Origin of the sequence: Streptomyces flaveolus (assembly GCF_044765825.1) — a bacterium.
GTDB lineage: Bacteria > Actinomycetota > Actinomycetes > Streptomycetales > Streptomycetaceae > Streptomyces > Streptomyces flaveolus.
The window spans coordinates 1-115,343 of record NZ_JBIWKU010000010.1; the positions used below are offsets into that span (position 1 = coordinate 1).

Consider the following 115,343-nt stretch of genomic DNA (forward strand, 5'->3'; position numbering starts at 1 on the left):
GGGGGGGGGGGGGGCGGGGGGGGGGGGGTGGGGGCGGGGGGGGGGGGGGGGGGGGGGGGGGGGGGGGGGGGGGGGGGGGGCCGCCGCCCCCCCCCCCCCCCCACGCCCCTTTCGGCTGGAGCACCGACCTCGTGCCGCGGCATGCGTCTCAGCTCCGACCCTCATGTCCTGATCGGTACGGTGACGCCTTGCCGCGGCCGGTGAGGCGGGGCCCTACACGTCCGAGGCCGCGAGTTCCGCGATCGCGGCTGTCGCCCGGGCACAGTTGTCGCGGTCCTCGAAGGCGAAGAACGCGCGTGCCCGGTAGTCGTACTCCGGCTCGCGCACACACCCGTTGCTGAGGTAGCGGATCACTTCGGTCACCACCTCCTCGACGTTGCCGCACACCGGTCCGAACCCGTCGTGCGCCGCCTCGAAGTACCCCTTCCTGGCGTGCTTGGCCCAGTACTCGTCGGGGTCGAACCGGGCGTAGACGAGCGGCGTGCCGAGATAGGCCATGTCGAAGTGGACGGAGGACCAGTCGGTGATGAACAGGTCGCACTGGCGCAGGGCCGTCTGAACGCTGACCTTCGTCTGGTCCAGGCGCTGCACCCGGGGGTGGTCCGGTACGACACCGTCGATCATGTTCCGCATCTCGTAGTGCGGAAGGAAATCGAGCACGTAGTCGTAGTACTCCAGCGCCTCCATCAGCTTCGGGTGGCGCAGCAACTGCACCATGAACTCCCGGTAGGTCGACTCCCGGAAGATCTCGTCGACCGCGTTCTTGTCGGCACCGTCCTGCTGGAGGTAGGAGGGAACCGTCAGGTACTTGCGCCAGGTGGGCATCAGCAGGACACGCCGTCGGCCGCGGTCCGGCTGCAGCGCGTCGAAGCGCGGGAAGCCCAGCGCCTTCGCCTGCTCTCCGTAGTGCATGTGCTCGGAGAAGTACTGGGCCTCCCGGTCGCTGGTCGCGAACACGAGGTCCACGCCGGTCCGGTTGCGGTGCAGGGCCTTACTGCCGTCCTCGTCGGTGACGCCGTGCTGGAGGAAGACCCTCCGAGCCCCGACGCGCCAGTTGAGGTGCTTGAGGTACTTGGTGCGGTCCCAGCCGTCGGGCAGCATGTACGAGTCGATGTCGTAGGCGTTGATGAGCAGCGACGCGTGCAGCATGAGCAGCTTGTGCTTCCAGGAACTGTGCGCGACCACGTTCCCCAGGCGCTTCAGCTTGGCCCGGTCGGCGCTGTTCTTCTCGATGACGTAGTAGGCCTTCCGGCGGCGCTCGTGCGTGCGCAGATACGTGAACAGGTGCAGGCTGTTGTCCTGTGCGGTGTCCTTGCGCTCGCCGATCAGCCATATCTCCTTGCGCCGGAAGAACGCGAGCGTGGCCCGCCGGATGGCGCGGGCACGCCAGAAGGGCGCCTTGCGCTTCTTCTGCTCCTCGTCCAGACCCTCGAGGAACTCCTCCCAGGCTCTGTCGCCGTCCCGGCCCTGCGCCTCCCGGACGACCAGGACGGAGTTGTCCTTGCCCTTCGACAGCGGGAGGACCCAGCGGTCCGCGATCTTCATGGGCCGGGCGCTGCGCAGCATCGCGGTGGTGGTCATGCACGGACGCGAGACATCGCGGCCCGAGGTGCAGAACACCAGCTTCAGCGGGAACTCACCGTCCTTGAGGGCGCCTGCCTCGACGACCGCCTCGAAGCCGCCCCAGGCGAGGTCGTCACGCGTTGCCAGCAGGTCACTGCGCCACACCTGCCGCGCGGTCACCATCTGACCGCTCTTCTCCACCCACAACTGCAGGGGATTGCGCATGGGGTGGCTCATCGGGAGTCCGTTGAGCACGAACCGGCCGGCCACCACGATGCCGCCGGAGTCGGGGTCCGCCTGGATCCGCTCCACGTGCACGCTGGTGGCGGAGACCTTCGTCAGCGGGAGCAGCGCGCTCGGCACCGCGACATCGAGGTAGAGGTCTCCACCGCGTCCGTACACACCGCTGATCGCCTGCTCCGGGCGCGCGAAGAGCTCGTACCAGTTCATGTACATCGCCAGGAACGGCACTCGATGACGGGTGTCGTGGGTGGAGGCCAGCACCGCGTCGGGCGTCACCAGCGTGTAGACGGCGCGGGCCCGCTGGAAGAGCCGGAACAGCTCGTCCTCGGGCAGGACCTGCGGCGCGCGCAGGGCGAACCCCTGGTAGCTGCGCACCAGGAACCGGTTGAGGACCTCCTGCCGGTGTCCCGAAAGGCGGGAACGGAGCGTCATGAGGTACTCCTCCAGAAGGAGGTGGTCCCAGTAATTCTCCGTGCGCTCCCACAACTTGTCCATCGTGGAGTCCTCGGCGGCACGCTTGCGGTACTTGTAGACCGTGCTCGGCACCATCGCGATGCGGTCCGCGAGCAGCATGGCGGGAACCGAGAAGAACGCGTCCTCGAAGTGCACCCCTTCGCGGAACCGGATGTTGTTCGCGCGAATGAACTCGACGTCGAAAAGCTTGTGGCAGGCGCTTCCGCCGTGAATCATCTCGGGGATGTTCTCGATTCCGGGATGCACCTGGACACTCTTCCCGAAGTAGCGGAGCCAGGGCCACTTGGTCTCCTCCGGGAAGGTCTCCATCCGCCCGATGGTGAGCGGAACACGCTCCTTCACCGCAGTTCGCCACATGGTTTCCAGGGCATCTTCGGGCAATACGTCGTCGGAGTCGCAGAACGTGATGTAGCGGGCGCTGACCATGTCCATTCCCGCGTTCCTGGCCCCGCCGGCCTTCCCCTCGGGATGCACGAACGCCCACACGTTCTGATGCTGTGCGGCGAACTGCGCGGCAATGGCGGCCGAGCTGTCACTGCTGCCGTTGTCGACCAAGATCACCTGACAGCGGTCGAACATCGTCTGGCCGGCCAGCGAGTCCAGGCACTCCTGGAGATATCTCTCCACGTTGAAGATGGGCACGACGACAGCGACGGCGTAGAGGGGATCGAACACGTTTGACTCCTGATTTCTGACGAATACCCCATTTCTGGAGCGGCCCCTGATCAGTGCTGGGCGGACTCGATGACGAGTTGGGCGTTCCCGCCTTCGGCGGTGATGCGCGCGAGACCGTGGAACCCGTTGGCGGGCTGCTGTGGGACCAGCGACGGGGAGACGGCGCAGGGCCGCGAGACGTCCCTGCCCCGGGTACAGAGCACCAGACGGACGGGGAAGGAGCCGGCCGGGAACTCCCGGGGGTCGACGGCGACGCTGAAGACGGCCCCCGCCTGGCCCGGCCCGTCGTGCGCCTGCCCGTGGTTCACCGCCGGAAGCGTCTTGCCGCTCCGCTCGAACCAGACCTGCAGTTCCAGCTTGGCCAGCACTTCGTCGGGGAGCCCGTTGACCGAGAAGCGGCCGTGGACCACCGCCGTCCCACCCTCGCCGGCGGAGACGCCCTCGATCCGGGCGGGAACGGATGTGACCTTGGTGAGGGGCAGCCCCCAGGACGTCCCCGGGTAGTCGATGTACAGGTCCCCTTCACGGCCGAAGACGGAACCGAGAACGGAAGCCGGACGGTAGAAGAGGTCGAAGTCCCCGAAGTGCAGCGCGAGATAGGGGAGCCGGTGCCTGGTGTCGTGCGTGCTGCGGGCGAACTGCTCCGAGGTGATGCCCCAGTAGAGCGTGCGGCAGCGCTCGAAGAGCTGCCGGCAGTCGGCTTCACCGAAGACCTGAGGCGCTCTCAGCAGGAAACCCTGCATGCTGCGAATGAGGAACCGCTCCAGCGCCTCCTGCTCGTACGGCGTCAGTCCCTGACGCATACCCGCGAGGTACTCCAGCATCACCAGCTGGTCGGCGTAGTTCTGCGGCAGATCCCAGATGGTGTCCATGACAGAGGTGCCGTCGCCGCGCCTGCGGTACTCGTAGACCGGAGCGTCGACCAGCGCGATGCGCTCCGACAGCAGCAGCGCGGGCAGCGAGACATAGGCGTCCTCGAAGGCGGTACCGGTCCCGAACCGGATCCCCTGGGAGCGCAGTAGGTCGAGATCGAAGATCTTGTTCCAGCAGGATGCGGAGTGGATCAGGTCAGGGACGTCGACGACGCTGCCCACCGTCTTGACGCTCTTGCCGAAGTACTTGTGCCACGGGGCCTTGACCGGCTTCGGGAGGTGCTTCTCACGGCCCACGACGACCGTGGCCCTGGTTTTGACGATGGTGTTCCGCAGCACTTCCAGGGACCGTTCGGGCACGATGTCGTCGGCGTCCCAGAACACGATGTACGGCGTCACCGCCATGTCCATGCCCATATTGCGTGCGTCGCCGGCCCGGCCCAGAGGCTGCGAGACCAGGTCGACGTTGGGGTGCCGGCCGGCGAATTCGCCGGCGATCGCCACCGACTGATCACTGCTGCCGTTGTCGACGAGGATCACATGGGCACGCGCGAAAGCCGTCTGTGCGGCCACCGACTGCAGAAATTCGGCGAAGAAATTCTGGACGTCGCGGAACGGAACGACGACTGTCACGTCACGGTTGGCTTGGGACATACTTCCTCCTGGCACACCACATCATTGATTCAACCCCGAACGAGACGATCGATCGCTTCCGACGACCTCACATTGTTCTGTTGGTCCCGGTACTCGAAGAACTCCTCCACCCGCCGCAGGTACTCGGGCTCCCTGACGCACCCTCCCCGCATGTAGCGGACTACTTCGCCCACCACCTCTTCGACGCTTTCACCGACCGGCCCGAATCCGTCCCGGCGGGCGTCGAAATAGCCCTTCTGGTAATGCCCGTCCCAGTACTCCTCGGCATCGAACTGCGCGTAGACCAGAGGAGTTCCGAGGTAGGCGACGTCGAAGGCGGTGGACGACCAGTCCGTGACGAAGAGATCGCAGTGCCGCATGGCGTCCTGCACGCTGACCTCGTTCTGGTCGACGATCCGGACGCGATCCCGGTCCGGCACCATCTCCCCGACCATCGCACGCATCTCGTAGTGGGGCAGGAACTCCAGGGCGTAGTCGTACCGGTCCAGGGCGGCCAGCAGATCCGGGTGGTTCAGGAAGCGGACCATGAAGTCCCGGTAGGTGGAGGCGAGGAACCGGTCGCGCATGGCCTGTCGCGCCTCGCGTCCTCCGCCGTCACGGCTGTACGAGGCGACGGTCAGATAGGCGCGCCACGTCGGCATGAACAGGATGGTGCGGCCGCCGCGAGCGGGGACCAGCGCGTCAAAACGGGGGAAGCCGGTGACCTCGACCTGTCCCTCGTAGCCGAGTTCCTCCGACAGGAAACGTCCCTCGTGCCGGCTCACCGCGAGGATGAGGTCGACGCCCGTGCGGTTGCGGTGCAGGCCCTTGCTGACGTCCTTGTCCGTCACACCGTGCTGGAGGAAGACCCGGCGGGCGCCCACACGCCAGTTCAGGTGTTTGAGGTAGCGGGTCCGGTCCCAGCCGTCGGGCAGCATGTAGGTGTCGATGTCATAGGCGTTGACCAGCGCGGACGCGTGCAGCATCAACAGCTTGTGCTTCCAGGAGCTGTGCGCGACAACGTGCCCGAGGCCCGCCAGGTGGGCTCGGTCCGGGCTGCCGGCCCGGATGACGTAGTACGCCCCGCGCCGCTGCCCGGCGGTGCGCACGTGCCGGAACAGGTGCCGGCTGTTGTCCTGCGCTGTGTCGCCCCGCTCACCGAACAGCCAGATGTCCCGGCCGAGGAGCAGCGGTTTCAGCGGTTTGGTGAGCAGCCGTACCAGACGCTGCTTCCAGAACGGCCGACGGCGCAGCACGTGCTTGGCGTCCTTGACGAGGAGGCTTCCCAGGATGCCGCGCCCGGTGAGCCGGCGGGCCGGGCCGGAGACCATCAGGATGGCCCGGTTCTTTCCCTTCCAGTGCGGCACCACCCGTGTCCGGCCGTGCTCGACGACGCGAGCCCCGCGCAGGTACCCCGCGGCGACGAGGCACGGGGTCACCGCCTGGCCGCCCTCGGTGTCCAGGACGAACTCGAGGTCGTGGACACCCTGCCGCAGGGCCTCGAGGGGCAGGTCGGCGGTGAAGCCGCCCCACTCCGTGTCGGGCCTCGTGTTCTTCAGATCCCGCCTGCGGACCTGCGTGGCGGGGACGCTGAGGCGGCTCCCCCTGACACGCAGGCCGAGGTGCCCGGCCAAGGGCCCGGCCATGGGCATGCCGCTGACCTCGAACCGTCCGGAGAGCCGCAGCGTCCCGGTACCCGGCACCCTGCGGACGTGCTCCAGATGCGCGGTGAACGGCGTGGCCTGCGCCAGCGGGGAAAACTCGTCCGGCAGTCCGCCGATGAGGTACGGGCGGCCGTCGCGGACGGAGAGCTTGTGCAGTCTGGCCGCCCGGTCCGCGAAGAGGCCGAAGTCCCCGGTGAGGAAAGCGAGATAGGCCACGCGATGGCGCGCGTCCGCGGTGGCCGTGAGGACCACGTCGGGCGGGACGTCCCAGTAGACCGCGCGGCACCGCGAGTAGATGTCCTCCAGCTCCGCCCCCTGGAAGAGGTCGGGTGCCCGGAGCGCGAACCCCTGGTAGCTCCGTACCAGGAAGAGGTCGAGCACGGCTTTCGACGACTGCGGGAGGCCCGCGCCCAGTCGGTGCAGGTACTCCACGAGCAGGAGGTGGTCCCAGTAGTTCTGCCGCCGCGTCCAGATCGCGTCCATCGTCGAGTTCCCGGCGGCGCGCTTGCGGTACCGGTAGACACAGGCGTCGACCAGGGCGAGCCGGGTGGCGAGAACGAGCGCGGAGACTCCGACGTAGGCATCCTCGAAGTGGACGCCTTCCGCGAAACGGATGCCGTGAGAGCGCAGGTAGGAGAGGTCGAAGAGCTTGTTGCAGGCGCTTGCGCTGTGCACCAGTTCGGGCGCCTCGGCAATGCTGCCGAAGGTCCGGTCACCCTTCCCGAAGTGGTCCTTCCAGGCCCAGTTGGTCGGCTTCGGAAATGTCTCCATCGCGCCCACCACGACCTGTGCACCGGTCGCCAGGGAGGCGTCCAGCATGCGTTCGAGCGCGGTGGGCGGGAGCACGTCGTCGGAATCGCAGAACGTGATACGCGGACTGGTGGCCCGGTCCATGCCGAGGTTGCGGGCCGCTCCCGCGCCGCCGCCCCGGCGCACCAGCACCGTGGTGTTGGCGTGCCGGCGGGCGAACTCGGCACAGAGTCGGTAGGAGCCGTCCGTACTGCCGTTGTCGACGAGCAGGACCTCGCAGCGTTCGAACACCGTCTGCGCCTCGATGGAGTCCAGACACTCCTGGAGGTACTGCTCCACGTTGTAGACCGGCACGACCAACGTGACGTCATAGGGATTCATGTGCGGCGGAACTCACTCGCAGGCGGCGTGACAGGGAAGGGAAGGTCATCGGCCGGCGGCATGGATGCTCCTCTCCGGCTCGGCATCCCGCTCGAGGGCATGCTCGTACTCGGCTGCCTCGTAAGGACTCGGCACCGGGAAATAGGCATCGAGGAATCGTTTCAGCATCTCGCGCTGAGCTTCCGGGTCAGCCGATTCCACCGTGTCGTTCAGGCAGAAGGTGTCCATGTTCCGGTTGGCGAGCAACGTGTTCAGGCGCCGCTCTGCCAGGTCGGCCGAGAGGTCGATGTACCGGTACTGGATGTCGCCCACCGTGGCCCGTGCGGAGTGGTACGCGAAATAGTGGTGCAGCGACGAGGCGATCGGTACGTCCGCGGGGGAACGGAAACGGGAATGCTGGGTTGCCGTGTGCTCCTCCGGGAACGTCTCCTCGATCTCCTGCAGCACGCTCCTGCGAAGCGCATGCGGTGTGTGCTTCATCTTCTGGGATATGGCGGTACCGAATTTCTGGGCAATGAGCCAGCGGCTGTTCTTGCCCGCGGCATTGACCGGGAGATCGGTCGGCGAGACGCCGCCTCCCGGTATCAGCGCAGGTGAGGTGAAGAACTTGGTGAGACCGTTCGGGTGGAAGAAGTGTGCAGGCGTCACCGGGCGCCCGAAGAAGACGTCGTCGTTCAAGTAGAGGAAGAACTCCGAGAGTCCCGGAATATGGTGCAGCTGGCTCTCGATGGCATGCGAGTTGAACGTCGGCAGGGCGGCGGGGTCGGAGAAGATCTCCCGGTGGTCCACCACCCGGAGGTTCGCGTGCTGCGCATGGAGCCAGGCGGGGACCTGTCCGGCCGTCACGAGATAGATGTTGCGCACCCAGGGTGCGTTCTGGTGGAGCGACCGCAGCGAGTAGCGCAGTTCGTCACGGCTGGTGTACCGCGAGTCGTTCGCCGCCTGCTCATGGAGCCCGTCCGCGGAGAACCCCTGCCGCGCACGGTCGCGCGACGCCCGCCAGACCGGATCCGAGTCGTCGACCCAGGTGTAGACGACGTCGATGGGGAATTGGTGATCCTCGGGGAGCGGCACGGCGAACTCGGCCAGCGTCCTGGCGTCCCCCGTGTGATACGCGGGAGGTATCGGGCTGAAGAGACTCTGCGGTGCCGACTTGCGCGGAGCGCTCGCCGGAACCGCGTCGATGACCCGGTTGGGACGCGGAGCCCGCAGCTCCCCGTCCCGCTCCGTCCACACCTCGAGATCACATCCGGAGGCCGCACCGAAAACCAGCTGCTGGGTCGGGTCGCACACGTACCAGGCAAGCCGCAGCACCTTGTGGTTGCGCAGCTGCCGCCACGACCGCTCCTCGCCGCCGGGCTCCATGCGGGCCTCGTTGCCGCCGGCCGGTCCCACGTAGCCAGGGGCCTGCTCGAAGGCCATCTGGAGCAGTTCCTCGACCAGTGGACGGGATGCGGCCGGGACGGCGACGGTCGGCAGTCCGCTGTTCGTGCCCCGCACACAGAAGTAGTCGATGCCCGCCGCCTCCAGAACGGAGACCACGATGTTCAGGTTGCGGGCGCGGGCCGCCCAGTCCGTCGCCCCCTCGACCAGCAGCACGCGCATGTGGCGGCGGCCGACGCGGACGACCCGCTGGCTGTAGGCGTTGCTGTGCCGGGGAGCCTTCCGCTTGCCCCCCATCGCCCAGACCACCGTGGCGGAGCGCACGGAGTCGGCGGCGGTGAGCGAGGACTTCACCGCTTTGCGGACCGGGGTCGGCACCCTCCGGACGATGCGTTGCCTCGCGCCGGTCGGGACCGCAGAGCGGTACGCCGAGATCAGCGCACCGGCTTCAGGGTTGTCCGAGCCACCCACGAGGCATCCACCATCCATACCCAGCAGCTCCGCCTTCCAAGGATGTCGCACACCTCACTGCGGGGGCCCTGGAAGAGGAAGAAGCTCGCGTCACCAGCGGTAGGGACTCATCGGCCCGAACTGCTGCGATCGCCACACATCGGCAACCCATCAAACTTTCACATAATGGTTTCCTAAAAGTCCAGGTCGGGACAGCACGTGGACAGGTTGTGACGCGTGACGATCATCACGGATGAGCGGTACAACCTTTCCCGCCCTGGACTTCCGAGGGGCTCTGGTGTACTGACGGCTCGTAAGTTGACAGGCCTCGTCGAGCTGTGCCGACGCAGACTCAGGTCCCCGGCAGGCGGTCCCAGTCGGACAGGGTGAGCCCGGGTTCAGGCCGCTGCCGATTCACCAGGACAGCGCCGTCCGCGGCGACCGCCGCCATGACGACCCGGCCCCGTCCGTCCAGCGCGAGCGCCGGAGTGCCGACGCAGGCGACACCTGTGTCGGTCCACCAGAGCCCGCCGGCTTCCTCACCGGTGCCGCAGACGCCGAGCACAGCTGTCCCCGTACGTCCCCGGTGGGCGAGGACCGTACAGTCGTAGCCGTCGACGCCGGCACGGACCGTGGCGTGGGAGCCCTCTCCGGGAGCCCCGCCCGCGGGGAAGGCCCACTCGCCGGGCCGCTGCGCATAGACACCCGTCCCGCTCTGCTCGGACCAGTACGCGGTGAACACCCCGGGAGCGGTCTCCAGGAGCGCGGCCGAGCCGGGCACCGGAGCGGGTACGAGATCCTGCGCCCGGCGCAGGTCCGCTCCCTGCTCCGTCTGCACCCAGCGCATGACCGACCGGTGCCCCGGCGCGAGGACTTCGACCAGGCCGGCAGAAGTCGCCGCAGCGGTCAGCCCGCCCGCGACCGCGCCCCCGCGCAGGTCCTTCCACGCCTCCCACGCCCCGCTCCTGGATTCGCGCCGGAGCATCACCCCGCCGGGGCCGCCGGAGACGAAGACGTGGACCGTGCCCTGTCCGTCGACGGCGGCGGTCGGCATGCCGAGTGCCGCGGCATCCCTCGGGTCGCGGTACGGGTTACCGAGGGAACGCCACTCCCCCAGCGTCCGGGCCGACTGGTACTGCACGGCGTAGAGCAGGTCGACCTTCGTCGCGCCCCCGTCCGCTCGCTTCTCCCGGCGCCCGATGAAGTGCGCGTAGCGATTGGCCCCCTGGGCGACGGTGAGACCGGTCAGCCCGGCAGCGGGGAAGAAGTCCGGCCCGCTCCAGCGCCCGCTGCCGACCGCGGTCTCCGTCCAACGGTGCACACCGCCTTCGACGAGCGCGTACACGGCGAGGCGGTCGTCGTTCCCGCGCAGCAGCCACGATCCCGTGGCCACCGCCGTCACGGACGCTCTCTGGGGCCGGACCTCGGCCTCGGCACCGCCCCGGGACCGCCGGTCCACCGCCTGCGCACCTCTGCCGCGCATGTGTGCCGTCCCTTCCCGCCCCAGGCCCGGTGCCCACAGATGACTCCAGAATTCGCCACATCATAAGCACGTCCGAACACGTGTCCCGCTGCTCCGTCGGCACCTCAGGGGCCTCAGGTCACAGCCTCCGGAACGGATCCAGCGGCGGACGGAGCCACTCGGGCCGGGGTGGTCCGCCGTCCTCGCCAGGGCGAACAACCGGACACACAGCCCGCACCGGTGCTCGAGTGCGCGTCTATAGTTCAGTGCCAACCAAGCGTCAGCCGAGCAGCACCGACCCGGCCCCTCACGGGAGCGGCCTGCTGCCCTTGCCCTTCGGGCACGAGTTGCGAGGACCCCGCCGTGAGCCACGACCTGAGCACCCCTGTGCCGCCTGCCCCTCATTCCCCGCCCGGCAAACGCGGCAATCGCAGAGCTCAGAAGAAGAAGCGCCGCACCGGCCGCATCGTGCTTCTCTCCCTGCTCGTTCTCGTCCTCGCGCTCGGCGGTACCGCCTACTGGCTCTACAGCGACCTGGACGGCAACATCAACGGCGTCGACATCAACGACGCGATCGGCAAGGACCGCCCGGAGAAGCTGCCCACCTCCGGGCAGAACATCCTGATCCTCGGCTCCGACTCGCGCGCCGGTGACAACGCCGAGTTGAACACCGGCAAGGTCGCCGGGGCCCGTTCGGACACGGCACTGGTGATGCACATACCCGAGGGCCGCACGAAGGCCGTCGCCGTCAGCATCCCGCGTGACACCCTGGTGACCCGCCCCGACTGCACCAAGTCGGACGGCTCCGAGGTGGCCTCGGCCGAGCGTGTGATGTTCAACTCCATCTACTCGCAGGTCGGTCCGGCCTGCGTGGTCAAGACGGTCGAGAAGATGTCCGGCGTACGCATGGACCACTACGTGGAGATCGACTTCGCCGGCTTCAAGGACCTGGTGGACGCGATCGGCGGCGTCACCGTCACCGTCGACCAGGACATCCACGACAGCTCCAGCGGCCTGGACCTGACCGCCGGTACCCACCGTCTGAACGGCACCGAGTCCCTGCAGTTCGTGCGCACCCGGCACGGCATCGGCGACGGCAGCGACCTCGGGCGCATCGGCCTCCAGCAGGAGTTCATGATCGCGCTGCTCGGCGAGATCAAGAAGCAGGACCTGCTGGGCAGCCCGACCAAGACGTACAAGATCGCCGACACGCTCACCGCGGCTCTCACCACCGACTCCGAACTCGCCTCGCTCACCGCACTGGCGGACTTCGGCCGCAGTCTGAACGGCGTCGACCCGTCGACCATGGACACGATCATGCTTCCGGTGGCGTACGACAAGATCGACCACAACCGGGTAGTGGCCGCCGAGCCGCAGGCGTCGACGCTGTGGAAGGCGATCCGCAGCGACGACGAGATCCCGGAGTCGGCCACGAAGTCACCCGCGACCGGCGGCGCTTCCTGAACCGGCCGGCCCCGCCGCCGTCCACTCGGGAAAGCGGCGGGGCCGGGGGCTCTGTTTCCGTCAGACGGCCTGCCAGGGCGCGAGGGCCAGACCGGGTTCGTCCGTGCGCCGGGTGAGCAGGAGCTGCCCGGTGGACGGGGACAGGATGGCCGCCACCAGCCGGCCGTCGCCGTCCAGGGCCAGGGCCACACCCGCGTCGGCCGGCAGCACCGGCCCGGACTCCGTCCAGGACGCCCCGGAGGACTCCTGCTCGCTGGGGTACGCCGCGAAGGCGACCCGGCCCGAGGGCGTGCACTGGGCCAGCACCGTGCAGTCGTGGCCGTCGAGTTCGCAGCGGACGGCCGCGACCGGGCCGGGGCCCGCCGCCGGGAGCACGGGCACGGGACCGGTGCCGGGGCGCCACGCGCAGAGGGTGCCGGACGCGTCGGTGAAGAACAGCGTGGTGTTCTCGTCGGAGGTGGCCAGGGCGCGCAGGGTGTCGGGGCGGGCGGTGGCCTCCACCGCGTCGACCAGCTGGAACTCGGTGCCGGGCGCCTCCTGGCGCCAGTGCAGGATCGTGCCGGCACCGGCCGCGTACGCCTCGATGCGCCCGGTCCTGCCCGCCACCGCGACGGGCGAGTCCTGCAGCTCGGCGCCCTTGAGGTCACGCCACGGGCCCCAGCCGCCCTTCTGCTTCTGGGCCCGCATGCCGAGCCCGCCGGCGGCGTTGCGCACGAAGACATGCGCGCGGCCCTGGGGGTCGACCGCGACGGCGGGCCTGCCGGTGCGGTCCCCCTTGCCGTTCGGGTGGCCCACGGGCTCCCAGTCCAGGGCCGCCAGCAGCGGCCGGAAGTGGGTGGAGTGCACCAGGCCCGACTCGCCGGGCACCGTGGGCCGCCAGGCGACCAGGTGCGCGTAGGAGTCGGCGCCCTGGCCGACCGCCAGGCCGGGGTGCAGTCGCTGGTCCCCGCCCATCCTGCGCGGGGCGTCCCAGGCGCCGCCGGGCACCTGCTCCGCACGGCACAGGACAGCGTCCTGGGTGACCAGGTAGACGCTGAGTCGGCCGTCCCGGCCGCGTATGAGCCACTCGCCGTTCACCTGATCATTTTATGCCGCCGCCCGCCGGCCCGCTCCGGCCGGGTGCCTTTGCGTGCGACCCTGGCCCCATGAGCGACAGCGGCCCCCTCCTCGTGATCGTCGACGGCGCGAACGTCGTGGGGTCCGTGCCCGACGGATGGTGGCGTGACCGGCGCGGGGCCGCGGAGCGGTTGCGCGACCGGCTGGCGGCGGACGGGGTGCCGGGCCGTCCCGGCCCGGTGGAGATCGTCCTCGTCGTCGAGGGCGCGGCCCGCGGCGTGGACTCCGTGCCCGGCGTACGGGTGGAGGCGGCGCCCGGCAGCGGGGACGACCACATGGTCGAGCTGGTCGCACGGGCCGGTGACCGCCCCGTCCTGCTGGTGACGGCGGACCGCGAGCTGCGCCGCCGGGTGACGGAGCTGGGCGCGGAGGTCGCGGGTCCCCGGACGGTCAGGCCGGTCTGACCAGCCGGCCTACGGGCTGCCCTCCACCGCCGTGCGCCGGTACGGCACCGCCCCGTCCACCCGGGGTCGGACTGGCCTGTGGCAGTGACTACGGAGTGTTGCGTCCGGACGGCTCGGCCGGGATGTCCTCGCCGCGGGCCATGCGGCTGTGGGTGCGGCCGTAGAGGAAGTAGACGACGAAGCCGATCACCATCCAGATGCCGAACCGGACCCAGGTCTCGGCCGGCAGGTTCAGCATCAGCCACAGCGAGGCGGCCACCGACACGATCGGCAGCAGCGGGACCAGCGGGGTGCGGAAGGCGCGCGGCAGGTCGGGGCGGGTGCGGCGCAGGATGATCACGCTGATGGCGACGACGACGAAGGCGAACAGGGTGCCGATGTTCACCAGTTCGGCGAGCTCGCTCAGGCTGGTGAAGCCCGCGACGATCGCGATGATCACGCCGAGCAGGATGGTCGGCCGGTACGGGGTGCGGTACTTCGGGTGGACCACGGAGAAGAAGCGCGGCAGCAGTCCGTCGCGGCTCATGGCGAAGAACACCCGGGTCTGGCCGAGCAGCAGGATCATGCACACCGTGGTCAGGCCGACGGCGGCGCCGAAACTGATCACGCCGGAGAAGAAGGGGTGCCCGGTGGATTTGAACGCGTCGGCGAGCGGGGCGTCGACGGACAGCTTGGTGTAGTGCTGCATGCCGGTGACGACGATCGAGACGGCGACGTACAGGACGGTGCAGATGAACAGGGAGCCGAGGATGCCGCGGGGCATGTCGCGCTGCGGGTTCCTGGTCTCCTCGGCGGCCGTGGCGACGATGTCGAAGCCGATGAAGGCGAAGAAGACGACGGACGCGGCGGTGAAGATGCCCATCACGCCGAAGTTGGACGGCGCCCACCCGAACATCAGCTGGATCAGCGGGGAGTGCAGGCCCCCGCCCGCCTCCACCGGCTGCTCGTCGGGGACGAACGGGTCGTAGTTGGAGCCCTTGATGAAGAAGGCGCCCGCGATGATCACGATGAGGACGACGGTCACCTTGATGGCGACCACGATCGAGGTGATGCGGGCCGAAAGCTTCATGCCGAGAACGAGGATGCCGGTGAGCACCAGCACCAGGGCGGCGGCGAGGATGTCGAAACCGAAGCCGTCGGCGCCCTCCCGGCCGGCGAGGGCCTCGGGGAACTGCCAGCCGGCGTTGTCCATGAACGAACGGATGTAGCCCGACCAGCCGACGGCGACCACCGCCGTTCCGAGCGCGAACTCCAGGACCAGGTCCCAGCCGATGATCCAGGCGGGCAGTTCGCCGAGCGAGGCGTAGGAGAAGGTGTAAGCGGAGCCGGCCACCGGGACCGTGGAGGCGAACTCGGCGTAGCACAGCGCGGCGAGGGCGCACACCACACCGGCGACGACGAAGGCCAGGGCGACGGCGGGCCCGGCGTTGTTCTTGGCGACCGTGCCGGTCAGCACGAAGATGCCGGTGCCGATGATGACACCGACGCCGAAGACCGTCAGGTCCAGCGCGGACAAGGACTTCTTGAGCGCGTGCTCCGGCTCCTCCGTGTCCCGGATGGACTGCTCGATCTGCTTGGTCCTGAAAAGACTGCTGCTCACGGGTACCTCCGACGCTTGTCGTCCTCGACATGATCGTGAGGGGGCCTAGTGCGTATGCCCGGGCGTGAGCGGATTCACGCGGATGGGCAGGTTTCGCCACTGCAACGGGTGGAGAACCTGCCCATCCGGCCGTACGTCAGTCGCGCGCCGCCTCCACCGAGTCCACCTCGGCGCCGGTGCGCTCGTACCGTCCGTCGAGCTTGGCGACCAGGCCGGTGACCTGGCGGGCGATGTCGGGCGCGGTGAGCCCGATCTCGGCCAGGACCTCGGCGCGGGAGGCGTGGTCGAGGAAGCGCGGCGGGATGCCGAAGTCGCGCAGCGGTACGTCCACGCCCGCGTCGCGCAGGGCCTGGGCGACGGCGGATCCGACGCCGCCCACGCGGGAGTTGTCCTCGACGGTGACGACCACCCGGTGGCGCTCGGCGAGCGGGGCCATGGCCTCGTCGACGGGCTTGACCCAGCGCGGGTCGACCACGGTGGTGGTGATGCCCTGCTTGGTCAGCAGGTCGGCGACCTCCAGGCACATCGGCGCGAGGGCGCCGACGGAGACCAGCAGGACGTCCGGGGTGTCGGTGCCGGGGGCGCGCAGGACGTCCATGCCGCCGACGCGGCCGACGGCGGGGACGGCGGGGCCGACGGCGCCCTTGGAGAAGCGGACCACGGTCGGCGCGTCGTCGACCTCGACGGCCTCGCGGAGCTGCGCGCGGACCTGGTCGGCGTCGCGCGGGGCGGCGAGCCGCAGGCCGGGGACGACCTGAAGGATCGACATGTCCCACATGCCGTTGTGGGAGGCGCCGTCGGTGCCGGTGACGCCGGCGCGGTCCAGCACGAAGGTGACGCCGCACTTGTGCAGGGCCACGTCCATCAGGACCTGGTCGAAGGCGCGGTTGAGGAAGGTGGCGTACACCGCGAAGACCGGGTGGACGCCGCCGTGGGCGAGGCCGGCCGCGGAGACGGCGCCGTGCTGCTCGGCGATGCCGACGTCGTAGACGCGGTCGGGGAAGGCCTTGGCGAACTTGTCGAGGCCGACCGGCTGGAGCATGGCGGCGGTGATGGCGACGACGTCCTCGCGCTCCGTGCCGATCTTGACCATCTCGTCGCCGAAGACGGACGTCCAGTCGGCGCCGGAGGTGGAGATGGGCAGGCCGGTGTCGGGGTGGATCTTGCCGACGGCGTGGAAGCGGTCGGCCTCGTCCTGGAGGGCGGGCTGGTAGCCGCGGCCCTTCTCGGTGAGGCAGTGCACGATGACGGGGCCGCCGAAGCGCTTGGCGCGGGTGAGGGCGGACTCCAGGGCCTCGATGTCGTGGCCGTCGATGGGGCCGACGTACTTCAGGCCGAGGTCCTCGAACATGCCCTGCGGGGCGATGAAGTCCTTCAGGCCCTTCTTCGCGCCGTGCAGGGTGTCGTAGAGGGGCCGGCCGACGACCGGGGTGCGCTCCAGGAGGTCCTTGGTGCGGGCCAGGAAGCGCTCGTAGCCGTCGGTGGTGCGCAGGGTGGCCAGGTGGTTGGCGAGGCCGCCGATGGTGGGGGCGTAGGAGCGCTCATTGTCGTTGACGACGATGACGAGGGGGCGGTCCTTGGCGGCGGCGATGTTGTTGAGCGCCTCCCAGGCCATGCCGCCGGTGAGCGCGCCGTCACCGATGACGGCGACGACGTGGTCGTCGCGGTCGAGGACCTGGTTGGCCTTGGCGATGCCGTCGGCCCAGCCGAGGACGGTGGAGGCGTGGCTGTTCTCGATGACGTCGTGCTCGGACTCGGCCTGCGAGGGGTAGCCCGACAGGCCGCCCTTCATCTTCAGCTTCGAGAAGTCCTGGCGGCCCGTGAGCAGTTTGTGCACGTAGGACTGGTGGCCCGTGTCCCACAGCACCTTGTCCTTCGGCGAGTCGAAGACGCGGTGCAGGGCGAGGGTGAGTTCCACCACGCCGAGGTTGGGGCCGAGGTGGCCGCCGGTCTTGGAGACGGCGTCGACGAGGAAGGTCCGGATCTCCTCTGCCAGCCGGCCCAGCTCTTCCAGGCTGAGCCGGTCCAGATCGCGCGGTCCCGTGATGCGGGTCAGCAGCGGCACCCGTGCCTCCTTGAAGTAGAGCTGTTGCCGGGCTCGACGAGTCTAATGTTCCGCCCCGGCGGAACGTGTCCGGGCGGTGCGTCGTACATCACGCGTTCGGCTGTACCCAACGGCGGCCCCTTCTACGTCCCCGGGAGCCTTCTTTCCGATCTTTCCGGTTTGTCGCATTGCCCCCGCGAGGGCTCCCGACGGCCGGGCTTGGCGACCTCTTTACCCGGGGTGGTCCAGTCCCCTGGACGGCACGTGGCGCGGGAGAGGGGTCGGGCGGTCCACGGGATTGGTCTAGTCCCCTTTTGGTCCAGACCATTGCGTCCCCCGATGTCCGGGCGATATCCCGATACCCGCAACACCCCAGCACAGCAAGGGAATCGGCGATCCACCCCCACTCACACCGGGACTGACATGAGACGCATGCGTTCCTTCCGCGCGGCCCTCACCGCGGCCGTCACCACCGCGGCCGCGGTGGGCCTCGCCCTGACGGGCACCGGGACGGCCCAGGCGGCGACCCCGCTGCCCGACCGGGTCTTCGCGCCGTACTTCGAGGCCTGGACCGGCGAGAGCCCGGCCGCCCTCGCCGCACAGTCCGGCGCCAAGCACCTGACCATGGCCTTCCTCCAGACCGCCGCCAAGGGCTCCTGCACCCCGTACTGGAACGGCGACACCTCGATGCCGGTCGCCCCGGCGACCTTCGGCGCCGACATCCGGACCGTCCAGGCGAACGGCGGGGACGTCATCCCCTCGTTCGGCGGCTACACCGCCGACACCACCGGCACCGAGATCGCCGACAGCTGCACCGACGTCCAGCAGATCGCCGCCGCGTACGAGAAGGTCATCACCACCTACGACGTCTCCCGCCTCGACATGGACATCGAGGTCGACGCGCTGGACAACGCGGCCGGCATCGACCGGCGCAACAAGGCCATCAAGCTGGTGCAGGACTGGGCCGCCGCCAACGGACGCCAGGTGGAGATCTCCTACACCCTGCCGACGACCACCCGCGGGCTCGCGGACAGCGGCCGCGCCGTCCTCGAGAACGCCGTGCGCAACGGCACCCGGGTCGACGTCGTGAACCTCATGACCTTCGACTACTACGACAACCAGCAGCACGACATGGCCCGGGACACCCAGACCGCGGCCCAGGGCCTGCACGACCAGCTGGCCCAGCTCTATCCGGGCAGGACCGACGCCCAGCTGTGGGGCATGGTCGGCGTCACGGAGATGATCGGCGTCGACGACTTCGGCCCGGCGGAGACCTTCACCCTGGACAACGCCCGCACGGTCTACGACTGGGCCGTCACCAAGGGCATCGACACGCTCTCCTTCTGGGCGCTCCAGCGGGACAACGGCGGCTGCCCGGGCGGCGCCGCCGCGGACAACTGCTCCGGCATCCGGCAGAACACCTGGGACTTCTCGCACGTCTTCGCGCCCTTCACCAGCGGCAGCAGCACCCCGGACAACGACTTCTCGGTCTCCGTCGCACCGGCCTCCGGCACGGTGACCGCGGGCGCCTCGGCCACCACCACGGTGAAGACCTCGGTCACGGCCGGACGGGCGGAGACGGTCAGGCTCGGCGTGAGCGGGCTCCCGGCCGGGGTCACCGCGTCGCTCAGCCCCGCCTCCGTCACCGCCGGCGGCTCGTCGACGCTGACCCTCGCCACGACGTCGGCGGCCGTCTCGGGGACGTACTCCGTCACCGTCACCGGCACCAGCCCGTCCGGCAGCCACAGCACCGCCTACGCCCTCACCGTCACCGGCGGCAACGGCAGCCAGTGCACGGCGGCCCCGTGGGCCTCGGGCACGGTGTACACGGGCGGCCAGCAGGTCTCGCACAAGGGACACACCTGGAAGGCCAAGTGGTGGACGACGGGCGAGGAGCCCGGCACCACCGGCCAGTGGGGCGTCTGGCAGGACCTCGGGGCCTGCTGACACCCCCCGCGCACACAGCGGTCCGCCCGCCCCTCCCATGGCTCAGATGGGTGGGGCGGGCGGACCGTCGTCCGCCGTCCGGACGCTAGGCGCGGCCGGCCGTCTTCTGGGTCTTGCGGGTGACCGCGTCGATGACGACGGTCGCCAGCAGCACACCACCGGTGATCATGTACTGGACCGGCGAGGCGATGCCCTCCAGGGCGAGGCCGTACTGGATCGAGATGATGACCATCACACCGAGCAGCGCGTCCCAGGTGCGGCCGCGGCCGCCGAAGAGGGACGTGCCGCCGATCACGGCCGCGGCGATGACGTTCATCAGGAACTCACCGGTACCCGCGCCCTGGTTGGCGGAGGCGATCTTCGAGGCCACGAAGAGGCCGCCGATCGCGGCGAAGGTACCGGCGATCGCGAACACCGAGATGCGGACCAGGTCGACGTTGATGCCGGCCCTGCGGGACGCCTCGACGCTGCCGCCGAGCGCGTAGATCTTGCGACCGTAGGCGGTGCGGCGCAGCACGAAGTCGGTGAGCAGCAGGAACGCCAGGAAGATCACCACGGCCAGGGGCAGGCCCTTGTACTGGTTGAAGACGATCGCCACGGCGAAGGCCAGCACGGCCAGCAGCACCGTGCGCACGACGATCTCGCTCAGCGGCCGGGACGGCACCCCGGCGGCCGCGCGGCGGCGGTTGTCGAAGAACGCGGTGAGGAAGTACCCCGCGGTCACGACGATCGCCAGGCCGTAGGCGGCGGCCACGTCGGTGAAGTAGTAGCTGGTCAGCTTGGCGACCACACCGTCGGCGTCCAGGTTGATGGTGCCGTTGCTGCCGAGGATCTGCAGCATGAAGCCCTGCCAGAACAGCAGGCCGGCCAGGGTCACGGCGAAGGCCGGGACACCGATCTTCGCGAAGACGAAGCCGTGGATCGCGCCGGCCACGGTGCCCGTGAGGACGGCCAGCACCAGGGCCAGGATCTCGTTCATCCCGTGCGTGACGCTCAGCACCGCGAAGGTGGCACCCGCGACACCGCTGACCGAGCCGACCGACAGGTCGATCTCGCCGAGCAGCAGGACGAAGACGATGCCGACGGCGATCATGCCGGTGCCGACCATGGCGATCGACATGTCGGAGAAGTTGCCGGCGGTGAGGAAGTTGGAGTTCAGGCTGGTGAAGATGGCCCAGATGATCAGCAGACCGACGACGACCGGGAGGGACCCGAGGTCACCGGCCTTCATCTTCCGCTTGAACTCGCCCAGGTAGCCCGCGAAGCCCTGCTCGCGCACCAGCAGCCGGGGGTCGACCGTGGGGACCGCGGCGGAGGCGGCCTCGGGGTTGTCGACCGCGTGGTCCCCGGCGGGGGTGGAGGTCTTGTCGATACTCACTTCTGGATCTCCCCATTGGTGCGCGCCGCACGACGGGTCACGGCGTTGTCCGTGGCGCCCGTGATGGCGGAGATGATCTCTTCCTGCGAGGTCGACTTGACCTCGAAGACGCCGTTGTTGCGCCCGAGGCGCAGGACGGCGACCTTGTCGGCGACGGCCTTCACATCGGCCATGTTGTGGCTGATGAGGATGACGGCGTGACCGCGCTCGCGCAGCCGCTCGACCAGGTCGAGGACCTGCGCGGTCTGCTCGACGCCGAGGGCGGCGGTGGGCTCGTCGAGGATGACCAGCTTGGGCTCACCGAGCATGGAGCGGGCGATCGCCACGACCTGGCGCTGACCGCCGGAGAGGGAGGCGATCGGGATGCGGACGCTGGGGATGCGGATGGACAGCGTGTCCAGCAGCTCGCGGGAGCGGCGCTCCATCTCCACCTCGTCCAGGACGCCGCGCTTGCGCAGCTCCCGGCCCAGGTAGAGGTTGCCGACCACGTCGATGTTGTCGCACAGCGCGAGGTCCTGGTAGACCGTCGCGATGCCCAGGCTCTGGGCGTCGTGCGGCCTGTTGATGGTGACGGCCTTGCCGTCCCACTCGATGGCGCCCTCGTCGATGGGGTGCACGCCGGCGATCGTCTTGACCAGCGTGGATTTTCCGGCTCCGTTGTCGCCGACCAGGGCGACCACCTCACCGGCGTGGACCTCAAGCTCTACGTCGGTGAGCGCCTGGACGGCACCGAATCGCTTGGAGACCCCGCGCAACGCCAGCACGGGCGTAGCGGACACGTGAACCATCTCCTTCGCCGCCTGACCCGGCGGGAGGTTGTGCAGAAGTTTGGGGGGTGGTGGTGTTCCGTCCGGCGCCCCGCGTAGCTTGCGGGGCTGATGGTGCGGGGCACCGGAGGAAGCCGCGTGCAGCCGGTCCCGCACCCGCTCGGCGGGTGCGGGGGACGGGACTGCTTACTTCAGGCCGGCCTTGTCGCAGGCGGCCTTGTACTTGCCGGCGCAGATCTCGTCGAGGGTGTAGAAGCCCTCCTTGATGACGGTCTCGTTGATGTTGTCCTTGGTCAGCGAGACGACCGGGACGAGCACCGTCGGAACGCCCTTGGTGGTGGCGCTGTCGGCCTTGCTCGTGGCGATGGAGTCGAGCGACTTGCCCTGGGCGAGGGCGACGGCCATCTCACCGGCGACCGCGGCCTCCTGCGGGTAGGACTTGTAGACGCTCATGTACTGCTCACCGGTGAGGATGCGCTGCACACCCGCGAGCTCGGCGTCCTGGCCGGTGACCGGGATGTTGCTGATACCGGCGGCCTTCAGGGCGGTGATGATGCCGCCCGCCATGCCGTCGTTGGCGGAGTAGACGCCGACGATCTTGTCCTTGCCGAGGGCGGAGATGGCGCCCTCCATGTTGGCGTTGGCGTTCTCCGGCTTCCACTCCTTGGTGTCGTACTCGCGGCCGACCTTCACCTTGCCGTCGAGGACGGAGTGGGCGCCTTCCTTGAACTGGGCGGCGTTCGGGTCGGTGGAGGAACCGTTCATCATGACGATCTGGCCGCCCTTGGCCTTGTCGCCCAGCGCCTTCAGCAGGGCCTCGCCCTGCGTCTTGCCGACGGTCACGTTGTCGAACGAGGTGTAGGCGTCGATCGGGCCCTCGGCCAGGCGGTCGTAGGCGACGACCGGGATGCCCGCGTCCTTGGCCTTCTTGATCGAGCCGGCGATCGCCTTGGAGTCCACCGCGTCCACGATCAGGACGTCGACCTTGTTGGTCACCATCGTGTCGACCTGCTGCGACTGCTGGCTGGCGTCCTGCTTGGCGTTGGCGTAGACCACCTCGCCCTTGTTGTTCGTGAGCTCCTTGACCTTCTTCTCGATCAAGGGCTTGTCGAACTTCTCGTAGCGCGCGGTCTGGTTCTCCGGAAGGAGCAGACCGACCTTGATGGCGTCGCCCTTCTTGGCGGCGCCGTCGGACGAATCGGCCTTGTCGCCGGACTCCTTGGCGCTGCCGCAGGCGGCGAGCGAGACGGCCATCGCGGTGGCGGCAACGGCAACGGCGGCACGACGCATACGCGTGTTCACTTCAGAAACCTCCCTGACGAGGCCGCGTCGTTGCGGCCGAGGTGGCTGGAAGTCAACTCGGCCACACGTGCGACGTCAAGAAGTAAATCCTTAACGAGATGGCAACGGTGCCATCCGTTCTCTAAGTGAAGGCAGGGGTGGCCGCGGACAGGGCGCCGGTCGCGCTTCCGTCCAAAAGCGTCGAATCGCCCATCTCGCTGAGGGCCAGGGCGAGCGCGCCGAGGACCTCCGCACGGCCGCCAAGTGCCCCCGGAAGTACGGAGAGTTGACGCGCCGCGCTGGGGATGGCGTAGCGGCCGACGGACTCCCTTATCGGGCCGAGCACCAGCTCGCCGGCCTCGGCGAGATCGCCGCCGAGGACCACGCGGCTCGGGTTGAGCAGGTTGCAGAGATTGGCGACGCCACTGCCGATGTGACGGCCGACGTCGGCGATCACCCGACGGCAGCCCGGGTCGCCGTCCCGCGCCAGCCGCACGACGCCTTCCATCGTCAGGTCCGTGCCGTGACTGGGCTGGAGCAGCGGGAGCACATAGCGTGCGGCCGCGAAGGTCTCCAGGCAGCCGCGGTTTCCGCAGCGGCAGACGGGGCCGGCTTCGTCCAGAGTGATGTGCCCGATTTCTCCCGCGGTGCCGCCGGGTCCGCGATAGATCTTGCCGTTGATCACCAGACCGGCTCCGACACCGCTGGCGACCTTGATGTACGCCAGGTCGCGCACCCCCCGGCCGCTGCCCCAGACCAGCTCGCCGAGGGCGCCGAGGTTGGCGTCGTTGTCCACGTGCACGGGCACGCCGAGCCGCCCCCGCAGCTCCTCGGCGGGCCGGGTGCCGCCCCAGCCGGGCAGGATGGCGGTCGAGCCCAGCGTCCCCGATTCCACGTCGATCGGGCCGGGCACGCCGAGGCCCACGCCCGCGATCTTGGACCGGTCGACGCCGGTGGCCTCGATCAGCCGGCTGACCAGCTGTTCCGCGCGGTCGAAGCCCTGCGCCGAGGACGCGTCGACGTCCAGCGGCTCGGACTCCTCGGCGAGCACCTGGTGGGCGAGGTTCCCGACCGCGACGCGCAAATGCGTGTGCCCGAAGTCGACACCGATGACGATGCCCGCGTCCCCGCTCAGCGAGACGCTGCGGGCTCGGCGGCCGCCCGCCGAGGTGGGCGTGACCTCGACGGTCCCGCCGTCCTTCAGTTCCCGGACGATGTTCGAGACCGTCGCCGCGGACAGACCCGTCGTCCTCGCGATCTCCGCCTGCGTGAGCGACCCGGCGAGCCGTACCGCTCGTACGACCCGTTCCAGGTTGGCTCGGTGCAGCGACGACTGCGACCCGGGAGTCTCCACGACGACCTCCTGCGCACGGGGCCGCTTCGATGAGGCCCCGTCTATGTCCAACTAGTGAACTCTAAGCTGAGCCGTTCGGGTCGCCTCCCGTCAAGAGGTTGAACCGCATCCGGGTGCCCCGCACACGCACACGTATGCCGCCCCCGGCGGTACGGGAGCGGCATGCGCGAGGGTCGGGGCGGGCTACTTCAGGGCGCCCGCCGTGAGGCCCTGGACCACCTGGCGCTGGAAGACGATGTACGCCGCGAGCACCGGGAGCATCGCCATCACCAGGCCCGCGAAGAGGCCGGACCAGTCACCCTTGTAGCCCTGGCTGACCGCCAGTTGCACCAGGCCCTGGGTGAGGACGTGCTTGTCCGGGTCGGTGTTCAGCACGGTGGGCAGCATGTACTGGTTCCACTGCCCCAGGAAGTTGAAGATCCCCACGCTGATCAGGCCGGGCTTGGCCATCGGCAGCATGATCTGGAAGAACGTCCGGGTGTGGGAGGCCCCGTCCACGAACGCCGCCTCCGCCACCGAGCTCGGCAGGGTCCGGAAGAACCCGGTCAGGAAGAACACCGTGAAGGGCAGCGAGTACGCGATGTAGACCAGGATCAGCCCGTGGATGGTGTTCAGCAGGCCCATGTTGTCCACCACGTAGAACAACGGGACCAGCGCGAGCATGATCGGGAAGCTCATGCCGCCGATGAACAAGTAGTAGATGAACCGGTTGCCCGGGAAGTCGAACCGGGCGAGCACGTAGGCCGCCATGGAGCCGAGCACCAGGGTGCCGACCAGCGAGCCGCCGACCACCAGGACGGTGTTGAGGAAGTAGTCGCCCATGTGCGCCTGGGACCAGGCCCGCGACCAGTTGTCGAAGTTCAGCTTGTCGGGCAGCGACCAGGGCGAGCCGAAGATGGAGGCGTCGTCCTTGAAGGAGGTCATCACCGCCCACACCAGCGGCATCCCGACCATGATCGCCCAGATGACGAGGACGCCGTGGGAGAAGACGTTGAGGGTGGTGCCCTCCTTCTTCCCCTTGGTGAGTCCGCCGGGCGGGGCCTCGGTCTTGCGGACGACAGGGCCGGACTCGGCCGGTACGGGGGCGGGGGTCTCGGTCGTCTTCATGATCAGAACTCCAGCCGCTCGCGCCGGCCCAGTCGCATCACGACGGCGGCGAAGGCCAGCGTGACGACGAGCAGGGCGACGCCGATCGTGGTGGCGTAGGCGGCCTGACCGTCACGGAACGCCTTCTGGTACACGTACAGAACCATGACGGTGGTCGAGTAGTCGGGGCCGCCGGGGCCGGTCGTCATGATCTGTACGACCGCGAACGACTCGGCGCCGAGCGCGAGGATGCCCATGTAGACCCAGCCGGACTGCACGGTGTCCCACAGCAGCGGCAGGGTGACCTTGAAGAAGGTCGTCGCGCGGTTCGCCCCGTCCAGCAGCGCGGCCTCGTACAGCTCCGCCGGGATGGACGCCATGCCCGCGGAGAACAGGACCACGAAGAAGCCGACCGTGGACCAGACGAGCACCGCCATCACGCACCACAGCGCCAGGTTCGGGTCGCCCAGCCACAGCGGCTGGATCGAGTCGAGACCGATGCCGCGCAGCAGCGAGTTGATCGCGCCGCTGTCCGGGTTGTACGCGAACGCGAACAGCAGGGCGACGATCGCGATCGACAGCACCTGGGGGAAGAAGTAGACGATCTTGTAGAAGCCGGAGCCGCGGACACCGGTGATCACCGGCCCGCCGCGGCGGTGCCGCCCGCCCACGTTGATCATGAAGGAGAAGAACAGCGCCAGGCCGAGCGTCACCAGCGGCACCAGCAGGGCGAACATCACGCTGTGCTGCAACGACTTCCAGAAGATGTCGTCGTCGAGCATCCGTGAGTAGTTGTCGAAGCCGACCATCTTGAACTCGGGACTCAGCCCCGTCCAGTCCGTGAACGAGTAGTAGATGGACTGGATGAACGGCCAGACGACGAAGAGCGCGTACAGTCCCAGGGGAACCGCCAGGAACCCCACGATGAACCGGTACTTGCCGTGCTGCATTGCTACCGACCCCGATCTGCGCGCGGGTGGCGCCGCCAGGGCCCGGCCGGCGACGATCCGCCGGCCAGGCCCTGGTGACACGTCCTCACTGGTGCTTGTAGTGCTTGATCGAATCGTCCTTGGCCGCCTCGTCGGCGAAGCCCTGGATCTTCTTGATGGCCTCGGCCGGGGTGAGGCGGCCGGCCATCATCTCGCCGAGTCCGGAGACGCCGATCTTCTCCTTCTGGAGCTGCACGTACCAGTCCTGCAGACGCGGGTTCACCACGTTGGTGCCCGCCAGTTCGAGCGCCGCGACACCGGCCTTGAGGCCCGGGGTGAGCTCGATGCCCTCGGTGCCGCCGTTGTACGCGGTCAGCGACTTCACCTTGGCCGTGAAGTTCTTCGAGGACTCCTCGCCGAGCATGATGCGCAGCTGCTCCATGCCGCCGGCGCCGTTGGCCGCCTTGGCCGGGACGATGAACGGCTCGCCGCCGGAGGCCCAGATGGTGCCGAACGGCATCTTGTCGGAGGAGTCGATGCCGGGCGGGGCCGAGACGGAGAGCTGGAAGTCGGCGGGGATGACCTTCGCGGACTCGTTCTCCACCCAGGAGCCGTTCGGGATGAACAGGGCATCGCCCTTGGCCCACGCGGTCTGCGACTGGATGTGGTCCAGGCCCGGGGTGCCCTTGAGGACGTAGCCCTTCTTGTAGAGCTCGTAGTAGGCCTCGAAGACGGCCTTGACCGCCGGGTGCTTCCAGGCGTTCGGCTCGAGGTTGTCGATGGCGTCGAGCACCCCGACGCCGCCGACCTTAGCGATCATCGGGTACATCGAGAAGGGAAGGTAGTAGGGGTACTTGCCGGCGTAGGTCCAGCCGGCCATGCCCTTCTTCTTCGCCTTCTCGCAGACGGCGAGCATCTCGTCCCAGGTCTTGGGGTATTCGGCGTCGAGCGAGTCCAGGGCCTTCTGGGAGTACCAGTTGCCGTACACCGTGTAGGCGTAGTACAGGATCCAGACCTTCTCGCCGTCGAACTGGCCCATCTCCACGATGCCGGGACGCAGCGTGTCGCGGACCTTCTTGCTCGGGTCGTCGTAGGACGGGGCGTCCAGCAGCGGGGTGAGGTCGGCGAGCTGGTTCTTGCCCACCAGCACGCCCATGTCCATCTGCTCGGCGCCGGAGTTGTCGACGAGGTCGGGCGGGTTGCCGCCGTTGAAACGCGGCTGCAGCGTGGACTGGATCTTCTGTGTGGCGGCGAACTTCACCTTCGCCTTGGGGAAGTTCTTCTCGTAGACCTTGACGGCGTCCTCGGCGTACTCCTTGCCGAAGCCGCCGTCGAAGAGGACGAATTCCATCTGGGCGGTCTCGTTGACGGCCAAGGGGTTCTTGGCGGTCTTCTTGCCCGACTCGGCCTTCTTCTGGTCGTCCCCGCCGCCGCTCGCGCAGGCGGACAGGAAGCCCATGGTCGGTACGGAGATCAGGCCGAGCGCGGCGGACCGCTTGATCAGATCGCGGCGGCCGACGCCCGTTCGGTTGTTCTCGGCGGAAGTGGATCCCATGCTCAAGTCCTCGCCTTCTCCAGGACTCAGGCGGTGAACCGGATCCTCCCCGGCACCGCGATCGGGTCACGCTGGGTCGTGCAGGAAGTGCGGATACTGCTGTACGGGCGCCTTGGTGGTGTGCTTTCGCGGTTCCCCCCACGGATCCCCCGGTGGCCGACAGGTATAGTCCACTTCCGGTGGGCGTAGCAAGATCGAATGCAGGGTTCCCGGTACACCTTTTCCGAGTTGAGACCTGGCGGAAATATGAGCGGTCCGCGTGCCCCCTGAAGGAAATCCCACGGGCATCGGACCTGGACGCCACAGCCAACACCCTTGACACCACAGGCATCTTCACGCGCTACTGTTCCTTGCGCTGCGAATTTGACAACGTTGTCCATCTCCCCGGAAAGCGCTTCCGGGGAGCGCAGGGAGGGTGCTGGGGCATGCGGTACAGAGTTCGGCACAGATGGGGTCCGGCGGTCGTGCTGACGACCGCCTTCGCGGTGGCGGTGGGTTCGCAGGGGGCCGCGGTGGCGCTGCCCTCGGCGCCCGCCGCCGCCGACCGGGAGTTCGCGTCCTCGTTCGAGGCGGACGACCCGGTTCCGGACTGGCTCAACACGGTGGAGACCACTCCGGACGGCAGCAAGCGCGCCGCGGGCGTCGACGGCGGGTACAGCACGGGCATACCGGGCGATGTCACCGACCACGTCACCGACGTACGGGCGAGCGACGAGAACACCGGCGGCGGCGAGGTGAAGGAGAACCTCGTCGACGGTGAGCCGAGCACCAAGTGGCTGACCTTCGCGAAGACCGGCTGGGCCGAGTTCGACCTGGACGAGCCGGTGAGGATCACCAAGTACGCCCTCACCTCGGCCAACGACCACGACGAGCGCGACCCGGCGGACTGGACGCTCCAGGGCTCGGCGGACGGCAGGACCTGGCAGACCCTCGACAGCCGCTCCGGGCAGTCCTTCGGCGAGCGGTTCCGGACGAAGACCTACGATCTCGCCCAGGCGGCCGAGTACCGGCACTTCCGGCTGGAGGTCACGAAGAACAACGGCGGGGACATCCTCCAGCTCGCCGACGTGCATCTGTCCACCGGTGACAGCGACACGCCCGCCCCCGAGGACATGCTCTCGCTCGTCGACCGCGGCCCGAGCGGCTCGCCGACCGCCAAGGCGGGCGCCGGCTTCACCGGCAAGCGCGCCCTCAGATACGCCGGCCGGCACACCGCGGACGGCCGGGCGTACTCGTACAACAAGGTCTTCGACGTCGACGTGAAGGTCGACCGCCGCACCGAGCTGTCGTACAAGATCTTCCCGTCGATGGCGGACGGCGACCTCGACTACGACGCCACGAACGTCTCCGTCGACCTGGCCTTCACCGACGGCACGTACCTGAGCGACCTGGGCGCCACCGACCAGCACGGGTTCGCGCTGACGCCGGCCGGGCAGGGCGCCGCGAAGGTCCTCTACGTCAACCAGTGGAACGCCGTCGCGTCGGGCATCGGCACCGTCGCGGCCGGCAAGACCGTCGACCGCATCCTGGTGGCGTACGACTCCCCCAAGGGTCCGGCGAAGTTCCGCGGCTGGCTGGACGACGTGGCCATCAGGTCCGCCGGGCCCCAGCGGCGCGAGGCCCATCTGTCCGACTACGCGCTGACCACCCGCGGCACCAACTCCAGCGGCGGCTTCTCGCGCGGCAACAACATTCCGGCGACCGCCGTACCGCATGGCTTCAACTTCTGGACGCCGGTGACCAACGCGGGCTCGCTGAGCTGGCTGTACGACTACGCCCGCGGCAACAACGCGGACAACCTGCCGACGCTCCAGGCGTTCAGCGCGAGTCACGAGCCGAGCCCGTGGATGGGCGACCGGCAGACCTTCCAGGTGATGCCCTCCGCCGCATCCGGCACCCCCGACACCGGCCGGGAGGCGCGCGAACTGGCCTTCCGGCACGAGAACGAGACCGCCCGGCCGTACTACTACGGGGTGCGGTTCGAGAACGGGCTCAAGGCCGAGATGGCGCCGACCGACCACGCGGCGATCATGCGCTTCACCTACCCCGGTGACAACGCGAGCGTGATCTTCGACAACGTCACCGACCAGGCCGGCCTGACCCTGGACAAGGAGACGGGCACCTTCACCGGCTACTCGGACGTGAAGTCCGGGCTGTCCACGGGCGCCACCCGGCTGTTCGTGTACGGCGAGTTCGACAAGAAGGTCACCGGCGGCGACTCGGCCGGCGTCAAGGGCCACCTGCGCTTCGACGCCGGCAAGGACCGCACGGTGACGCTGCGCCTGGCGACCTCGCTCATCGGCGTCGACCAGGCGAAGGACAACCTGCGCCAGGAGATCCCGCAGCGCACCTCCTTCGAGAAGGTCGAGAAGAACGCCCAGAAGCAGTGGGACAAGATCCTCGGCAAGGTCGAGGTGGAGGGCGCCACGCGGGACCAGCTGACCACCCTGTACTCCAGCCTCTACCGGCTGTACCTGTACCCGAACGCCGGCCACGAGAAGGTCGGCGGCACGTACAAGTACGCCTCGCCGTTCCAGAAGATGCCGGCGGCGGACACCCCGACGCGGACCGGCTCGAAGGTCGTGGACGGCAAGGTGTACGTCAACAACGGCTTCTGGGACACCTACCGGACCACCTGGCCCGCGTACTCGTTCCTGACGCCGTCCACGGCCGGTGAGCTGGTCGACGGCTTCGTGCAGCACTACAAGGACGGCGGCTGGACCTCACGCTGGTCCTCCCCCGGCTACGCGGACCTGATGACCGGCACCTCCTCGGACGTGGCGTTCGCGGACGCCTACGTCAAGGGCGTCGACTTCGACGCGAAGGCGGCGTACGAGGCGGCCGTCAAGAACGCCACCGCGGTGCCCCCGTCCTCGGGCGTGGGCCGTAAGGGCATGGCCACCTCGCCGTTCCTCGGCTACACCAGCACCGAGACGCACGAGGGCCTGTCGTGGGCGCTGGAGGGCTACCTCAACGACTACGGCATCGCGAAGATGGGCGAGAAGCTCTACAAGGAGACCGGCGAGAAGCGGTACCAGGAGGAGTCGGCGTACTTCCTCAACCGCGCCCAGGACTACGTCAACATGTTCGACGCGAAGGCCGGCTTCTTCCAGGGCAAGGACGCGGCGGGCACGTGGCGCGTGGACTCCGCGAAGTACGACCCGCGTGTGTGGGGCTACGACTACACGGAGACCAACGGCTGGGGCTACGCCTTCACCGCCCCGCAGGACAGCCGGGGCCTGGCCAACCTGTACGGCGGGCGCAAGGGCCTCGGCGACAAGCTCGACGAGTACCTCGCCACCCCGGAGACCGCCTCCCCGGAGTTCGTCGGCTCCTACGGCGGTGTCATCCACGAGATGACCGAGGCGCGCGACGTCCGCATGGGCAACTACGGGCACTCCAACCAGGTCGCCCACCACGCGCTGTACATGTACGACGCGGCCGGGCAGCCGTACAAGACGCAGAAGAACGTCCGCGAGGTGCTCTCCCGTCTGTACACCGGCAGCGAGATCGGGCAGGGCTACCACGGCGACGAGGACAACGGCGAGCAGTCGGCGTGGTTCCTCTTCTCCTCCCTGGGCTTCTACCCGCTGGTGATGGGCAGCGGCGAGTACGCCATCGGCTCCCCGCTGTTCACCAAGGCGACCGTCCACCTGGAGAACGGGCGGGAGCTGGTCGTGAAGGCGCCGAAGAACAGCGCGAAGAACGTCTACGTGCAGGGTCTGAAGGTCAACGGCAAGCGCTGGAGCTCCACTTCGCTTCCCCACTCGCTGCTCGCGAAGGGCGGCGTCCTGGAGTTCGACATGGGCGCGAAGCCGTCCGCGTGGGGCACCGGCAAGGACGCGGCGCCGGTGTCGATCACCAAGGACGACCGGGTGCCGGCGCCGCGCGCGGACGCCCTGTCCGGTGACGGGGCGCTCTTCGACGACACGTCGGCGACGGACGCGGCGGTGACGTCGGTGGACCTGCCGGTGCCGGACAAGGGTGTCAAGGCGGTCCAGTACACCCTGACGTCGTCGGCGGACCGGACGAAGGCCCCGGCCGGCTGGACGCTCCAGGGCTCGTCCGACGGCACGACCTGGCGGACCCTGGACCAGCGCTCCGGCGAGTCCTTCGCCTGGGACCGGCAGACCCGGGCGTTCTCGGTGAAGTCGCCGGGCACGTACGCGAAGTACCGGCTGGTCCTGGACGGCGAGCACACGCTGGCGGAGGTGGAACTGCTGGCGTGAGCGGGCGCGGGGCGCGCGGAGCCACCACGGTTCCGGGCGCCCCGCGGAACGGTCGAGGGCCGCACCCCCGTGACGGGGATGCGGCCCTCGACCGCTGTGCCGTACCGCTTACTTGCGGATCAGGCTGCGCAGCACGTACTGCAGGATGCCGCCGTTGCGGTAGTAGTCGGCCTCACCGGGGGTGTCGATGCGGACGACCGCGTCGAACTCGACACCGGTGTCGGTGGTGACCTTCACCGTGCGCGGGGTGGTGCCGTCGTTCAGCTCGGTGACGCCGGAGACGGAGAAGGTCTCCTCGCCGGTCAGGCCGAGGGAGGCCGCGGTCTGGCCCTCCGGGAACTGGAGCGGCAGGACGCCCATGCCGATGAGGTTCGAGCGGTGGATGCGCTCGTAGGACTCGGCGATGACGGCCTTGACGCCGAGGAGCGCGGTGCCCTTGGCGGCCCAGTCGCGGGACGAGCCGGAGCCGTACTCCTTGCCGGCCAGGACGACGAGCGGGATGCCCTGCTCGATGTAGTTGCGGGAGGCGTCGTAGATGAACGACACCGGACCGCCGTCCTGGGTGAAGTCGCGGGTGTAGCCGCCCTCGGTGCCCGGCGCGATCTGGTTGCGCAGGCGGATGTTGGCGAACGTACCGCGGATCATGATCTCGTGGTTGCCGCGGCGCGAGCCGTAGCTGTTGAAGTCGCGGCGCTGGACGCCGTGCTCCGTGAGGTACTTGCCCGCCGGGGTGTCGGCCTTGATGGCACCGGCCGGGGAGATGTGGTCGGTGGTGACCGAGTCGCCCAGCTTGGCGAGCACCCGGGCGCCGGCGATGTCCTCGACCGGGGCCGGCTCCATGCCCATGCCCTCGAAGTACGGGGGCTTGCGGACGTAGGTGGACTCGGTGTCCCACTCGAAGGTGTCGCCGGTCGGGATGGACAGCGCCTGCCACTGGGCGTCGCCCGCGAAGACGTCGCTGTAGGACTTGGAGAACATGTCCTCGCCGATGGCGTTGGCGACGACGTCGTTGACCTCGGCCTCGGAGGGCCAGATGTCCTTCAGGTAGACCGGGTTGCCGTCCTGGTCGGTACCCAGGGCGTCCTTGGTGATGTCGACCTTCATCGAGCCGGCGAGGGCGTAGGCGACGACCAGCGGCGGGGACGCCAGGTAGTTCATCTTGACGTCGGGGTTGATGCGGCCCTCGAAGTTCCGGTTGCCGGAGAGGACCGAGGTGACGGCGAGGTCGTGGTCGTTGACCGCCTTGGAGACCTCGTCCGGCAGCGGGCCGGAGTTGCCGATGCAGGTGGTGCAGCCGTAGCCGACGAGGTTGAAGCCGACCTTGTCGAGGTACGGGGTCAGGCCCGCCTTCTCGAAGTAGTCGGTGACGACCTTGGAGCCCGGGGCGAGGGTGGTCTTGACCCACGGCTTGCGGGTCAGGCCCTTCTCGACCGCCTTCTTGGCCACGAGGGCGGCGGCGACCATGACGTACGGGTTGGAGGTGTTGGTGCAGGAGGTGATGGCCGCGACCGTCACCGCACCGTGGTCCAGCTCGTAGGTGGTGCCGTCGGGGGCGGTCACCTGGACCGGGTTCGACGGGACGGAACCGGTGCCCTGGCCGTGCTGCGGGGCGCCGGCGCCGTTCTCCTCGTGGCCGTAGGCCGGGGCGTCGGAGGCCGGGAAGGACTCGGCGCTCGCCTCGTCGACCACCGAGGTGGCGGCGGCCGGCGTCTGGGCGACGGGGGCCTCGACGTAGTTCAGGACGTCCTTGGCGAACTGCTGGGCGGCCTCGGCCAGGACGATGCGGTCCTGCGGGCGCTTCGGGCCGGCGATCGACGGGACGACCGTGGACAGGTCCAGCTCGAGCTTCTCGGAGAAGTCCGGCTCGGCCGTCGGGTCCAGCCACAGGCCCTGCTCCTTGGCGTAGGCCTCGACGAGGGCGACCTGCTGGTCGGAGCGGCCGGTCAGGCGCAGGTAGTTCAGCGTCTCGCCGTCGATCGGGAAGATCGCGGCGGTGGAGCCGAACTCCGGCGACATGTTGCCGATGGTGGCGCGGTTGGCCAGCGACGTGGCGGCGACGCCCTCGCCGTAGAACTCGACGAACTTGCCGACGACGCCGTGCTTGCGCAGCATCTCGGTGATCGTGAGCACCAGGTCGGTGGCGGTGGTGCCGGCCGGGAGCTCACCGGTGAGCTTGAAGCCGACGACGCGCGGGATCAGCATGGAGACCGGCTGGCCGAGCATCGCGGCCTCGGCCTCGATGCCGCCGACGCCCCAGCCGAGGACGCCGAGGCCGTTGACCATGGTGGTGTGCGAGTCGGTGCCGACCAGGGTGTCGGGGTACGCCTTGCCGTCACGGGTCATGACGACGCGGGCCAGGTGCTCGATGTTCACCTGGTGGACGATGCCGGTGCCGGGCGGGACGACCTTGAAGTCGTCGAAGGCGGTCTGGCCCCAGCGCAGGAACTGGTAGCGCTCCTTGTTGCGGCCGTACTCCAGGTCGACGTTCTGCTGGAAGGCGTCGTTGGTGCCGAACTTGTCCGCGATGACGGAGTGGTCGATGACCATCTCGGCCGGGGAGAGCGGGTTGATCTTGTTCGGGTCGCCGCCCAGCTCCTTGACGGCCTCGCGCATGGTGGCGAGGTCGACGACGCAGGGCACGCCGGTGAAGTCCTGCATGATCACGCGGGCGGGCGTGAACTGGATCTCCTGCGACGGCTGGGCCTGCGAGTCCCAGCCGCCGAGGGCGCGGATGTGGTCGGCGGTGATGTTCGCGCCGTCCTCGGTGCGGAGCAGGTTCTCCAGCAGCACCTTCAGGCTGTAGGGAAGGCGCGCGGAGCCCTCGACCTTGTCCAGCCGGAAGATCTCGTACGACTCGTCGCCCACCTGCAGCGTGCTGCGGGCGTCGAAGCTGTTCGCCGACACGACAGTCTCCTTCATTTATGTGCGCGTACCACCGCATCCTGCCGCCACGCCGCCCTGGCCGGTCCGCTGAGGTAGGGCTAAGTTAGGGTACCCTTACCAGGGTGGCGGCTGCGGTGCGCCTCGGCAGATATCTCGATGTCGAGATAACTCTAGTACATGAGGGCGGGCTGGTCATGCCCGGGCGCCGTGTGGCGTGCACCCCACCCGAGTGACCCGGGCGGCCATCTCTACGCCGAACCGGGGTATCCGACTTGCGCCGGGACCATCCGGCACGAATCGGAAGGAGGCACGATGCCGCTCACGTTCCGCAAGAGCTTCCGGATCCTCCCCGGAGTGCGGCTGAACATCAACAAACGTTCGTGGTCCATCACGACCGGCGGCAGGAACGGCCCGCGCCACACCCGCAGCAGCACGGGACGACGTACGACATCGATGGATCTGCCGGGGCCTTTCGGCTGGCGCCGCACGACCACCGATCGGCGCCGCTGACACCCCTTTGACGTCGCATCACCCGAACGGACCCCCCCAAGAGGCGCCATCTCATATCTGAGATAGCCTCAACCTCATGGCAGACGACTACCTCGTACGCATCGGCAAGCTCATCCGTGACGCCCGGCAGCACCGCGGCTGGACGCAGTCACAGCTTGCGGAGGCGCTCAACACCAGTCAGAGCGCCGTCAACCGCATCGAGCGCGGCAACCAGAACATCAGCCTTGAGATGATCGCCCGTATCGGAGAAGCGCTGGACAGCGAAATCGTCTCCCTGGGCTACGCGGGTCCGATGCACCTGCGCGTGGTCGGCGGCCGGCGCCTCTCCGGTGCCATCGACGTCAAGACCAGCAAGAACGCCTGCGTGGCCCTGCTGTGCGCCTCGCTGCTCAACAAGGGGCGCACGGTGCTGCGCCGGGTCGCCCGCATCGAGGAGGTCTACCGCCTCCTGGAGGTGCTGGGCTCCATCGGCGTGCGCACCCGCTGGATCAACGACGGCACCGACCTGGAGATCGTGCCGCCGGCCGAGCTGGACATGGAGGCCATCGACGCCGAGGCCGCCGTCCGCACCCGCTCCATCATCATGTTCCTCGGCCCGCTGCTGCACCGCATGGACCGCTTCCGGCTGCCCTACGCCGGCGGCTGCGACCTCGGCACGCGCACCATCGAGCCGCACATGATCGCGCTGCGCCCGTTCGGCCTGGACGTCGCCGCGACCGAGGGCCACTACCACGCGGTGGTCGACCGTAGCGTGCGTCCGGGCCGGCCGATCGTGCTGACCGAGCGGGGCGACACCGTCACCGAGAACGCACTCCTCGCGGCCGCCCGGCACGACGGCGTCACCGTCATCCGCAACGCCTCGTCCAACTACATGGTCCAGGACCTGTGCTTCTTCCTGGAGGCCTTGGGCGTCAAGGTCGAGGGCATCGGCACCACCACGCTGACCGTGCACGGCCTGCCGGTCATCGACGCCGACGTGGACTACTCCCCCTCCGAGGACCCGGTCGAGGCGATGAGCCTCTTGGCCGCCGCCGTCGTGACGGAGTCGGAGCTGACGGTGCGTCGCGTGCCCATCGAGTTCCTGGAGATCGAGCTGGCGGTCCTCGAGGAGATGGGCCTCGACCACGACCGCACGCCGGAGTACGTCGCGGACAACGGCCGCACGCGTCTGGTGGACCTCACCGTCCGGCCCTCCAAGCTGGAGGCGCCGATCGACAAGATCCACCCGATGCCGTTCCCCGGCCTCAACATCGACAACGTCCCGTTCTTCGCGGCCATCGCGGCGTCCGCGCAGGGCAAGACCCTCATCCACGACTGGGTCTACGACAACCGCGCCATCTACCTGACCGACCTGAACCGCCTCGGCGGCCGCCTCCAGCTCCTGGACCCCCACCGCGTCCTGGTCGAGGGCCCCACGCGCTGGCGCGCCGCGGAGATGATGTGCCCGCCGGCCCTGCGCCCGGCGGTGGTCGTCCTGCTGGCGATGATGGCGGCGGAGGGCACGTCGGTGCTGCGCAACGTGTACGTCATCAACCGGGGGTACGAGGACCTGGCGGAACGGCTGAACTCGATCGGGGCGCAGATCGAGACGTTCCGGGATATCTGAAAGGGCTCCGAAAAGACGCCGTCATCCCCTTCCGACCTGGATGAACGCGAGGCCGTAGGAAGCGTGGTGGCTTCCTCGGGACGCACGGGGCGCGACGCAGGCGGGGCCGGAGGGACGACACGTCCCTCCGGCCCCGCCGTGCTGCCTGGGCCCCGCCGGCCTCCGCGCGGGACCGGTTGTCCCGGGGGCTCAGGCGGTCGGTGGGTCCGCCGGTCAGTAGGCGGAGTCGACGTTGTCCATGGAGCCGTACTTGTCGGCCGCGTAGTTGCAGGCGGCGACGATGTTGGCGACCGGGTCGGTGATGGAGTCCTTGGTGCCCTTGACGTGGAAGGCGTCGAAGGTGGGCTGAATCACCTGGAGCAGGCCCTTCGAGGGGATGCCGTTGCGGGCGTTGACGTCCCAGTTGTTCTGCGCGTTCGGGTTGCCGGACGACTCGCGCATGATGTTGCGGTGCAGGCCCTCGTAGCTGCCCGGGATGTTCTTGGCGTCCATGACGTCCAGGGCGGTGCGGATCCAGCCGTCGAGGTCGCTGCCGTACTTCTTCTCGCCGGCCTTGACGATGGCGTTGATCCTGTCGGTCTGGGCCTGGGTCTGCGCGGTGGAGGCCTTGGCCGGCTCGGCGGCGTGCGCCGGGCTCGGGGCGAGGGTGAGGGTGACGGCGGCGGCGCCCGCGGCGGCGAGGGAGGCCACGGCGGACTTACGGATGCCGGGGCGGCGCATGATGGCGTGCATGGGTGTACCTCTCCATTCGGGAACGTGATGGGGAGGCCGACGGGGGGTCGGCGACGCGGTGTCCGCGTTGGACGCGGCTTCGCGTCATCAGGGCCGGTGTCTGGATCACGGACGGGCTCTTCCCGTCCGGTCCCGGCGCTCGGCTCCCCGGTACTCCGAACACACTGCGGAACGCTCCGGCGCCGCGACAAGTGTGTGACCTACTACGCCGCTTCGCAGACCGGCGGCGTGATGGCCCGGACGTCCGGCGACCACGCGAGCGAGCGGCCGTCGGGCGTCTACTAAGCCCGGCCCTGTGTGGCGTGCGCCCTGTGCGCGCCCTCACAGAGCCGGTCACCCGGTGCTCACCTCTCGTCACCCTGTGAAGACAGGCACCTCACTCAACGAAACGCCGGAGTCACCGTTCGAGGTCGTGAGGAAGAGCCGTGCGGTGAGGGTGCCCGCCTGGCGGATCCTGTCGGGCGGGACCGCGCCGGCAGCGCTGTTCGACTGAGCCGCGAACAGGACGGCCGGGTTCCTCGGAGCGTGGCCGACGGCCCGCTCAACCGTCGGACAGGCTCCGTACGACGTAAACCATGTGCCGGAGGTTTCCCGCCCTCGCGGCACCTTTCGATGCGCGCCCCTAGTGAGCGGGTGGCTCGTCCGTGAGGTGGTTGTTGCGGTCGATCTCCGCCATGTGGGCCTCGGCCCAGTCCCGCAGGGCGGAGAGCGGCGTTTCGAGGGAGAGGCCGAGCGCGGTGAGCCGGTAGTGGACGGCGGGCGGCACGGTGGGTTCCACGCGGCGCGCGACCAGGCCGTCGCGGACCAGGCTGCGCAGGGTGGTGGACAGCATCTTCTGCGAGATGCCCGGGACACGGCGCTTCAGTTCCGCGAAGCGGAGCTCGTCCGGAGCCTCTTCGGCCAGCACCTTGACCGTCATCGACGTCCACTTGGTGCCGATGCGGTCGAGCAGCCGACGGGTCGGGCAGCGCGGATCGAGCAGGTCGCCGCGCTCCCCGGGCCGTCGGTCGCGTCCGCCGGGCCTCGACGTGGTCACCTGGAGCTCACCACCTGATGCGAAAGTGCCGTCTTGGGCGGGCCACGGTAGTTCCTTACGGTGACCATGTCACTGTCGCTCACCGCCCCGGAGGACCCCATGCCCGAGCTGCGACGCGTCCCCGTCAACGGTGTCGAACTGAACGTCGCCCTCGCGGGATCCGGTCCGGCCGTCCTGCTGCTGCACGGCTTCCCGCACACCTGGGAGCTGTGGACGGACGTCATGGCCGGCCTGTCCGGCCGCTACCGCGTCATCGCACCGGACCTGCGCGGGTTCGGCGCGAGCAGCCCGGCCGCCTCCGGGTACGACGCGGGCACCCTGGCCGAGGACGCCGCGGCGCTTCTCACCGCGCTCGGGGTGTCCTCGGCCGCGGTGGTGGGCATCGACGCGGGCACCCCGCCGGCCTTCCTCCTCGCCCTGCGTCGCCCCGGTCTCGTCCGGCGCCTGGTCGTCATGGAGTCCCTGCTGGGCGGGCTGCCCGGCGCCGAGGACTTCCTCGCCGACGGGCCACCGTGGTGGTTCGGCTTCCATTCCGCCGCGCCCGGCCTCGCCGAGACCGTGCTGGAGGGCCACGAAGCCGAATACGTCGACTGGTTCCTGCGCGCCGGCACGCTGGGCGAGGGGGTGCGCCCGGCCGTCCGGGACGCCTTCGTCCGCGCGTACACCGGCCGCGAGGCGTTGAGCCGTGCGTTCTCGTACTACCGGGCCCTGCCCGAGAGCGCGGTACAGATCGAGCGGGCGGTCGCCCCTGCCCGCCTGACCGTGCCGACGATGGCGCTGGGCGCCCGGCCCGTCGGTGACGCACTGGAACGCCAACTCCGCCCCCTCGCCGACGATCTGACCGGACACGTCATCGAGGACTGCGGCCACATCATCCCGCTGCACCGGCCGCGCGCCCTGCTCACGCTGCTGCGTCCGTTCCTGGCCGGGGAGGACACCGGAGCGGCCTGACCGGAGCGAGGGCCCGTGACCAGCACGTCCGCTGCGCGTTCCGGCCCCGCCGCCGTGATCATCCGTGCGGTCGGTCCTCGATGAGCGCGAGGAAGTCTCCGAGGGCGGCCGCGACGGCGTCCGGGGACTCCACGGGGAGCAGGTGGCCGGAGGCGGGGACGGTGGTCAGGGTCGCGCCCGGGACGTGGGGCAGGAGGCACTCGCGCAGGACATCCGGCGGTTCCACCACGTCGTTCTCCGCGGCCAGCACGGTCACCGGGACCGCGATGCCGCGCACGGCGCGGGTGATGTCCTCCGCGATACCGCGCAGGGGCCATTCCCGCCGGGCCTCGGGTCCGGCGGCGAGGCTGTCGCGCACCACGGTCGCCCGCACCGGTTCGGGCAGGGGTGTGGCGGTCAGGACGTGGTCGAGGGCGTGCCGCACCGTCTCGGGCGAGTCGTACGCGTGGGACAGTCCCCGCCGGTACTCCTCGGTCACCGTCACGGGCGGCTCCGGCGGTGCGGGCGCGACGAGCACCACGCCGGCCAGGCCGGCCGGTCCGCGGGCCGCGAGGAGCTGGCTCACCTTGCCGCCCATCGAGTGTCCGACGAGGACGAACGGCCCGGATACACAGGCATCGACGACGCGGGCGAGGTCGTCGGCCAGCCGGTCGAGGTGGTACGGGCCGGGCATCGCCCCCGAGGAGCCCCAGCCGCGCTGGTCGAAGCGGAGTGTCGCCTGCCCGGGTGGCAGACGGACGATCACCTCGTTCCAGGTGTCGGCGGAGCCGCCCCAGTAGTGGACGAACACCAGCGTCGGTCCGGTACGGCCCGCGACCCGTACGTGCAAAGCCCCACCGGTCACCGGCACCGTTGTTGTCGTTTCCTGCATCCCTCCACCTTTCACTCGGCCGCGTGAGGCGATCGGCGTCGCGCTGCCGCAACCCTGAGCGGATAACCTGAGCTGCCTGCCAGGTGCACTCTCGACGGTAGGGAGGACCCGGCCCACTTCCCGGTGGAAAGGAGCACGGCAGTTGTGGAAAACGGACACCGTGCTGTGCGACAACTGCGTTACTCGCCTGCCGTCGGCTCGCCGCACGGCGTGGAGGTCATCGACTTCGCCGCGCTGCGCTCCATGGACACCCGCCGCCATCGCGTGCTTCCCCAGCGCCCCGACTTCCACGTCCTCGCCCTGATCGCCTCCGGCACCGGTAGCCACGAAGCCGACTTCCGCACCTACCGGTTGGCGGAGGGCAGCGCCGTGTGGATCCGGCCCGGAACGGTGCACCGCTGGAGTGACATCGACGCCTGCGACGGTCCGCTGGTCCTCTTCCGGCCCGGCTTCCTCCCCGGCTTCACGTCGGAGGAGGCCACCGCCCCGGTGTGCTGGCACCTGGACCGGCAACGTCAGGAGCTGGCCCTGCTCGCGGCCGCACACCTCGGCCGCGAGCACGAAACGGCGGCACGCACCCCGCGCCTGGCAGCACCCGCGCTGCTCGCCCACCTGCTGGCGGCGCTGGTCCTGCGCGCACTTCCCGACGCCCCCGCCCGAACCGGCGCGCCGCCGGCCGGTGACCGGTCCGCGGAGGTGTTCCGCGCCTACCGGGCCGCCGTCGAGGAGCACTTCGCCGACCGGCACCACGTGGCGGACCACGCGCGGGCACTGGGCTACGACGTGCGCACCCTCACCCGGGCGACGCGCGCCGTCACCGGCGCGGGCGCCAAGAGCTTCCTCGACCAGCGCATCTTTCTGGAGGCCAGGCGGCTGCTGGCCCACACCGACCTGCCGGTCAGCGCCTGTGCCCGGCGCCTCGGCTTCCGGGACGCCGGCAACTTCACCACCTTCTTCCGGCGCCAGGCGGGCACACCCCCCGCCGCCTGGCGCGCGGCCAACGGTGCGGCGCGCACGCACAGGGCCTGACCTCCGCACGCCCGCTGCGGGTCCTGGGCCCGGCGCGGAGCGCTACGGCCGCCGGTCCCCGGGGCCGGCTGCCGGGCCGGTGCGCGGTCGCAGGCGTTCGCCCTGCGGGCCGAACATGATCAGGTACTCGACGGGTCCACCGGGGCCGGCGTTCGCCACTCCGTGGGCGGTGCGGGTGTCGAACTCGGCCACCTCACCGGCGGTGAGGACGAGGTCCTGATCGCCGAGCGCCAGCCACAGTCGCCCGTACAGCACGCACAGCCACTCGTACCCGTCGTGGACGACCTGCCGTGGCCGCGGTGGCGGTCCGTCCACAGGCGGCAGTACGTGCTTGTGGGCGTGCAGGCCTCCGACGTAGTGGGTCAGGGGCAGCACCGTCTTGTCGTCGCCGCGCCTCCGCGGCGCGGGCGGGCGTGCTCTGTCCGCCGCGGCGGACCCGTTGCCCGCCAGTTCGTCCAGGGAGAGGCCGTACGTCCTCGTCAGCCGCAGCAGCACCTCCAGTGTCGGCGCGCGCCGGCCGGTCTCGATCCGCGACAGCGTGCTGAGGGAGATGCCGGTCGCGCGGCTCACGTCGGTCAGCGTGTCGCCGCGGTGCTCGCGCGCGGCCTTCAGCCGCGACGCCATCGCGGCCAGTGTGTCGGCCACGCCGTCGTCCGTCACGGTCGCCTCGCCTCCCTTCCACGGGCCGCCTCCATGGTCTTGTCCTGCCACTTTGCCAGACGGGCAAGAGCGGTCGCCTCGGCCGGGCGCCGCGGCGCATCATCGGTGCACCCGCGGCCACCAGGATTTCCGAGGAGACAGAACCATGCCCCAGCCCACGCCGTCCGCCGGTCCACGCCACCGCACCGTCCCGTCGCCCGCCGGACGGCTGCACCTGGTCGAGCAGGGCACCGGGCCGCTGGTCCTGCTCGTGCACGGCTTCCCCGAGTCCTGGTACTCCTGGCGCCACCAGCTCCCGGCCCTCGCGGCGGCGGGCTACCGGGCGGTCGCGCTCGACGTGCGCGGCTACGGCCGCTCCTCCAAGCCCGCCGCGACCCACGCGTACCGCATGCTCGACCTGGTCGAGGACAACGTCGCCTTGGTGGGCGCCCTCGGCGAGGACCGCGCGGTGATCGTCGGGCACGACTGGGGGTCCACCATCGCCGCCACCTCGGCCCTGCTCCACCCCGGCGTCTTCCGCGCGGTCGGGCTGCTGAGCGTTCCCTACGCCCCGCCCGGCGGGCCCCGCCCCACCGATGTGTTCACCGGGATCGGAGGCCCCGAGGAGGAGTTCTACGTGTCCTACTTCCAGGAGCCGGGCCGCGCCGAGGCCGAGATCGAACCCGACGTCCGGGGCTGGCTCGCGGGCTTCTTCAGCGCCCTGTCCGCCGACACCATGCCGACCCGGGGCGAGCCCGACCCGCACTTCCTGAACCGGGGCACGGGACGGCTGCGCGACCGCTTCCCGGCCGGCCCGCTCCCGGCCTGGCTGACCGAGGACGATCTCGACGTGTACGCGGGGGAGTTCGAACGGACCGGCATGACCGGGGCGCTCAACCGCTACCGCAGCATGGATCGCGACTGGGAGGACCTGGCCCCGTACAACGGCGCCCCGATCAAGCAGCCGTCCCTGTTCATCGGTGGCGGCCTGGACGCCTCCACGACGTGGATGGCCGACGCGATCGACGCCTACCCGGTCACGCTCCCCGGGCTGGTCTCCTCGCACCTCCTGGACGGCTGCGGCCACTGGGTCCAGCAGGAACGACCGGAGCAGGTCAACGGTCTCCTGACCGCCTGGCTGGCCTCCCTCCAGGACTGACCGGGCAGACCTGACCGGTGACATCGGACCCGCGGAGGAACCCCGGCCGTCGTACGGCCGGGGTTCCTCGCAGCGGTGGGTCCGGTCAGCAGCTCGGATCAGGACGCTTGGCGCTGCAGGGTGAGGACACCCGGCCGCCACGGCAGCTGGTCGTAGGGGCCGCCCGCGGTCGGGGACTTGCCCTGGTAGAGGAGCTGCAGGTTGCAGGGGTCGATGGTCATGGTCTGGTCGGGGTTGTTGCGGACCAGGTCACCGTGGCTGATGTCGTTGGTCCAGGTGGCACCGCTGTTGGCCTTGCCCGCGAAGGGGTTGCTCTCGGTGGCGGCCTGCGGGGTCCACGAGCCGCTCAGGCTGGTGGCCGTGAAGGAGCGGAAGTAGCGCTGCTCGTTCGCACCCCGAGCCTCGACGATCATGAGGTACTGGTTCTGGCCCTTGACCTTGTACACCTGCGGCGCCTCGAACAGGTTCTTCGCGGTGTCGCTCATGACCGTCGTGTACGACGAGCCGAAGCTGCCCGGGAAGTTCCCGATCGGCATGCTCGCCCGGTATATCTTGCCGTTGTCACCGGCGAAGAACAGGTACATGTTCTGGCCGTCGGCGATCAGGGTCTGGTCGATCGGACCGGTGCCGGAGTCGGGAAGGCTCCCGGTGAACAGCGGCTGCGGAGCGGACCAGCCATTGGGGTTGGTCGGGTCGCTCGACGTGCGGTAGATGAAGGGCCACGCACCCCACTGGTACGCCAGCACCCAGATGTTCTTGGGCGCGAAGTAGAACAGCGTGGGCGCCACCGCGGACTGGCTCATGCCGGTCTGTCCGGCCGACGCCATGTCCGACCAGTTCGTGAAGGGGCTGAACATCATCGAGCCGTACGACGATCCCGACACGTTCGACGCGTAGACCAGGTGCCTGCCGTTGTAGGTCACGTTGGTGAAGTCCTTCACCGCGGCCCACCCGTTCGCCGGCTGCGCCAGCGCGCCCGTCGACGTCCACCGGTATGTCGACGGAAGGGCACACGTGCCGTCGGGCGGGGTCGGGGTCCCGGACAGGCCGGTCCACTTCTGGTTGCTGCCGCCGTTGCACGTCCAGAGCTGCACCGCCGTGCCGTTGGCCGTACCCGCGCTCGCGGCCTCCAGGCACAGCCCGGACTCCACGCCGACGACCGTGCCGTCCGCGTTCACCCGCCACTGCTGGTTCGCACCGCCGGAACAGGCCCAGATCTGCACCCGGGTACCGGCCGTGGTGGCGTGGCCCGGAACATCGAGGCAGGAGTTGCCGTACACGGTGAGCTGATTGCTGTCCGTCAGCGTCCACTGCTGGTTCGTCCCGCCCCAGCAGTCGTAGATCTGCAGGGCCGTGCCGTTGGTCTGGCCGGCTCCCGGCACGTCGAGACACCGGTTCGAGCCGACACCGCGCAAGGCGCCGGTGGAAGCCGCCTGAGCCGGGGTGGCGACGAGCATCGCCGCCAACGCGGCCAGGGCCCCGACGACGGCGGCGAGCACCACAGACGGATACCTGCGGCTGAAACTTCGTCTGCGCATGGGAACTTCCTCATCCTCGGGCATGCTCGAACGAATGACGTGGGCATGACATTTACGTGAGCGGCTCGCTCCCTGCGGATCGGTCATCACAGGGGCGCACGTTCGGAATATCGAACGCAGGTCGGAATGTCGAGCAAATTGAATGATAGGGAGACGGTGAACGACGTCAATACCTCTCGCAAGAGTCGAGAGCTCCATCGAAAGATTCGCGGATACGAGCCCCCGCACACACCGCGTCCCCCGGGAGCTCGGGGCTCCCGGGGGACGCGGTGTGTGCGGGGGGGGGACTACCAGGTGAAGGCCGCCGACTGGTTGCCGGTGGCGGTGCAGTAGGACGTGAAGCTGCCGCCCGCGTCGTTCACGGTGAACTTCAGGGACCAGTTGGACGCGCTCGGCGCGCCCGTGAGGGCCACGGAGTCGGTGGTGTCACCGGTGGAGAGGGACCCGGCCGCGAGCGGGAGCGGGCCGAAGGTGAGCGGGTCGCCCGTGTTCGCGGCCTCGTGCACGGTGCCGGAGAACTGCACCTCGCTCGTCGCACCACCCGACGTCTTGTTCAGCTTCAGCGTCGTGGTCACGGTGTTGGCGTCGAGCGCGAACTGCGTGCGGATGTCCGTCGAGTCGATCCGGATCGTCTTGCCGTTGCCGGAGTCGGCCGCGGTGAGCGTGACGGTGCCGCTGCCCGCGAACCCGCAGTTGTACGAGGCCGTCGCGGTCGCCGGAGCGACGGCGACGGCCGAGCCGGCCAGGGCCAGGGTGGTCGCGAGCGCGCCGGAGGCGGCGATCGCGGTCAGGGTGAACCGTCGCGTCGAGAAGCCGTGCATGGGGGTGTGCTCCTTCGTGGCAGGTGCCGTATTCCTGACAGAACTGGGCTGTGCGTGAGTGCCGGGCCCGGCGTCACCGCTTCAGTACAGACCGTGATCCTCTTCTGGTGGTTGGCGATCTCTTGGCTTGCCGCGGTGAGCTGCGGGGATCGGCCGGGGAGCAGCGCCGTGTCCTGCCGTCGTCCCGAGGGCGCCCAGCGCTCGCATAGGCCGGGTATGGCACCTGCGGGCAGAGTGGGCTGATTCTTTCGACCCGGGGAACGCCCATGGACTCCACAGGAGCAGCCTTGTCCGCACCACTGACCGTCGCCGGCGCCCGGTGGTGCGTCGTGCTCAACGGCGAAGGGCAGTACTCGCTCTGGTGGGCCGACCGTGAACTGCCCGCCGGCTGGCGTGCCGAGGGGACCAGCGGGACGCGGGAGCGGTGCCTGGCGCGGGTGCAGGAGGTGTGGACCGACCCGCGTCCGGCGGGGCTGCGCCGTCGCACGGCGGAGGGGGTGAGCGCGGCCGGTGTCTGCGTCGCCGAGACCGTCGGTCGTCAGGCGCGCCGGGTGCCGGAGGCGGTGGCCGTGCAGGGTGACGGGTTCGCGCTGTCCTTCGGCGGGCTCGACGCGGCGTCCAACCGCTGGGCCCGGTATCTGCGGTCGCTCGGGGTGGGGCGCGGCGCGCTGGTGGGGGTGCTGCTCGGGCGGGGCGCCGAACTGCACGCGGTGACGCTGGGCGTGTGGAAGGCGGGGGCCGGGTGTCTGCCACTGGACCCGGAGTTCCCGGCGGCCCGGCTGCGCGCACTGCTCGGTGCCACGGGGGCGCGGTTCCTGGTCTCCGAAGTGGCCCACGGGCCCGACGGGTTCGAGGGGCAGGTCCGGTACGTGGACGATCCCGAGGTGTGCGGGGCGCTCGCCCGGCAGTCGGGCGAGCCGCTCGGCGGGGCACCGGATCCGGAGGACGTGGCGTATGTGACGCAGGTGCCCGCGGCGGCCGGACGCCCGCTCGCCGTGGCGGTCACGCACCGCGGGCTGGCGCACCATGTGACGGCGGCCGCGCGGGAGCTGGACGGCGCCGGGGACGGTGGTACGGCGGTGTTCTCGTCGGTCGCCTCCGAGTCGGCGGCGACGGGCCTGTGGGTGCCGTTGTGCGCCGGCCGCCGGGTGCTGCTCGCACCTCAGGCCCTGGATCTGGCGGGGCTGGGCGAGTGGCTCGCGGTGGCGGGTCCGTTCGCGTTCCTGGTCGTGGCGCCCGGTCATCTCGAATTGCTCGTGCGGCAGTTGGGGGACGTGGGGAGTGCCGCGCTGGCCGAGGTGTTCGTGGTCGCGGGCGGGACGCCGGGGCCCGCCGCGGCGCGGCTCACCGGGCTGCTCGGTTCGGGCCGGCTGCGTACCGCGTACGGGACGGCCGAGACGTCGTACGGCGGCATCACTCCCCTGCCGCCCGGCGCGGACGCACGGCTGCGGGTGCTCGACGGTGCCTGTCTGCCGGTCCCGGACGGTGCGGTGGGCGAGCTGTACGTGGCCGGTCCTGGCGTCGCCCGGGGCTATGTGGGCCGGGCCGCACTGACGGCGCTGCGGTTCCTCCCCGATCCCTGCGGTCCCGCGGGGACGCGGATGCACCGCACCGGGGAGCTCGCGCGCCGGACGGCGGGTGGGGAGGTGCAGCTGCTCGGCCGCAGCGACCGGCAGCTGTGGGTGCGCGGCCACCGGGCCGACCCGGCGGAGACCGAGGAGGCGCTCCACGACCACCCGAGCGTCGGCGAGGCCGTCGTCCTCGGCGTGCAGGCCGCGCCGGGCGATGTCCGCCTGGCCGCCTATGTGGTGCCGCGCCCCGGCGCGCAGGGGCTGGACGCGGCGGCGCTGGCGGCCCACTGCGGGCGGCGGCTGCCCGGACACCTGGTCCCCGCGAGCCTGACCCTCCTCGACGAGGTGCCGCGCGACGCCGACGGGCGGGTGGAGCGGGCGGCGCTGCCCGGGCAGGGCGGCGGGCCGGGCGGCACCGGCGGGCGGGTCTCACGGGGGCGGCGCACGTTTCTCGGCGGGAGCAGTCTCGCGGAGCTGCTCGCGGACCACCGGGTGCCGGGCGCCTGCGTCGCCGTACTGGAGGGCGGCGGCCTGGCGGCGGTCGAGGCCGCGGGCAGCGACGGCGCGGGCAGGCCGATCACTCCGCGCACCGCCTTCCCGGTGGGGACGTTGAGCCGGCACGTCGCGGCCCTGGGCGCGCTGCGCCTGGTGGAGGAGGGGGTGCTGGCGCTGGACGCCCCGGTCGGCCGCAGCGGGGACACGGCGGTCACCCTGGCGGAGCTGCTGGCCCGCGCCGACGCCGGCGCCGTGCTGCTGCCCGCGCTGCTGGAGGACGCCACGGGCGAGGCGTTCGGGCCGCTGATGCGGCGTCTGGTGCTCGGGCCGCTCCGACTGGACGACAGCTGCTTCGGCGGGCCGCCGCCCCGCACCGTCGGCAGGAGCGGCGCACCGGTGGCCCGGCTGGGCCATGACGCCGCCGGGCGCGCGGTCGACGGCGTACGGCCCGCGGATCCGGCCGAGCTGTGGACCACCGCCGCCGATCTGGCCGAGGTCGCGTTGGAGCTCCGGCGCTCCGTGCTCGGCGCTCCGCTCGCCCTGCTCGGCCGGGACACCGCGGCCCGTATGCCGGCACTGGGCTCGGACGGCCTCCACGCTCCGGCCACGCCCCTCGACGCCGCCGGCTCGGGCGCCGTGTTCGGGTACGAGGGGGCCCCGCCCGGCTATTACGCCGCGTCGCTGCTCTGCCTGCGCGAGGGCAGCGGCCTCGTGGTGCTGGCCAACGGCCGGGCCGGGAACCGGGTGGGCGAGGAGGTCGAGGCCCGGCTGCGGAACGTACGCCGGGCGGCGGACCGGAGCCGGACGGCTGGTGACGGTGGGTGACCGAAGCCGCCGGATCCGCCGGGTGCGGCGAAGTAACCGGCACGTAGCGTGAGTTGTTGTAGAACTGTGTTGTCAGGACCAGGTCCAGTCCACACAATGTCTCCGCAGTGTCTTCGCGGGGGGCGGGACGTGCGGTCCTGGAAGGAGGCGGTGTGGCGCCTCGATTGTCGTTCCAGGTGCTGGGCCCGCTCAAGGTGAGTGTGGACGGCCGGCCGCTGCTGCTGCGCAGCGCACGCCAGCGCACGGTGCTGGCGGTGCTGCTGCTCACTCCGGGCCGGGCCGTCTCCGTGGACGCGCTGACGGACGCCGTCTGGCACAGCGATCCGCCCGTCACGGCACGCAACCAGATCGCCATCTGCGTCTCCGCGCTGCGCAAGACATTCCGCGACGAGGCGGGCGTCGACGGCCTCATCGAGACGCTGCTGCCCGGTTATGTGCTGCACCGGGACGGCCACTACGTCGATGTGGCCGACCTGTACGAGTCGGCCGCGGCCGCCCGCGCGGCCGCCGAGGCCGGGGACCTGAGCGAGGCCGCGGCCCGCTTCGAGGACGCCCTCGCGCTGTGGTCGGGGCCGGTGCTCGACGGCATGGACGGCGGCGTGCTGAACGGCACGGTCGACCGGATCTCCGAGCTGAGGACCAACCTGACCGAGGAGTACGCCGCCGTCCAGCTCCAGCAGGGCCGCTACCGGACGGTGCTGGAGTGCCTGGCCCCGGTCGTCGCGGAGAACCCGCTGCGCGAGCATGCCCGCGCCCTCCTGATGCAGGCCTATCACTTGTCGGGCCGCCGGTCCGAGGCACTGGACTGCTACCGCGAGGGGCGTCGCATCCTCGTCTCGGAACTGGGCGTCGAGCCGGGCTCCGAGCTGCAGGAACTGCACCGCACCGTGCTGGAGGGCGACGGACGGGCCCCGGCGCGGGCCGCCGCGTTACCGGACACCGTCGTTCCTGACGCCCCTGCGGCCCCCGCTCCTGTCGTGGTGCCCCGGCAGCTCCCCCTGGCGCCCGAGCCGTTCGTCGGCCGGAAGGACGAACTCGAGTCACTGGAGGGGCTCGTGCCGCCGGCGCCGGGACACGCCGGCGCCACCACGGTCCGGGTCGCGGCGGTGTGCGGCCCGGCCGGTGTCGGCAAGAGCGCGCTCGCCCTGCACTGGGCCGACCGCGTCGCGGAGCGCTTCCCCGACGGCCAGCTCTACCTGGACCTCCAGGACGGGCCCGGCGGGCACGGCGGGCCCGGGACACCCGAGGCGGCCCTGGAACGGGCGCTGCGCGCGCTCGGGGTGCCGGGCACCTCGATCCCCGCGGGTCTCGAGGACCGGGCCGCGCTCTACCGCAGCACCCTGGACGGCAGACGGCTGCTCGTCGTCCTCGACGACGCCCGCTCCGTGGACCAGATCCTTCCGCTGATGCCGGGCCGTGGCCCCGCCCGGGTCCTGGTCACCAGCCGGGACCCGCTGAACGGGCTCACCGGGACACTGGCCGTGGCCCGCGTGGACCTGGGCGCCATGAGCCCGGCCGAGTGCCTGGACCTGCTGGCGGCCACGATCGGCGAGCACCGGGTGTCGGCCGAGCCGTCCGCGGCGCAGCGCCTGGTGGATCTGTGCGACCGGCTTCCGCTGGCCCTGCGGGTCGTCGCGACCCGGCTGCTGTCCGACCACCGGTGGTCGCTGCGCCAGATGGCGGCGCGGATGGAGGACCGGCGCGAGCGCGTCAGCGTGCTCAGCCCGGGGGAGAGCGGGGTGCGCTCGGGCGTCTGGCTCGGCTACCGGGCGCTGTCGGTGCAGGCCGCGCGGCTCTACCGGCAGTTGAGCATGCTGGACGTGCCCGACTTCCCGGCCTGGATCGGGGTCCCCGTCCTCGGCGTCACCCCGGACGCGTCCGAGGAACTGCTCCACCAGCTCGTCGGCGCCCAGCTCCTGGAGATCCGTCCCGCGCCGGGCGGCGGGCCCCGCTTCCGCTTCCAGGAGCTGATGCGCCTGTTCGCCCGGGAGAGGAGCCTGGCCGAGGACAGCGCGCAGGAGCGCGAGCAGACCCTGGAGCGGGTGCTGACCGCCGTGCTCACGCTGGTGCACGCGGCCCAGGAGCAGCTGTACGGCAAGGGCGAGGCCCCGCACGGCGGCCCGGTGCCCACCGAGCCCGTCCCGGGCGAGACGGTGAGCGAGCTCGTCGCCGACCCCGTCGCGTGGTTCGAGGACGAGCGGGAGACGCTCGGCGCCCTGGTGGCGCAGGCGGTGCGCGACGGGCAGACGGAACGCGCCTGGCTCCTCGCGGTGGGGGCGGTTCCGTTCTACGAGACCCGCAACTACCTGGAGGACTGGCGGCGCACCGCCGAGTGCGCCCTGGAAGGCGCCCGGGACACGGGCGACACGCGCGGGGCCGGCACCATGCTCCGCACCCTGGGGACGCTCGCCATCTACCAGCGCCGCTACGGCGAGGCGCGGGAGCGGCTGCTCACCGCCCTGACCCGGCTGGAACGGACCGACGACGTCCAGGGCCGGGCCATCGTGCGGCGCAACCTCGCGGTGTGCGCCCGTTTCTTCGGCGACCTCGCCGAGGCGGCCCGCTACTGCGAGGAGTCCCTGGTGCTGTTCCGGCGGGCCGGGGACAACTCCGGCCTGTCCCACGCGCTGGGTCTGCTCGCCCAGATCGAGATCGAGCAGGGCAATCCCGAGCGCGGCGTGGAGCTGAGCAACGAGGCGATAGAGGTCAGTTACGAGGCGGGGTCGCTGCGCAGCCGCACCCAGAACCTCTACCGCCTCGCCGAGGCGCTGCTCGGCGCGGGCCGGTCGGCGCAGGCGGAGCGGATCTGCCACGACGTGGTGGGGCTCACCCGTGGCCAGGGCGACCGGCTCGGCGAGGCCCATGGCCTGTGCGCGCTCGGCGAGGCGCAGTGGCGGCAGAACGAGCCGCACAAGGCCCGCGCCAGTCTGCGGCGGGCGCTGCGTCTCGCGGAAGAGGTGCGCGACCGGTTCCTGCAGGCCCGGATCGTGACCCACCTGGCTTGTGCCGAGGCGATCCGCGGCGACTCGGGCGCCGGTGAGCCGCTGGACTGGGCCCAGGCGGAGTTCCGTACGCTCAACGCGCCGGCGTGGGAGCGGCGCGCCGGCCGGCTGCGTGAGGTCCTGGAGTCGCACGACGCGCTCCGGCCCATCGAGGGGTCGGTCCTGGCGGGTCTGCTGGCCGACCGCTGACCCTCCCGCCCTGCTCCCTCTTCCCCGTCTCCGCGTCCCGCGCGCGTCAGGTCCAGGGCAGGTCGTCCTCCCCGGCGGCGGCCTGCGCGCTGATCCCGGTCCACGGCAGGTCGTCCGTGCCCTGCTCGCCGGCGCCCAGGGTGAGGAGCAGCGGAAGGAAGAGGAGCGCGGTGCCGGCGAGCGCACTGGCGAACGTACGGGGCTTACCCATGAAGGAATCTCCTCATTGTTTGCAGAAATGCCTGCAGAAAGACCAGAAACACCCAGGTGGAATTTCTGCAACCATCCTATGGGTGCGCGTTTTTAACCCTATTTCGCCATCATTTCGCGTCCCCTAAATCGAGACGATAACGCGCGAAAACCGCTGGTAGGTAGTGTCCTCGAGTGGAATTCGAAGGAGATTGAACCGAGCGGGATGGAGAGTGCGCTGTGCCGAACTCTGCTGGTGTGTCTCCCCGGACCGCCGAGGAGGCCGCCGAGCCGGCCGGCCCGGACGCGGCCCCGTCGGGCGCGCTCGCATTCCGGCTGCTGGGCCCGGTCTCCGTGACCCGGGCGGGCGTGGCGGTCCCGTTGTCCGGGGCGAAGATCCACACCGTCCTCGCGGTACTGCTCCTGGCCCGCGGCGCTCTGGTCACCGACAGCCGGCTGAGCGCCGCACTGTGGGCGGACGCCCCGCCGACCACGTCCAACGCGCAGATCTACACCTATGTCTCCCGGCTCAGAAAAACACTGGGAAACCACGTGCAGATATTCCGGAAAGGGCCGGGATACGTGCTCGACGCCCGGGATTCCGAGGTCGACCTGTTCTCCTTCGAACGGCTCGACCGGCTCGGCCGGCAGGCTCTGGAGGAGAACCGGCAGGAGGAGGCGGGCAGACTTCTCGGTGACGCGCTCGACTGCTGGAGCGGGCAGGCCCTGGAGAACGTGACCGAGCACCTGCTGCGGGGCGAGCGGCCCCGGCTGGAGTTCCTGCGGGCGCAGGCGCTGGAGCGGCGGATCGAGGCGGACCTGTCGCTCGGCCGGCACCGCTCCCTGGTGCCCGAACTCCTCTCCCTGGTGGCCCGCCACCCCATGGACGAGAATCTGCGCGCCCACCTCATCACCGCGCTGCACCGCTCCGACCGGCAGGCCGAGGCCGTCCAGGTCTACGCAGAGGGCCGCCGGATCCTCGACGAACAGCTCGGTGTCGTGCCCGGACAGCGGCTCAGCGAGGCCTATCTGCGGATGCTGCGCGGCGAGACCGCCGGCCCGCCGCGCCGGCCGGTCCTGCTGCTGCCCGCCCGGGCCGCCGCGTTCACCGGGCGCACCGCCGAGGCGGCCCGGCTCAGGTCGCTGCTGCTGCGCCGCCCCTCGGGGCCCGGCGCACGGCTCAGGGCGGCGCTGGTCACGGGCATGCCCGGCAGCGGCAAGACGGCCCTGGCCGCCGAAGTGGCCCACGGCTGCGCCGAGGCGTTCCCGGACGGCGTGGTGCACGCGGACCTCCAGGACGCCGACGGGGCCGCCCGCCCGCCCGCGGCCGTGCTCGCGGAGCTCCTCGCCGCGCTGGGCGGGACCGGGGACACCGCGCGGACCGCCCGGCACGATCTGAGCGAGCTGGTGCGCCGGTACCGGGCCCGGATCGCGGACTCCCGGCTGCTCGTCGTGCTCGACGACGCGTCGGGCGACGTACAGCTGACCGGGCTGCTGCCCGTCGGCCCGGACAGCGCGCTGCTCGTCACCAGCCGGACGCGGCTGACGACCGTGCCCACCGCCCACACCATGAGCCTCGGGCCACTGGACGACGAGGACGCCGTGGCGCTGCTCGCCGAGACCGTAGGCGACGACCGTGTCCGGGCCGAACCCGGCGCGGTCCGGGACGTGGTGCGCCACTGCGCCGGGCTGCCGCTCGCGCTGCGGATCGCGGGCGCCCGGCTCGCCGCCCGCCCGCACCGGACCGTGGCCCGGTTCGCCGACCGGCTCGCCGATCCGCACACCCGGCTCGCCGCCCTGAGCTACGGCAACCTCGATCTGACCCGCACCTTCGGCCGTGCGGTGACCCGGCTGAGCCCGGCCACCGCGGCCGTGCTGCCGTGGCTCGCGTCGGTGGGGCCGGGCCCCTTCACCGCCCTGCTCGCGGCCGAGGTGACCGGCCTGACCGAGACCGAGGCGGAACACACCCTGGAAGAACTCGTCGACGCCGGCCTGCTCTTCGCGGAGCCCGGCGGCGCCCTCGGCGAGGACCGCTACCGCTTCCACCCGCTGGTCCTGCTGCACGCGGACACGACTCCCCGAAGGGCCCTGCCCCGGTGAGCCCGCGGCCGGCCGGCGGCCGGTGCGACGACAGCCCTGTTCACAACGGACGGCCGAGACCGGCCGACACGACGCACAAGGATGGTGACTGCCATGAGTGAGGCGGCCCCGATCACTCGACAGGACGCGGTGCAGGCCCTCTACTCGGCCATCGAGGAAGCGGCCGGACTGCTGGAGGTGGCGTACGCGCCCGACGACGTGCTGCGCATCCTGAACCTCTACGGAGGCGAGCTCACCCAGGCCGTGGTCGCGTTCCGGGTGGCGACCGGCGCGGGCCGCGCGGGTGAACTCGACTGCCGGTTCACGGTCCCGCAGGACGTCGACCCGTACCGACTCGCCGTGGACAACGGTCTGTTGGAGAAGACCGACCACCCGGTGTCCCGGCTGCTCGCGGACCTGAGCGACACCTGCCCGATCGACGGCTACGGCATCGACTTCGGAGTCGCGGGAGGGTTCAAGAAGATCTGGGTGGTGCTGCCCCGCACCGCCCTCCAGGACGTCACGAAGCTCGCCGGCCTCCCGTCGATGCCGCGCAGCCTGGGTGAGAGCCTCGGCTTCATCTCCCGGCACGGCCTCGGCGACACCGTGGGCCTGCTCGGCATCGACTACCGCAACCGCACCGTCAACATCTACTTCGGCGAGCCGCCCGCCGGGGGCATCGCCCCCGAGTCCGTGCGCTCCATGCTCCGCGAGGTCGACCAGGCCGAACCCAGCGAGCAGATGCTCCGGCTCGGCCGCCAGGCCTTCGGCGTCTACGTGACCCTCGACTGGGACTCCCCGGTCATCGAGCGGATCTGCTTCGCCGTGGCGACGACGGACCCGGCCTCCCTGCCCGTCGAACTCGACGAGCGGATCGGGCTGTTCGTGCGGCACGTGCAACGCGCCGATCCGCACACGAAGTTCGTCTACGCCGTCGCCTCCCAGCCCGACGGTGAGTACTACAAGCTCCAGTCCTACTACCGGTGGGGCGCCGGCGTGCCGGAGATCATGCAGCTCCCCGAAGGGGCCCTCGCGGACCCGGTGTGACCCGGCGCCGCCTCACCGCTCCCCTCCTGCCTCTCCCCCTTTCTCTCCTCCCTTCATCACCCCTGTCTTCTCACCTCTCTTTTCTTCTCATCCGCTTTCGGAAGGACGAACCTTGAGCACCGTAGAAGTTCCGGTACTGATCGTGGGCGGCGGCGGCTCCGGCCTGGCCGCGTCCGTCTTCCTGTCCGGCCACGGCGTCGAGCACCTGCTGGTGGAGCGCCGCCCGGACACCTCGCGCCTGCCGAAGGCGCACTACATCAACCAGCGCACCATGGAGATCTTCCGCCAGTACGGCCTGGCGGACGACGTGGCCGGACCGGCGGCCACGCCCGAGCAGTTCGGCAAGGTCCGCTGGCAGACCACGCTCACCGGCCAGGGCCCGCTGGACGGCCGGGTCATCCACGAGATGGACGGCTTCGGCGGCGGCGCGCTGCGCGAGGCGTACGAGGCGGCGGGCCCCGTGATGCCCGCCAAGCTGCCGCAGATGCGCCTCGAACCGGTGCTGCGCCGCCACGCCGAGGAGCGCAACCCCGGGCGCGTCCGGTTCGGCCACGAGCTGGTCTCGCTGGCCGAGAACGCCGAGGGCGCATCCGGCGAGGGCATCACCGCCGAGATCCGCGACACGGAGACCGGCGAGGTCACGACGGTCGTCGCGCAGTACCTGATCGCGGCGGACGCCGGCCGCACGGTGGGCCCCGCGCTCGGCGTACGCATGGAGGGTCTGCCCGCCCTGTTCGACGCCACCACGGCGTACTTCTCCGCGGATCTGTCGCAGTGGTGGACCGAGGGGTCGGTCATCACCTGGTTCCTCAACCCCTACCGCCCCGACCTGTCCAGCGCGCTCATCGAGATGGGCCCGACCTGGGGCAAGCACTGCGAGGAGTGGGGGCTGCACCTGCCGCTCGCCGGCATCGACCGCACCGACGAGGAGGCGGTCGTCGGCCGCATCCGCGAGGTGCTAGGCGTGCCCGACCTCGAACTGACCCTGCACGAGGTGACCAGCTGGAGCGTGGAGGCGGTGCTCGCCGAGCGCTACCGCCACGGCCGGGCGTTCCTCGTCGGCGACGCCGCCCACCGTCAGCCGCCCGCCGTGGGGCTCGGCCTCAACAGCGGCATCCAGGACGCGCACAACCTCGCCTGGAAGCTCGCCGCGGTGCTCTCGGGCCGCGCCGGCGACGCGCTGCTCGACACCTACGAGGCCGAGCGCCGGCCCGTCGGCCAGTTCAACCTGGGCTGGGCGATGTCCGCCGCCGGGCACCTCCAGGTGGTCACCAATGCCGCCGTCGGTCTCGGTCCGCACGTGCCGCCGGAGCGCCGCACGCCGGTGTTCTTCTCCTACTTCTCGCCGACCCCGGTCGGTGCCGCGCAGCGCGCCCGGGCGGCGGAGATCTTCGCGACGCACCGCGGCGAGTGCCAGGCCCTCGACGTGGAGACCGGCTTCGCCTACGAGCAGGGCGCGGTCGTCCCGGACGGCAGCCGTCCGCCGGCCCGCTCGCCGCTGGGCGACGAGTACCGGCCCACGACCCGCCCGGGTCATCTGCTGCCGCACGCCTGGGTCGAGCGGGACGGCCGGCGCGTGTCCACCCACGACCTGGTCGGCTCCGGCACCGGCTTCGTGCTGATCACCGGGCCGGACGGGGCCGCGTGGGCCGAGGCCGCCGAGCTGGCCGCCGAGAAGCTCTCGGTCCCCGTGACCGCGGTCCGGATCGGCGCCGAGGACGCGGAGTACGCCGACGCCGACGGTGTCTGGCAGCGCCTGCGCGGGACGGACGGAGCGGGTGCCGTCCTGGTCCGGCCCGACCAGCACGTGGCCTGGCGCGCCACCGGCGCCGAGGCGGACCCGGCGGGGGCTCTGACCGCGGCGCTCGCGCTCGTCCTGGGCCACCGGGCGCCGTGACCGCCCGCATCTCCTGCCCGTACTCCCCGACGAACACGGAAGAAGCAGCATGATCAACAGACGGTCCTTCCTCGCCGGCGCCGGCGGTGTCGCGCTGGCCACGACGGCGCTGACCGGTGCCGCGCAGGCCAAGGGCGACGCGTTCGGCACCCGGTGGAGCCGGCTCGCCGACCGGCTCCAGGGGCGCCTCGTCCTGTCGTCGGACGCGGACTACCAGCGGGCCAAGCAGCTGTACCAGGTGCAGTTCGACGCCACCAGCCCCAGGGCGGTCGCCTACTGCGCCTCCGCCGCCGACGTCTCGGCCTGCGTCCGCTTCGCCGAGGCCTACGGCATACCCGTCGCCGCGCGCAGCGGCGGCCACAGCGCGGGCGGCTACTCCACCACCGAGGGCCTGGTCATCGACGTGTCCGGGCTCAACTCCATCGCGCTCGGCGAGAGTTCGGTGCGGATGGGGCCCGGCGCCCAGCTCGTCGACATCGCGGACACGCTCGCGCCGGCCGGCCTCGGCATCTCCGGCGGGTACTGCCCCACCGTCGCGGCCGGCGGGTTCCTCCAGGGCGGCGGCATGGGCCTGTTCACCCGCAGCGTCGGCATCGCCTCCGACCACGTGACCTCGGCGCAGGTGGTCCTCGCCGACGGGCGTGTCGTCACCGCCTCGCCGCGCAGCCACAGCGACCTGTACTGGGCCCTGCGGGGCGGTGGCGGCGGCAACTTCGGCATCGTCACGTCGTACGACGTGACGCCGTCGCCGCTGACCGACGTCGCCGCCATCAACCTCGTGTGGACCTTCGACCAGTCCCTGGACATGCTGGACGGCTGGACCCGGTGGCTGCCCGACGCGCCGTGGACGATCGGCAGCGGTGTCAACGTCACGCTCACCGACGCCGGCCCGGGCACCGTGCCGACCGCGTCGGTGTTCCTCGGCTCGGTGGACACCGGCGCGGGGTTCGACGCCGAGATCGCCCGCCTGATCTCGCTGGTCGGCCGTCCTCCGGTGTACCAGCAGAAGTTCACCGCGCCGTACCGGTCGGTCCTGATGTCGCTGTACCAGTGCTCCGACCTGACGGCACAGCAGTGCCACCGCGCCGACACCTCTCCCGACGGCAGGATCCAGCGGCCGGCGTTCGGTGCCTGGCGCAGCCGGCTGTTCGAGCGGACGATGCCGCGCGAGGGCTGGGCCAAGGCGCTGGAGACCTTCAACGCCAACCGGTTCGCCGGGCAGATGCGCCAGTTGCAGATCTCCGCGCTCGGCGGCCGGGCCAACACCGTGGCCCGCGACGCCACCGCCTACGTCCACCGCGACAGCCTCTTCTCGGTCAGCTACCTCACCTCGAACGCCGCCGCACCGGTCGCGGACGAGGCCAAGGCCGCCGCCTGGGAGTACGTCGACGACGGCTTCGCGGTGATCGACCCGTACTCCAACGGCGAGACCTACCAGAACTTCATCGACCCGCGCCTGCCGGACTGGCGGCGCTCCTACTACGCCGAGAACTACGCGCGGCTGGCCCGGGTGAAGGACAAGTACGACCCCTACCGGTTCTTCCGGTTCGCGCAGGGCGTCAGATGACCCGCCGCCCGGCTCCGCACGGGGACGCGTCCCCGGCGGGGCCGGGCCCGTCTCCCGCACCACCAGGCCAACCGGCCGTTCGGACCGGCTCAGACAGGAGTACTCCATGAAGATCGCGGACCCGGTGCGTCCGGCCCCGCTCCCGTTGCCCGAGCACGTCTCCCCGGACCAGGTGCACCGGGCCACGGCCCGGCTGGTCGCGTACATCAGCGGCCGCACCGACGACGACGGCGCGATACGAGAGCAGTGCGAGAGCAGAGTGCTGGAGTCCGCGCTCGCCCTCGCGCTGATGACACGGACCGGCGTGGACTCCCCCGCCCGGGACCGTCTCCTCGCCTATCTGCGCGGACACCAGGAGTCCCCGGACAAGCTCGACCGGGTACTGGCCTCGCGTGCCGTCGCGACCGCCGCGGGCCGGGAGCCCGGCGCCGACAGCGCCCTCGTCGCCACCCTGGCGTCGGGCGTCCTGGGCGCCGCGCCCGGCTTCATCTCCACCCGCCGCCGCCTGATGGTGTACGCGGTGCTCTCGGTGCTCGGCTGCCCGCTGCCCGCCGACGCCGAACTCCCGGGCGGCGGCGAGGTCCCCACCGACCCGCTGCACTCGTGGGCCGCCGTGCAGCAGGCGTCCATCATGCTGATCCTGGCCGGCGCCCTCGGCGTACGGAACCGGGCCACCGAGGCCGCCCTGGACACCCTGCTGGCCACCGACCCCGGCGCCACGGTGTGGGAGGGCTACGTGCTGATGCACCTGCTGGTGCTGCACGCGCTGGCCGGGACACCCGGCCACGAGGAGACCGTGCGCCGCGGCGTCACGACGCTGCTGCGTCACCAGCGTGCCGACGGGGGCTTCCCGTTCGTCCTGGAGATGCACAACTGGTGCACGTCCACCGGCGGGCTCGCCCTGCACGCCGCGGGTGCCGACCCGGCGCTGCTGCGCCGCATGGCCTCGACGCTCGCAGCGCAGCGGGGCGGCGCCGCGCTGCGCTCGCTGTCCCGCGGCGAGGCGCTGACCGGTGGCTGGTCGATGTCGCCGCTCGTCGCGCAGAACGACGTCGACGACACCTCCTGCGCCCTGGAGTTCCTCCAGGCGGTCGACCCGGTCGCGCACGCCGGGACGGTGCGCGAGGGGGTGGCCGCGCTGCTGGCCGTGCAGGGCGCGGACGGCGGCTTCCCGACCTACGTCGGGGGCGCCTCCTCCGAGCCGTGCATGACGGCCGCCGCGGTCTGCGCGCTCGGCCCGCACCCGGCCACCGCACCGCAGCGCGCGCGGGCGTTGGCGTTCCTCGCCGACAGCCAGCTCGCCGACGGCGGCTTCGAGCCGGGCTGGAGCCGCAGCCGGCTGCACAGCCTGTTCCGGGTGCGGCTCGCCGCCTGCACGGCGGGCCCGGACGATCCGCGTTCCGCCGCCATGGCGGCGCGGATCGAGCAGACGGTGCGCGAGACGCAGAACGCCGACGGCGGCTGGGGCATGCAGCCCGGCGACCCCAGCGACGACATCAGCACCGCCTACGGCCTGATCACGCTCTGCCACGCGGACGATCCCCGGCCCGTCGGCGCGGCCCTGACCTGGCTGCTGGAGCGGCAGAAGGCCGACGGCAGTTACGGCGGCCCGCCCGACATGGTCGGCCCGCGCCCCTTCGCGTACCACTTCCCGCTGCTCACCGACATACCGGTGCTGCTCGCCCTCGGGCACGCCCGCGCGCGGGTCCCCGAGCTGCGGGGCGCGCTCGCGGGACGCGGTGCGTCCCCGAGTCCCCTGCCCGCCTCGACCACCTCCCCCTGAGAAACACCACTCACCCCCACGGAACACGGAGACACACACATGCTGCGAAAACTGGCCGCCCTGCCCAGCGGAAGGGTGGGCAAGTGGGTCGTCATCGCGCTCTGGGCCGTCGTACTGGTCCCGGCGCTGATGCTGGCCGGGAAGCTCGGTGACGCGGAGGAGAACGACAACTCGGCCTGGCTGCCGGGCAACGCGGAGTCCACCGCGGTCGTCGAGCGCGCCCAGAAGCTGATGCCCGCCGACTCCGTGCCCGCGATCGTGGTCTACGACCGGTCCGCCGGGATCACCGACGCCGACCTGGCCAAGGCCCGGGCGGACGCCAAGGCGTTCCAGGGCATCGACAACGTCGTGGGCACGCCGCAGGGTCCGGTCGAGTCCGAGGACGGCAAGGCCATCCAGACCATCGTCCAGGTCCACAAGGACAAGTCCGGCTGGGAAGGGCTCGGCAAGGTCGTCGACGCGATGGCCGACGTCGGTGAGAAGGGCGCGGACGGGCTCGGCTTCCATGTCGCGGGGCCGGCCGGCTACGGCGCCGACTCGATCAAGGCGTTCGGCGGCGGCGGCGCGCTGACCACCATCACCGCGCTGGTCGTGGTCGCGATCCTGCTGATCACCTACCGCAGCCCGCTGCTGCCGCTGCTGCCGCTGATCACCGTCGGCGTGGCCCTGATGGCGGCGGAGGCGCTGATCTATCTGCTGGCCGACAACGCCGGCCTCGTCGTCAACAAGCAGACGAGCTTCATCCTGGTCGTACTGATCTTCGGCGCGGCCACCGACTACGCGCTGTTGCTGATCTCCCGCTATCGGGAGGAGCTGGCACGCCACGAGGACCGGCACGAGGCGATGGCGGAGGCCCTGTACCGCTCCGGCCCGGCGATCGTGGCCAGTGCGGCGACCGTCGCGATCAGCCTGATGCTGCTGATGCTCGCCGTGCTGAACTCCACCAAGGGGATGGGCCCGGCCTGCGCCATCGGCGTCCTGGTCGGTCTGCTCGCCATGGTGACGCTGATGCCGGCGCTGCTGGTCGCCTGCGGCCGGTGGATCTTCTGGCCGTCGAAGCCCGTGTACGGCGCCGAGGCGGAGCAGAAGGAGAGCGTGTGGAGCCGGGTCGGCGCCGCCATCTCGGGCCGGCCGCGGCTGGTGTGGGTGGGCACCGTGCTGGTGCTCGGGGCGATGGCGCTCGGCACGCTGGGGCTCGACGCCTCGGGTCTGTCGAACAAGGACCAGTTCACCAACAAGCCGCAGATGGCGGTCGGCGAGGAGGTCCGTGCCGCGCACTTCCCGGCCGGCTCCGGCGACCCCGTCTACGTGGTGACGAAGGCCGGTGCGGCCGACCAGGTCAAGTCGGCGCTGGCCGGGGTGTCCGGGATCGGCGGCGTCGCGGATCCGGTGGTCAAGGGCGACGAGGCGGTGCTGCTCGCGCAGCTGGAGAACGAGCCGAGCAGCGAGGCGGCGATGCGCACCGTCGACCGGGCCCGGACCGCGGTCCACCGGATCGAGGGCGCGGACGCGCAGGTCGGCGGCAGCACCGCGATCATGGTCGACACGGAGAACGCGGCTTCCCGGGACTCCAAGGTGATCATCCCGATCGTGCTGCTGGTCGTCCTGCTCATCCTGGGGCTGCTGCTGCGCGCGGTGGTCGCGCCGTTGCTTCTGATGGCGACGGTGCTGCTGTCGTTCGGGGCGGCCCTCGGCGTGAGCAGCCTGGTGTTCGAGCACGTCTTCGGCCTCGCCGGAGCCGACGCGTCGTTCCCGCTGCTGGCGTTCGTGTTCCTGGTCGCGCTGGGCATCGACTACAACATCTTCCTGGTGACGAGGGTCCGCGAGGACACGCTGCTGCACGGCACCCGGCGTGCCGCGCTGACCGGTCTGTCGTCCACCGGCGGTGTGATCACCTCGGCGGGTGTGGTGCTGGCCGGCACGTTCGCGGCGATGGCCTCGCTGCCGCTGGTGTTCGCGGTGGAGCTGGGCTTCGCGGTGGCGTTCGGTGTGCTGCTCGACACCATCGTGGTGCGTTCGGTGCTGGTCACCGCGCTCACCCTGGACGTGGGCCGCTGGATGTGGTGGCCCAGCAAGCTGTTCCGGCACCGCGACGACGTCGCGGCGTCGGCGGGCGAGCCCGATCAGGTGCCCGTGTACAGCGGCAGGTGAACCACCCCTGCCACGGGTTTCCGGCGCCGCCCACGCGGCGGTGCCGGGCCCGTGCGCGGGAGGCCGGCCCGGGAACCGCGGGGAGCGGACCGGGCCGTGCGCATGGACTTCGCAGGGCCTTGCGGCAGAGGCGACCGCATGCACCGTCCGGGGCATGTCCGGACACACACTTACGGGGCTGACACGATGAGTGCAGAGACGCTGGAATGGGGAATCCGCCGCAGCACCATGACCGCCGTCCCGGTGGCCGTCGGACAGCGCGGAGGACGGGTCGCCGCCGAGCCGCCCGGGGCGGGCCCGGGGAGAGCGGACGGCACGGGGGCGCAGCGCATAGCGGAACTCGAGCGTGAGGTCCGTGAGTTGAAGCGGGCCAACGAGACACTCAAGCAGTACGTCAGCAAGGCGCTGGACCTCGACACCACGCCGCCCCGGCGCCCGGACGACCGCGTCCCGGACACCGCGGGGCACGGCAGCCCGGAGGCGGCCGGTCCCCCGCGCCGTGCCGCGTCGGGCGCGGGGGTGGAGTTCCGCGTCCTCGGTCCGGTGGAGGCGGCCGTCGGCGGCCGGTGGGTGGACCTCGGGGCGCCCAAGCAGCGTGCGGCGCTCGTGCTGCTGGTGAGCCAGGTGGGCCAGCCGGTCTCGGTCGACGTCCTGGTGGAGGCGCTGTGGGACGGCCGGCCGCCGCAGTCGGCGATCACGTCGCTGCACGCGTACATCGCCAATCTGCGGCGCGCCCTGGAGCCGCACCGGGCGCCGCGCACCCCGGCGACGGTGCTGTGCACCCGCGGGCGGGGCTATCTGCTGAACAGCCGGGCCGTCGAGGTCGACGCCCACCGCTTCTGGGAGAACGCCACCGCCGGCTGGCAGGCGCTGGACCGGGGCGATCCGCAGCGGGCGCTGTACGCGTTCGAGGCGGGCCTGGCCCTGTGGCGCGGGGAGGCGTACGCCGAGGTGGCCGCCGCCCCGCATGTCGCGCCCGAGGCCGTACGCCTGGAGGAACTGCGCCTGTCGGTGATCGAGGGCCGCTGCGCCACCCTGATCGCGGTCGGCAACCACGAGATGGCGGTGCCCGAACTGGTGGCCTTCACCCAGGCCCATCCGCTGCGCGAGTACGGCTGCGAACTGCTGAGCCTCGCGCTGTACCGGGCGGGCCGGCAGGCCGACGCGCTGTCGGTGCTGCGGGCCCACCAGAAGAAGATGGTGGAGGACCTGGGCATCTCGCCCAGCCCCGCGCTGCAGCACCTGGAACTGGAGATCCTGCGCCAGGCACCGGAGCTGGAGCGTTCGTAGCACTCACCCCCTGTCGCCGGCGAAGCCTCCGGCGCGGCGTCCCCGAACGGGCCGCCGCGCCGGGGGCTTTGTCGCGTGTCCGCGTCCCCGCGGTGGGCCTCGGCCCCGGCCGAAGGGGGCGGCCGGGGCCGAGGGGGCGGGTCAGCGGGCGAGCACGAGGGTGGTCGGGGACGGGGTGTCCAGGAACCGGATGTCCTCGAAGCCGGCGGCGGTGAGCCACGCGTGGTAGTCGCGGCGCCGCCAGGTGGAGCCGTGCCGGCTCTTGAGCAGCATCTCGCCGGCGAAGGTCAGGGCGAAGGGCGGGCCGCTGCGGTCGTCGTCGGTGATGTAGTCGGACACGACGAGCGTGCCGCCGGGCCGCAGCGCCCTGCGTATCCGGGTGAAGACCGCCTGGTTGGCCTCGGGCCCTTCCTGGTGGGCGATGTTGGAGTACATGACGACGTCGTGGTCGCCGTCGCCGAAGTCGACGGTGTGGAAGTCGCCGTCTACGTGGTCGACGCGGTCGCCCACGCCCCGGTCCGCGAGCAGCCGCCGGGCGATGGCGTTGATCGGCGCCCAGTCGATCTGGGTGGCGCGGGCGTCGGGGTTGAGCCCGAGCCAGACGGCGGAGCAGACGCCCGAGCCGCCGCCGATGTCGAGGATCGAGACCTTCCCGGCGCCGGCCAGCCCGAGCGCCTCGGCGGCGATGTGCGCGACGGGCACGGACTGGGCGGCGATGGCCTGGACGAGGTTCTCCCAGTGCGGGTTGTCGGCGACCTCCACCACCGCGTCCGTCACCGGCCCTCCGGCGCGTACGACGTCGGGCAGTGCGGCCAGCGATCCCAGGTGGCCCATCTTGAGGCGGGCGAACCCGGCGAGCGAGACGGGCCGGCCCGCCACGAGGAAGGCGGCAGCCTCCGGGCTGTTGCGGTAGCGGCCCCGGTCCACCTCGACCAGGTCGAGGGCGACCAGGCCGTCCAGGAGCGCCTGCGCGCCGCGGGGCGCCATTCCGGCCCGCTCGGCCAGCGCCGCCGGCGTGTCGGCACCGTTCTCCAGGTGCGTGAACAGGTCGTACGTCGCCGCCGTGCCCAGGATTCCGGTGGCCCAGTAGCCGTTGATCATCCGCAGGATCCGGTCGGACGTGGGTCCGGCCTGCGTGCCGTTCGTGCTGTCGATGCCGTTCGTGCTGTCGGTGCCGACCCTGCTCTCGATGCCGACGGTGCTGTCGATGCCGGTGCTGCTCATCAGATCCTCCCTGCGTACGGGCGCGGCACGGCCTCGGCGGCCGGGTGCTCCCCGTGGTGTCGGGCCGTGCCGTCGACCCAGGTGCCCAGGGCCATTTCGGCGGTGATGCCGGGACCGAAGCCGGCGATGACGCCGGTGGCGTCCGTGGGCAGCGGCCCCTCCTCGAACCGTCTGCGCAGCGCGTCGAGCACCACGGCGCTGGCGATGTTGCCGTACTCGGTCAGCGTCCCCCAGCTGTGCCGGAAGACCGTGCGGTCGACCCCGAGGTACTTGGCGAGGTCGTCCAGGATCCGGGGGCCGCCGGCGTGTATGACGTAGAAGTCGAGTTCCGCGGCGTCCCAGCCGTTGCTCGCGGCGAGGTCGCGCAGCACCGGGGCGAGCGGCTCCATGGTGCCGGGCACCCGGCGGTCGAGCTGGAAGTGGAACCCGGTGTCGCGGACGGCGTAGGAGATCCAGTCCTCGGTGTTCGGGATGAGGTACGAGGCGTTGCGCCGCAGTTGGACACCGGTGACGCCGGGGCCGCCGCGGCCGCGCACCACGGCCGCCGCGACCGCGTCGCCGAACAGCCCGTCGGACAGCAGCGAGCCGATGTCGTCGGCGTCGGGCTGGTAGCACAGCGAGCACAGCTCGCACGAGACGATCAGGACGTTGCTGTCGGGGTGGGCCGCGCAGAAGTCGTGGGCACGGTTGATCGCCGCTCCGCCCGCCGCGCAGCCCAGCTGGGCGATGGGCAGCTGCCGGGTGTCGTAGCGGAACCCCATGGTGTTGATCAGCCATGCGGTGAGCGAGGGCATCATGAATCCGGTGCACGACACGTAGATGATCGCGTCGATGTCCTCGGCCCGCAGCATCGCGTTCGCCAGGGCCTCTTCGACGGCCTCGGGGCAGCGCTTTTTCGATTCCGTCTCGTAGATGCGGTTGCGCTCTTCGAAGCCCGGGTGGTCCAGGGTCTTCTCTATGGGCTGCACCAGGTGCCGTTTCTGCACTCCGGTGTTCTCTATCAGACGGAGCGCGAGGGGAAGCTGGGGCTTTCCCGCGTGGGCTTTCCTGGCGAAATCCAGGGTCTGCTCCATGGTGATGATGTATTCCGGTACGCGCACCGCGGGCTTGCAGAGGATGGGCATGTCCGGCGTCTGCCTCTCAGAAAGGTGTCGTGGGGTCTTCGTCGTTCGGGGTGCCGCGGAGCACGGCCGGGCGGCGCCCCCGGTCAGCTCGGGCGGAGGTTGTTCTTCAGCTCGGCCCGCAGCACGTCCACGACGCGTTCGACCTGGTCCGGGCGGAGTTCGGCGTGCATGGGGATGGCCAGGTTGCGCTGGAAGAGGTCCGCCGAGACCGGGCAGCGCTGCGCGGCGTCGTACACCGGCTGCAGATGGCTGGCCCAGGTGCCGTGCCCGCAGCCGATGCCCTGGGCGCGCAGTGTGGCGGCGAGCCCGGATCGGTCCACGCGGGGGTCGAGGGTCACCAGGTAGGACTGCCAGGCGTGGGTGCGGTCCCCGGGCACGTGCGGCACCGTGAGCAGTTCCTCGCCGGCGAGCAGCTCCGAGTACGACGCCGCGATCCGGCTGCGGCGTTCCAGGAGTTCGTCGACGCGGGCCAGCTGCACCTGGAGGATGGCGGCGGCGATGTCGGAGAGCTTGTAGTTGTAGCCGATGTCGGTGAACGAGGGGATCGGCAGGCCGACCACCTGCGCCTGGTCGTAGATGCTGCCGATGCCGAACGACGAGCGCAGCCGGGCGTCCGCGCCGATCACCGGGTCGGCGGCGAGCAGCGCCCCGCCCTCGCCGCTGCTGGCGCCCTTGCGGCCGTGGAAGGACAGGCAGGCCACCGGCGCCAGCGCGCCGGCCGGGCGTCCCTGGTAGGTGGCACCGACCGCGCAGGCCGCGTCCTCGACGACGAACAGGCCGTGGCGGTCGGCGACGGCCATCAACTCGGTGTAGTCGGCGGGCAGTCCGACGGTGTCCACGGCGATCACGCCGACCGTGCGCGGGCCGATCAGATCCGCCACCGCCTGCGGGTCGACGGTACCGGTGTCGCGGCGCACGTCCGCGAAGACGGGGGTCGCGCCGACGTAGCGCACGGCGTGGGCCGGGGCGGGGAAGGTGTAGTCGGCGACGATCACCTCGTCGCCGGGCTCGACGCCGAGCGCCAGCATGGCCAGGTGGAGCGCTGCCCCGCAGTTGCTCAGCGTGACCGCGTCACCGACGCCGTAGCGCTGCTTCAGCTGGGCCTCCAGTGCCTTGCCCTTCGGTCCCTGGCCGGCCGGCCAGCCCGAGGCGAACACCTCGGCGACGGCGGCGAGTTCCTGGTCGCCGAGGCTCGCGTGCACGAGCGGAATGCTGTCCGTGGTCGTCACGGTCATCGGAGGTCGCCCCTCAGCTCTGGGTCTCTTGTCGGGTCGTCACTGGTCATGCCGCGGAGCGCCCGGCCGGGGCCGGGGCGGGCGGGGTGAAGCGGAGCGGGGTGATCTGCTGGACGTCGTAGCGCTTGCGCATCCGCTCCACGGCCTCGGAGTCCACCGTCCGGCCGGCGGCGAAGATCTCGACGATCTCCTCGAAGTAGCGCTCGTGGTCGGGTGAGGGGGAGCTCTGGAAGAGCATGCGGGCCGGTGTGTCCGTGGGGTTGCGGAAGGCGTGCGGGGTGCCCGGCGGCACGAACATGCAGCTTCCCGTGACCGCCCGGGCGGCACGGTCGCCGCCCTGCGACTCCCAGTCGTGCCAGGTGTCCGGGGTCCGCTCGGTGGGCTCGAACGCGAAGAGCTCCAACTCCCCCTCCAGGACGTAGAAGAACTCCTGGGAATGGCTGTGGGTGTGCGCGCCGACGTCGAAGCCCGGCGGCACGACCACCTCGAACACGGAGGACGAGGAGCCGTCCGCGGCCGTGACCTTGAAGGTCACGTCCTGCGCTTTCGTGACGAGTTTCCGGCCCTGACCGGGCGGGACGATGAGACCGCTCATGCTGGTGTCGCTCTCTCGGGTGGAATGCGGACGCGGAAAGACAGGGAAATCCGGGGACCCGGATGCGTCAGGACGATGGCGGGCGTTTCCGGCACGTCGCGAAATCCGCGCCGCGGCGGGACCGGCCGGCCTCCGCAGTGAGAATGCCAGCGGCGACTTGGGGACCACTGGGTCCGCGATTGGCGTCTGCTTGCCGCCAAGCGGAGGCCAATCCACCGCGTATTCCCCGGCAAGGGACGGCGTCGAGGATGCATTTCGCGGTCCGTCGATCACCGTCGGGACGGCTGCATCCATACGGAATTTCGGAATCCATCCCGAGGGGGAAATCATGCCGTCCGCCCCGCATCGAGTTCTGCTGGCCGAGCCCCGGGGAGCCTGCGCCGGAGTGCACCGGGCCATCGAGACGGTGGAACGCGCGCTCCAGGTGCACGGCGCTCCCGTGTACGTACGCAAGCAGATCGTGCACAACGAACACGTCGTGCGGGATCTGGAGGGCAAGGGTGCCCGTTTCGTCGACTCGGAGGAGGAGGTGCCGGCCGGTGCCGTGTGCGTCTTCTCCGCGCACGGGGTGTCCCCGCGGGTCCGCGACAACGCCCGGCGGCGCGAGCTGACGGTCATCGACGCGACGTGCCCGCTCGTGGCCAAGGTCCACCAGGAGGCCGTCCGGTTCGCCCGGGACAAGGACACGCTGATCCTCATCGGGCACGTCGGCCACGAGGAGATCGAGGGCACGTACGGGGAGGCCCCGGAGCGCACCGTCGTCGTCGGCAGCGTGGCGGAGGCCAGGCGGCTCGACCTCGCGCCGGGCACGAGCGCCGCGTATCTCACCCAGACCACGCTGTCGGTGGACGACACGGCCGAGATCGTGGCCGTCCTCGAGGAGCGGTTCCCGGGGCTGACCGGTCCGGGCAGTGCCGACATCTGCTACGCCAGCCAGAACCGGCAGAACGCGGTGAAGGCGATCGCCGGCCGCAGCGACCTGGTCCTGGTCGTCGGCTCGGCCAACTCCAGCAACTCGCTGCGTCTGGTGGAGGTGGCCCGGGCCGCCGGCGCCGACGCCCGGCTGCTGCCCGACCCGGACCTGATCGACGCCGCCTGGCTGGAGGGTGTACGCACGGTGGGCCTCACGGCGGGCGCGAGCGCCCCCGAGGCCCTGGTGGAGCGGGCGCTGCGCCGGCTGGCGGACCTGGGCTTCCGGGACGTCGACACGGAGGTGACGGCCACCGAGAACGTGGCGTTCAGACTGCCGCCGGAACTGGACGAGCCGGGGATGTCAGGCGGCGCGGAGGCGGCGGAGCGCGGCGGCGTCGACGAGGAGACCTGCGGCAAGCTGCTGGACCGCGTCGACCGGCGGATCGGTGAGTTGCTGAGCGCCGAGGAGGCACGCTGGAGTGCCGTGGACCCCCGGGTGGCGGTGCCGGTGGCGGCCGTCGCGGAGCTGGTCGCGGCGGGCGGCAAGCGGCTGCGTCCCCTGTTCTGCGTCACCGGCTATCTGGCGGCCGGCGGCGGGGCCGCCGCGGACGAGGACACGGTCGTCGACGCGGCGGCGGCGCTCGAGCTGCTGCACGCGTTCGCGCTCATCCACGACGACGTCATGGACAACTCGCCCACCCGGCGCGGCGCCCCGACCGTCCATGCCGCGTACACGGACCTGCACGCGCGGCGCGCCTGGGCCGGGGAGTCACGCCGGTACGGGGAGGCCGTCGCCCTGCTCGCCGGGGACCTGGCGCTCAGCTACGCGAACCGCCTCGCGGCCGGGCTGACCGGCGCGGCGGCGCAGGTGTGGCACGAGCTGGTCACGGAGATGATCATCGGGCAGCAGCTGGACATCGCGCTGGCCGCCGAGGTGGAGCCGGACCCGGACCTGGCCCGCTGGGTCGCCGTCTGCAAGTCCGGCCGCTACACCATCCACCGCCCGCTGGCCCTCGGCGCGGCGATCGCCGGACGCCCCGGGCTGTACGCGGTGTTCGAGGCGTACGGGGTCGCGGCCGGCGAGGCGTTCCAGCTGCGGGACGACCTGCTCGACGCGTTCGGTGACGCGACGGTGACCGGCAAGCCGACCGGCCTGGACCTCGAAGAGCACAAGATGACCCTGCTGATCGCACTGGCCGCGGCCAGGGATCCGCGGGTCGCCCGGCTGGTCGAGGACAGCCGTCACGCCGACTGGAACCCGGCCGGGCTCCGTGCCGCCCTGCTCGCCTCCGGGGTGCGCGCGGAGGTCGAGGAGCGGATCGACGCCCTGGTCGCCGACGCCCGTACGGCCGTGGCGGACGCCGGCCTGCCGCACCACTGGCGCCTGCGCCTCGAGGAACTGGCCGACATGGTCGCCTACCGCGACCGCTGACGCCGCGACCGCGCCCGCACCCCACCCGCACCTCCGCTCCGTAGGACGCACAGGGAGACCTCATGGGAAGTACGTTGCTGAACAAGCTGAGTCACCGGCCGGACCGCGCGCCGGCCACGTCGATACACAAGCGCGGCTTGTATCTCGGTGTCGTCCCCGAGAGAGCCGCGCGCGTGCGGGGCGGCCTGCCGCTCGTCCTCGACCACGACCTCGACGTGCTGCCGGAGGCCGGGCGGCGTCTGACGGTGCGTCAACTCGCCGACCACGTCGCGGACGTCGCGAACCGGCTCGCCGTCGCCGGGGTGCGCCGCGGCGGTCATGTGGTGATCTGCAAGGCCCCCAACTTCGACCTCTGGCTGCTGGCGACGGCCGTGGAGCGCATCGGCGCGGTCCCGGTCATGCTCTCGCAGCACCTGGACTCCGAGGCGCTGGCCGCCCTGATGGCCCGGCTGGAGCGGCCGCACCTGGTCACCGACGGGCCCAAGCTCCGCTCCCTGACCGAGGACGGTGTGGACCTGGCGGGGCTGACCCGGGGGGTGATCGGTGTGGGCGACGCCGGTCCGGGCGCGGTCGCGCTCGCCGGGCTGGACGGCTCGGTGCCGGTGCGGCCGGTCCTGCGCGGACTGGACGAACCGGCCATGATCACGCACACCTCCGGCACCACGGGACTGCCCAAGCTGGTCGTGCACACGCCGCGGACGATGCGGTCCCGGCTGCGCCCGCAGCTCTTCCTGCTGGGGCTGATGAGGAAGCGGGGGACCGTCGCGATCCACATCCCCTTCGGCCACTCCCGGACGTTCGCGGCGATGTCGCTCTGCCTGCTCCAGGGGATGCCGGCGCTGCTGGTGAAGGACGGCACCCCGGACGCCGTCGCCGCGTTCTTCGCCGAGCGCCGCCCCTGGCTGATCGAGGCGCTGCCCAACTCCTTCCTGGTGTGGGAAAACCTGGCCGACGACGTGCGCCGCCCCTTCGCGTCGGTGAAGTACTTCAGCAGCACCTTCGACGCGATCCACCCGAGGACGGTGCGCCGGCTGCTGCACGCCTCCGACCAGCGGGCGCAGTTCTTCCAGATCTACGGGCAGAGCGAGGTCGGCCCCGCGGCCGGCCGGCCGTACTACCGCCGTTTCGTCCACAAGATGGACGGCCGCTGCGTGGGCTACCCCCTGCCGGGCAGCGCCCGGGTGCGGCTGGTGAGCCGGGACGGCAGGCGGCCCTCGCAGCAGAACCCCGGCTTCATCGAGGTCCGCTGGGACGGGCTGGCGAAGACGTACCACGGTGAGCAGGAGCGCTACGACGCCAATGTGCACGACGGCTGGTGGCGCACCGGGGACCTCGGCTACCGCACGTCGTTCGGCTGCCTGCACATGCTCGACCGCGAGTTCGACACGATCCCCGGAGTGGGCAGCAATCTGGAGATCGAGGACGTCCTCCTGGACGAGCTGGCGGAGCTCGCCGAGGTCGTCGTGGTGCCGGGCCCCGGCTCCAGGGCGGTCCCGGTCGTCTGCACCCACGGCGACGAGCCCCTGGACCCGGACCGCTGGCGCGCCGCCACGGCGGCCTACCCGCAGCTGGCGGAGCCGATCCGGATCCCGCTGGCCGAACTGCCGCGCACCGCCACGCTGAAGACCCGCCGGGTCGAGCTGTCCCGCCGCCTGGAGGCCGGCCTGTAGGCCCCTCGCGTCACCAGGCGCCGTGGTCGAGCAGGCCCAGGGTCAGGACGGCCACGGCGGTGATCAGGAAGACGATCCCGCCCACGATGTCGCGGGAACCCACCCGCAGGTGGGCGATGATCGCACCGATGAAGTAGAGGATGAGGCCGCAGGCGGCGAGCGTTCCCAGCACCGGCACGGCGAGCCCGGCCAGCAGTCCCACGGTGCCCGCCGCCAGCAGGGACCCGAGGACCGGGACGTACTTCCGGGGGATGCCCTTCATGTCCGCCTGGGTCTTGGGGTACTCGTGGCCGATCAGGTACGTGACGGCGGCGGCGCCGTTGAAGACCGCGCCGATGATGGTGACCGTGACGAAGGCGATGTTCACGTTCTCTCCGCTCTGTGGAGACAAGGTTGCCGGGTGCACCAGTAACCGGATGGCCCGGTAGCCGCTGCGCAACACCACGACGCGTCGGTGCTGTCTGGGCCGGGATGCTTTTGTGCGGTGATGATCGTACAGGCCGCCCCGGCGCCGGACCGGCCGTATGCACTGCTCCCCGGCCACAACTGGCCGAATCCGGATGGGAGTTCATTGGACGGGCCGTCACGCCCCGTCAGGTGAGCGTCCGCCGGGTTCGGCGCAGGAGCGACAGGGTGAGCAGGGCGCCGGCGGCGAAGGCGGCCGCCGCGATCCCCGCCGACAGGCGCAGGCCGGTGACGAAGTCGTGCGCCGTGGCCGTGAAGGTACCGAAAAGGGCCACGCCCACGGCGCTGCCGACCTGCCGCGACACATTGAGGACGGCGGTGGCGACGGCCGTGTCGGAGGCGGGAGCGGCTTCGACGACGGCGGCGACGGCCGCCAGGGCCGTCATGGTCTGGCCGAGACCGGTGGCGGTCAGCGCGAAGAGCAGCACCGGGTACGGGGTGCCCGGTCCGGCGAGCAGCCAGCCGAGGAAGCCGGCGGTGCCGAGGACGAGACCGGCGGCCATCGGGACGTACGGGCCGGTGCGGGACGCCATGCGGCTGAACAGCGGGGCGGCGGCCAGCCCCATGCACACCGAGGGCAGCAGGGCCACGCCGGTCTCCAGGGCGCCGAGCCGGCGTTCCTGCTGGAAGTACAGCGTGGCGAGGAACAGCATGCCGTAGTAGCCGAGGCTGATCAGCATCCCGGTCACGGTGGTCGCGGTGAAGGCGCGGTGCCGGAACAGGGACGGCCGCAGCAGCGGGGCGCGCCGGGTGGCTCCCCGCACCGAGCGTGCCTCCAGGGTGCGTTCCGTCAGGACGAAGCCGGCCAGGGCCACGGCGCCTACGCCGAACCCGGACAGGACCAGGGGCGACGTCCAGCCGTGCGTGCCTGCTTCGTTGAGGCCGCCGGCCACTCCGACGAGGCCGATGACCGCGAGCACCTGGCCCACCGGGTCCGCCTTCCGCGTGCTCGGACGGGGCGGGGTGGAGGGGATGTGCCGCAGCGTCAGCAGCACGGCGAGCAGGCCGAAGGGCAGATTCAGCCAGAACACCGCGCGCCAGTCCGAGCCCGAGACGAGCAGTCCGCCCACGGCCGGTCCGGCGCCGAAGGCGACCGACGCGACGGCACCCCAGACGGCGATGGCCCGGGCCCGCACCGCGCGGCCGGGGAACGTGGCGTGCAGCAGGGCGAGCGAGGCGGGCACGAGCAGCGCCGCTCCCGCGCCCTGGGCGAGCCGTCCGGTGATCAGCAGGCCGGAGGTGGTGGCCAGGCCGCAGGCCACGGACGCGGCGGTGAACAGTCCGAGGCCGGTGAGGAACACGCGCCGGTGCCCGAACCGGTCGGCGACACCGCCGCCGAGGAGCAGCAGCGCGGCGAAGACGGCGCTGTATCCGTCGACGACCCATTGGAGCGCGGAGGGACCCGTGCCCAGCGAGGTCCGGATGTCGGGGATCGCGACGTTCACTACGGTGACGTCCAGCATCACCAGGAAGTAGCCGAGGCTGAGCGCGATCAGCGGCGGCAGGGCGAGGGAGGGCGGGCCGGCCGGGGCCTCGGCGCCGGCGGTCGTCGGGGCGGGGGTCCGCGCTGGGGCGGTCTGCGCTTCGGTGGTCATGGAAGGAGCTTCCGCCCCGGACACTTCGTCACCCGACGAAATGTCGTCGTCCTACGCTGGGTCCATGCCGAACGTCAGCCGCCCCGCCGCCCCGCTCCCGACGGCCGCCGCCGCGCCGTCCGGGCACCGGGGAGATCCGCTCAAGCGCCAGCCCGACATCGCGCGGGCCGCCGCTCTCCTCGCCGACCCGTCGCGCGCCCGCATCCTCAAGTGCCTGACCGACGGCCGCGCGCTGCCCGCGAGTGTCCTGGCCGGTGAGGCGGGCGTCGGCGCCGCGACCGCCAGCGTGCACCTCACCAAGCTCGTCGAGGGCGGGCTGCTCGCCGTCGAGCGGCGGGGCAGGCAGCGCCTCTACCGGCTCACCGGCCCGGACGTGAGCGCCGCCATGGAGTGCCTCGCCCTGATCGCGCCGCCGCTGGCCATCACCTCACTCAGGCAGAGCAACCGCGCCAACGCCCTGCACCGGGCCCGCTCCTGCTACGACCATCTCGCCGGCCGGCTCGGTGTCGCCCTGATGCGCGGCCTGCTGGAACAGGGCGTACTCACCGGTCACGATGGCGTCCACCGGCCCGACGAAGCCGTACGCGACCGGCCGTCGTCCTACGGCCACGACGTCCAGTACACGCTCACGCGCGGCGGCCGTGCGACGCTCGCCGGGCTCGGCGTCGACACGGACCGGCTGCCGCCGCGCCGCCCCGCGGTCCGCTACTGCGTCGACTGGAGCGAACACCAGCACCACCTGGCCGGTGGGCTCGGCGCCGCCCTCACGGCGCGCCTGTTCGCGCTCGACTGGGTGCGGTGGGGGCCGAGCCCCCGGGTGGTGCTCCTGACCGACGCCGGCGCGCACGGCCTGGAGCACAAGCTCGGAGTCGTGGTCACCGATTGACGGCGGGGCCTGCTTCGCCCCTCACGGGCGCCGCGAGGGAGGAGCCGCAGCCCGGGAAGGCCGACGGCTCTTCCCCACTCGGTCGTGGCCTCAGCCCTGGACCAGCTTGACGTCCTGCTCGTGCCGGGCGTGGAAGTACGGCAGCACCGCGATGCCGAACGGCCGCATCTCCAGCAGGGTGGCCTCGACGTGGGCCGCGCCGGGCCGCAGGGCCCGCGCCGTCGTGCCGGTGTTGGACCAGCGGTGCAGGCGGCCGTCGCACACCGCTCGGGTGCCTCCGATGCCGTACGTGACGGACTCGTCGTCCTGGCTCACGGAGGAGGCGACGTACACCGGACCGGTGCCGGCGGCGCAGCGGTAGGTCCCGGACAGGGTGATGGTGCCGTCCGTCGCGATGCGGCCGGTGGAGTCGACGGTCACCCTCTCGGCGGTGTCCGCCTTGGCGGTCGCGGTGGGGGCGGCCGTCGCGGTCGCCGTCGGGGCGGCCAGCAGGAACAGGGCGGCGCCGGCGGCCGCGGCGAGGGTGGCGGGGCGTACGGACATGGGAGACCTCCCGGTCGGTCGGAATGAGGGATTCCACTCGTACCGGGCGGGCAACCCGATGGGAGTGATCCTCACCCCTTCGGTGGCGAGTCCGCGTCGGCCGTCGTGGAACCGTCGCCGTGTTGTCCGGGTGTTGTCACGCTTGGCCGCCGCCCCTTGGCGGCGGCCGCCGACGGGGCGCACGGTCGGTGTACGGGCGGTTCCACCGACGGGACGGCCCTCACGACGTGGAGGTGCGCCATGTGTTCCCACCGGCCTTCCTGCCCCGCAGCCGACTCCGCCGCCGCGCACGTTGTCGCCGCCCATCCCGAGCAGGGGTGGAACCTGCTGTGCGACGGCGGCATCGTCTTCGACGACACCGGCGAGCTGCTGCCCGACGGCCGTGCCGTCGCGCCGCACCGGGTGTCCGCCGAGCGACTGGCGACGGCCGCCTGACCGTCCCGGGCGTCGTCAGGGCTTCTCTGCGACGAACTCCCGCAGCAGGGAGGTGAGGAGTTCCGGCTGGTCCTCGGCGATGAGCGTGCGCGTGTCCTCGACCTCCACCAGCCGTCCCTGCGGGAGGAGTTCGGCGAGGCGGCGGCCGTGGTCGCGGGGCATCATCAGGTCCTCGAGGGCCCAGACGACGAGCGCGGGCCGGTCGAAGCGCCGCAGCCCCTGGGCGGCCTCCAGCAGTTCGCCGCGCCGGACGTGGGTGTTGTAGTGCCGGAAGTCGCGGCGGATCGCCGGGTCGGTGCGCAGGGGACGCAGCCAGCCGTCGACGATCGCGTCCGGCACGGGACGCTTGGTGAGCGCGCCGATCCCGACGGGCAGGCGGCGCAGGATCCTCAGACCCAGCGTGCGGACCAGCAGGGGCACGCCGCCGGGCACGCGGCAGGCGAGGCCGATCAGCTTGCCGGCCAGTCCCGGCGGATAGTTGTCGAAGGCCTCGCACGAGATCAGCACCAGCCGGGCGAGGCGCTCGGGGTGCCGGGCCGCCACCGTCTGGGCGCGGCCGCAGTCGCTCTCGACCAGGGTGACGTCGCTCAGGTCGAGGCGGTCGAGGAACTCGGCTATCAGCTCGTTGACGAGGTCCGGGGTGGGCGGCCGGGACAGGGGCCGGCGGTGGGAGCCGTAGGGCAGGGTCGGTGCGATCACCCGGTGGTCGGCACCCAGACCGGCGATGACCTCGCGCCAGACGGTGGCGTCGTGGGCCAGGCCGTGGAGGAGGACGACGACCGGTCCCTCGCCGCCCGTGTCCTCGTACTCGAGGGTTCCCGCGCTCAGTTCGATGTCCGGCATACCCGAACCTTAGGGCGGGCGCGGGACTTACGGCAGTACGGCGAATCCGTCCAGTTCCACCAGGGCCCGCTCGTCCCACAGCCGGACGACCTCCACGACCGCCATCGCCGGGTAGTCGCGGCCGGCGAGGCGGCGCCAGGTGCGGCCGAGGCCGGCGGCGTGGTGGCGGTAGCCGGCGACGTCGGTGGCGTAGACGGTGACGCGGGCCAGGTCGGCGGGGGTGCCGCCGGCGGCGCGCAGGGCGGTGAGGAGGTTGGTGAGGGCCTTCTCGAACTGTTCGGGGAGGGTGTCGCCGGTGATCTTCCCGTCGGTGTCCAGCGCGGTCTGGCCGGCCAGGAAGACGACGCGGGTGCCGGTGGCGACGACGGCGTGGGAGAAGCCGGTGGCCGGGGAGAGGCCGGGCGGGTTCACGCGTTCGGCGGTCATGCGCCGGCCTCCCCGGTCGTGTCCTGTGCGCGGTACAGCTCCCTGGCGATGATGTCGCGCTGCACCTCGCTCGCGCCCTCGTAGACGCGGGGTGCGCGGACCTCGCGGTAGAGGTGTTCGAGGAGGTGGCCGCGTTGCAGGGCGCGGGCGCCGTGCAGTTGGACGGCCTTGTCGACGACGTACTGGGCGGTCTCGGTGGCGAGGAGCTTGGCCATCGCGGCACGCCGCGGCACGTCCGGCGCGTTCTCGTCGTACGCCGTCGCCGCCGCGTACACCATGAGGCGGGCCGCCTCGGTGCGCAGGGCCATCTCGGCGACCTGGTGGGAGACGGTCTGGAGGTCGCGGAGTTTGCCGCCGAAGGCGTCGCGGGCGCTGGTGTGGGCCAGGGTGGCGTCCAGGGCCGCGGTGGCCATGCCGACGGCGAAGGCGCCGACGCTGGGGCGGAACAGGTTGAGGGTGCCCATGGCGACGCGGAAGCCGCGGTCGGGCTCGCCGAGCACGTCGTCGGCGGTGACGGGCACGGCGTCGAAGGCCAGGGCGCCGATGGGGTGCGGCGAGAGCATGTCGAGGGCGGTGCCGCTGAGGCCGGGACGGTCGGCCGGCACGAGGAAGGCGGTGACACCGCGGGCGCCGGCGCCGGGGGTGGTGCGGGCGAAGACGGTGTAGAAGTCGGCCTCGGGCGCGTTGGAGATCCAGCACTTCTCCCCGGTGAGCCGCCAGGCGGAACGCCCGTCGCCCTCCGCGGCCAGGGCGGCGCCGTCCGGCCGCACGCCACTTCGCGGACCGCCGCCGGCCGGCACGCAGGCGCCCGGCACCCCGACGGTCCCCGTCCCGCCCGTCGCATCCCGTGGCCCGGCCGACTCGGCCCCGCTCTCGACGCCCCGCGATCCGGCCGGACCGCTCCCGTCCGCCGCGCCCCGCGCTCTCGTCGGCTCCGCCCACAGTGCCAGGGCCGCCGCGTCCGAGCCCGCCGTGGGCTCGCTGAGGGCGAAGGCGGCCACCGCGGTGCCGTCGCTCACCCGGGGGAGCCAGCGGGCGCGCTGGGCCTCGGTGCCGTGGGCGTACACCGGATGGGCGCCGAGCCCCTGGAGGGCGAGCGCGGTCTCGGCCTCCGTGCAGGCGTAGGCGAGGGACTCGCGCATCAGGCACAGATCGAGCGCACCGGAGGTGAACAGGCGGGGCAGCAGGCCGAGGGCGCCGAGTTCGGCGACGAGGGGACGGTTGACGTGGCCCGGGTCGCCCTTGTCGGCCAACGGGCGCAGCCGCTTCGCGGCCAGGGTGCGCAGCCGCTCGCACCAGGCGATTTGTTCCGGTTCGAGCGAGAATGCGGTCATCGCCGGTCCCTTCCCCTGCTCCCCTGCCCGCCGTGCCACACCCGAGGTTATCGCGCACCGTTGACTGCCGTCACCAACACGATACGCTCGTTGCGCGAGCCCACCACGACAAAGGGGGCGAACCGCCATGGCAGATCCGCACGCCGCAGATGTGCACCGCACGGAACCGCACCGCGCCGGAGCGCACCGCTCGGCCCACGTCGACACGTTCGCGCGCGAGCATCTGCCGCCCCCCGACCAGTGGCCCGAGCTGCGCTTCGACCTGCCGGAGCTGCACTACCCGGCCCGTCTGAACTGCGCCGCCGAGCTGCTCACCGGTCCGCCCGACGACCGCCCGGTCTTCCGCACCGCGTCCGGGGACGGCTGGACATACGGACAGCTGCGGGCCCGCGTCGACCGGCTCGCGCACCTGCTCACCGGCGACCTGGGGGTCGTGCCCGGCAACCGGGTGCTGCTGCGCGGCCCCACCACCCCATGGCTGGTCGCCTGCTGGCTGGCGGTACTGAAGGCGGGCGCGGTGGCGGTCACCGTGCTGGCGCAGCAGCGCCCGTACGAGCTGAGCACCATCTGCGAGATCGCCCGCGTGCGGCACGCGCTGTGCGACGTCCGCGCCGTCGACGACCTCGCGAAGGCGGAGATCCCGGGGCTGCGGATCACGACGTACGGCGGGGACGCGCCCGACGACCTGCTGACCCGCGCGGAGGCCGGCACCACGCCGGACACGCCGTTCCCGGCGGCGGCGACCGCCGCCGACGACGTGGCGCTGATCGCCTTCACCTCGGGCACCACCGGACGCCCCAAGGGGTGCATGCACTTCCACCGCGACGTGCTCGCGATCGCCGACACCTTCTCCCGGCACGTCCTGCGGCCACGCGCGGACGACCTCTTCGCGGGCAGCCCGCCGCTCGGTTTCACCTTCGGGCTCGGCGGGCTGGTGATCTTCCCGATGCGGGCCGGAGCGAGTGCGCTGCTGCTCGAACAGGCGGGCCCGGGACAGCTGTTGCCCGCGATCGCCGAACACCGGGTGTCGGTGCTGTTCACCGCGCCGACGGCCTACCGGGCGATGCTGGCCGAGCTGGACGCGTACGACGTGACGTGCCTGCGGCGCTGCGTCTCGGCGGGCGAGAACCTGCCGGCGGCCACCTGGCACTCCTGGCACGAACGCACCGGGCTGCGCATCATCAACGGCATCGGCGCCACCGAGCTGCTGCACATCTTCGTCTCGGCGGCCGACGACGCCGCCCGGCCCGGCACCACGGGCGTTCCGGTGCCGGGGTGGCACGCGCGCGTGCAGGACGCGAACGGCGTGCCCGTGCCGGACGGGGAGCCCGGACTGCTGGCGGTGCGCGGGCCGGTCGGCTGCCGGTACCTCGCCGACCCGCGGCAGCGGGAGTACGTCCGCGACGGCTGGAACATCACCGGGGACACCTATGTCCGCGAGCCCGACGGGTACTTCCGCTACGTGGCACGCGCCGACGACATGATCATCTCCGCCGGGTACAACATCGCCGGACCGGAGGTGGAGGACGCGCTGCTGCGGCATCCGGACGTGGTGGAGGCGGCGGTGGTGGGCCGGCCCGACGTGGCGCGCGGGCAGGTCGTGGTCGCCCACGCGGTGCTGAAGGACGGTGCCGAGCGGGACGCCGAGGCCCTGCGCGCGTACCTCACGTCCGAGCTGGCGCCGTACAAGTGCCCGCGTGAGATCCACTTCCGGGACGCGCTGCCGCGCACGGCGACCGGCAAACTTCAGCGATACAGGCTCCTGACCTCCCCCGACACCCGGGGCGACCAGGGCTGATGCCGACGACCTAAGATGATCAACGTGTCCGACCAGCACCCGCAGCACACCCCGAGGTCCCTGATCGTCACGCTCTACGGCGCGTACGGCCGTTTCGCGCCGGGTCCGGTGCCCGTCGCCGAGCTGATCCGGCTGCTGGCCGCGGTGGGGGTGGATGCGCCCTCCGTCCGTTCGTCGGTGTCCCGGCTGAAGCGGCGCGGGCTGCTGCTGCCCGCCCGGACGGCGCGCGGTGCGGCCGGGTACGAACTGTCCGAAGAGGCCCGCCAGTTGCTGGAGGACGGGGACCGGCGCATCTACGCCACCGCGCCCTACGCCGACGAGGGCTGGGTGCTCGCCGTGTTCTCGGTGCCCGAGTCGGAGCGGCAGAAGCGGCATGTGCTGCGCTCCCGGCTGGCCGCGCTGGGCTTCGGCACCGCCGCCCCCGGCGTGTGGATCGCCCCGGCCCGGCTGTACGAGGAGTCCCGGCACACGCTGGGCCGCCTGGGCCTGGACGCCTACGTGGACTTCTTCCGCGGGGAGCACCTGGGCTTCTCCCCGACCGCCGAGGCGGTGGCGCGGTGGTGGGACCTGGCCGCGATCGCCAAGGCGCACGAGGCGTTCCTCGACCGGCACGCGCGTGTGCTGCACGGCTGGGAGCGCCGTCCCGACACCCCGCCCGAGGAGGCGTACCGGGACTACCTCCTGGCCCTGGACTCCTGGCGCCACCTCCCCTACGCCGATCCGGGCCTGCCGGCCCGGCTGCTGCCCGCCGACTGGCCCGGCACCCGATCGGCGGCCGTCTTCCGGGCGTTGCACGAGCGGCTCCGGGACGCCGGAGCCGACTTCGCGGCCCAGGAGCCGACCTGAGCCATCGGTGAGATCCACAGCACATTCACCCGCGATAAGGGAACCCTCAGCCCTCTCCGACCCTCTTCTCAGGTTTGCTGCCTAGCGTCCCGACCCATGAGTCTCACGCGTAGCTTGAACCGGGCCCTCACCGTCACCACCGGCCTCCAGGTGCGAAGAGCCCCCCGGCCCACGGCGTCGAAGCCCGCACCGGAGCCCGCGAAGCGCCGGGCGGCCCCCTACCGATGTCCGTCGGGCGAGGAGCTGACGACCGAGCGGCTGCTGCGGCGACCGGTCTTCATCATCTCGTCCATCCGCTCCGGCTCGACCCTGCTGCGCATGATGCTGGGCGCCCATCCGCGACTGCACGCCCCGCACGAGCTGCACCTCGGACGGATGGAGGTGACCTGCACCAACTGGTTCTCCCAGCGGGCGATGGGCGCCCTCGGCCTGGAGCGCGGTGACCTGGAGCACCTGCTGTGGGACCGCGTCCTGCACCGCGAACTGGTCAGGTCGGGCAAGGACTTCGTGGTGGAGAAGACGCCGGCCAACGTCTACATGCACCAGCGCCTGAAGGACTGCTGGCCCGACGCCCGGTTCGTGTTCCTGCTGCGCCACCCCGAGTCGATCGCCCGCTCCTGGCACGAGAGCGACCCCGTCAAGCGGCCGTACGACCAGGCCGTCAGGGACGTGCTGCCTTACCTGACGGCCGTCGAGGAGGCCCGCACCGCCGGCACCGCCGGCTTCACCGTGCGCTACGAGGACATCACCACGGCCCCCGAGCGGGAGATGCGCCGCCTGTGCGCGTTCCTCGGCCTCGACTACGAACCGGCCATGCTGCACTACGGCGAGAAGAGCGACGCCGAACTGGTCAGGGGCCTCGGCGACTGGCGCGACAACATCCGCACCGGCACGGTGCAGCCGGGCCGCCCGCTGCCCGGGGCGGACCGGATCCCTGCACCGCTGCGCGCGATGTGCGCGGCCTGGGACTACGTCTCCTGAACCGGGTCACTCGCGCAGCGCGAGGCGGGGCTTGGGGGCGTCGGTGCGTCCGGTCTGCGGGCGGCGGCTGCCCGCCCGGTACGGCGCCGGCCAGTCGGCGCCGGGGCCCGCGTAGCCCTGTTCGGCCGCCGCGTGCAGCGTCCAGTGCGGGTCGTAGAGGTGGGGGCGGGCGAGAGCGCACAGGTCGGCGCGTCCGGCCAGGATCAGCGAGTTGACGTCGTCCCAGGAGGAGATCGCTCCGACGGCGATCACCGGGACGCCCGCCTCGTGCCGGATGCGGTCCGCGAAGGGGGTCTGGTACGACCGCCCGAACTCCGGCCGTTCACCGGCCACGACCTGCCCGGTGGACACGTCGATGGCGTCGGCGCCGTGCGCGGCGAAGGCGCGGGCGATCTCCACCGCCTCCTCGGCGCTCGTGCCGCCCTCGGCCCAGTCGGTCGCGGAGATCCGCACGGTCATGGGCCGTTCCCCGGGCCAGGCGCCGCGTACGGCGTCGAAGACCTCCAGCGGGAAGCGGAGCCGCTTCTCCAGGGTGCCGCCGTAGGCATCGGTGCGGCGGTTGGTGAGCGGGGAGAGGAAGCCGGAGAGCAAGTAGCCGTGGGCGCAGTGCAGTTCGAGCAGGTCGAACCCGGCGCGCGCGGCCCGGACGGCGGCGGCCGTGAACTGCTCGCGCACGTCCGTCAGCTGCGCCCGGGACAACTCGCGCGGAATCTGGCCGTCCGGCCGGTACGGCAGCGGGGAGGCGGCCACCAGCGGCCAGTTGCCGTCGGGGAGCGGCTCGTCCATGCCCTCCCACATCAGCCGGGTCGAGCCCTTGCGTCCGCTGTGCCCGAGCTGCACGCCGATCGCCGTGCCGGGCGCCTGGGCGTGCGCGAAGTCGGTGACCCGCCGCCACGCCTCGGCCTGCCGTCCCGTGTACAGGCCGGCGCAGCCGGGGGTGATGCGGCCCTCCGGGCTGACACACACCATCTCGGTCATCACCAGCCCGGCGCCGCCCAGCGCCCTGGCGCCCAGATGGACCAGGTGGAAGTCGCCGGGGACGCCGTCGGTGGCGGAGTACATGTCCATCGGGGAGACGACGACGCGGTTGCGCAGGGTCAGGCCGCGCAGCCGGAAGGGGGTGAACATCGGGGGCGTGCCGGGCGGGCAGCCGAACTCGCGCTCGACCGACTCGGTGAAGCCGGGATCGCGCAGCCGCAGGTTGTCGTGGGTGACGCGGCGGCTGCGGGTGAGCAGGTTGAAGGCGAACCGGCGGGGCGGCTGGTCCACGTACCGGGCGAGGTCCTCGAACCACTCCAGGCTGGCGCGGGCCGCCCGCTGGGTGGAGGCGACGACGGGGCGCCGCTCCTCCTCGTAGGCGGCCAGGGCCTCCTTGAGCGTGGGCTGCTCGTCCAGGCAGGCGGCGAGCGCGAGGGCGTCCTCGACGGCCAGTTTGGTGCCGGAGCCGATGGAGAAGTGGGCGGTGTGGGCGGCGTCGCCGAGGAGGACGACGTTGCCGTGCGACCAGCGTTCGTTGACGACCGTGCGGAAGGTGGTCCATGCCGACTTGTTGGACCTGAGCGGCCGGCCCCCCAGGGCGTCGGCGAAGATCTTGGCGCAGCGGTCGGCGGATTCGCGCTCGCCCAGTTCGCCGAAGCCGGCCGCCCGCCACACCTCCTCGCGCATCTCGACGATGACGGTGGACGCGTCGGGCGCGTAGGGGTAGCCGTGGAGCTGCATCACGCCGTGCTCGGTCTCGGCGATCTCGAAGCGGAAGGCGTCGAAGGCGAAGTCGGCGGCCAGCCAGATGTAGCGGCAGCGGTGCGCGGTGATGTGCGGGCGGAACACCTCCGCGCAGGCGTCCCGGGTGGTGCTGTGCACCCCGTCCGCGGCGACGACGAGGTCGTGGGTCCGCGCGAGCCGGTCGGGGTGCGGGGCCTCGGTGCGGAAGCGGAGATCCACGCCGAGGGCGTGGCAGCGGGCGTGCAGGATCTCCAGGAGACGGCGGCGGCCGAGGGCGGCGAAGCGGTGTCCTCCGGAGGTCTGGCGGGTGCCACGGTGGACGATGTCGATGTCGTCCCAGCGGACGAAGTCCTGCTGGAGGGCCGCGTAGACCTCCGGGTCGGCGTGTTCGATGCCGCCGAGGGTCTCGTCGGAGAGGACGACGCCGAAGCCGAAGGTGTCGTCGGGGGCGTTGCGTTCCCAGACGGTGACCTCGCGGTCGGGGGCGAGGCGTTTGAGGAGGGTGGCGGTGTAGAGGCCGCCGGGGCCTCCGCCGATGATCGCCGCGCGTAGGGGGTGACGGGTGTTCGTCGGCGGGTGCGGGTTTGCCGTGGCTGGGCGCGCAGTTCCCCGCGCCCCTTCGGTCGGTGCAGCCGAGGTCGGCATGAAGTTACCGTCCCCTCCACTTCGGGGGGCGCTTCTCCGTGAAGGCCGCGTGGAACTCCGCGTAGTCCTCGCCGTTCATCAGGAGGGCCTGGGTGGAGGCGTCCAGTTCCACCGCGGCCGCCAGGGGCATGTCCAGCTCGGCCGTCAGCAGCGCCTTGGTCTGGGCGTGCGCGAGGGCAGGGCCGTCGGCGAGGCGGCGGGCGAGGGTCAGGGCGGCCTCGTCGGCGTGGCCCTCGTCGGTGAGCTCGCTGATCAGGCCGATCCGCTCGGCCTCCAGCGCCCGCACCGGTTCGCCGAGCATCAGCAGGCGGGTGGCGTGGCCGAGGCCGACGACCCGGGGCAGCAGGTAGGCGGCGCCCATGTCGCCGCCGGACAGGCCGACGCGGGTGAAGAGGAAGGCGAAACGGGTGCTGGGGTCGGCGACGCGGAAGTCGGCCGCGAGGGCGAGGACGGCGCCCGCCCCGGCCGCGACGCCGTGCAGCGCGGCGATCACCGGGAACGGGCACTCCCGCACGGCCCGCACCACCTGGCCGGTCATCCGGTTGAAGTCCAGGAGCTGGGCGGTGTCCATGGACAGGGTGGCGCCGATGATCTCGTCGACGTCGCCGCCGGAGCAGAAGCCGCGTCCCTCGCCGGCCAGCACCAGGGCCCGCACGGACCGTTCCCGGGACAGCTCGGCGAGCAGGTCGCGCAGGTCGGCGTAGGCCTCGAAGGTGAGCGCGTTGAGCTTGTCGGGGCGGGCCAGGGTGACGGTGGCGACACCGTCGGTGAGATCGACGCGCAGGTGCCGCCAGTCGGGGGTGCGGGCGGCGGAGCCGGTGAAGGGACTCATGACGGGCGGCCTCCTGGGACGGGCACGGCATCACTGAGCGCTACCCCTCGAAGCTATCACTCTTCTGTGACTGTCGTCACGACTGCGCGATAGTCCAGGTGGGGCCGGGCGGCGGACGATCGGCTTCCGTCACATCCGTCACCGGACGTCGATAACGCGGTAACAGCGGGAGCACCCGGGCGAGGGAGGACGTTCACCTGGGTAGGCCGTCCGGTACCGGGGTCGAAGGTCCCGTGTGGTGCCCGTCGAAGGGCTCTGCCGGGCGGCGCCGTACCATTCATAAGGTTGAAAGCAGGACAGGACCGCCTGCTCCAGAACGGACTCGCCGTGCACGATCGCCCCTCTGCCCCCGCCCTCTGGCGCATCGCGCTGCCGCACACCACCGCGGCCGTGCCGGTGGCCCGTGCCCTGGTGCGTACGGCGCTGGCCGAACTGGAGCACACGGCCGACAGCGACACCGCGGAGCTGCTGACGGCCGAGCTGGTCGCCAACGCCGTCGAGCACACCTCCGGCGGAGCACCGATAGAGCTGGTGGTGGAGCTGCTGCCGACCGGCTGCCAGGTCGAGGTGCACGACCCCGACCCGCGGCCGCCGGGCGACCTCACGCGCCCGGACAAGGAGCCGCCCGACCCCTGGCAGGAGCACGGGCGCGGTCTGCTGCTGATCCGCGCCCTGAGCTCGTCCTGCGGTCACCGCCCCACCGACTCCGGCAAGGCGGTCTGGTTCAGGCTTCCTGGGGTACCCGCTCAGCGGCGTCCTCCGCGCTGAGCGAGGTCCGGGCGAGCCGGGAGTGCCGGCGCCCGTAGGCCGAGTAGACCAGCAGGCCGACCGCGAGGAACACGGCGAACTGGAGCCAGGTCGTCGCGCCCGTCTCGTAGATCAGGTAGAGGCAGAAGCCGACGCCGAGCAGCGGTGTCACCGGGTACAGCGGGACACGGAAGGTGCGGGCGAGGCCCGGCTCGCGGCGGCGCAGGGCGATCACCGCGATGTTGACGGCGGCCATCGTGGCCAGCGTTCCGATGGTGCACAGGTTGACCACCGCGTCCAGCGGCGCGAAGGCGGCCGGGAGCGCGAAGACGACGCCGACGATCAGGGTGCCGGCGACGGGCGTGGCCGTGCGCGGCGAGACCTTCTCGAACACGGGCGGGACGAGTCCGTCGCGGGACATGGACAGCAGGATGCGGGTCTGGCCGTACATCACGGCGAGCACCACCGAGGCGATGGCCACGACCGCGCCGAAGGCGACGATGCCGCCGCCGATCGTGGAGCCGGTGACCTCGTCGACGACGTAGGACAGCGCGGCAGGCCGGTCGCCGACCGTGTCGCCGCCGACCGCGCCGATCGCGGCGACCGCGACTGCGCAGTACAGCAGGGTGACCAGGCCGATGCAGACCAGGATCGCGATGGGGATGTCGCGGCGCGGGTTCTTGGCCTCCTCACCGGCGGTGGTGATGGCGTCGAAGCCGATGTACGAGAAGAAGGCGGCCGTGGTGCCGGCGCCGATGCCGCCGAGGCCGGCCGGGGAGAACGGGGTGAGGTTGCCGTCCTTGAAGGCGACGAAGCCGATGGCGCAGAAGGCGACGAGGACGGCGAGCTTGAGGACGGCCATCGCCGCGGTGGCCCGGGCGCTCTCGCGCACGCCCCGCACCAGCAGCACGCAGGCCAGGGCGATGACGATCACCGCGGGGAGGTTGATCAGGCCGCCGTCGCCGGGGCCGGCGGAGAGCGCGTGCGGCAGCTGGAGGCCGACGACGCTGTCCAGCAGCTCGTTGACGTACTGGCTCCAGCCGACCGCGACCGCGGACACGGACACGCCGTACTCCAGCAGGAGGCACCAGCCGACCAGGAAGGCGGTGCGCTCGCCGAGACCGGCGTAGGCGAAGGAGTACGAGGATCCGGAGACGGGGATCGCGCCGCCCAGCTCGGCGAACGCGAACGCGGTGAAGACGCAGGTGATCGCGGCGAGCACGAAGGAGACGACGACGGCCGGCCCGGCTTCGGCCACCGAGTCGGACAGGCCGACGAAGATGCCGGTGCCGACGATGGCGCCGACGCCGAAGCAGACGAGCTGGAACAGCCCCATGGTGCGCTTCAGGCCGTGGCCTTCGCGGTCGGCGCCGGATTCGGCGACGAGGAGTCGGGGCGACTTGATGCGGTGAGCGGGCATTGCGGGTGGTGCTCGTTTCTGGTGGTGCGGGGCGCGACGGTGGTCGCGGTCGGCGGCGCGGAAGGGGTGGCTCCGGGCCGCCGGTCAGCTTATCGGTGCTGCTCAGGCGAGGGTGGCGACCAGGACGGCCTTGATGGTGTGCAGGCGGTTCTCCGCCTCGTCGAAGACGATCGAGTGCGCGGACTCGAAGACCTCGTCCGTGACCTCAAGGGAGTCGAGGCCGTGGGCGTCGAAGACTTCCTGGCCGACCTTGGTGCCGAGGTCGTGGAAGGCCGGCAGGCAGTGCAGGAACTTCACGTCCGGGTTGCCGGTGGCGCGCAGGACGTCCATGGTCACCGCGTACGGGGACAGCGCGGCGATCCGCTCGGCCCAGACGTCCTTGGGCTCGCCCATGGAGACCCAGACGTCCGTGACGACGAAGTCGGCGCCGCGGACGCCCTCGTCCACGGCCTCGGTGAGGGTGACGCGCGCCCCGCTCGCCCCGGCGAGCTTCCGGGCCTCCTCGACGACCTCCTGGGCGGGCCAGTACGCCTTCGGGGCGACGATGCGCACGTCCATGCCGAGCAGGGCGCCGGTGACCAGGTAGGAGTTGCCCATGTTGAAGCGGGCGTCGCCGAGGTAGGCGAAGGAGATCTCCGACAGGGGCCCCGCACTGTGCTCGGTCATGGTGAGCACGTCGGCGAGCATCTGGGTGGGGTGCCAGTCGTCGGTGAGGCCGTTGTACACGGGCACCCCGGCGTGGGCGGCCAGCTCCTCGACCTTCTGCTGGCTGTCGCCGCGGTACTCGATGCCGTCGAACATCCGCCCGAGCACGCGGGCGGTGTCCTTCACCGACTCCTTGTGGCCGATCTGCGAGCCCGACGGGTCGAGGTACGTGGTCGAGGCGCCCTGGTCGGCGGCGGCGACCTCGAAGGCGCAGCGGGTGCGCGTGGAGGTCTTCTCGAAGATCAGCGCGATGTTCCTGCCCCGCAGGTACGGTGTCTCGCTCCCGGCCTTCTTGGCGGCCTTCAGCTCCGCGGCCAGCTCGACCAGGCCGCGGAACTCGTCCGCGGTGAAGTCGGTCTCCTTGAGGAAGTGGCGGCCGGCGAGGGCGGTCGGGACTGTCGCCATGGGGGCGCTCCAGAGGTACAGGGACAGGGACTCCTGGAAGTCTATACGAACTTCTGAATTTATATACGGACTGTCCTTTCCGGAGGCCCTAGACGGCCGCGCGTTCCACCGGACAGCTCATGCAGCGCGGTCCGCCCCGCCCCCGGCCCAGCTCGCTGCCCGGGATCTCGATCACCTCGATGCCCTGCTTGCGCAGGTGCGTGTTGGTGGTGGAGTTGCGTTCGTAGGCGACGACGACGCCCGGCTCGACGGCCAGGACGTTGCAGCCGTCGTCCCACTGCTCGCGCTCGGCCGCGTGGACGTCCTGCGTCGCGGTCAGGACGCGGATCTCGCCCAGTCCGAGCGCGGCGGCGATCGCGCGGTGCATGTGCTCGGGCGGGTGGTCGGTGACCTTCAGCTCCTTCTCGCCCACGCCCGGTTCGATGGTGTAGGAGCGGAGCATGCCGAGCCCGGCGTACTGGGTGAAGGTGTCGCCGTCGACCATCGTCATCACGGTGTCGAGGTGCATGACGGCCCGCCGCTTGGGCATGTCGAGGGCCACGATCGTACGGGCGGAGCCGGCCGCGAACAGCTTGTGCGCGAGCATCTCGACGGCCTGGGGCGTGGTCCGCTCGCTCATGCCGATGAGCACGGCGCCGTTGCCGATGACCAGCACGTCCCCGCCCTCGATGGTGGAGGGGTAGTCGGCCTGGCCCTCGGACCACAGGGGGAACGTCTCGTCGCGGAAGAGCGGATGGTGCCGGTAGATCGCCTCGAAGTGGACCGTCTCGCGCTGCCGGGCCGGCCAGCGCATGGCGTTGATCGAGACGCCGTCGTAGATCCAGGCCGAGGTGTCGCGGGTGAACAGGTGGTTGGGCAGCGGGCCGAGCAGGAAGTCGTCCAGCTCCATCACGTGGAAGCGCACGGAGGTCGGCTCCGTGTGGGCCTCCAGGAACTCCCGCTTGGTCATGCCGCCGACCAGGGCCTCGGCCAGCTCGCGGGCGGGCAGGGTCTCGAAGGCGGCCCGGAGGTGGTCCGTGGCCAGCACTCCGTACTCCTTCTCGTCGAAGACCCGGTCCAGGACGAGCCGCCGGGCCGCCGGGACGTCCAGGGTCTCGGCGAGCAGGTCACCGAAGAGGTGCACCTCGACCCCGCGGTCGCGGAGCACGTCGGCGAACCCGTCGTGCTCGGCGCGCGCCCGGCGCACCCAGAGCACGTCGTCGAAGAGAAGGGCGTCCTTGTTGCTGGGGGTGAGCCTTTTGAGCTCGAGATCCGGCCGGTGCAGGATGACGCGGCTGAGCCGCCCGGCCTCGGAGTCGACGTGGAATCCCATGCCTCCATCCTGACCATTCGGGCGCGCGTTCACCCCCCGCTTGCGCGGACCCGTGCGCTGTGCCGGGCCGGGCGGCGCCCCTCGAGCGCAGGGAGGACCGGGCCGGAGCACCGGTGCCGGGGGGTGACGACGACCGCCGTGCCGTGCCCCTCGTGCCCCCGGTCGTGTCCGGTGTACGACCTTCGATGCGACGTCGGGCGGCTCGCATGCTGGGGAGGCCGGCGCCGGGCGGGACGGACTGCGGGGGAGACACTGGTGAGCGCAGACGCGATGATCACCCATTTCGTGGGTGCGGCCGCTCTGATCCTGGTGGCCGCGCACGCGGGCGGCTGGCTGGCCCGGCGGCTGGGACAGCCGTACATCGTGGGCCAGTTGTCCGCCGGCATCGCGCTCGGCCCGTCCCTGCTCGGCAGCGCGGCCCCGGACGCGTACGCGTCGCTGTTCCCGGCGGCGATCGGGCCGGCGCTGACCGGCTTCGCGCAGTTCTCGCTGGTGGTGTTCCTGTTCGCGGTGGGCTACGAGCTGGACCTGAAGGTCCTCGGCGACCGGGCGCGCACATCGGTGACGGTGGCCCTGGCCTCGTTCGCGGTGCCGATGGCCGTGGGCAGCGGCTGCGCCCTGCTGTTCCGGGACGCGCTGCACGCCCTGGGCATGCCGCGGGACCTCTCTCCCGCCATGGTGGTGTTCGCGGGGGTCGCCCTGTCCATAACGGCGGTGCCGGTGCTGACGGCGATCGTGCGGGAGAACGGGCTGTCCCGTTCCGTGCCGGGCGTGGTGGCGGTCTCCGCCGCCGGGGTACTAGACGCGGTGTGCTGGACGGTGCTGGCCGGGGCGCTGCTGGACAGCGGCGGCGGTGGGGAGGCACTCGGCTGGCCGTGGCGTGCGGTGCTCGCCGCCGGCTTCGTCACCGTGATGGCGTGCGCGGCGCGTCCGGTGCTGCGCCGGCTGCTGTGGCGCACGCGTCTGGAGCCCTCGCTCCGGATGGCCCTGCTCATCGGCTTCGCCCTGGCCTCGGCCTGGGTCACGCACTCCCTCGGACTGCATGTGATCTTCGGGGCGCTGCTCGCGGGGGTGGTGGTGCCGCGCGAGGCGGACGGCACGCTCGATCCGGATCTGCTGCGGCCCCTGCACGACGTCAGTTCGCTGCTGCTGCCGTTCTTCTTCGTGCTGTCGGGCCAGTCCGTGGCACTGAACACCATGACCGGCACCGGCTGGGCCGTGCTGCTGGTGGTCACGGTGCTGGCGGTGGCGACCAAGGTCGGCAGCGGTACGGTGGCGGCCCGGCTCGGCGGACTGGACCGGCACGATGCGCGGACCGTCGGCGTGCTGCTCAGCGCCCGGGGTCTGACGGAGCTGATCGCCCTCAACGCGGGCCTGGACGCCGGTCTGCTGAGCACCCCGCTCTACACGGTGCTGGTCTTCATGGCCCTCACCACGACGCTGCTCACCCAGCCGCTCCTGCTGCTGACCGGCCGCCTGGCCGCGCGGGAGCGCGCCGCGGCCCCGGGGCACGGCACCACCGTGAAGCCGTACGCCCGCTGACGCCGGAGGCGGCGGGTGGACGGACTGCCGCCGCCCACCCGCCGCCTCGGGTTCACAGCCGCGGGTCCACCGGTTCCGACTCCAGCGCCAGGACGCCGAAGACCGCCTCGTGCACCCGCCACAGCGGTTCGCCGTCCGCGAGCCGGTCCAGGGCCTCCAGGCCGAGGGCGTACTCGCGGATCGCCAGGGACCGCTTGTGGTTCAGGAACCGCTGCCGCAGCCGGGCCAGGTTGTCGGGACGCGTGTACTCGGGACCGTAGATGATCCGCAGGTACTCGCGGCCCCGGCACTTGATGCCGGGCTGCACCAGGCGGCCCTTGTCGTCCCGGACCAGTGCCCCGACGGGCTTGACGACCATGCCCTCGCCGCCCCGGCCGGTCATCTCCAGCCACCAGTCGATGCCGGCCCGCACCGACTCGGGGTCGCCGGTGTCGACGTACAGCCGCCGGGTGGTCTGGAGCAGGCCGCTGCCGTCGTGCTCGACGAGCCGGTCGATGAGGGCGAGCTGCTCGTCGTGCGGCAGGGCGGCCAGGCTGCGGCCCTGGGCGGCGAGGATCTGGAACGGCGCCAGGCGGACGCCGTCCAGGCCGTCGGTGGTCCAGCAGTAGCGGCGGTAGGCGTCGGTGAACGCGGCCGCGTCGGCGGACCGGGCGCGCTGGCGGTCCAGCAGCCCCGAGACGTCGACGCCCCGAGCCGCGGCGCCCTCCAGGGCGGCCAGCGCGCCCGGGAACACCGCGCCGGAGGCGGCGCCCACGGCGGCGTACTGGGAACGCAGCAGCCCGGAGGCCTTCAGCGACCACGGCATCAGCTCGGCGTCCAGCAGCAGCCAGTCGGTGGACAGCTCGTCCCACAGGCCGGCCTCGCCGATCGCCGTGCGCAGCCGGTCGAGGACCGCCTCGGTGAGGGACGCGTCGTCGAGGAAGGGGCGGCCGGTGCGGGTGCAGAGGGACCCGGTGGGGCCGTCCACGCCGAAGCGGCGGCGTGCCGCCTCCGCGTCGCGGCACACCAGGGCGACGGCCCGGGAGCCCATGTGCTTCTCCTCGCACACGACCCGCGCCACCCCGTCGGCCGCGTACTGCGCGAACGCCTCCTTCGGGTGCTCCAGGTAGCCGTCCACCCCCGAGGTGGCGGTCGGTGCCATGGTCGGCGGGAGGTACGGCAGCAGCCGGGGGTCGGTCGCGAAGCGGCTCATGACCTCCAGGGCCGCCGCGCCGTTCTCCTCCCGTACGGTGATGCGGCCCGCGTGCCGGGTCTCCACGACCCGGCGGCCCTGGACGTCCGCCAGGTCCAGCGGCCTGCCGTCGTGCCCGCCGGGCGCCTCGGTGCGCAGCGGCTTCGCCGGCTCGTACCAGACCCGCTCGGCGGGTACGTCGACCAGCTCGCGCTCCGGCCAGCGCAACGCGGTGAGCTTGCCGCCGAAGACGGCGCCGGTGTCCAGGCAGATGGTGTTGTTGAGCCAGGTGGCCTCGGGAACGGGGGTGTGGCCGTAGACGACGGCCGCTCGGCCCCGGTAGTCCTCCGCCCACGGGTAGCGCACCGGCAGCCCGAACTCGTCGGTCTCGCCAGTGGTGTCGCCGTAGAGGGCGTGGCTGCGGACCCGGCCGGAGGTGCGGCCGTGGTACTTCTCCGGCAGACCGGCGTGGCAGACCACGAGCCGGCCGCCGTCGAGGACGTAGTGGCTGACCAGGCCGTCGATGAACTCCCGTACCTCGGCGCGGAACTCGTCGCTCTCGCCCTCCATCTGCTCGATGGTCTCGGCGAGTCCGTGGGTGTGCTGGACCTTGCGGCCCTTGAGGTGGCGGCCGTACTTGTTCTCGTGGTTGCCGGGCACGCACAGCGCGTTGCCCGCCTTCACCATCGCCATGACGCGGCGCAGGACGCCGGGGCTGTCCGGGCCGCGGTCGACGAGGTCGCCGACGAAGACGGCGGTGCGGCCCTCGGGGTGGACGCCGTCGGTGTAGCCGAGCTTGCCGAGCAGGGTCTCCAGCTCGGCGGCACAGCCGTGGATGTCGCCGATGATGTCGAAGGGTCCGGTGAGGTGGGTCAGGTCGTTGAACCGCTTCTCGGTGACGACGGTGGCGTGCTCGATCTCCTCGACGCCGCGCAGGACGTGCACCTTGCGGAAGCCCTCGCGCTCCAGGTGACGCAGGGAGCGGCGGAGTTCGCGGGTGTGGCGCTGGATGACCCGGCGGGGCATGTCGGCCCGGTCGGTGCGGGCGGCGTTGCGCTCGGCGCAGACCTGCTCGGGCACGTCGAGGACGATGGCGATCGGCAGGACGTCGTGCTGCCTGGCCAGGTCGATCAGCTGACGCCGGGCGTCCTGCTGCACGTTCGTCGCGTCCACGACGGTGCGGCGGCCGGCGGCGAGCCGCTTGCCCGCGATGTAGTGCAGGACGTCGAAGGCGTCCCGGCTCGCGCTCTGGTCGTTCTCGTCGTCCGCGACCAGCCCCCGGCAGAAGTCGGAGGAGATGACCTCGGTGGGCGTGAAGTGGCGGCGGGCGAAGGTGGACTTGCCGCAGCCCGAGGCGCCGATCAGCACGACGAGGGAGAGGTCGGTGACCGGCAGGGCGCTGGCCCGCACGGTGGTGTCGGTGGTGCCGGTGGTGGTCATGCGGCCTTCGCCTCCTTCTCGTTCGCGGTCTTCGGGTCGTTCACGGTCTTCGGGTCGTTCGCGGCCAGGGTGAACACGGCCATCTGGGTGGGCGGGCCCACCTCGGGGTCGTCGGGTCCGACGGGGCGGAACTCCACGCCGTAGCCGTGCCGTTCGGCGACCGTCCGCGCCCAGGTGCGGAACTCCTCGCGGGTCCACTCGAAGCGGTGGTCGCGGTGGCGTACACGGCCGGCCGGGAGGGTCTCCCAGCGCACGTTGTACTCCACGTTCGGCGTGGTGACGACGACGGTGCGGGGGCGGGCCGAGCCGAAGACGGCGTACTCCAGCGCGGGCAGCCTCGGCAGGTCGAGGTGCTCGATCACCTCGCTGAGCACGGCGGCGTCGTATCCCTTGAGGCGCTTGTCGGTGTAGGCGAGGGAGCCCTGGAAGAGGTGCACGCGGGCGGCCTGCCGCTCGCCCATGCGGTCCAGCTTCAGCCGCCGGGAGGCGATGGTGAGCGCGCGCACGGACACGTCCACGCCGGCGATCTCGGTGAACCGCGGGTCCTTGAGCAGCTCGCGCACCAAGTGGCCCTCGCCGCAACCGAGGTCGAGGACGCGGGCGGCGGCGCCGTCCCGGAGCGCGGTGAGGATCGCCTCGCGGCGCTGCACGGCGAGCGGGGTGGGCTTCTCCTCGGTCTCCGGGGCCACCTCCTCCGCCACGGCGTTGTCGATCTCCTCGACGACGCTGTCGTCGGTCTCGGCCAGCCGGACGAGCTCCAGCCGCTCCATCGCCTCGCGCGTCAGCGACCAGCGGCGGGACAGGAAGCGGTTGGTGATGAGCCGGACCTCGGGGTGGTGGTACAGCCAGGCTCCGCCGGCCCGCATCAGCTTGTCCACCTCGTCCGGGGCGACCCAGTAGTGCTTGGCGTCGTCCAGCACCGGGAGGAGGACGTACAGGTGGCGCAGCGCGTCGGAGAGGGTGAGGGTGTCCGCCTCCAGCGTCAGCCGCACGTACCGGGAGTCGCCCCACTCGGGGAACGCGGTGTCCAGCGGGACGGGCTCCACGGTCACGTCCCACCCGAGCGGCTCGAACAGACGCCGTACGAGGTCGGGGCCGCCGCGGGCGGGCAGCACGGGCACCTCGACCCGCAGCGGGAGCGGTTCGGCGGCACGCTCGGGGCGGGCCTTGCACACTCCGCGCAGCGCGCTGGAGAAGACGTTGCTCAGGGCCACGGCGAGGAGGGAGGAGGCCGCGTAGGGCCGGTCGTTGACGTACTGCGCGAGTGCCGCGTCGGGGGCGCCGCCCCGGCCCTTGCCCTTGCCACGCCGGACCAGGGCCACCGTGTCCACCTCCAGCAGGAGCGCCGCCGTGCAGCGCTGTTCCTCCGCCTCGGGGTAGAGCACGTGGGCCGTGCCGAAGGAGGTGGAGAACGCCTGCGCCTTGTCGGGATGCTTGTGCAGCAGGAAACCGAGGTCGGTCGCCGGGCGCTCGGGAGTGCCGGTGGTGGTGATGGTCAGGAACATGCGGAGGGCCTCTCCGGCTGGACGGACACAACTGCGCCGTCGTACGCGAAAGCCCCCAGGAGTGGTGATCCTGGGGGCTCGGCAGGACGACGGTCACACCATCGCACAGGGCGGCCGACCGGCGCCTTCGTTTATCGCGGGGGCGCGGTCAGGACAGCTGCGCCTGCACCTGGGAGGAGATCAGCTCCAGGTGGTCCAGGTCGTCGAGGTCGAGGATCTGGAGGTAGATCCGCTGGGCGCCGGCGGCGGCGTAGCGGCCGATCTTGTCGGCGACCTCGGCCGGGGAGCCCGCCAGGCCGTTGGCCTTCAGCTCGTCGACCTCGCGGCCGATCACGGCGGCCCGGCGGGCGACCTCGGCGTCGTCCTTGCCGACGCAGACGACCAGGGCGTTGGAGTAGGTCAGCGCGTCGGCGCCGCGGCCGGCCTCCTCGGCGGCGGCCCGTACCCGGGCGAACTGGCGCTCGGTGTCCTCGATCGAGGCGAACGGGATGTTGAACTCGTCGGCGTACTGCGCGGCGAGACGCGGCGTGCGGGTGGCGCCGTGGCCGCCGATGAGCACGGGGACCTTCGCCTGGGCGGGCTTGGGCAGCGCGGGCGACTCGGTGAGGTCGTAGAACTTCCCGTGGAAGTCGAAGGTCTTGCCGGCCTCCGTGGCCCACAGGCCGGTGACGATCGCCAGCTGCTCCTCGAGGCGGGCGAACTTCTCCTTCGGGAAGGGGATGCCGTACGCCTTGTGCTCCTCCTCGAACCAGCCGGCGCCCAGGCCCAGCTCGATGCGGCCGCCGGACATCTGGTCGACCTGGGCGACCTGGATGGCGAGCACGCCGGGCAGCCGGAAGGTGCCGGCCGTCATGAGCGTGCCGAGCCGGATGCGCTTGGTCTCGCGGGCGAGGCCGGCGAGGGTGATCCAGGCGTCGGTGGGGCCGGGGAGACCGTCCGCGGACCCCATGGCGAGATAGTGGTCGCTGCGGAAGAAGGCGTCGAAACCGAGGTCCTCGGTGGCCTTCGCGACGGTGAGCAACGTGTCGTAGGTGGCCCCCTGCTGGGGCTCGGTGAAGATTCGGATATCCATGCCGTCCATCCTGCCTGGTCGGGCGGCGTCCGCCGGACAGGCTCCCGGGTGCCACGGCGCGCAGGCGGCCCCTTGGGCTATCCCGCCTCCCGCTCCGGTAACGACGCGTCCCGGTCCGCCAGTCTGCGCAGCATCTCCAGGACCCGGTCCCGCGACTCGTCCGCCGCGTCGATGGCCTCCATGCACTGCCAGTACGTGCCCTCGTCCTCCACCGTGCAGGCGATGCCGACGAGGGCGATGCCGATCTCGCCGAGGAGTGTGCCGAGGCACATCAGGGCCTGGCGGGCGTCGCCCAGCTCGGTGAGCTGGGCGGCGCGCAGCTCACCCGGGGACAGGTCCGGGGTGCGCAGCACTCCGCAGCCCCGGCCCGCCAGTTCGGTCAGTCCCAGAGCCTCGCCGCGCAGTTCGGGTGGTCCCTGGACCGCCAGTCGGCTGCCGATCGCCTGGGCGAGAGCCTGCGCCTGCCACACCTCCGTCAGGATCTCCGGCACCCCGCCGCCGGCTGCCAGGGCACGCCCGCTCGTCACGATGAGCCGCACCGCGTCCATGCGCTGCCCCCGTCTGTCCGACGCGCCCGCGGCGCGTCCGCCCGAACTCCGTTGCTCACTACCCAGAGTGAAGGTGTGTGGGGTGAAAAGCCAGAGCTAGGCAGAAATATTCGGACAACAAAGGGGCTACAAGCCCGGATTAGACTACTAAGAGTGATAGTGGAGTGCGGGACTCCCCGGCGTTCGTCTCCCGTTCTCCTTCCCGCCCGCTTTCCCGCCGTCAGCTCCCGTGGTCTCCGCCGTCGCCGCGCGCGGGAAAGCGGGACTCGTTGCGATCGATCTTCGCGTCCAGCGCGGCGAGCGGGTCGATGCCGAGCACCTCGCAGAACTGGAGCAGATACGCCAGGACGTCGGCGACCTCGTCCCGGACGCGGTGCGCGGACTCGGGGTCGTCCATGACGCGGGCCGACTGCTCGGGCGTCAGCCACTGGAAGATCTCGACGAGTTCGGAGGCCTCCACGCTGAGGGCGGCGACCAGGTTCTTCGGGGTGTGGTACGGCTGCCAGTTCCGTGCGGCGGCGAACTCGGCCAGTCTGCGCTGCAACGCCGCCAGGTCCGGGGAAGGCCGGGGGTGATCGGTCACGGACTCAGGTGTACCACCGTGACGCCCGGTGCCGCCGTCCAGGAGGCGTCCGCGACGGCGCCGACGAGGCGGATGTGCCCGCGGTCGCACATCCGGACCGCCAGCCGGAGGAGTTCGGCGCGCTGACGCACGTCCAGGCCGCGGTCGAGGCCGTCGGCGAGCACGGTGAGCGCCTGCAGCGCGGCGGGCACCTCGCCGGCCGGGTCGACCTCCAGGACGCCGGGGCCGGTGAACAGCACGAGCGCGAGGGCGAGGTAGCGCAGTTCGCCGTAGCCGAGGCGCGGGAGGCCGGTGCGGATGCCGTCGCCCCGGTCCAGCAGCGCGCGGACCACCCCGCCGGCGAGCGGTTCGGCCAGGACGTCCTCGACCGGGCCCGCGCATCCGGCGCGTACCGCGGTGACGAACTGGGCGTGCCGGCGGCCGCACTCGACCCGGGTGCGCCACAGCACGTCGGCGAGGTTGTCGCAGCCGCCGAGCAGCCGGCCGGAGCCGGTGGGCACGGGCTCGCGCATCCTCGCGGGGCGCGGGTCGCAGGCGAAGACGGAGCGCAGGGCGACCACCGTCTGCTCGGCCGCTGCCAGCACCCTGCGCTCTCCGTCGGTCCTGCCGGCCACGCGCAGCGGCAGCAGCGGGGTGCCGAGCCGGTCGTCGGGCAGCGGAGCGCGCGTGACCGGCGCCGACCCGGCCGTGTGCCAGGCGGCCTGCACGGCACGCCGGCCGGGGTCACGCAGGGCGGTCTGCAGCAGGACGAGTCCGCCGGCCGTCAGCCGCTCCCCCACGATGCGCAGTTCGGGCTCCGCCTGCACGACCACGTCGAGGCGTACGGGGCCCTCGGGTCCGTCGACCGTGCAGCCGATGCGGAAGCCGCGGCGCCGCTGGGCGTCGGGCCGGGCCCGCTCGGGGACGCAGGCGACCGGGTCGGGGAAGACCGTGCCGAGTTCCGCGCCGCCGCCGAGCCGGGCGAGCGCCTCGTACGCCCGCAGGGCGCTGGTCTTGCCGCAGCCGCTGGGCCCGGCGAGCAGGGTGAGGGGCGCGAGCGGGATCCGGGCACGCCGGTGCCGGGCGAACGCGGACAGCCGCAGTTCCGTGACGCGCGGTCGGTCCGGGTGCGCGGGGACGGGGGCGGGGGCGGCGAACGCCGTCGACGCGGGTGACACGGCCATGTCCGGACCGTAGAGCTCCGGATTCCGGGCGAACCGTTCCGCCCGGGCGACGTTCCCACGATCGGGGGACGGGCCCGTCAGGCCGGGAGCGGGTGTCACACGTCGGGGCCCGCCGGACCCTCGCCGCACCGGCTCCCGGCCCGGGGGCCGTCACATCCCGGGAACTCCGGCCGCGCCCTCCATCAGGCCGTTCACCTCTGTCCCGGACGGGGTCAGCAGGAACACGTTGCGGTCGACCCGGTGCATGCCGCTGGCCAGACCGAAGACGACGCCCGTGCTGAAGTCCAGGACGCGCTTGGCGACCTCGGTCTCGGCGTTGGTCAGGTCCAGGAGCACCGGGATACCGGACATCAGTGTCTCGGCGACCTCGCGGGCGTCCGCGAAGACGTTGACCCGCAGGACGACGAAGCGCCGCCGTGCCTCCGTCTCCGCCTCCGGCAGCGCGCGATGACCGACCGACGACGGCCAGGCGTCGCGCCCGCGCAACGGAACGACCTGGGCGAGCCCTTCCCACTGTTCATCGGTGACGTCGTAGCTGTTCACCGGCTCCCCCGATTCCACTCGCCTTCAATGCGTGCACCAGCCAATTCTTACGTCAACTCACCCGTTCGGCCCAACAGCGACACGGTCCGCGACCGTCCCGGCGCTCACCGCCACCCGGAACCGCGGATCCGCGGGGTGAGCCGGGCCGCCCCTGCCGCCGGTGCCGGTGTGCCGCGCAGGTACCCCGGGGCGGCGGTCTTCCCACCGCACGCCGAGCGGTGCCCCTGGCAGGACGAGCAGGCCCGCGCGCCCGCCGATGCCGGTGAACCGCACGCGTCACCCGGGCGGAGCGGCCGCGCGACGGGCTCCCGCTCCGCACACCGAGCGGTGCCCGGGGCGGGACGAGCCCGCTGGTGGCGGTCCGGCGCATGGGGGTCCGGGCGGGGCGGGGCCGGGCTGTCCGGGGCTCTACGCCCGGAGGGCGGTTCGTGGCATGCGGGCCCTCGCCGCCTCGCGTTTACTGAAGCACACACGATGCACGCGCGACGGGCCGCCGGTCCGCGCCGGGAGGTGGGCGGACCATGGGAGGGCCCGTGACGACTCAGCCCCTGCCGCCGCTCGCCCGGCCCGTGCCGGGTTGGCGCCGGACGGCCCGGTGACGGCGCCCGAGAGCCCGTCGGCCGCACCGGCGAACGCCGTCCCGGCCCGGGCCGAGCAGTCCCTGCGGCGCACCCTGCTCAGCCACGGCTACCTGCTGCTGTTGCTGCTGTGCGTGCTGCTCGGCGTTCCCATCGCGCTGGCCTGCTTCTTCTTCGTCGCCCTCCAGCACGAGCTCCAGCACTGGGTGTGGACGTCGCTGCCGGAGGCCGCCGGGTACGGCACCCCGCCCTGGTGGTGGCCGCTGCCCGCGCTGGTGCTGGCGGGGCTGATCCTGGCGCCGATCGTGACCCGGATGCCGGGTGCCGGAGGGCATCTGCCGGTGAACGGGCTGGGCGGCGCGCCCGTCGGGCCGAAGGCCCTGCCCGGCGCCGTCCTGGCCGCGCTGGCCACCCTGCCGCTCGGCGTGGTCCTGGGGCCCGAGGCCCCCCTGATGGCCGTCGGCAGCGGGCTCGCCCTGCTCGCGGTGCGGCGGGCGGGCGCGCACGCGGATCCGAGGGCGAGCGCGATCCTCGCGACGGCGGGCTCCACCGCCGCGATCTCCACCATCCTCGGCGGCCCGGTGGCGGCGGCCGTCCTGCTCATCGAGGGCGCGGGCCTCGCCGGCGCCCGGATGGTCGCCCTGCTGCTGCCCTGTCTGCTGGCCAGCGCGACGGGCGCCCTGGTCTTCACCGGCTTCGGAAACTGGACCGGCCTGGACATCGGCGCGCTGTCCCTGCCCGACGTGCCGCCGAACACCGCCCCCGACGCCGGCGACTTCCTGTGGGGTATCCCGACGGCGGCGCTGATCGCGGTGCTGATCACGCTCGCCCGCGCGCTGGGCCGCCGCACCGTCACCTGGACGGAACACCGCACGGCCGTCCGCATCGTCCTGTGCGCCACGGCGGTCGGTGTCTGCATCGCCGCCTACGCCCTGATCACCGGCCGTTCGCCGGCGGAGGCGGCGCTGTCCGGGCAGGCGGCTCTCGCCCAGCTCGCCGCGCATCCGCACGCCTGGTCGGTGGGCGCGCTGGTCGCGCTCGTCGCGTGCAAGGGACTGGCGTGGGGCATCGCGCTGGGCAGTCTGCGCGGCGGTCCGATCTTCCCCTCCGTGCTGCTGGGCACGGCGACGGCCCTGGCCTGCTCGGGCCTGCCCGGCTTCGGCGTCACACCGGCCCTCGCCCTCGGCATCTCCGCCGCCGCGGCCGCGGTGACGGGGCTGCCGCTGGCCGGCTCGGTACTGGCGGTCCTGCTGGTGGGCAGGGACGCGCACGACCAGATGCCGCTGATCGTCGTCGCGTCGGTGGTCGCCTTCATCGTCGCCCAGGCGGTCCGCCGGAACCCGCCGGAGACGGAGGCGGCGCAGGCGCCGGTGCGACCGGGGCCGGACCGCGGGGCGGAGCCGGATCCGCGGCCGCGGGCCGACCCCGGGGCGGAGCCGGACCGGTGACCGGTCGCGGGGGCGGCGGGCGGGAGCACCGGGCCGGGTCCGGCGCCTCGTCGCGTTCGGCGCGGGTTTGGCTGGTGCGGGTCTGCGCGGCCGCCGGCCTGGTCGTGGCCTACTTCCTGCTGCCGCTCGACCGGCTGGGCCCCCACCGCCCCGTCCTGAGCTGGCTCCTGTTCGCCCTGGCCCTGGCGGTCGTGGCAGCGCTGCTGCTGCGGCAGATCCGCCATGTCCTCACCGGCCGCACGGACACCCATCCCGGCGTGGTCATCGCCCTGCTGATCCTGCTCTCGGTGCACGTCTTCGCCGCGACCTACTACGTCCTGGCCAAGCAGCCCGGTGAGTTCATCGGGCTGCGCACCCGGGTCGACTCCCTGTACTTCACCGTCGTCACCCTCGCCACCGTCGGCTACGGGGACATCACCCCGCACGGCCAGACGGCGCGGGTCGTGGCCATCCTGCAGATCCTCTACAGCTTCGTCTTCCTCACCGCCGCCGGCACGGCACTGGGCCAGCAGCTGCGTTCGCGGGTGGTCCGGCGCACCGACGACAGCCCCGCCCGTGACGACCCGCCACCTCCCCCTCCGCCGCGGGCGTGAGGAGATCTTCGCCACGTCGCGCGAGGACGGCGGCACCGTACGAGGGAGCACCGGCGCGGAATGTTCCCGCGGCCACCGGCCCGGCGGGGGCCGCCCGCGGGGAGGCCTGCTTGTCACCACCCTCGCGGGCGCACTACTGTCGCCACGCCTTGGTGAACGGGAAATCCGGTGAAGTACCGGTGCGGCCCTCGCCACTGTGATCGGGAAGTCCGGCTCCAGCCCACTGACGGGCAGCCACTGGGTCCTTGGGACCCGGGAAGGCGGAGTTCGGGCGGTGGTACCCGTCAGCCAGGAGACCGGCCAAGGCGCGTCGTCCATCCACGAGGTGCTGGAGAGGGTCTGCTGAGCCATGCACATAGCCGAGGGCTTTCTGCCTCCGGCGCACGCGATCGCCTGGGGTGTCGCGTCCGCGCCGTTCGTCGTCCACGGAGTACGGTCACTCACCCGTGAGGTCAGGGAACATCCCGAGAGCACGCTGCTGCTCGGGGCGTCCGGAGCCTTCACGTTCGTGCTGTCGGCCCTGAAACTGCCCTCCGTCACCGGGAGTTGTTCGCACCCCACGGGGACCGGTCTGGGCGCCATCCTGTTCCGGCCGCCCATCATGGCGGTCCTGGGCACGATCACCCTGCTCTTCCAGGCACTGCTGCTCGCCCACGGCGGTCTGACCACGCTCGGCGCCAACGCCTTCTCGATGGCGATCGCCGGCCCCTGGGCCGGATACGGCACCTACCGCCTGCTGCGCCGGTACGGGGCACCGCTGATGGTCACGGTGTTCTGCGCGGCGTTCGCCGCCGACCTGTCCACCTACTGCGTCACCAGCGTGCAGCTCGCGCTGGCCTTTCCCGACCCGAGCAGCGGATTCCTGGGCGCGCTCGGCAAGTTCGGGTCCATCTTCGCCGTCACGCAGATCCCGCTCGCGGTGAGCGAGGGCCTGCTCACGGTGGTCGTGATGCGGCTGCTGGTGCAGTCCAGCAAGGGCGAGCTGACCCGGCTGGGCGTACTGCCGGCGGGCACCGGCGAGCGTGGGGAGGCGGTCGTCCGATGAGCCGCAACACGAAGATCAACGTCCTGCTGCTGGTCGCGGTGGCCGCGCTCGCGGTGCTGCCGCTGGTGCTCGGTCTCGGCGACCACAAGAAGGAGCCGTTCGCCGGTTCCGACGGCGAGGCGGAGACCGCGATCACGGAGATCGAGCCGGACTACGAACCGTGGTTCTCGCCGCTGTACAAGCCGCCGTCCGGGGAGATCGAGTCCGCGCTGTTCTCCCTGCAGGCGGCGCTCGGCGCGGGCGTGCTGGCCTACTACTTCGGTCTGCGCCGGGGACGCCGGCAGGGCGAGGAGCGGGCGGCCCGGCAGGCCACGCACACGCCCGAAGGGGACTGAGTGCTGCCCATCGACGCGGCGGCGCACAGCAGCCGGTGGCGCCACCGCCACCCCGTGGACAAGGCCGTGCTCGGGCTGGGCCTGACCGTGCTCGCGATCTCGCTGCCGCCCTGGCCGGGCGCGGCACTGGTGCTGGTGGCGGCGCTGGCCGTGCTGCTCGGCCCGGCGGGTGTGCCCCGGCGGCGGCTGTGGCGGGCGTACCGGGTGCCGCTGGGGTTCTGCGTGACCGGCGCGCTGCCGCTGCTGGTGCGGGTCGGGGGCCCGGACGGCTTCGTGGGCGCGGCGGACGGCGGAGCGGTGCGCGCCGGGGAGCTGCTGCTGCGCACGTCGGCGGCGTCCCTCGGGGTGCTGCTGTTCGCGTTCACCACGCCGATGTCCGACCTGCTGCCCCGTCTGGTGCGGGCCGGGGTGCCCGCGCCAGTGGTGGACGTGGCGCTGGTGACGTACCGCATGAGCTTCCTGCTGCTGGACTCCGTGCGCCGGATCCGTGAGGCGCAGGCCGCGCGGCTGGGGCACACCACCCGGGCCGCCGCCTGGCGTTCGCTCGGCGGGCTCGGCGCCACCGCGTTCGTGCGGGCCTTCGACCGGGCGACGCGGCTGCAGGCCGGGCTCGCGGGGCGCGGCTACGACGGCACGCTGCGCGTCCTGGTGCCCGAGGCCCGGGTCTCCGTGCCCTTCACGGCGGCGAGCGTCACCCTGCTGGCGGCGCTGGCCGCCCTCACCTTCGTACTGGAAAGGCCGTTGTCGTGAACGAGCCCGTCGCACCTGCCCTGGTCGCCCTGCGGGACGCGTCGTTCGGGTACGAGGAGGGGCCGGTGGTGCTGAGCGGCCTGGACTTCGAGGTGCGCGAGGGGCGCGCGCTGGCGCTGCTGGGCCGCAACGGCAGCGGCAAGACGACGCTGATGCGGCTGCTCAGCGGCGGACTGCGGCCGCATGCCGGTCAGTTGACGGTCGACGGGCGGCCGGTGACGTACGACCGGGCGGGGCTGACCCGGTTGCGGACCACCGTGCAGCTGGTGGTGCAGGACCCGGACGACCAGTTGTTCGCCGCGTCCGTCGCCCAGGACGTGTCGTTCGGGCCGTTGAACCTGGGGCTGCCGGATCCGGAGGTCCGCTCCCGGGTCGAGGAGGCGCTCGCCGCGCTGGACATCGCCGCGCTGGCCGACCGGCCCACGCATCTGCTGTCGTACGGGCAGCGCAAGCGGACCGCGATCGCCGGTGCGGTCGCGATGCGGCCCCGGGTGCTGATCCTCGACGAACCGACCGCCGGGCTCGACCCGGACGGGCAGGAGCGGCTGCTCGACACCCTCGACGGGCTGCGGGCGGGCGGCACCACGGTGGTGATGGCCACGCACGACGTGGACCTCGCCCTGCGCTGGTCCGACGACGCCGCCCTGCTCACCCCGTCCGGGGTGCACACCGGCCCCACGGCGCCGACGCTGGCCCGCGCCGACCTGCTCGGCCCGGCGGGGCTGCGGCTGCCGTGGGGCGTGGCTGCGGCGCGGCTGCTGTGCGCCCGTGGGCTGCTGGCGGACCCGGTCGAGGGGCCGCGCACGGCGGAGGACCTGGCGGCCCTGGCCGCGCCGGCCGACTGACCGGCCCGGTGCCGGTCAGTTCGTGGAGTCGCTGTACTCCGCGTCCCGCGCGGGTGCCGGCTCGTCCTCGGTCGGGTGCTGTGCGGCGGCGCGGCGGCCGGGCAGGACGGCGAGGACGATCGCGGTGCCGGCGGCCATGATGATCCCGCCGATCAGGCTGGTCGTGGCGACGCCGTGGGCGAAAGCCTCGTGTACGGCGTCGGCCAGGGCCTGGGCCTGCTGCGGTCCGGCCGACGGCGACTTCGCGATCTGTTCGGCGACCGCGAGCCCGCCGCCGACGGAGTCCTGGGCGGTGTCCAGGGCGGCGGCCGGGAGCCGGCCTCCCACCAGGTCGGCCAGTTCGTCGCGGTAGGCGGTGCCGAGCAGGGAGCCGAGGACGGCGATGCCGAGCGAGCCGCCGAGTTCCAGCGCGGTGTCGTTGGCGCCGCCGCCGACGCCCAGTTCGCTCTCCGGGAAGGAACCCATGATGGTGTCGGTGGCCGGGGAGACGCTGAGGCCGATGGCGAGACCGAGCAGCAGCATCGGGGCCAGGAAGCCGGAGTACGTCGAGCCCTTGTCGACGAGGACGAGCAGGAAGACGCCGACGGTGCCGATCACCATGCCGGACCCGATCATGGCCTTGACGCCCAGCTTCGGGGTCAGCCGCCCGGTCACGGCGGCGCCGACGAACACGGCCCCGGCCAGCGGCAGCAGCCGTACGCCGGTCTCCAGCGCGCCGTAGCCGAGGACGAACTGCAGGAACTGCGTGGAGTAGTAGATGGCGCCGTAGGTGCCGAAGAAGAAGAACAGCACGGCCAGCATCGAGCCGCTGAACGGCCGCTGGAGGAACCTGCGCACGTCCAGCATGGGGTGCGGGTGGCGCAGCTCCCAGGCCACGAAGGCCACCAGGCCGACGCCCGCGACGACGGCCGCGGTGACCGGGCCCGCGCCCCAGCCGAAGTGCGGGCCCTCGATGGTCGCGTAGACCAGGCTGCCGACGGAGACGATGGAGAGCAGACCGCCCACGTAGTCGATGCGGCCCATGCCGGCCGCGCGGGACGGCGGGACGAGGAGCAGCGCGCCGATCACGGCGAGGACCGCGACGGGGACGTTGACCAGGAACGTCGAGCCCCAGGCGTGGTCGCCGAGCAGCCAGCCGGCGACCAGCGGGCCGACGGCGATGGCGAGTCCGGACGTGGCGGTCCAGGCCGTGATGGCGCGGGCCCGCTCACCCCTCGGGAAGATCGCGACGAGCAGGGACAGCGTGGCCGGCATGACGACGGCGGCGCCGACGCCCATGACCGCCCGGGCGGCTATGACCAGCCCGGTCTCGTCGACCAGGCTGCCCATCACCGAACCGCCCGCGAAGATCACCAGGCCGGTGACCAGGGCGCCGCGGCGGCTGTACTTGTCGCCGATCGCGCCCAGCACCAGCATCAGCGCGGCGTACGGGACGGTGTAGCCGTCGATGACCCACTGCAGGTCGCTGCTGCTCAGGCCCAGGTCGCTGGTCATGGCCGGGGCGGCCACGATCAGGGACGTGTTGGCCATGACGACGATCAGCAGGCTCAGGCACAGCACGATCAGGGCCCACCAGCGCCGTGGGTACGGCCCGGTCATCTTCTCGACGGGTGTGGTGGCCAGTAGGGGCATGGGGGCTCCCGGGTACGAGGGCGAGTTAATTGCCCATCGGTGTGCAGACTAGTCTCAGGTTAGTTTCTTGCCCACCGATGTGCAAAACAACTTTGGGGTACCCGCCGATGACCACCACACGCACCCGGATCCTGCGCGCGGCCGAACGCGAACTGGGCCGAGACCCCGACAGCACGCTCGCCGCGATCGCCGAGGCGGCCGGTGTGGCGCGCCGCACCCTGTACGGGCACTTCGCCGGGCGGGCCGCGCTGATCGAGGGGCTCGTCGGGGAGGCCGCGGAGGCGGTACGGCACGCGCTCGACGGCCCCGGCGCTCCGGCCGCCGGCGCGGCGCGGGACGACCCCGCGACCGCCCTGGCCCGCTTCGTCCTCGCCCTCTGGCCGGTCGGCGACCGCTACGGCACGCTCATCGCCCTCGCCCGCCGGGACCTGGGGCCCGACCGGACGAGCGAGCGGATGGTGCCTCTGCTCGCCCCGGCCCGGGACACGCTGGCCGCGATCCTCGCCCGCGGCCGGCGGGAGGGCGTCTTCCGGACCGTCGTCCCGGCCGGTGTGCTCGGCGCGGCCGTCGAGGCGCACCTGCTGGCCCTCCTGGACTGTGTGCGCCGCGGCGCGTGGACCGACGACGGCACCGGCGCGGCCACCGCCGCACTGATCGCGGCGGGCGTCGCCGCCGACACCGCGACGGACACGGCCCGCCGGGCCCGGGACACGCGCGCGGCGCGCGGCCGTCCCGGACGTCCGGCATGAGCGGAGCCGGTCACCCCGGACGGCTCCGTGCGGCGGGGCCGGACCGGACAGCGCGGCAGGCCGCGACGGTGCCGAGCACGGGGTCAGCGGAGCCGGCGGCGGGCGGGCGCGCTGGAAGGGGCAGGGATGGGGAGCGCCCCGCACGGGGATGGATGGGCAGGGCGTCGGCGGGCCGGGGTGCCGACTGGGCGGCGGGCCGGGGTGCCGGATGGGCAGCGGGTGCGGGGTGCCGGCTGGGCGGCGGGGGCGGGGCCGGACAGCGCGCCAAGCCGGGGACGGCGCCGAGCACAGCGTGAGCGCGCCCCGCACGGGAGTGGGCGGGCAGGGCGTCGGCGGGTGCCGGGGGCGGGGCCGGCGAGGGTCAGTCGCCGGGGTCCGGCTTCGGGGGGACCGTCGGAGCCACGGACGCGACGACGGTGCGGGCCCGGTCCTGCGGTACGCCGGCCGCGACGAGTGTGGCGACGGCGGCCCGCGTGCCGTCGTCCTCCAGCGCACCGGTGTTGACCTGCTCCAGCAGGGCGACCGTCATCGCCTCCAGCCCGGCGCTCAGCACGGCGGGCGGCAGGTGGGCGGGGAAGGCGCCGTCGCGCTGGCCGCGCTCCAGGATGGCGGTGACCTCGGCGCGGGCCGGCGTGAGGATCTCGGCCACGCGCTCCGCGCCCAGGTCGTGCCGGGCCAGCGCCAACAGCATCCGGTAGCGGTCGCCGACGGGCCACATCAGCAGCAGGAAGTAGGCGAGCGCGCGCTCGGCCGGTACCTCCGGCCCGGCCCCCTCCCCGGCCGACTCCATCGTGCTGCGCAACACCTCGGAGGCCTCCTCGGCGAGGGCCTCCAGCAGCGCCGCGCGCCCCGGGAAGTGCCCGAAGAGGGTGCGCCGTACGACACCGGCGGCCCGCGCCAGTTCCTCCAGGGTGGTGTCCGGGTTCCGCCCGAGCTCCCGGCGGGCCGTGGCCAGGATGCGCGCCCGGTTGGAGCGCGCGTTGCGTCGCTGCGGCTCACGGGCCACGGGCTTGGACACGGGAGAACCTCGGTGGATCAGTGCGGAGGGACGCGGGGCGGAACGGCGGAGCGCCCATTCTGGCACGGAGGTCTCCCCCGGCCCGATCGCCGCCCTCAGTCCCGCAGGCACCGGTCGACGAACCGGGTGATGCTGCCGTCCACCCGGGCGTCCTCGTCGGCCACCGCCGCCGTGCAGAAGTAGCGGACCTCCTGGAAGTCCAGCTCCATCGCCGGGACGAGACCCGCGTCAGTCCAGGCAGAACTCGTTGCCCTCGGGGTCGGCCATCACGATGAAGCCGGTGCTCATGGGGGGTTCGGGCTCGAAGCGGCGGACCCGCGTCGCGCCCAGCGCGACGAGCCGCTCGCACTCGGCCTCCAGCGCCGCCATCCGCTCCTCGCCCTGGAGTCCGGGGGCCGCCCGGACGTCGAGGTGGACCCGGTTCTTGGCGGTCTTGTCCTCCGGGACCTGCTGGAAGAACAGCCGCGGACCGTTCCCGTCCGGGTCCTCGATGGCCGATCTGCTGTTGCGCTGTTCCTCCGGTACGCCTGCCCGCGCGAGGAAGTCGTCCCACGCGGCCAGCGGGTCGGTGCCCTCGGGCACGTCGACTCCGGGCGGCCCGGGGTGGACGTAGCCCAGGACGTCACGCCAGAAGCTCGACAGCGCCCGGGGGTCGTGGGCGTCGAAGGTGACCTGGAAGTGACGGCTCATCGGGTTGCTCCGTTCGCAGTGAGGTTCCGGCCGGGTTCGTCCGGCCCGTCGAGCCCACCCTGACACCCCTTGCGGTCAGATGCGGTCCGCTTCCCGGAAAGCGACACGAGCGGTCCGGCCGAGCCGTTCGCCATAACGGTGCTAACGGCTCTCAGCTGGGCTTCTCCAAGACGTGCAACTCCCCGCATCGGGACTGACGTTGTCGCTGATTACAAATCATGTTAGCGTCGAAAACAATCCTGGGGCCTGCCCTCGCCGGGTGCCCGACTGTCCGCAAGACGAGAGAGATGGCCGTACCGATGAACCGTTGGACGCTCCTCCGTACCGCCGCAGCCGCGGCGAGCGTGTCGCTCCTCGCCGCATGCGGCGGCAATGCCACCGCTGACGACGAAACGAAGAAGACACCGTCCGCCGGCTCGACGCCCGCGGGCGCCGACGCGTTCACCCTCACCCACGTGGGCGGACCGACCGCCGTCCTGGAGATCGCCGGTCAGCGCATCCTGATCGACCCCACCTTCGACTCCCCCAAGAAGTACAAGTCCGGCATGTCCAAGACGAAGGCCCCGGCCCTCGGCCCGGACAAGCTCGGCAAGATCGACGCCGTCCTGCTCTCCCACGACCAGCACGACGACAACCTCGACGGCAAGGGCCGTGAACTCCTCGCGGACGTGCCGGTCGTGCTCTCCACGCCCGGCGCGCACAAGCGTCTCGGTGACCACATCACCCCCCTGAAGAGCTGGGAGGAGCACGAACTGAAGGCCTCGGGCAGCATCATCAAGGTCACCGCCGTGCCCGCACTGCACGGTCCCGACGGGGTCGACCGCGGGGTGGACGGCGAGGTGACCGGGTTCGTGCTGAGCGGTGAGGGAGTCCCGACCACCTACATCTCCGGCGACAACGCCTCGGTCAAGGTCGCCAAGGAGGTCGGCGATCGCATCAAGAAGGACATCGGTCCCATCGACACGGCCGTCCTCTTCGCCGGTGCCGCCCGCACGCCCGCGATCCTCGACAACGCCCCGCTGACGCTCACCTCGAAGAACGCCGCGCTGGTGGCGAAGGACCTCGACCCCCGCAGGGTGGTCCCGGTCCACACCGACAGCTGGGACATCTACTCCGAAGACATCAAGTCCCTCGTCAAAGCCTTCCGGGACCAGGGCGTCGCCGACAAGCTCGTCGACGTGGAACCGGCGGGACAGAAGAAGGACCTGTCCTGAGGAAGCGGTGGTGATCCACCCTGCCCCTCACCGAAACGGCGCCGGCAGCGCGCCGCACCGCCGCCGTCACGGGGAAAGCTCTCGAGCCAGGCTCTCGATGACGTCGCCGCCGACGGGCGCGGTCCCGGTGAGGGTGCCGACCAGTGCCTGAGCGAGGACGATCCCGTCGGCGATCCGCGTGTCCTCGCGCTCGTCCCCGGTGAGCGCTCCGATCACGGCTTCCCGTACGGAGCGAGAAATCTCAGGAGCGCCGTAGAGCACGGGAAAAGAGAGGGCCATCAGGCACACGCCGACGTTGGCCGTCAGGATCGACTGACCTGCCAGCTCCAGGGGCGCACGCAGCCGGCCGGCGGCATGACAGCGCTCCAGGGCCGACAGAAGCAGGGCCCTGGCCTCCTCGATCGCCGGCGGCCCGGCATCCGGGGCCGGCGTGAACATCAACCGGTACAGATGCGGGTTCTCCAGGGCGAACGAGACATGACTGTCCCAGGCCGTGCGCAGGTCGGCCACCGGATCGTCGGTCATCGGGTTGCGGCGCTTGTTCGCGAGGAAACGCTCGAAACCGATGCACGCGACCGCGGTGAGCAGTCCCTGCTTGTCGCCGAACTGGCGATAGATCTCGGGCATACCGACCTTGGCCCGTTCACAGATGGCCCGGGTCGAGATGGCCAGCGCGTCCTTTGACGCGAGCAGTTCCTCGGTGGCAGCCAGGATGCGCTCTCGTGCCGTCGACATGCCTCGATGGTAACAGCTACGAAAGCATCGCTAACGCCTGGGAGCTGCCCTTTTTCCCGTCATAACACCACGTTGCCAGCATCGCGCTTCACGGCGCTCACGCCACGTGTTAGCGTTGATCACACAGAGAGGGCCCGAGCCGCATCCGCTCCGAGGGCCCCAGGAATCACTCGCGTCACGTTCGGTTCACCTGGACGTCCGCATGCCGCGGACAGCGCCAGCCTCTTCGATCTTTAGGTGGTTAGTTCATGGCTACGACGACTCTGCGAGCACTCACCGGCGCCGACGAGACGCCCGCGTCGCTCGGCAGCGCGACCCTCATCCTGGTCGACTACCAGAACGTCTACACCGGCGGCGTGATGGAGCTGGACGGCTGGAAGCCCGCGCTGGAAGCCGCCGCCGGGCTGCTGGCCGCGGCCCGCCGGGCCGGCGCGACGGTCATCCACGTCCAGGAGGCGGGCTACGACGTGGAGTCCGAGGCCGGACAGATCCACGAGAGCGTCGCGCCGGTCGAGGGCGAGACCGTCGTCGTCAAGGACGTCCCGAACGGCTTCCACAACACGGACCTGGGCAAGCATGTCGACGCCGCCGGGAACAGCGACGTCATCATCGCCGGGTTCATGACCAACATGTGCGTCCTGTTCACGGCGGAGGGCGCGTCCCTGCGGGGCAACCAGCCCACCGTCGTCGCCGACGCCTGTGCGACGCGGCCCCTGCAGACCATGCACGCGGGAGGCACGTCGCTGACCGCCCGGCAGGTCCACGACGGCGCCCTCGCGACGATCACCGACCGGTACGGCATCGTCGTCCCCTCGCTCGCAGGACTGAAGTAGTCCGCCACGCCCGGCGAGCGTTGGCCAGAGTAAAGGTGATCGACAGAGAGGTCTAGACCCCATACGTCTTACCTTCGTCCCGCGCGCCCCCTCATCATCATGAGAACACCACCCAGTTGATGGTCCAGACCATGTTGGGAGATCTCATGGGAAGACGCGCGAGCGCCATCGCCACGATCGGCACGATCTTCGCACTCGCAAGCGCCATGACGCTCGACGCGCTGCCGGTCGCCGCCGCCCCGGACGCCGCTCCCCGCGCGGCGTCCGGGGCGTCCGCGGTGCCGCCGGTCTCGCCGACCCCGCAGTCCCTCACCCGCGCGGGCCGGGACGCCGTCGTGACCGGCCGGGTGCTCGTCGTGGCCGGCGAGGACACGGACGCCGCCGCCCTCGCCCGCCTCGTCGAGGAACTGAAGGCACACGGCGCCGACCGGGTGGACGTCGTCGCCCCCGGGAAGCTCCCCGCGGCCGCCGCCGGCCTGCTCACCCTGCGGCTCGGCCCGGCCACACGGCCCGACATCGAGGCCGCGCTCGGGGACACGGCCGTACCGGACCACGCCGAGGGCTACGCCCTGCACGTCTCGGGGGCCAGGCCCGGCGCGCGGGTCACCCTGGCCGGCACGGACGCGGCCGGCCAGTTCTACGCCGTGCAGACGCTGCGTCAGCTCTTCGTCCGGGCGGGCGACGGCTGGGCGGTGGCGGGCGTGCGGGTCGGCGACTTCCCGTCGATGCCGCTGCGGGGCACCATCGAGGGCTTCTACGGACAGCCGTGGACCCACGCGGAGCGCCTCGACCAGATGGACTTCTACGGAGACGTCAAGGCCAACACCTACATCTACGCGCCCAAGGACGACCCCTACCACCGGGGCAAGTGGCGCGAGCCCTACCCGGCGGACAAACTGGCGGAGCTGGGCGAGCTGGTGGACCGGGCCACCGCCAACCACGTGCGCTTCACCTTCGCCGTCTCCCCCGGAGAGTCGATCTGCTACTCCGACCCGGCCGACCGCGCGGCCCTCAAGGCCAAGCTGCAGGCGCTGTACGACCTGGGGACCCGCGCCTTCTCCATCCCGCTCGACGACATCAGCTACACCCGCTGGAACTGCGAGGGCGACCGGACGGCGTTCGGCGAACCCGGCCGCGAAGCCGCCGCGAAGGCCCAGGTCGACCTGCTCAACGACGTGCAGCGCACCTTCGTCGCCACCCACGAGGGCACCCGGCCGCTCCAGATGGTGCCCACCGAGTACGGCGACCTCACCGACACCGCCTACAAGCAGACCATGCGGAACACCCTGGCCCCCGCGGTCGTGGTGATGTGGACCGGCACGGACGTCGTACCGCCGAAGATCACCGTCGACGAGGCCGACCGGGTGTCGAAGCTCTTCGGGCGCAAGGTCTTCGTGTGGGACAACTATCCGGTCAACGACTTCGGCAACACCAGCGGCCGGCTGCTGCTCGCGCCGTACGACAAGCGCGAGGCCGGGCTGTCCTCGCACCTCTCCGGCATCGTGGCCAACCCCATGAACCAGCCGTACGCCAGCAAGGTCGCCGTCTTCGGCACTGCCGACTTCACCTGGAACGACCGTGCCTACGACGCGCGCACGAGCTGGCCGCGCGCCATGGCCCACCTCGCGGGCGGTGACCGCGAGGCCACCGACGCGCTGCTGGTCCTCGGCGACCTGGAGCACCTGGCCCCGACCTTCGGCGCCACGCCCTGGCAGCCGCAGGCACCCGAACTCGCCCGGCGCGTCCAGCGGTTCTGGACGGCCTGGGACACGGGAGACCGCGCCGAGGCCCTCACGGCCCTGCGCGCCTGTGCGAGGGCCGTCGCCGAGGCCCCGGCCACCATCCGCGGCGGTGCGGTGGAGAAGGGCTTCACCGTCGACGCGGGCCCCTGGCTGGACGCGACGGAGCTGTGGGGCCGGGCGATGGTGACGATGCTCGACGCCCTCGCGGCGCGGCAGGCCGGGGACGAGGCTGCTTCCGGCCGGCTCCTCGCCGAGTCGAACGACCTCCAGCGGCGGGCCCGCGCCGTGCGGGTCGACCCGCCGCGCAATTCCTGGGGCAAGGTCCAGCCCAAGGTCGGCGACGGAGTGCTCGACGCCTTCCTCGTGCAGGCCGACGTCCGGCTCCAGTTGTGGGACGCCGCGGGCGGCGGGGAGAACCTGGCCCTGAAGGGGACGGCGTCCGCGTCCAGCGTGGAGCAGAACCTCGACCGGCTGGCCCCGCGGTACGTCAACGACGGGCTGTTGGGCACCCGTTGGGCCTCCGGCTACTCGGACGACGCGTGGGTGCAGGTCGAGCTCGCCGCCCCGGCGAGGGTCGCGGCGGTGACCCTCGCGTGGGAGAGCGCCTGCGCCAAGCAGTACACCGTCCAGACCTCGCGGGACGGCGTGCACTGGACCACCGCGTCCACCCAGCGCCCCGACGGCTGCGGCAACGACGTCGTCCGGCTCCCCGCCACGGAGGCGGTGCGGTACGTCCGCATGCAGGGCGTCGAGCGGAGGACCACGTGGGGTTACTCGATCCACGAGATGGGCGTCTACGGAGCCCCCGCGTCCTGACGCACGGCGCGTGCCCCGTCGTCCTCCTGCGACGGGGCACGCGCCGTGGCCGTGGTGAACGGCAGGACGAGCCGGGAGGGGTTTGCGGCGTCGCGGTAGATCCTGTGCGTGACGGGACGGGGCGGCGGCCTCACACTCCGCGGGGCTGTCTCGTCGTAGGGGTGACCGACCGCGGGCCCACTTCTCGAGGAGGATGCGATGACGTCGCACGAAACCGACATCGAGGCGCTGCTGGAAGAGCGCGTCGAGGCCTGTCGGACCAAGGACATCGACCGGCTCATGTCCCTCTACTCCGACGACGTCGTCTACTACGACGTCGTTCCTCCGCTCCAGTTCACGGGCCGTGAGGAGGTCCGCCGCAACTTCCTGCGGTGGTTCGACGGTTACGAGGGCCCGATCGGCCTGGAGACGCACGCGCTGACCGTCGCGAGCGGTGACGGGGACCTCGCCTTCGCGCACATGCTCCACCTGGACTCCGGCACGCGCAGGAACGGGGTCCGCATGAGCATCTGGGTGCGCTCCAGCGTCGGTCTCAGACGGTCGGACGGCAGGTGGCTGATCACGAACGAGCACATCTCCGTGCCGATCGATCCGGAGAACTTCCAGGCCTGGTTCCCGCCGGACAGGTGAGCCGGAGCGCCAACTGCGTCCTTCCCCCCTTGCTCTCCCCGGCTGTCAGAGCATGATGAGCAGGCGTGTCTGCGGCTTGAGCTTCCTGTTCACCGAGCGGCTCTGCACGTACACCTCCAGCTTGGGGTTGTTGCCCGCCTTCACGGAGACGGTTCCCTGGATGCCCGTGCCGAACAGGAGGCTGCGTGCCGCGTCCCCCGTGTAGGCGCGGTCGGTGTCCTTCTCGACCACGATGACCTCCTTGTTGGGCTGGACCTGGGCGCGGGCGCCCAACTGGTAGTAGCAGGAGCCGCGTTCGTAGGTGACTCCCGGGTGCGAGTCGACGAACGGGCGGATCTCGATCTCCTTGTCGACCTTCAGGAGCCGGTACTTGTCGGCCGGGATCGGTTCGAGGTTGGCCCGCACGTCGTCGACGGATATGTCCTGG

General features: G+C 71.7%; 88 protein-coding genes and 1 riboswitch (1 of these 89 running past the window's edge). Of the genes, 38 read left to right on the forward strand and 50 right to left on the reverse strand.

The features are described from left to right. Nucleotides 1-213: 213 nt before the first annotated feature. The 5 genes from ACIRG6_RS27210 to ACIRG6_RS27230 all read right to left on the reverse strand — a co-directional run bounded on the left by ACIRG6_RS27210 (nt 214) and on the right by ACIRG6_RS27230 (nt 10,571). Nucleotides 214-2,955 carry a bifunctional glycosyltransferase/CDP-glycerol:glycerophosphate glycerophosphotransferase gene (locus ACIRG6_RS27210; RefSeq protein WP_403324877.1) on the reverse strand — a complete coding sequence of 914 codons (2,742 nt, stop codon included), beginning with the start codon at nt 2,953-2,955 and terminating at the stop codon, nt 214-216. A 50-nt stretch (nt 2,956-3,005) separates the two neighbouring features. Continuing rightward, nucleotides 3,006-4,481, reverse strand: coding sequence for a glycosyltransferase family 2 protein (locus ACIRG6_RS27215; RefSeq protein WP_403324878.1), 1,476 nt, complete (start codon nt 4,479-4,481; stop codon nt 3,006-3,008). A 29-nt stretch (nt 4,482-4,510) separates the two neighbouring features. Next, nucleotides 4,511-7,255, reverse strand: a complete 2,745-nt coding sequence (locus ACIRG6_RS27220; protein ID WP_403324879.1) for a bifunctional glycosyltransferase/CDP-glycerol:glycerophosphate glycerophosphotransferase — start codon at nt 7,253-7,255, stop codon at nt 4,511-4,513. Between the two features lie 45 nt (nt 7,256-7,300). Then, on the reverse strand, nt 7,301-9,127 hold the full coding sequence (locus ACIRG6_RS27225; RefSeq protein ID WP_364682785.1) for a stealth family protein: 1,827 nt from the start codon (nt 9,125-9,127) through the stop codon (nt 7,301-7,303). A gap of 313 nt (nt 9,128-9,440) precedes the next feature. Further along, on the reverse strand, nt 9,441-10,571 hold the full coding sequence (locus tag ACIRG6_RS27230; protein ID WP_364682787.1) for a hypothetical protein: 1,131 nt from the start codon (nt 10,569-10,571) through the stop codon (nt 9,441-9,443). A 342-nt stretch (nt 10,572-10,913) separates the two neighbouring features. On the opposite strand from ACIRG6_RS27230, the gene ACIRG6_RS27235 reads away from it, so the two are divergent. Continuing rightward, on the forward strand, nt 10,914-12,014 hold the full coding sequence (locus ACIRG6_RS27235; protein WP_403324880.1) for an LCP family protein: 1,101 nt from the start codon (nt 10,914-10,916) through the stop codon (nt 12,012-12,014). 60 nt (nt 12,015-12,074) lie between these two features. Here ACIRG6_RS27235 and ACIRG6_RS27240 read toward each other — a convergent pair whose 3' ends face one another. Beyond that, the gene (locus tag ACIRG6_RS27240; protein ID WP_403324881.1) at nt 12,075-13,091 is read right to left on the reverse strand and encodes a hypothetical protein; all 1,017 of its coding nucleotides are present in this window, start codon (nt 13,089-13,091) and stop codon (nt 12,075-12,077) included. Between the two features lie 68 nt (nt 13,092-13,159). Here ACIRG6_RS27240 and ACIRG6_RS27245 point away from each other — a divergent pair, with 68 nt between their 5' ends. Further along, on the forward strand, nt 13,160-13,534 hold the full coding sequence (locus tag ACIRG6_RS27245) for a PIN domain-containing protein (RefSeq protein ID WP_239763973.1): 375 nt from the start codon (nt 13,160-13,162) through the stop codon (nt 13,532-13,534). A gap of 88 nt (nt 13,535-13,622) precedes the next feature. Here ACIRG6_RS27245 and ACIRG6_RS27250 read toward each other — a convergent pair whose 3' ends face one another. After that, the gene (locus ACIRG6_RS27250) at nt 13,623-15,134 is read right to left on the reverse strand and encodes an amino acid permease (protein WP_403324882.1); all 1,512 of its coding nucleotides are present in this window, start codon (nt 15,132-15,134) and stop codon (nt 13,623-13,625) included. Between the two features lie 136 nt (nt 15,135-15,270). Beyond that, entirely contained in the window at nt 15,271-17,199 is a 1,929-nt protein-coding gene (gene dxs / locus ACIRG6_RS27255; RefSeq protein ID WP_318214860.1) for a 1-deoxy-D-xylulose-5-phosphate synthase, read from the reverse strand. Between the two features lie 402 nt (nt 17,200-17,601). Here dxs and ACIRG6_RS27260 point away from each other — a divergent pair, with 402 nt between their 5' ends. After that, nucleotides 17,602-19,125 (forward strand): glycosyl hydrolase family 18 protein, encoded by a 1,524-nt coding sequence (locus ACIRG6_RS27260; protein WP_403324883.1) that lies wholly within the window; start codon nt 17,602-17,604, stop codon nt 19,123-19,125. An 85-nt stretch (nt 19,126-19,210) separates the two neighbouring features. Here the strand turns inward: ACIRG6_RS27260 and ACIRG6_RS27265 are convergent, their stop codons facing one another. The 7 genes from ACIRG6_RS27265 to ngcE all read right to left on the reverse strand — a co-directional run bounded on the left by ACIRG6_RS27265 (nt 19,211) and on the right by ngcE (nt 27,475). Then, entirely contained in the window at nt 19,211-20,503 is a 1,293-nt protein-coding gene (locus ACIRG6_RS27265) for a sugar ABC transporter permease (protein ID WP_364682796.1), read from the reverse strand. Next, nucleotides 20,500-21,291, reverse strand: coding sequence for an ATP-binding cassette domain-containing protein (locus ACIRG6_RS27270; RefSeq protein ID WP_239763962.1), 792 nt, complete (start codon nt 21,289-21,291; stop codon nt 20,500-20,502). Before ACIRG6_RS27270 ends, ACIRG6_RS27265 begins: the two co-directional genes overlap by 4 nt. Before the next feature lie 165 nt (nt 21,292-21,456). Further along, entirely contained in the window at nt 21,457-22,560 is a 1,104-nt protein-coding gene (locus ACIRG6_RS27275; RefSeq protein WP_318216366.1) for an ABC transporter substrate-binding protein, read from the reverse strand. A gap of 133 nt (nt 22,561-22,693) precedes the next feature. Further along, nucleotides 22,694-23,905: an ROK family transcriptional regulator gene (locus ACIRG6_RS27280; RefSeq protein ID WP_189231966.1), complete on the reverse strand. Its 1,212-nt coding sequence runs from the start codon at nt 23,903-23,905 to the stop codon at nt 22,694-22,696. A 183-nt stretch (nt 23,906-24,088) separates the two neighbouring features. Beyond that, nucleotides 24,089-25,012 carry a carbohydrate ABC transporter permease gene (locus ACIRG6_RS27285; protein WP_318214857.1) on the reverse strand — a complete coding sequence of 308 codons (924 nt, stop codon included), beginning with the start codon at nt 25,010-25,012 and terminating at the stop codon, nt 24,089-24,091. A gap of 2 nt (nt 25,013-25,014) precedes the next feature. Next, entirely contained in the window at nt 25,015-25,941 is a 927-nt protein-coding gene (locus ACIRG6_RS27290; protein ID WP_239763955.1) for a carbohydrate ABC transporter permease, read from the reverse strand. A gap of 85 nt (nt 25,942-26,026) precedes the next feature. Continuing rightward, nucleotides 26,027-27,475 carry an N-acetylglucosamine/diacetylchitobiose ABC transporter substrate-binding protein gene (gene ngcE, locus ACIRG6_RS27295; protein WP_364682801.1) on the reverse strand — a complete coding sequence of 483 codons (1,449 nt, stop codon included), beginning with the start codon at nt 27,473-27,475 and terminating at the stop codon, nt 26,027-26,029. A 425-nt stretch (nt 27,476-27,900) separates the two neighbouring features. Here ngcE and ACIRG6_RS27300 point away from each other — a divergent pair, with 425 nt between their 5' ends. After that, complete coding sequence (locus tag ACIRG6_RS27300) at nt 27,901-31,704, forward strand: GH92 family glycosyl hydrolase (RefSeq protein WP_364682803.1); 3,804 nt, start codon at nt 27,901-27,903, stop codon at nt 31,702-31,704. A 108-nt stretch (nt 31,705-31,812) separates the two neighbouring features. On the opposite strand, the gene ACIRG6_RS27305 is transcribed toward ACIRG6_RS27300, so the two are convergent. Beyond that, the gene (locus ACIRG6_RS27305) at nt 31,813-34,608 is read right to left on the reverse strand and encodes an aconitate hydratase (protein ID WP_403324884.1); all 2,796 of its coding nucleotides are present in this window, start codon (nt 34,606-34,608) and stop codon (nt 31,813-31,815) included. A 291-nt stretch (nt 34,609-34,899) separates the two neighbouring features. Here ACIRG6_RS27305 and ACIRG6_RS27310 point away from each other — a divergent pair, with 291 nt between their 5' ends. Continuing rightward, nucleotides 34,900-35,097 carry a DUF4236 domain-containing protein gene (locus ACIRG6_RS27310; RefSeq protein WP_134651282.1) on the forward strand — a complete coding sequence of 66 codons (198 nt, stop codon included), beginning with the start codon at nt 34,900-34,902 and terminating at the stop codon, nt 35,095-35,097. Between the two features lie 76 nt (nt 35,098-35,173). Then, nucleotides 35,174-36,703: a helix-turn-helix domain-containing protein gene (locus tag ACIRG6_RS27315; RefSeq protein WP_318214853.1), complete on the forward strand. Its 1,530-nt coding sequence runs from the start codon at nt 35,174-35,176 to the stop codon at nt 36,701-36,703. Between the two features lie 213 nt (nt 36,704-36,916). Here the strand turns inward: ACIRG6_RS27315 and ACIRG6_RS27320 are convergent, their stop codons facing one another. Beyond that, nucleotides 36,917-37,435 (reverse strand): transglycosylase SLT domain-containing protein, encoded by a 519-nt coding sequence (locus tag ACIRG6_RS27320; protein WP_364686539.1) that lies wholly within the window; start codon nt 37,433-37,435, stop codon nt 36,917-36,919. 622 nt (nt 37,436-38,057) lie between these two features. After that, a complete protein-coding gene (locus ACIRG6_RS27325) occupies nt 38,058-38,471 on the reverse strand; it encodes a winged helix-turn-helix transcriptional regulator (RefSeq protein ID WP_364686542.1) in 414 nt (137 codons plus the stop codon). A 99-nt stretch (nt 38,472-38,570) separates the two neighbouring features. On the opposite strand from ACIRG6_RS27325, the gene ACIRG6_RS27330 reads away from it, so the two are divergent. Beyond that, entirely contained in the window at nt 38,571-39,422 is an 852-nt protein-coding gene (locus ACIRG6_RS27330; protein ID WP_403324971.1) for an alpha/beta fold hydrolase, read from the forward strand. Between the two features lie 58 nt (nt 39,423-39,480). Here ACIRG6_RS27330 and ACIRG6_RS27335 read toward each other — a convergent pair whose 3' ends face one another. After that, nucleotides 39,481-40,293, reverse strand: a complete 813-nt coding sequence (locus ACIRG6_RS27335; protein WP_403324885.1) for an alpha/beta fold hydrolase — start codon at nt 40,291-40,293, stop codon at nt 39,481-39,483. Nucleotides 40,294-40,458: 165 nt separating this feature from the next. On the opposite strand from ACIRG6_RS27335, the gene ACIRG6_RS27340 reads away from it, so the two are divergent. Beyond that, nucleotides 40,459-41,322, forward strand: coding sequence for an AraC family transcriptional regulator (locus tag ACIRG6_RS27340; protein ID WP_403324886.1), 864 nt, complete (start codon nt 40,459-40,461; stop codon nt 41,320-41,322). Nucleotides 41,323-41,364: 42 nt separating this feature from the next. On the opposite strand, the gene ACIRG6_RS27345 is transcribed toward ACIRG6_RS27340, so the two are convergent. Beyond that, nucleotides 41,365-41,982 carry a helix-turn-helix domain-containing protein gene (locus ACIRG6_RS27345; RefSeq protein ID WP_364819986.1) on the reverse strand — a complete coding sequence of 206 codons (618 nt, stop codon included), beginning with the start codon at nt 41,980-41,982 and terminating at the stop codon, nt 41,365-41,367. A 145-nt stretch (nt 41,983-42,127) separates the two neighbouring features. Between ACIRG6_RS27345 and ACIRG6_RS27350 the strand changes: the two genes are divergently transcribed. Next, on the forward strand, nt 42,128-43,120 hold the full coding sequence (locus ACIRG6_RS27350; RefSeq protein WP_365020532.1) for an alpha/beta fold hydrolase: 993 nt from the start codon (nt 42,128-42,130) through the stop codon (nt 43,118-43,120). A gap of 98 nt (nt 43,121-43,218) precedes the next feature. Here ACIRG6_RS27350 and ACIRG6_RS27355 read toward each other — a convergent pair whose 3' ends face one another. Next, nucleotides 43,219-44,658 carry a non-reducing end alpha-L-arabinofuranosidase family hydrolase gene (locus ACIRG6_RS27355; RefSeq protein WP_364819991.1) on the reverse strand — a complete coding sequence of 480 codons (1,440 nt, stop codon included), beginning with the start codon at nt 44,656-44,658 and terminating at the stop codon, nt 43,219-43,221. Nucleotides 44,659-44,945: 287 nt separating this feature from the next. Further along, on the reverse strand, nt 44,946-45,479 hold the full coding sequence (locus ACIRG6_RS27360) for a hypothetical protein (RefSeq protein WP_318214840.1): 534 nt from the start codon (nt 45,477-45,479) through the stop codon (nt 44,946-44,948). 287 nt (nt 45,480-45,766) lie between these two features. On the opposite strand from ACIRG6_RS27360, the gene ACIRG6_RS27365 reads away from it, so the two are divergent. Further along, a complete protein-coding gene (locus ACIRG6_RS27365) occupies nt 45,767-48,370 on the forward strand; it encodes an AMP-binding protein (protein WP_403324887.1) in 2,604 nt (867 codons plus the stop codon). Nucleotides 48,371-48,522: 152 nt separating this feature from the next. Then, nucleotides 48,523-51,561, forward strand: coding sequence for an AfsR/SARP family transcriptional regulator (locus tag ACIRG6_RS27370; RefSeq protein ID WP_364677736.1), 3,039 nt, complete (start codon nt 48,523-48,525; stop codon nt 51,559-51,561). Nucleotides 51,562-51,607: 46 nt separating this feature from the next. Here ACIRG6_RS27370 and ACIRG6_RS27375 read toward each other — a convergent pair whose 3' ends face one another. After that, nucleotides 51,608-51,772, reverse strand: a complete 165-nt coding sequence (locus ACIRG6_RS27375; RefSeq protein WP_350715885.1) for a hypothetical protein — start codon at nt 51,770-51,772, stop codon at nt 51,608-51,610. A 236-nt stretch (nt 51,773-52,008) separates the two neighbouring features. Here ACIRG6_RS27375 and ACIRG6_RS27380 point away from each other — a divergent pair, with 236 nt between their 5' ends. The 7 genes from ACIRG6_RS27380 to ACIRG6_RS27410 all read left to right on the forward strand — a co-directional run bounded on the left by ACIRG6_RS27380 (nt 52,009) and on the right by ACIRG6_RS27410 (nt 63,564). Beyond that, nucleotides 52,009-53,850 (forward strand): AfsR/SARP family transcriptional regulator, encoded by a 1,842-nt coding sequence (locus ACIRG6_RS27380; RefSeq protein ID WP_403324888.1) that lies wholly within the window; start codon nt 52,009-52,011, stop codon nt 53,848-53,850. 93 nt (nt 53,851-53,943) lie between these two features. After that, a complete protein-coding gene (locus ACIRG6_RS27385; RefSeq protein WP_364820002.1) occupies nt 53,944-54,876 on the forward strand; it encodes an aromatic prenyltransferase in 933 nt (310 codons plus the stop codon). 112 nt (nt 54,877-54,988) lie between these two features. Then, a complete protein-coding gene (locus ACIRG6_RS27390) occupies nt 54,989-56,773 on the forward strand; it encodes an FAD-dependent monooxygenase (protein WP_364820005.1) in 1,785 nt (594 codons plus the stop codon). A 49-nt stretch (nt 56,774-56,822) separates the two neighbouring features. After that, on the forward strand, nt 56,823-58,340 hold the full coding sequence (locus ACIRG6_RS27395) for an FAD-binding oxidoreductase (RefSeq protein ID WP_403324889.1): 1,518 nt from the start codon (nt 56,823-56,825) through the stop codon (nt 58,338-58,340). A gap of 106 nt (nt 58,341-58,446) precedes the next feature. Then, nucleotides 58,447-60,123 carry a prenyltransferase/squalene oxidase repeat-containing protein gene (locus tag ACIRG6_RS27400; RefSeq protein ID WP_364677725.1) on the forward strand — a complete coding sequence of 559 codons (1,677 nt, stop codon included), beginning with the start codon at nt 58,447-58,449 and terminating at the stop codon, nt 60,121-60,123. A 39-nt stretch (nt 60,124-60,162) separates the two neighbouring features. Continuing rightward, complete coding sequence (locus ACIRG6_RS27405) at nt 60,163-62,274, forward strand: MMPL family transporter (protein WP_403324890.1); 2,112 nt, start codon at nt 60,163-60,165, stop codon at nt 62,272-62,274. Nucleotides 62,275-62,460: 186 nt separating this feature from the next. Next, on the forward strand, nt 62,461-63,564 hold the full coding sequence (locus tag ACIRG6_RS27410) for an AfsR/SARP family transcriptional regulator (protein WP_351134142.1): 1,104 nt from the start codon (nt 62,461-62,463) through the stop codon (nt 63,562-63,564). A gap of 141 nt (nt 63,565-63,705) precedes the next feature. Here the strand turns inward: ACIRG6_RS27410 and ACIRG6_RS27415 are convergent, their stop codons facing one another. The 4 genes from ACIRG6_RS27415 to ACIRG6_RS27430 form a co-directional block, all read right to left on the reverse strand. After that, nucleotides 63,706-64,788 carry a class I SAM-dependent methyltransferase gene (locus tag ACIRG6_RS27415; RefSeq protein ID WP_365020523.1) on the reverse strand — a complete coding sequence of 361 codons (1,083 nt, stop codon included), beginning with the start codon at nt 64,786-64,788 and terminating at the stop codon, nt 63,706-63,708. After that, nucleotides 64,788-65,912 (reverse strand): type III polyketide synthase, encoded by a 1,125-nt coding sequence (locus tag ACIRG6_RS27420; RefSeq protein ID WP_403324891.1) that lies wholly within the window; start codon nt 65,910-65,912, stop codon nt 64,788-64,790. Before ACIRG6_RS27420 ends, ACIRG6_RS27415 begins: the two co-directional genes overlap by 1 nt. 83 nt (nt 65,913-65,995) lie before the next feature. Further along, nucleotides 65,996-67,147, reverse strand: coding sequence for a DegT/DnrJ/EryC1/StrS family aminotransferase (locus ACIRG6_RS27425; protein WP_403324892.1), 1,152 nt, complete (start codon nt 67,145-67,147; stop codon nt 65,996-65,998). 46 nt (nt 67,148-67,193) lie between these two features. Further along, on the reverse strand, nt 67,194-67,742 hold the full coding sequence (locus ACIRG6_RS27430) for a cupin domain-containing protein (protein WP_364820016.1): 549 nt from the start codon (nt 67,740-67,742) through the stop codon (nt 67,194-67,196). A 328-nt stretch (nt 67,743-68,070) separates the two neighbouring features. Here ACIRG6_RS27430 and ispH point away from each other — a divergent pair, with 328 nt between their 5' ends. Further along, nucleotides 68,071-70,086, forward strand: a complete 2,016-nt coding sequence (gene ispH, locus ACIRG6_RS27435) for a 4-hydroxy-3-methylbut-2-enyl diphosphate reductase (protein ID WP_364677714.1) — start codon at nt 68,071-68,073, stop codon at nt 70,084-70,086. 62 nt (nt 70,087-70,148) lie between these two features. After that, a complete protein-coding gene (locus ACIRG6_RS27440; protein WP_403324893.1) occupies nt 70,149-71,756 on the forward strand; it encodes a class I adenylate-forming enzyme family protein in 1,608 nt (535 codons plus the stop codon). Between the two features lie 10 nt (nt 71,757-71,766). On the opposite strand, the gene ACIRG6_RS27445 is transcribed toward ACIRG6_RS27440, so the two are convergent. Continuing rightward, nucleotides 71,767-72,123, reverse strand: coding sequence for a DoxX family protein (locus ACIRG6_RS27445; protein WP_161166806.1), 357 nt, complete (start codon nt 72,121-72,123; stop codon nt 71,767-71,769). A 226-nt stretch (nt 72,124-72,349) separates the two neighbouring features. Beyond that, complete coding sequence (locus ACIRG6_RS27450) at nt 72,350-73,816, reverse strand: MFS transporter (protein WP_403324894.1); 1,467 nt, start codon at nt 73,814-73,816, stop codon at nt 72,350-72,352. Nucleotides 73,817-73,880: 64 nt separating this feature from the next. Between ACIRG6_RS27450 and ACIRG6_RS27455 the strand changes: the two genes are divergently transcribed. Then, nucleotides 73,881-74,702, forward strand: coding sequence for an ArsR/SmtB family transcription factor (locus ACIRG6_RS27455; RefSeq protein ID WP_403324895.1), 822 nt, complete (start codon nt 73,881-73,883; stop codon nt 74,700-74,702). A gap of 90 nt (nt 74,703-74,792) precedes the next feature. Here ACIRG6_RS27455 and ACIRG6_RS27460 read toward each other — a convergent pair whose 3' ends face one another. After that, complete coding sequence (locus ACIRG6_RS27460; RefSeq protein WP_403324896.1) at nt 74,793-75,245, reverse strand: DUF6299 family protein; 453 nt, start codon at nt 75,243-75,245, stop codon at nt 74,793-74,795. A gap of 240 nt (nt 75,246-75,485) precedes the next feature. Here ACIRG6_RS27460 and ACIRG6_RS27465 point away from each other — a divergent pair, with 240 nt between their 5' ends. Next, nucleotides 75,486-75,680 carry a DUF5999 family protein gene (locus ACIRG6_RS27465; protein ID WP_318214819.1) on the forward strand — a complete coding sequence of 65 codons (195 nt, stop codon included), beginning with the start codon at nt 75,486-75,488 and terminating at the stop codon, nt 75,678-75,680. Nucleotides 75,681-75,695: 15 nt separating this feature from the next. On the opposite strand, the gene ACIRG6_RS27470 is transcribed toward ACIRG6_RS27465, so the two are convergent. From ACIRG6_RS27470 to ACIRG6_RS27480, 3 genes are read right to left on the reverse strand one after another with little or no spacing between them, the layout of a single operon-like run. Then, nucleotides 75,696-76,523: an alpha/beta fold hydrolase gene (locus ACIRG6_RS27470; protein WP_403324897.1), complete on the reverse strand. Its 828-nt coding sequence runs from the start codon at nt 76,521-76,523 to the stop codon at nt 75,696-75,698. Between the two features lie 27 nt (nt 76,524-76,550). Further along, nucleotides 76,551-76,949 carry a RidA family protein gene (locus tag ACIRG6_RS27475; protein ID WP_239763863.1) on the reverse strand — a complete coding sequence of 133 codons (399 nt, stop codon included), beginning with the start codon at nt 76,947-76,949 and terminating at the stop codon, nt 76,551-76,553. After that, a complete protein-coding gene (locus ACIRG6_RS27480; RefSeq protein ID WP_403324898.1) occupies nt 76,946-78,283 on the reverse strand; it encodes an acyl-CoA dehydrogenase family protein in 1,338 nt (445 codons plus the stop codon). Before ACIRG6_RS27480 ends, ACIRG6_RS27475 begins: the two co-directional genes overlap by 4 nt. Before the next feature lie 127 nt (nt 78,284-78,410). Here ACIRG6_RS27480 and ACIRG6_RS27485 point away from each other — a divergent pair, with 127 nt between their 5' ends. From ACIRG6_RS27485 to ACIRG6_RS27495, 3 genes are all read left to right on the forward strand, one after another. Beyond that, complete coding sequence (locus tag ACIRG6_RS27485) at nt 78,411-80,081, forward strand: AMP-binding protein (protein ID WP_403324899.1); 1,671 nt, start codon at nt 78,411-78,413, stop codon at nt 80,079-80,081. Between the two features lie 15 nt (nt 80,082-80,096). After that, entirely contained in the window at nt 80,097-80,927 is an 831-nt protein-coding gene (locus ACIRG6_RS27490) for a PaaX family transcriptional regulator (RefSeq protein WP_318214815.1), read from the forward strand. Nucleotides 80,928-81,023: 96 nt separating this feature from the next. Further along, the gene (locus ACIRG6_RS27495; protein ID WP_364677698.1) at nt 81,024-81,908 is read left to right on the forward strand and encodes a sulfotransferase family protein; all 885 of its coding nucleotides are present in this window, start codon (nt 81,024-81,026) and stop codon (nt 81,906-81,908) included. Nucleotides 81,909-81,914: 6 nt separating this feature from the next. On the opposite strand, the gene ACIRG6_RS27500 is transcribed toward ACIRG6_RS27495, so the two are convergent. Together ACIRG6_RS27500 and ACIRG6_RS27505 are read right to left on the reverse strand one after the other, a co-directional pair. After that, nucleotides 81,915-84,275 (reverse strand): bifunctional salicylyl-CoA 5-hydroxylase/oxidoreductase, encoded by a 2,361-nt coding sequence (locus ACIRG6_RS27500; RefSeq protein ID WP_403324900.1) that lies wholly within the window; start codon nt 84,273-84,275, stop codon nt 81,915-81,917. A gap of 4 nt (nt 84,276-84,279) precedes the next feature. Further along, nucleotides 84,280-85,107, reverse strand: a complete 828-nt coding sequence (locus ACIRG6_RS27505; protein ID WP_364677695.1) for an enoyl-CoA hydratase family protein — start codon at nt 85,105-85,107, stop codon at nt 84,280-84,282. A gap of 285 nt (nt 85,108-85,392) precedes the next feature. Here ACIRG6_RS27505 and ACIRG6_RS27510 point away from each other — a divergent pair, with 285 nt between their 5' ends. Then, a complete protein-coding gene (locus tag ACIRG6_RS27510) occupies nt 85,393-85,875 on the forward strand; it encodes an ATP-binding protein (protein ID WP_239763854.1) in 483 nt (160 codons plus the stop codon). Here the strand turns inward: ACIRG6_RS27510 and ACIRG6_RS27515 are convergent. The 3 genes from ACIRG6_RS27515 to ACIRG6_RS27525 form a co-directional block, all read right to left on the reverse strand. After that, entirely contained in the window at nt 85,832-87,274 is a 1,443-nt protein-coding gene (locus tag ACIRG6_RS27515; RefSeq protein ID WP_364820034.1) for an amino acid permease, read from the reverse strand. The two genes, ACIRG6_RS27510 and ACIRG6_RS27515, sit on opposite strands and share 44 nt — an antisense overlap. Nucleotides 87,275-87,376: 102 nt before the next feature. After that, nucleotides 87,377-88,384, reverse strand: coding sequence for an ornithine carbamoyltransferase (gene argF / locus ACIRG6_RS27520; protein WP_403324901.1), 1,008 nt, complete (start codon nt 88,382-88,384; stop codon nt 87,377-87,379). An 88-nt stretch (nt 88,385-88,472) separates the two neighbouring features. Next, the gene (locus tag ACIRG6_RS27525; RefSeq protein ID WP_239763849.1) at nt 88,473-89,696 is read right to left on the reverse strand and encodes an arginine deiminase; all 1,224 of its coding nucleotides are present in this window, start codon (nt 89,694-89,696) and stop codon (nt 88,473-88,475) included. 255 nt (nt 89,697-89,951) lie between these two features. Between ACIRG6_RS27525 and ACIRG6_RS27530 the strand changes: the two genes are divergently transcribed. Next, entirely contained in the window at nt 89,952-91,238 is a 1,287-nt protein-coding gene (locus ACIRG6_RS27530; protein ID WP_365020516.1) for a cation:proton antiporter, read from the forward strand. 52 nt (nt 91,239-91,290) lie between these two features. Here ACIRG6_RS27530 and ACIRG6_RS27535 read toward each other — a convergent pair whose 3' ends face one another. From ACIRG6_RS27535 to ACIRG6_RS27565, 7 genes are all read right to left on the reverse strand, one after another. After that, a complete protein-coding gene (locus tag ACIRG6_RS27535; protein WP_403324902.1) occupies nt 91,291-93,849 on the reverse strand; it encodes a polynucleotide kinase-phosphatase in 2,559 nt (852 codons plus the stop codon). Beyond that, nucleotides 93,846-95,354: a 3' terminal RNA ribose 2'-O-methyltransferase Hen1 gene (locus ACIRG6_RS27540; RefSeq protein ID WP_364677688.1), complete on the reverse strand. Its 1,509-nt coding sequence runs from the start codon at nt 95,352-95,354 to the stop codon at nt 93,846-93,848. The genes ACIRG6_RS27535 and ACIRG6_RS27540 overlap by 4 nt, the downstream gene beginning before the upstream one ends. A 148-nt stretch (nt 95,355-95,502) precedes the next feature. Further along, nucleotides 95,503-96,426, reverse strand: coding sequence for an LLM class F420-dependent oxidoreductase (locus tag ACIRG6_RS27545; protein ID WP_403324903.1), 924 nt, complete (start codon nt 96,424-96,426; stop codon nt 95,503-95,505). 77 nt (nt 96,427-96,503) lie between these two features. Next, nucleotides 96,504-96,974, reverse strand: coding sequence for a DUF6099 family protein (locus ACIRG6_RS27550; RefSeq protein WP_364677685.1), 471 nt, complete (start codon nt 96,972-96,974; stop codon nt 96,504-96,506). Between the two features lie 220 nt (nt 96,975-97,194). Further along, entirely contained in the window at nt 97,195-97,557 is a 363-nt protein-coding gene (locus ACIRG6_RS27555) for a nucleotide pyrophosphohydrolase (RefSeq protein WP_350715952.1), read from the reverse strand. After that, the gene (locus tag ACIRG6_RS27560) at nt 97,554-98,720 is read right to left on the reverse strand and encodes an AAA family ATPase (RefSeq protein ID WP_403324904.1); all 1,167 of its coding nucleotides are present in this window, start codon (nt 98,718-98,720) and stop codon (nt 97,554-97,556) included. Before ACIRG6_RS27560 ends, ACIRG6_RS27555 begins: the two co-directional genes overlap by 4 nt. A gap of 150 nt (nt 98,721-98,870) precedes the next feature. Beyond that, nucleotides 98,871-99,263, reverse strand: coding sequence for a cell division protein SepF (locus tag ACIRG6_RS27565; protein ID WP_318214802.1), 393 nt, complete (start codon nt 99,261-99,263; stop codon nt 98,871-98,873). Nucleotides 99,264-99,858: 595 nt separating this feature from the next. On the opposite strand from ACIRG6_RS27565, the gene ACIRG6_RS27570 reads away from it, so the two are divergent. The 6 genes from ACIRG6_RS27570 to ACIRG6_RS27595 all read left to right on the forward strand — a co-directional run bounded on the left by ACIRG6_RS27570 (nt 99,859) and on the right by ACIRG6_RS27595 (nt 104,857). Then, the gene (locus tag ACIRG6_RS27570; protein ID WP_403324905.1) at nt 99,859-101,289 is read left to right on the forward strand and encodes a chloride channel protein; all 1,431 of its coding nucleotides are present in this window, start codon (nt 99,859-99,861) and stop codon (nt 101,287-101,289) included. A gap of 98 nt (nt 101,290-101,387) precedes the next feature. After that, entirely contained in the window at nt 101,388-101,882 is a 495-nt protein-coding gene (locus tag ACIRG6_RS27575; RefSeq protein WP_364677743.1) for a potassium channel family protein, read from the forward strand. A 133-nt stretch (nt 101,883-102,015) separates the two neighbouring features. Further along, a riboswitch (cobalamin riboswitch) is annotated at nt 102,016-102,201 on the forward strand. 30 nt (nt 102,202-102,231) lie between these two features. Next, nucleotides 102,232-102,927, forward strand: a complete 696-nt coding sequence (locus ACIRG6_RS27580; protein ID WP_239763833.1) for an energy-coupling factor ABC transporter permease — start codon at nt 102,232-102,234, stop codon at nt 102,925-102,927. Next, nucleotides 102,924-103,262: an energy-coupling factor ABC transporter substrate-binding protein gene (locus ACIRG6_RS27585; RefSeq protein ID WP_318214800.1), complete on the forward strand. Its 339-nt coding sequence runs from the start codon at nt 102,924-102,926 to the stop codon at nt 103,260-103,262. Before ACIRG6_RS27580 ends, ACIRG6_RS27585 begins: the two co-directional genes overlap by 4 nt. After that, on the forward strand, nt 103,263-104,012 hold the full coding sequence (gene cbiQ / locus ACIRG6_RS27590; protein WP_239763831.1) for a cobalt ECF transporter T component CbiQ: 750 nt from the start codon (nt 103,263-103,265) through the stop codon (nt 104,010-104,012). After that, nucleotides 104,009-104,857 carry an ATP-binding cassette domain-containing protein gene (locus ACIRG6_RS27595; protein ID WP_403324906.1) on the forward strand — a complete coding sequence of 283 codons (849 nt, stop codon included), beginning with the start codon at nt 104,009-104,011 and terminating at the stop codon, nt 104,855-104,857. The genes cbiQ and ACIRG6_RS27595 overlap by 4 nt, the downstream gene beginning before the upstream one ends. 15 nt (nt 104,858-104,872) lie before the next feature. Here ACIRG6_RS27595 and ACIRG6_RS27600 read toward each other — a convergent pair whose 3' ends face one another. Beyond that, on the reverse strand, nt 104,873-106,489 hold the full coding sequence (locus ACIRG6_RS27600; protein WP_403324907.1) for an MFS transporter: 1,617 nt from the start codon (nt 106,487-106,489) through the stop codon (nt 104,873-104,875). 107 nt (nt 106,490-106,596) lie between these two features. Here ACIRG6_RS27600 and ACIRG6_RS27605 point away from each other — a divergent pair, with 107 nt between their 5' ends. Continuing rightward, nucleotides 106,597-107,238 carry a TetR family transcriptional regulator gene (locus ACIRG6_RS27605; protein WP_403324908.1) on the forward strand — a complete coding sequence of 214 codons (642 nt, stop codon included), beginning with the start codon at nt 106,597-106,599 and terminating at the stop codon, nt 107,236-107,238. 361 nt (nt 107,239-107,599) lie between these two features. Here the strand turns inward: ACIRG6_RS27605 and ACIRG6_RS27610 are convergent, their stop codons facing one another. Both ACIRG6_RS27610 and ACIRG6_RS27615 read right to left on the reverse strand, forming a co-directional pair. Then, nucleotides 107,600-108,256 carry a TetR/AcrR family transcriptional regulator gene (locus ACIRG6_RS27610; protein ID WP_365020505.1) on the reverse strand — a complete coding sequence of 219 codons (657 nt, stop codon included), beginning with the start codon at nt 108,254-108,256 and terminating at the stop codon, nt 107,600-107,602. 228 nt (nt 108,257-108,484) lie between these two features. Then, nucleotides 108,485-108,946 (reverse strand): VOC family protein, encoded by a 462-nt coding sequence (locus tag ACIRG6_RS27615; protein ID WP_403324909.1) that lies wholly within the window; start codon nt 108,944-108,946, stop codon nt 108,485-108,487. 299 nt (nt 108,947-109,245) lie between these two features. Here ACIRG6_RS27615 and ACIRG6_RS27620 point away from each other — a divergent pair, with 299 nt between their 5' ends. Beyond that, on the forward strand, nt 109,246-110,160 hold the full coding sequence (locus tag ACIRG6_RS27620) for an MBL fold metallo-hydrolase (RefSeq protein WP_403324910.1): 915 nt from the start codon (nt 109,246-109,248) through the stop codon (nt 110,158-110,160). Between the two features lie 66 nt (nt 110,161-110,226). On the opposite strand, the gene ACIRG6_RS27625 is transcribed toward ACIRG6_RS27620, so the two are convergent. Next, on the reverse strand, nt 110,227-110,895 hold the full coding sequence (locus ACIRG6_RS27625; protein WP_403324911.1) for a TetR/AcrR family transcriptional regulator: 669 nt from the start codon (nt 110,893-110,895) through the stop codon (nt 110,227-110,229). Between the two features lie 248 nt (nt 110,896-111,143). Here ACIRG6_RS27625 and ACIRG6_RS27630 point away from each other — a divergent pair, with 248 nt between their 5' ends. The 3 genes from ACIRG6_RS27630 to ACIRG6_RS27640 all read left to right on the forward strand — a co-directional run bounded on the left by ACIRG6_RS27630 (nt 111,144) and on the right by ACIRG6_RS27640 (nt 114,916). Beyond that, a complete protein-coding gene (locus ACIRG6_RS27630; RefSeq protein ID WP_364820058.1) occupies nt 111,144-111,728 on the forward strand; it encodes an isochorismatase family protein in 585 nt (194 codons plus the stop codon). Between the two features lie 146 nt (nt 111,729-111,874). Continuing rightward, nucleotides 111,875-114,286: a beta-N-acetylglucosaminidase domain-containing protein gene (locus ACIRG6_RS27635; RefSeq protein ID WP_403324912.1), complete on the forward strand. Its 2,412-nt coding sequence runs from the start codon at nt 111,875-111,877 to the stop codon at nt 114,284-114,286. 198 nt (nt 114,287-114,484) lie between these two features. Next, the gene (locus ACIRG6_RS27640) at nt 114,485-114,916 is read left to right on the forward strand and encodes a YybH family protein (protein WP_364677665.1); all 432 of its coding nucleotides are present in this window, start codon (nt 114,485-114,487) and stop codon (nt 114,914-114,916) included. A gap of 45 nt (nt 114,917-114,961) precedes the next feature. On the opposite strand, the gene ACIRG6_RS27645 is transcribed toward ACIRG6_RS27640, so the two are convergent. Then, nucleotides 114,962-115,343, reverse strand: partial view of a vWA domain-containing protein gene (locus ACIRG6_RS27645; RefSeq protein ID WP_403324913.1) — the 3' portion only. 677 nt of this gene lie beyond the right edge of the window; the window shows 382 of its 1,059 coding nt (coding positions 678-1,059); the start codon falls outside the window, past its right edge; its stop codon occupies nt 114,962-114,964.

Coding starts and splice junctions, on each gene's coding strand:
- ACIRG6_RS27320 (WP_364686539.1), bottom strand. CDS start 37,435: ATGCACGCCATCATGCGCCGCCCCGGCATCCGTAAGTCCGCCGTGGCC.
- ACIRG6_RS27480 (WP_403324898.1), bottom strand. CDS start 78,283: ATGACCGCATTCTCGCTCGAACCGGAACAAATCGCCTGGTGCGAGCGG.
- ACIRG6_RS27635 (WP_403324912.1), top strand. CDS start 111,875: ATGGGAAGACGCGCGAGCGCCATCGCCACGATCGGCACGATCTTCGCA.
- ACIRG6_RS27415 (WP_365020523.1), bottom strand. CDS start 64,788: ATGAGCAGCACCGGCATCGACAGCACCGTCGGCATCGAGAGCAGGGTC.
- ACIRG6_RS27465 (WP_318214819.1), top strand. CDS start 75,486: ATGTGTTCCCACCGGCCTTCCTGCCCCGCAGCCGACTCCGCCGCCGCG.
- ACIRG6_RS27630 (WP_364820058.1), top strand. CDS start 111,144: ATGGCTACGACGACTCTGCGAGCACTCACCGGCGCCGACGAGACGCCC.
- ACIRG6_RS27450 (WP_403324894.1), bottom strand. CDS start 73,816: ATGACCACCGAAGCGCAGACCGCCCCAGCGCGGACCCCCGCCCCGACG.
- ACIRG6_RS27355 (WP_364819991.1), bottom strand. CDS start 44,658: ATGCGCAGACGAAGTTTCAGCCGCAGGTATCCGTCTGTGGTGCTCGCC.
- ACIRG6_RS27310 (WP_134651282.1), top strand. CDS start 34,900: ATGCCGCTCACGTTCCGCAAGAGCTTCCGGATCCTCCCCGGAGTGCGG.
- ACIRG6_RS27350 (WP_365020532.1), top strand. CDS start 42,128: ATGCCCCAGCCCACGCCGTCCGCCGGTCCACGCCACCGCACCGTCCCG.
- ACIRG6_RS27525 (WP_239763849.1), bottom strand. CDS start 89,696: ATGGGATTCCACGTCGACTCCGAGGCCGGGCGGCTCAGCCGCGTCATC.
- ACIRG6_RS27500 (WP_403324900.1), bottom strand. CDS start 84,275: ATGCCGACCTCGGCTGCACCGACCGAAGGGGCGCGGGGAACTGCGCGC.
- ACIRG6_RS27285 (WP_318214857.1), bottom strand. CDS start 25,012: ATGAAGACGACCGAGACCCCCGCCCCCGTACCGGCCGAGTCCGGCCCT.
- ACIRG6_RS27400 (WP_364677725.1), top strand. CDS start 58,447: ATGAAGATCGCGGACCCGGTGCGTCCGGCCCCGCTCCCGTTGCCCGAG.
- ACIRG6_RS27300 (WP_364682803.1), top strand. CDS start 27,901: ATGCGGTACAGAGTTCGGCACAGATGGGGTCCGGCGGTCGTGCTGACG.
- ACIRG6_RS27315 (WP_318214853.1), top strand. CDS start 35,174: ATGGCAGACGACTACCTCGTACGCATCGGCAAGCTCATCCGTGACGCC.
- ACIRG6_RS27460 (WP_403324896.1), bottom strand. CDS start 75,245: ATGTCCGTACGCCCCGCCACCCTCGCCGCGGCCGCCGGCGCCGCCCTG.
- ACIRG6_RS27505 (WP_364677695.1), bottom strand. CDS start 85,107: ATGAGTCCCTTCACCGGCTCCGCCGCCCGCACCCCCGACTGGCGGCAC.
- ACIRG6_RS27245 (WP_239763973.1), top strand. CDS start 13,160: ATGAGCGACAGCGGCCCCCTCCTCGTGATCGTCGACGGCGCGAACGTC.
- ACIRG6_RS27615 (WP_403324909.1), bottom strand. CDS start 108,946: ATGAGCCGTCACTTCCAGGTCACCTTCGACGCCCACGACCCCCGGGCG.
- ACIRG6_RS27640 (WP_364677665.1), top strand. CDS start 114,485: ATGACGTCGCACGAAACCGACATCGAGGCGCTGCTGGAAGAGCGCGTC.
- ACIRG6_RS27230 (WP_364682787.1), bottom strand. CDS start 10,571: ATGCGCGGCAGAGGTGCGCAGGCGGTGGACCGGCGGTCCCGGGGCGGT.
- ACIRG6_RS27410 (WP_351134142.1), top strand. CDS start 62,461: ATGAGTGCAGAGACGCTGGAATGGGGAATCCGCCGCAGCACCATGACC.
- ACIRG6_RS27405 (WP_403324890.1), top strand. CDS start 60,163: ATGCTGCGAAAACTGGCCGCCCTGCCCAGCGGAAGGGTGGGCAAGTGG.
- ACIRG6_RS27215 (WP_403324878.1), bottom strand. CDS start 4,481: ATGTCCCAAGCCAACCGTGACGTGACAGTCGTCGTTCCGTTCCGCGAC.
- ACIRG6_RS27220 (WP_403324879.1), bottom strand. CDS start 7,255: ATGAATCCCTATGACGTCACGTTGGTCGTGCCGGTCTACAACGTGGAG.
- ACIRG6_RS27550 (WP_364677685.1), bottom strand. CDS start 96,974: ATGGACGCGGTGCGGCTCATCGTGACGAGCGGGCGTGCCCTGGCAGCC.
- ACIRG6_RS27625 (WP_403324911.1), bottom strand. CDS start 110,895: ATGTCGACGGCACGAGAGCGCATCCTGGCTGCCACCGAGGAACTGCTC.
- ACIRG6_RS27270 (WP_239763962.1), bottom strand. CDS start 21,291: ATGGTTCACGTGTCCGCTACGCCCGTGCTGGCGTTGCGCGGGGTCTCC.
- ACIRG6_RS27535 (WP_403324902.1), bottom strand. CDS start 93,849: ATGACCACCACCGGCACCACCGACACCACCGTGCGGGCCAGCGCCCTG.
- ACIRG6_RS27620 (WP_403324910.1), top strand. CDS start 109,246: ATGAACCGTTGGACGCTCCTCCGTACCGCCGCAGCCGCGGCGAGCGTG.
- ACIRG6_RS27470 (WP_403324897.1), bottom strand. CDS start 76,523: ATGCCGGACATCGAACTGAGCGCGGGAACCCTCGAGTACGAGGACACG.
- ACIRG6_RS27430 (WP_364820016.1), bottom strand. CDS start 67,742: ATGAGCGGTCTCATCGTCCCGCCCGGTCAGGGCCGGAAACTCGTCACG.
- ACIRG6_RS27420 (WP_403324891.1), bottom strand. CDS start 65,912: ATGCCCATCCTCTGCAAGCCCGCGGTGCGCGTACCGGAATACATCATC.
- ACIRG6_RS27275 (WP_318216366.1), bottom strand. CDS start 22,560: ATGCGTCGTGCCGCCGTTGCCGTTGCCGCCACCGCGATGGCCGTCTCG.
- ACIRG6_RS27455 (WP_403324895.1), top strand. CDS start 73,881: ATGCCGAACGTCAGCCGCCCCGCCGCCCCGCTCCCGACGGCCGCCGCC.
- ACIRG6_RS27360 (WP_318214840.1), bottom strand. CDS start 45,479: ATGCACGGCTTCTCGACGCGACGGTTCACCCTGACCGCGATCGCCGCC.
- ACIRG6_RS27260 (WP_403324883.1), top strand. CDS start 17,602: ATGAGACGCATGCGTTCCTTCCGCGCGGCCCTCACCGCGGCCGTCACC.
- ACIRG6_RS27290 (WP_239763955.1), bottom strand. CDS start 25,941: ATGCAGCACGGCAAGTACCGGTTCATCGTGGGGTTCCTGGCGGTTCCC.
- ACIRG6_RS27330 (WP_403324971.1), top strand. CDS start 38,571: ATGCCCGAGCTGCGACGCGTCCCCGTCAACGGTGTCGAACTGAACGTC.
- ACIRG6_RS27560 (WP_403324904.1), bottom strand. CDS start 98,720: ATGGCCGTGTCACCCGCGTCGACGGCGTTCGCCGCCCCCGCCCCCGTC.
- ACIRG6_RS27395 (WP_403324889.1), top strand. CDS start 56,823: ATGATCAACAGACGGTCCTTCCTCGCCGGCGCCGGCGGTGTCGCGCTG.
- argF (WP_403324901.1), bottom strand. CDS start 88,384: ATGGCGACAGTCCCGACCGCCCTCGCCGGCCGCCACTTCCTCAAGGAG.
- ACIRG6_RS27515 (WP_364820034.1), bottom strand. CDS start 87,274: ATGCCCGCTCACCGCATCAAGTCGCCCCGACTCCTCGTCGCCGAATCC.
- ispH (WP_364677714.1), top strand. CDS start 68,071: ATGCCGTCCGCCCCGCATCGAGTTCTGCTGGCCGAGCCCCGGGGAGCC.
- ACIRG6_RS27335 (WP_403324885.1), bottom strand. CDS start 40,293: ATGCAGGAAACGACAACAACGGTGCCGGTGACCGGTGGGGCTTTGCAC.
- ACIRG6_RS27605 (WP_403324908.1), top strand. CDS start 106,597: ATGACCACCACACGCACCCGGATCCTGCGCGCGGCCGAACGCGAACTG.
- ACIRG6_RS27485 (WP_403324899.1), top strand. CDS start 78,411: ATGGCAGATCCGCACGCCGCAGATGTGCACCGCACGGAACCGCACCGC.
- ngcE (WP_364682801.1), bottom strand. CDS start 27,475: ATGGGATCCACTTCCGCCGAGAACAACCGAACGGGCGTCGGCCGCCGC.
- ACIRG6_RS27495 (WP_364677698.1), top strand. CDS start 81,024: ATGAGTCTCACGCGTAGCTTGAACCGGGCCCTCACCGTCACCACCGGC.
- ACIRG6_RS27545 (WP_403324903.1), bottom strand. CDS start 96,426: ATGGATATCCGAATCTTCACCGAGCCCCAGCAGGGGGCCACCTACGAC.
- ACIRG6_RS27475 (WP_239763863.1), bottom strand. CDS start 76,949: ATGACCGCCGAACGCGTGAACCCGCCCGGCCTCTCCCCGGCCACCGGC.
- ACIRG6_RS27540 (WP_364677688.1), bottom strand. CDS start 95,354: ATGTTCCTGACCATCACCACCACCGGCACTCCCGAGCGCCCGGCGACC.
- ACIRG6_RS27375 (WP_350715885.1), bottom strand. CDS start 51,772: ATGGGTAAGCCCCGTACGTTCGCCAGTGCGCTCGCCGGCACCGCGCTC.
- ACIRG6_RS27425 (WP_403324892.1), bottom strand. CDS start 67,147: ATGACCGTGACGACCACGGACAGCATTCCGCTCGTGCACGCGAGCCTC.
- ACIRG6_RS27580 (WP_239763833.1), top strand. CDS start 102,232: ATGCACATAGCCGAGGGCTTTCTGCCTCCGGCGCACGCGATCGCCTGG.
- ACIRG6_RS27385 (WP_364820002.1), top strand. CDS start 53,944: ATGAGTGAGGCGGCCCCGATCACTCGACAGGACGCGGTGCAGGCCCTC.
- ACIRG6_RS27600 (WP_403324907.1), bottom strand. CDS start 106,489: ATGCCCCTACTGGCCACCACACCCGTCGAGAAGATGACCGGGCCGTAC.
- ACIRG6_RS27585 (WP_318214800.1), top strand. CDS start 102,924: ATGAGCCGCAACACGAAGATCAACGTCCTGCTGCTGGTCGCGGTGGCC.
- ACIRG6_RS27225 (WP_364682785.1), bottom strand. CDS start 9,127: ATGGATGGTGGATGCCTCGTGGGTGGCTCGGACAACCCTGAAGCCGGT.
- ACIRG6_RS27490 (WP_318214815.1), top strand. CDS start 80,097: ATGATCAACGTGTCCGACCAGCACCCGCAGCACACCCCGAGGTCCCTG.
- ACIRG6_RS27440 (WP_403324893.1), top strand. CDS start 70,149: ATGGGAAGTACGTTGCTGAACAAGCTGAGTCACCGGCCGGACCGCGCG.